The sequence below is a fragment of the Mycobacterium sp. NGS26 genome (assembly GCF_059813025.1).
Genome location: NZ_JCALDU010000004.1, coordinates 1 through 113,562 on the forward strand (window position 1 = coordinate 1; position 113,562 = coordinate 113,562).

Below are 113,562 nucleotides of genomic sequence, written 5' to 3' on the forward strand. Positions count from 1 at the left end.
ATCGCCACCAACACCCGCTCCAACCGCCCCACCAAATTGGAGACGTCGAAATTCGCAAATGGTTGTCCGGCGCCTGCCGTGTTGAGAAAAAGTTGATCACCGGCTCCAAGGAAGAACAGCCCAAAATGACTGACGAGGCCATGGTCCGTATACATCGCTGTTGCCGGAACTCCAGCGAGGTCCAGGGTTAGTGCCGACGGGATGAAATTAACGGTTACCCGCCTTGCCACCCTGCTTAAATCACGATGGCCACCTTCACCCTCGAGGACACGGATGGGAAATCGCTGATGTTGCAGCAGTTCTCGTATTCGTGCGTCAACATGCTGGCAGAAATCGGCGATGCTGCACCCCGGCGACACCTTCAACACCAGCGGTACAACTCCCACAAGCATCGCGGGAAGCGTCCTTGACTCCGGACGCACTCGCCTGCTGACCGTAAAGTCCAGCGCCACCTCTGATCCGGCACCGCAGAACCCCCGCACCAGAAGTGCACAAGCCGCAGTGATGACCGAATATCTGCGGATGCGCAGCACTTTGGACAACTCTTTGGTTCGCCCGACGACGAACTGGGCCACCTCAACCGGCGCAGCAGCCAGCGGATCACACTCACCCGTGGCTTCGGGCAACCGATAATCCGGCACGCTTTCTAGAGGAAGATTCTGAGCCCAATAGGCCTGATCTTGCAGATAATCGTCAGAGGCTTCGTACTCTAATTCGCTACGAACCAGATCTTGCAGTGAGCCGAAAAAAGGAGGGGAAATGGGTTCGCCGGAAACAATTGCGGAGTAAATAGTTGCAGCCCGGCGGCCGACTAGTGCAATTCCCAATCCGTCGATAGCTATGTGGTGGTAGCAGTTGAACCAGTAGTATTCCTCGGTCCCCGTCCGGAATAACGCAAACCTGAACAATGGCCCCGTTAGCGGCATCGGGGTGCGCTGGATCGACGATGCTATTTCACGGGCTTCCCGCACCGGATCGCCCGCGTCGCGCAAGTCATAGAAGGCAAGCTCAACATCCGAGTAATCAACCGCCCTTTGGAAAATCCGGCCCTCGGCCTCAAAGAAACCGGCCCTCCATGGTTCGGCCTCTTGTATGGCTTGGACGATCGCCCGCTGAAGCAAATATCGATCTACCGGGCCATCGATCTTTAGCAGTATGCCAAGCTGCAGGTCCGTACCGGCACGGCCCGATTCCTGCGCGAGCCACATGTCCTGCTGCCCACGAGTCAGGGGAAGTGCCCGCTCGTCAAGCTCCATTCGACCCTCCAACCCACGCTGCGCAGACTTTTTGCATCGCGAAATCCCGGCCTCGCCAGGCCTCTCGCTCAGATTCTTCGGCCGTACCTCGGGCCAGTTGTGTGCGGTGTATTCCACACGCGCAGCGCGGTTTGCTTCGCCCCATACGAGCCGGCAGCCGGCCGGAACATCTGCGAAGGCCGGCGCGGGGCTGTGTAGCTTGTCGTCGCTGACCTAGACGGAAAAGCTGCCATTGTCGTCATCGAATGGATTGATGCACACCCAGATCTCCAGACCGTAGGGCCGATATGAGTGCGACACACCATACTGGACGGCATTCAAGATCAGTCGGGGTTTCGACAAAGTTCTGAATGGCTCAATCGGCGCTGCGAAAGATACTGATTTGGCCGATCACTCGAGTGGGCGATGCCTTGGCCGATAGCCAACATTCTTGGACATTCGCGGCGCGAAATCCCTTGAGCTGCAACCATTCCGGGAACGATCGCGCTTAGCCACTTAAATGTAGCCCTAGGCGACTGTTGATGTAATACAGAAAGTCCAAAGCGAAAAATGACCGGTGGCTCGAATCGGTCTTATGCCCCGCCCGCGTAGCACAGCAGCGCGTCGCCTAGTTTGGCCGGCAACATTTCCGTCCCTCCGGCGGCTTGTTATTCGACCTCGTCGATAACGCACGCGAGCCGAGGAACCCGTGGTTACAGCCTGGCCCGCCTCGCGGAGGGTCGTCGGAAGCGGCCGAAAGTGTGTCCCAAGCCCACCACGGGCAGCGTCGTGAGGGACCCCACAACGCTCATCCACCCACCATAACCGCAGGTAGACGACCTGCCGCAAGCTGCCCAACCGGTTGGTTACTTAGGCAGTGGAATTTAGCTCACATTCGGTTGCGTTCAAGTTACTGGTCGGTATAGGTTGACGGTGTTACTGGTGGGTAACTTAGCCCTAGTACCCAACCGCACGTGGCAATTCTCAACGAGGAGGAGAGTAGTGAGCCACTACAAGAGCAACGTCCGCGACCAGGTGTTCAACCTGTTCGAGGTGTTGGGCGTTGACAAGGCGTTAGGCCAAGGCGAGTACGGCGACATCGACGCCGAGACCGCCCAGGAAATGCTCAACGAGATCGCCCGCCTGGCCGAGGGGCCCGTCGCGGAATCGTTCGTCGAGGGTGACCGCAACCCGCCGGTGTTCGACCCGGAGACGCACTCGGTGACCCTGCCCGAGAGTTTCAAGAAGTCGGTCCGCGCCGTCCAGGAAGCCGATTGGGACAAGGCCGGCATCGACGAGGCCCTCGGCGGCATGCCCATGCCCAAGGCGCTGATGTGGGCGCTGCACGAGCACATCCTGGGCGCCAACCCGGCGGTCTGGATGTACGGCGGCGGCGCCGGCTTCGCCAACATCCTCTACCACCTGGGCACCGAGGAGCAGAAGAAGTGGGCGGTGCTCGCGGCCGAGCGCGGCTGGGGCTCGACCATGGTGCTCACCGAGCCGGACGCCGGTTCCGACGTGGGCGCCGGACGGACCAAGGCCATCCAGCAAGAGGACGGCTCCTGGCACATCGAGGGCGTCAAGCGCTTCATCACCTCGGGTGACTCCGGCGACCTGTTCGAGAACATCTTCCACCTCGTGCTTGCCCGCCCGGAGGGCGCCGGCCCGGGCACCAAGGGGCTCTCGCTGTTCTTCGTGCCCAAGTTCCTGTTCGACTTCGAGACCGGCGAAATCGGCGAGCGCAACGGCGTTTTCGTCACCAACGTCGAGCACAAGATGGGCCTGAAGGTCTCGGCGACCTGTGAGCTGTCGCTCGGCCAGCACGACGTGCCCGCCAAGGGCTGGCTGGTAGGCGAGGTGCACAACGGCATCGCGCAGATGTTCGAGGTCATCGAGCAGGCTCGGATGATGGTCGGCACCAAGGCCATCGCCACCCTTTCGACCGGTTACCTGAACGCGCTCGAGTACGCCAAGTCGCGCGTCCAGGGCGCCGACCTGACCCAGATGACCGACAAGACCGCGCCGCGGGTGACGATCACGCATCACCCCGACGTCCGCCGGTCGCTGATGACCCAGAAGGCCTACGCCGAGGGTCTGCGCGCGCTGTACCTCTACACGTCGACGTTCCAGGACGCGGCGGTGGCGCAGGCGGTGCACGGCATCGACGCGGACCTGGCTGTCAAGATCAACGACCTGCTGCTGCCGGTCGTCAAGGGTGTGGGCTCCGAGCAGGCCTACGCGAAGCTGACCGAGAGCCTGCAGACGTTCGGCGGGTCCGGCTTCCTGCAGGACTACCCGATCGAGCAGTACATCCGCGACGCCAAGATCGACTCGCTCTACGAGGGCACCACCGCCATCCAGGCGCAGGACTTCTTCTTCCGCAAGATCGTCCGCGACAAGGGTGTGGCGCTGGGCCACGTGTCGACCGAGATCCAGAAGTTCGTCGACAGCGAGTCCGGCAACGGCCGGCTGAAGACCGAGCGCGAGCTGCTGGGCAAGGCGCTCGCCGAGGTCCAGGCCATGGCGGCCACCCTGACCGGCTACCTGATGGCCGCGCAGGAGGACGTCACCAGCCTCTACAAGGTGGGCCTGGGCTCGGTGCGGTTCCTGATGAGCGTCGGTGACCTGATAATCGGCTGGTTGCTGCAGCGTCAGGCCGCGGTGGCGGTGGCGGCGCTCGACGCCGGTGCCGACGGTGCCGACCGGTCCTTCTACGAGGGCAAGATCGCGGTGTCGTCGTTCTTCGCGAAGAACTTCCTGCCGCTGTTAGCCAGCACCCGCGAGGTGATCGAGACGCTGGACAACGACATCATGGAGCTCGACGAAGCCGCGTTCTGATCGAGCATCAGCGAAAACCCCGCTTCCCGATAAGAAGCGGGGTTTTTCGTTTTGGCGGGCCGACGAAAACCCGACGAAAAGGCCGACGAGAAAGGCCGCCGCTGGATCCCCTCACTCCAGCGGCGGCCCCACTATGGGATACCCCGCGTCGCAGTCGGGGTCGGGGGGTCAGACCACAACACGGGGTTATCCGGCACTTCGGATACCCAATGGACGGCGTTACTAACCGGCCGCCGCGAAAATCGATGCTCGTCGCGGCGTGGCACGGGTCGGGCCTGGTCAGGCCTCCAGGATCGCGGCCACGCCCTGGCCGCCGGCGGCACAGATCGAGATCAACGCCCGGACGGACCCGCCACCGGCCGCCTTCTTCTCGGCGAGCTGCTTGGCCGTCTGGGCCAGAATCCGCCCGCCGGTGGCCGCGAACGGGTGACCCGCCGCCAACGACGAGCCGTTGACGTTGAGCTTGGAGCGATCGATCGACCCGAGGGCGGCGTCGAGGCCCAGCCGCTCCTTGCAGTACTCCTCGGACTCCCACGCGCCCAGATGCGTCAGCACCACCGACGCGAACGCCTCGTGGATCTCGTAGAAATCGAAGTCCTGCAGGCTCAGCCCGTTGCGGGCCAGCAGCCGGGGCACCGCGTACGTGGGCGCCATCAGCAGGCCGTCGCGCCCGTTGACGTAGTCCACCGCGGCGGTCTCGGCGTCCACCAGGTAGGCCAGCGGGGCCAGCGAATGCTCGTCGGCCCACTGCTCGCTGGCCAGCAGGGCCACCGAGGCGCCGTCGGTCAGCGGGGTCGAGTTGCCCGCCGTCATCGTCGCGTCGCCGGCTTTCACCCCGAAGACCGGGCGCAGCGTGGCCAGCTTCTCCACGTTGGCGTCGGGCCGCAGGTTGTCGTCGCGGTACAGCCCCAGGAACGGCGTGACCAGGTCGTCGAAGAAGCCGCGGTCGTAGGCGGCGGCCATGTTGCGGTGGCTGGCGACGGCCAGCTCGTCCTGGTCGACGCGCTTGATCCCCATCTGCTTGGCGGTGATGGCGGCGTGCTCGCCCATCGACAGCCCGGTGCGCGGCTCGCTGTTGGCGGGGATCTCGACGCCCAGCGTGGCCGGCAGCGTGCCCGCCAGCTTCAGCCGCTGCACGTTGGACTTGGCGCGGCGCAACTTCAGCAGGGTGCGACGCAGGTTGTCGCCCAGGCCGATCGGCGGGTCGGAGGTGGTGTCCACGCCACCGGCGGCGGCGACGTCGTATCGGCCGGCCGCGATGCCGTCGGCCGCCGCGATCGCCGCCTGCAGGCCGGTGCCGCAGGCCTGCTGGATGTCGAACGCGGGGGTGTACGACGACAGCTCGGAACCCAGCACGCATTCGCGGGTGAGGTTGAAGTCCCGGCTGTGCTTGAGCACCGCGCCGCCGACCACCACGCCCAGCCGCTGGCCGGCCAGACCGAACCGGTCCACCAGCCCACCCAGGGCGGCGGTGAACATGTCCTGGTTGGACGCCTCGGCGTAGGCGCCGTCGGACCTCGCGAACGGGATGCGGTTGCCGCCCAGCACGGCGACTCGTCTGGATTCGGTTGCAGGGGCCACGATTATCTCCGGTTATCAGTTTGGGATCGGCCGTCGAGGGCCATACTACCCACTGTTCTGACACTCCTTACTCTGCAGTAAGTTCGTCCTCGATACGGTTGGCCTATACGGCACGTTCGACCGAGAAAGAAAGTGGAAGGCAGCTCAGTGGCTCCCAATCGTTCGTCCGATCTGTTCTCGCAGATCGTCAATTCCGGCGCCGGCTCGTTTGTGGCGAAGCAACTCGGCGTCCCGCGACCCGAGACCCTGCGCCGCTACCGCGCGGGTGATCCGCCGCTGGCCGGATCCCTGCTGATCGGTGGTGAGGGCAGGGTGGTCGAGCCGCTGCGCGCGGCGCTGGAAAAGGACTACGACCTGGTCGGCAACAACCTGGGCGGACGCTGGGCCGACCAGTTCGGCGGGCTGGTTTTCGACGCCACCGGCATCACCGCGCCCGCCGGCCTGAAGGCGCTGCACGACTTCTTCACGCCGCTGCTGCGCAACCTGGGCCGCTGCGCGCGCGTCGCGGTCGTCGGCACCACGCCCGACCTGGCGGGCAGCACCGACGAGCGGATCGCGCAGCGCGCGCTGGAGGGCTTCACCCGGTCGCTGGGCAAGGAGGTGCGCAACGGCGCCACCGTGCAGCTGGTGTACCTGTCGCCGGACGCCAAGCCGGCCGCGACGGGCCTGGAGTCCACGATGCGGTTCATCCTCTCGGCCAAGTCGGCCTACGTCGACGGGCAGGTGTTCTACATCGGGGCGGCCGACTCCACGCCGCCGGCCGACTGGGACCGGCCGCTCGACGGCAAGGTCGCGATCGTCACCGGCGCGGCCCGCGGGATCGGCGCGACGATCGCCGAGGTGTTCGCCCGCGACGGCGCCCGCGTGATCGGGATCGACGTGGAGTCCGCCGCCGAGGCGCTGGCCGAAACCGCCAGCCGGGTCGGGGGCACCCCGCTGTGGCTCGACGTCACCGCCGACGACGCCGTCGACACCATCACCGAGCACCTGCGCGACCACTACGCGGGCCACGCCGACATCCTGGTCAACAACGCCGGCATCACCCGCGACAAGCTGCTGGCCAACATGGACGATGCCCGGTGGGACGCCGTCCTGGCCGTCAATCTTCTTGCCCCGCAACGGCTTACCGAGGGGCTGATCGGCAACGGCAGCATCGGCGACGGGGGCCGGGTGGTCGGCCTGTCGTCGATGGCCGGCATCGCGGGCAACCGCGGGCAGACGAACTACGCGACCACGAAGGCCGGGATGATCGGGCTCACCCAGGCGCTGGCGCCGGGGCTCTACGACAAGGGCATCACGATCAACGCCGTCGCACCGGGATTCATCGAAACCCAGATGACCGCCGCCATCCCGCTGGCCACCCGCGAGGTGGGCCGCCGGATGAACTCGCTGCTGCAGGGCGGGCAGCCCGTCGACGTCGCCGAGACCATCGCCTACTTCGCCAGCCCGGCGTCAAACGCGGTGACCGGCAACGTGATTCGGGTCTGTGGCCAGGCCATGCTGGGCGCATAGCAAGCATGAGTTCGGAGGGAATGAGATGAACCAGCCGAGCGGCCTGCGAAACATGCTGCGCGCCGCGGCCGGGGCGTTACCGTTGGTGCCCCGCTCCGACCAGTTGCCCAGCCGCAGGGTGACCGTCGAGGAACTACCGATCGACCAGACCAACGTGGCCGAGTACGCCGGGGTCACCGGCCTGCGCTACGGCAACAACGTGCCGCTGACCTACCCGTTCACGCTGAGCTTTCCCGCCGTGATGTCGCTGGTGACCGGGTTCGACTTTCCCTTCCCCGCAATGGGATCGGTGCACACCGAGAACCGGATCACGCAGTACCGGCCGATCGCGGTCACCGACACCGTCGGCGTGCGGGTGCATGCCGAAAACCTGCGCGAGCACCGCAAGGGCCTGCTGGTGGACCTGGTGACCGACGTCAGCGTCGGCAACGAGACCGCGTGGCACCAGGTGACGACCTTCCTGCATCAGCAGCGCACCAGCCTGTCCGACGAGCCCAAGCCGCCGCCGCAGAAGCAGCCCAAGCTGCCGCCGCCCAGCACGGTGCTGCGGATCACCCCCGCTCAGATCCGGCGCTACGCCGCCGTCGGCGGGGACCACAACCCGATCCACACCAACCCGATCGCCGCCAGGCTGTTCGGATTCCCGACGGTGATCGCGCACGGGATGTTCACCGCCGCAGCGGTATTGGCCAACATCGAGGCCAGGTTTCCCGACGCGGTCACGTATACGGTGCGGTTCGGCAAGCCGGTGCTGCTGCCCGCCACCACGGGGCTCTACATCGACAGGGGCGACGACGGCGGCTGGGATCTGTCGTTGCGCAACATCGCCAAGGGATACCCGCACCTGACCGGCACGGTCCGCGCTCTCTAGCCGGCGTGCTTCGGGCTGCGGCGAATCGGCGCGCGGTCCCCGCCCGCCTCGGCCGCGGCCTCGCGGTCCTCGGGAGCTCCGCGCAGGCCGTGCCAGAACAGGTCGATCATCAGCTCGGTCGCCTCGTCGACGTCGATATCGCCGGTGGACAGCCGGGTGGCCATCGCCTCGCCCGCGCCCACCAGCGCCACCGCCATCATCTGGTAGTCGGCGTCGGCCCGCGGGACGCGACTGCCGGCCCGCACCAGCCCGGCCACCAGCTCGATGATCTGCTCGCGCCCCTCGCGCACGGTGTGCGCGAACGCCTGCGAGCTGATGGCCTGGGTGTACATCACGATCCACGACGCCCGGTTGGCGTCGATGTAGCGCAGGAACGACCCGATCGTGTTGCGCAGCAAGTCCCTTGGGTTCTGGGTGAAGTCGATGTCGGCGCGCACCGCTTCGATGAACCGGCTCAGCTCGCGGTTCAGGCACGCGCCGAACAGGTCCTCCTTGGAGCCGTAGTACAGGTAGAGCATCGGCTTGGAGATCTGCGCCTCGGCGGCGATGGCGTCCATCGAAGTCTCGTGGTAGCCGTTGACCGAGAACATCTGCACGGCGGCGTCGAGCATCTGCTGTTCGCGCACGGCACGCGGTAATCGCTTGGTACCACCCGCCATGACCTCGCCTCTCTAGCTATCTGACTCCAGAGTAACGACGCGACGGCGGGTCAGTGTCCACACGCCCGATTGGCCCCCTTCATCGTCGCCACCCGCACCACCGACTGGTCCACCGCCGTCATCGCCAATTCGTTTGCGGCAACGGCCTTTTCGAGCCGGTCCAGGACCGCGGGCACCTCGTCGGTGGTGACCCACAGCGCGATGTCGGTGCCGGCCTGCAGGCTGCGCAGCACCGCCTCGGACACGCCGAACCGGTCGGAGATCGCGGCCATGGAAGACAGGTCGTCGCTGAACACCGGGCCGTCGAAGGGCGGCGCCCCGTAGCCGATGCCGTCGCGCAGCAACTGCACCGCCGGGCGGCTCAGGCTGGCCGGCTGGTCGCCGGTCAGGCCGGGAACCTGCAGGTGGCCCACCATCACGGCCACCGGGCTCGCGGCCACCAGCGTGCGGTACGGCACCAGGTCCACGCTTTGCAGCTCGCTCAGCGGCGGCGTGACGACCCCACCAGTGTGCGAGTCACCCGAGCCGTGCCCGTGGCCGGGGAAATGCTTGAGCACCGGCAGCAGCCCGGCCTCCCGCAGGCCCCGCGCGTAGGCGTCGGCGTAGGCGGTGACCTGGGCCGGATCGTTGCCGAACGAGCGGTTGCCGATCACGGCGTCGTCGGGCTCGTCGCTGACGTCGACGTCGGGGGCGAAGTCGACGGTGATCCCCAGGTCGTGCATCTTCTTGCCGCGCTGCAGCGCCAGGTCGTGGACCTGGGCCACGGTCTGGGTCTGGGCCAGCTCCCGGGCCGACGGCGCCGGCCCGATCAGCGACTTCAGCCTCGAGACCCGGCCGCCCTCCTCGTCGACGCTGACCGCCAGCGGCAGCGGGCCGGCCTTGCCCGCGATGTCGGCCAGCGGGCCCTTGAAGATCGACAGGTCGGTCCAGCTGCCGATGAAGATCCCGCCGACGTGGTGACCGTTGACGACGGCGCGGGCGTCGTCGGCGTTCTTGACGCCCACCATCAGCAGCTGCGCCAGCTTGTCGCGGGTCGACAGCGCCTTCGGCATGCTCGTCGGGTCGCCGCACACCGGGGGCGCGGGCGCGGCCGCCGGCTTGCTGACCGTCGACGAGGGGTGCCGGGCGGTGTCGTGGCCGCAGGCCGCCAGCAGCGACGCGACGGCCAGCACGGCCAGGATCCGGGGGAAAGCCATCGGGACATGTTGTCACGACGGGCGTTTCGTCCCGCCCTCCAGGGGGCGCCGACGGTAGCGTTCCGATCGGGGGCCGGTGAGGCCGTTTGCCTGGCAGGGAGGAGCCGGCGATGACCGGGTTCACGCTGGCCGCCGCGGCCAGCATCGCGGCGGGCCTGTCGATCGGCGCCGTCGCGACCGTCGGCGTCACGCTCGCGGTTCAGGATCACCGGGCGGCACCGGCGCCCGTCGTGTCGACACCGCTTCGGCCATACCCGGTGCAGTACGGCGACCGCTGCTGGCACGGGCACTGCCTGCGCTGGCCCTGAGCGCGGGCCGGGCCGGCGGCGCCCTTCTGCTAGGTTGACGTTGGGTTGTCTGCCGTCACGACCGCGAATCAAGGAGCCATCGATGAACCGGATCATCGCGCCCGCCGCCGCGAGCGTCGTGGTTGGTCTGTTGCTGGGCGCGGCCGCGATCTTCGGGATCACGCTGATGGTGCAGCAGGACACGAAACCGCCACTACCCGGGGGCGATCCGCAGTCGTCAGTGCTCAACCGGGTCGAGTACGGCAACCGTAGCTAGCGGCGATCGCAAGCGCGGCGAAGCCGGGCGCAGCGGGTCGCCGCCATCGGACTCCGCGACGGCGGGGTCGGCGCGCGCGGAGCTCGCGGATCCCGCGTCGGGCTCGCCGGCGCTATCCCGCCGGTGGTTGCCGCTGGTGGCCGCGATCGCCCTGGCGCTGACGTTCGCCCAGTCCCCCGGGCAGGTGTCGCCCGACACCAAGCTCGACCTCACCGCCAACCCGCTGCGCTTCCTGGCCCGGGCGACCAACCTGTGGAACAGCGACCTGCCGTTCGGCCAGGCGCAGAACCAGGCCTACGGCTATCTGTTTCCGCACGGCACCTTCTTTCTGCTCGGGCATTTTCTGGGGCTGCCCGGTTGGGTGACCCAGCGCCTGTGGTGGGCGCTGCTGCTGACGGTCGGCTTCTGGGGGCTGTTGCGGGTCGCGGAGGCGCTGGGGATCGGCAGCCCGTCGTCGCGCGTCATCGGCGCGGTGGCGTTCGCGCTGTCGCCGCGTGTGCTGACCACGCTCGGCTCGATCTCGTCGGAAACCCTGCCGATGATGCTGGCGCCGTGGGTGTTGCTGCCCACCATCCTGGCGCTGCGGGGGTCGGCTGGCCGCTCGGTGCGGGCGCTGGCCGGCCAGGCGGGGCTGGCCGTCGCGCTGATGGGCGCGGTCAACGCGATCGCGACGCTGGCCGGCTGCCTGCCCGCGCTGATCTGGTGGGCCTGCCACCGGCCGAACCGGTTGTGGTGGCGCTACACGGCGTGGTGGCTTTTGGCCCTGTGCCTGGCGACGCTGTGGTGGGTGGTGGCGCTGGGCTCGCTGCGCAGCGTCAGCCCGCCGTTCCTGGACTTCATCGAGTCCTCGGGCGTGACGACGCAATGGTCGTCGCTGGTGGAGATGCTGCGCGGCACCGAGAGCTGGACCCCGTTCGTGGCGCCGAGCGCCACCGCGGGCGCTCCGCTGGTGACCGGGTCGGCGGCCATCCTGGGCACCTGCCTGGTGGCGGCGGCGGGGCTGGCCGGGCTGGCCGGGCGCGCGATGCCGGCGCGGGGACGGCTGGTGACGATGCTGTTGGTGGGCGTGGCGCTGATGGCCGTCGGCTACAGCGGCGGGCTGGGCTCGCCGCTGGCCCACCAGGTTCAGGCGTTCCTGGACGCCGCCGGGGCGCCGCTGCGCAACGTGCACAAGCTGGACTCGGTGGTCCGGATCCCGATCGCGCTGGGCATCGCGCAGCTGCTGGGCCGGGTGCCGCTGCCCGGTTGGGTGCCGGTGTCGGTGTGGCTGCCCGCATTCGCCCACCCCGAGCGCGACAAGCGGGTCGCGGCGACGGTGGTGATCCTGACCGCGCTGACGGTCAGCACGTCGCTGGCGTGGACCGGTCGGCTGGCCCCGCCGGGCACGTTCGACGCGATACCCCGGTACTGGCACGAGGCCGCCGACTGGCTCGGCGAGCACAACACAGGGCGGGTGCTGGTGGTTCCCGGGGCGCCGTTCGCCACCCAGCTGTGGGGCACCAGCCACGACGAGCCGCTGCAGGTGCTCGGTACGGGCCCGTGGGGGGTGCGCGACTCCATCCCGTTGACCCCGCCGCAGACCATTCGGGCGCTGGATTCGGTGCAGCGCCTGATCGCGGCCGGGCGCCCGTCGGCGGGCCTGGCCGATACCCTTGCCCGCCAAGGCATTTCGTATGTGGTGCTGCGCAACGACCTGGACCCCGACACGTCGCGCTCGGCGCGCCCGATCCTGGTGCACCGCGCGATCGACGGGTCGCCGCGACTGGGGAAGGTGGCCCAGTTCGGCGCGCCGGTGGGGCCCGGCGCGGTGGCCGGCTTCGTCGCCGACAGCGGGCTGCGGCCGCGCTACCCGGCGGTGGAGATTTACCGCGTCGATGTTGCCGGCGAGCCCGGCGCGCCCTACTTCGTCGACGCCGATCGGCTGGCCCGGGTCGACGGCGGCCCCGAGGTGCTGCTGCGCCTCGACGAGCGGCGCCGGCTGCTGGGCCAACCCCCGCTTGGGCCGGCGCTGCTGACCGCCGACGCCCGCGGCGCGGGCCTGGCGGCGCCCGCCGTCACCGTCACCGACACCCCGGTGGCGCGCGAGACCGACTACGGCCGGGTGGACCAGCACTCGTCGGCGATCCGGGCGGCCGGCGACGCGCGGCACACCTACAACCGGGTGCCCGACTACCCGGTGCCGGGCGCCGACACCGTCTTCGGCGGCTGGACGGGCGGGCGCATCACCGTGTCCAGCTCGTCGTCGGATTCCACCGCGATGCCCGACGTCGCGCCGGCGGCCTCCCCCGCCGCGGCGATCGACGGCGACTCGGCGACCGCGTGGGTGTCCAACGCCCTGCAGGCGGCCGTCGGGCAGTGGCTGCAGGTGGATTTCGACCACCCGGTGACCAACGCCGCCATCACCCTCACACCCAGCGCCACCGCCGTCGGCGCCCAGATCCGCCGCATCCTGATCGAGACGGCCAACGGCAGCACCACGCTGCGGTTCGACGAGCCCGGCAAGCCGCTGGCCGCGGCCCTGCCGTACGGGGAAACCCCGTGGGTGCGGATCACCGCCGCCGGCACCGACGACGGGTCGGCCGGTGTCCAGTTCGGCATCACCGACCTGGCGATCACGCAGTACGACGCGTCGGGGTTCGCCCACCCGGTCAGCCTGCGGCACACCGCGCTGGTGCCCGGGCCGCCGCCGGGCTCGGCGGTCGCGGGCTGGGACCTCGGCTCGGAACTGCTCGGCCGGCCGGGCTGCGCGCCGGCACCCGACGGCGGCGTGCGCTGCGCCCCGTCGATGGCGCTGGCGCCCGAGGAGCCGGTCAACTTCAGCCGCACCCTGACCGTTCCCTCCCCGGTGTCGGTGACCCCGACACTTTGGGTGCGGCCGCGGCAGGGCCCGAAGCTGGCCGACCTGATCGCCGAGCCGAATACCACACGCGCCCAAGGGGATTCCGACGGGGTGGACGTCCCCGGCTCGGCGTACGCGGCCGCCGACGGCGACCCGGCCACCGCGTGGACGGCGCCGCAGCGGGTGGTGCAGCACAAGTCCCCGCCGACGCTGACGCTGACCCTGCCGCGGCCCACCGAGGTCGCCGGGCTGCGCCTGGATCCCGGACGCTCGGCGCTGCCCGCGCACCCGACGGTGGTCGCCGTCAACCTGGGCGACGGCCCGCAGGTCCGGAAGTTGAGGCCTGGCGAGCCGCAGACCCTGTCGCTGCAGCCGCGGGTCACCGACACCGTCACCGTCAGCCTGCTGGACTGGGAGGACGTCATCGACCGCAACGCGCTGGGCTTCGACCAGCTCAAGCCGCCGGGGCTGGCCGAGGTCGCGGCCCTCGGCGCCGACGGCCGCCCGATCGCGCCCGCCGACGCCGCCCGCAACCGCTCCCGCGAGGTCACGGTCGGCTGTGAGCACGGCCCGGTCATCGCGGTCGCGGGCCGATTCGTGCACACCGCGATCCGCACGACGGTGGGCGCGCTGCTCGACGGCGAACCGGTCGAGGCGCGACCGTGCGACCGCGACCCGATCGCGCTGCCCGCGGGGCAGCAGGAGCTGCTGATCAGCCCCGGCGCCCAGTTCGTCGTGGACGGCGCCCAGCTGACAACACCGGGAGCCGCCGAATTGCCCGGCGGCGCCGGCGCTTCGCGGGCCGTGATCGGGGCGTGGGGCCCCGACCGGCGCGAGGTGCGGGCCCCCGCGTCGGCCACGCCGCGGGTGCTGGTCATTCCGGAGAGCATCAACCCCGGCTGGGTGGCGCGCACCGGAAACGGCACCCGGTTGACGCCCGTCGCCGTCAACGGGTGGCAGCAGGGCTGGGTGGTGCCGGCGGGCGACCCCGGCACCATCACCCTGACCTTCGCCACCAACTCGCTGTACCGGACCGGGCTCGCGGTGGGGCTGGCGCTGCTGCCGCTGCTGGCCCTGCTCGCGCTGTGGCGCACCCGGCGCGGGTCCTCGGACGACCCGCCCGCCGCGCCCTGGCCGCCCGGACCGTGGGCCGGGGTCGCGGTGCTGGCGGTGGGGACGGTGATCGCCGGGGTGGCCGGGTTCACCGTGGCGTTTGCGGCCCTCGGTCTGCGCTACGCGCTGCGCGGCCGGCCGCGATGGCGGGAAGCAGTTAGTGTCGCGCTGAGCGCCGGCGGGCTGATCCTGGCGGGGGCCGAGCTGTCCCGGCATCCCTGGCGCTCGGTCGACGGTTACGCCGGTCATTCCGCGAATGTGCAACTGCTGGCGCTGATTTCGCTTGGCGCGCTCGCGGCCTCGGTCGTGGTCATGCCCGAGCGGGCGCGCCCGCGTGAAGACGAATGACACCGAGGGAGTTGGCTACGCGTCTACCCGCTGGTTGACTGGATACGCGGGTTGGTGTAATCGCCAGCGTCCGAGGAGTTACGGCCATGGGATGGATGTCCGCGCCCGATTACTGGCTGGGCCGGCTGGTGCTCGAACGCGGCGTGGCGGCCCTGTACCTGATCGCGTTCCTCGCGGCCGCCCTGCAGTTCCGCGCGCTCATCGGCGAACACGGAATCCTGCCGGTGCCCCGGTTTTTGGCCGGGCAGAGCTTCTGGCGAATGCCGAGCATCTTCCACCTGCGCTACTCCGACCGGTTGTTCGCCGGCGTCTCGTGGTCCGGCGCGGCGCTGGCGGCCGCCGTCGTCGCCGGCGTGGGCGACCTGGCGCCGCTGTGGCTGGCAATGCTGATCTGGCTGACTCTGTGGGCGCTCTACCTGTCGATCGTCAACGTCGGGCAGGCGTGGTACTCGTTCGGCTGGGAATCGCTGCTGCTGGAGACCGGGTTCCTGGCGATCTTTCTCGGCAACGACCGTGTCGCGCCCCCGATCCTGACGCTGTGGATGGCGCGCCTGCTGCTCTTCCGGGTCGAGTTCGGCGCCGGGCTGATCAAGATGCGCGGCGATCCGTGCTGGCGCGACCTGACCTGCCTGTACTACCACCACGAAACCCAGCCGATGCCGGGGCCGTTGAGTTGGTTCTTCCATCGCCTGCCCAAGCCGCTGCACCGGATCGAGGTGGCCGGCAACCATTTCGCCCAGCTGGTGGTGCCGTTCGGGTTGTTCGCGCCGCAGCCGGTGGCCAGCGTCGCCGCGGCGATCGTCGTGGTCACCCAGCTCTGGCTGGTGGCGTCGGGCAACTTCGCGTGGCTGAACTGGGTGACGATCGTCCTGGCGTTCAGCGCCATCGACGACTCGTCGGCGGGGGCGGTGCTGCCGATACCCGCGCATCCGGCGCTGGCGGCGCCGCCGCCGTGGTTCGCCGGGCTGGTCATCGCCTTCACCGTGGCGGTGGTGTTCATGACCTACTGGCCGGTGCGCAACATGCTGTCGCCGAATCAGCGAATGAACATGTCGTTCAACCCATTTCACTTGGTGAACACCTACGGTGCGTTCGGCAGCATCGGCCGCGTCAGGCGCGAGGTGGTGATCGAAGGCACCGACGAACCCCAGATCACCGCCCAGACGGTTTGGCGGGAATACGATTTCAAGGGAAAGCCCGGCGCCGTGCGTCGGCTGCCGCGCCAGTGGGCGCCCTACCATCTGCGGCTGGACTGGCTGATGTGGTTCGCCGCGATCTCGCCGGGCTACGCGCAACCCTGGCTGGGCCCGCTTCTGCAGCGGTTGCTGCGCAACGATCCGCCCACGCTGCGCTTGTTGCGGCACAACCCCTTCCCGGATTCACCGCCGCGGTACGTGCGGGCGCTGCTCTACGAATACCGCTTCACCACCCCGGCCGAGCTGCGCCGCGACCGGGCCTGGTGGCACCGCACCCTGATCGGCCGCTACGCCGGCCCCTTTACGCTGCATAGACTGACCCCGCAGGATCACGGCTAGCCGACTGGCCCGCGAGCTGGCAATTTGACTGTGCGCCTACGGTTTTGAGTGTGAACCCAGGGATTTGATTGTGCATCCACGGCGCGATTTCGGCTCTGGATCACGCCGTGAGTACACAATGAAAGCCGTGAGTACACACTCGCCGGCAAGCCGGCGCATCAGGCGACTCCAGCACCCGGTGTCTGCGGTGCGCGGGCGGCCGTCTCGCGGATCTCGACGACCGGGAGCCGCAATGCGCCCGGCGCGCCTTCCGGCACCACGGGATTGTTCGGGGCGATCGGCCGTACCCGACGGTAGCCCTGACCCTGCTCCGGCCGCTGGTCCTGCTCGCCCTTGTTCGGCCACATCGCCGCGGCCCGTTCGGCCTGCGTGGTGATCGTCAGTGCCGGGTTCACCCCCAGGTTCGCCGAGACCGCCGAGCCGTCGACGACACTGAGGGTCGGGTAGCCGTAAACCCGGTGGTAGGGGTCGATGACACCGTGTTCGGGGTCCGCGCCGATGACGCAGCCGCCGAGGAAATGTGCGGTCATCGGGATGTTGAACAGTTCACCCCAGCTTCCGGCGGCCACGCCGTGGATCTTCTCGGCGATCCTGCGGGTCGCCTCGTTGCCCACCGGGATCCACGTCGGGTTGGGCTGGCCGTGGCCTTGCCGGCTCGACAGGTGCCGCCCGCGCAGTCCCCGCTTGGTGAACGTGGTGATCGAGTTGTCCAGGTGCTGCATCACCAGGGTGATGACCGTGCGCTCGCTCCAGGTCTTCACGGTCAGCACGCGCAGCAGCGCCGCCGGGTTCTTCGCGGCCACGGCGAGGAACTTCAGCCAGCGCGGCCAGCGGCCACCGCCGTCGGTCATCAGGGTCTGCAGCATGCCCATCAGATTGGAGCCCTTGCCGTAGCGCACCGGCTCGATGTGGGTGTCGCCGGTGGGGTGGATCGAGGAGGTGATTGCGACGCCGTGGGTCAGGTCCAGGGCGGGGTCGACCCTGTATTTCGTTGCGCCCAGGATGGATTCGGAGTTGGTACGGGTGAGCGCGCCGAGCCGGTCGGACAGGTTGGGCAGCGTGCCGGTGGCCTTCATCTTGTGCAGCAGGTTCTGCGTGCCCCAGGTGCCGGCGGCCAGCACCACGTACGGCGCGGTGAAGGTTCGGCGTTTCTTGCGCAGCACCGCGCCCGTGCGCACGGTGTCGACGTTCCACGCTCCGTCGGAACGCTGTTGCAGCGACGTGACGGTGGTCAACGGATGGACAGTGGCACCGGCGCGTTCGGCGAGGCCGAGATAGTTCTTCACCAGCGTGTTCTTGGCGCCGTACCGGCAGCCCACCATGCAGTTGCCGCATTCGATGCAGCCGGTGCGCGCAGGCCCGGCGCCGCCGAAGAACGGGTCGGCAACGGTTTTTCCGGGCTCGCCGAAGAACACGCCGACCGGTGTCTGGATGAATGTGTCACCGACCCCCATGTCCTCGGCGATCGACTTGATGATCTCGTCGGCCGGGGTCATGTGCGGGTTGCGCACCACACCGAGCATGCGCTGGGCCTGCTCGTAGTGGGGCGTCAGCTCGTCCTCCCAGTCGGTGATGTGCTTCCACTGCGGATCGTTGAAGAACGGCGCGGGGGGCTTGTACAGGGTGTTGGCGTAGTTCAACGATCCGCCGCCGACTCCGGCGCCGGCCAGGATCACGCAGTCCCGCAGCAGGTGGATGCGCTGGATCCCGAAGCAGCCCAGTTTGGGCGCCCACACGAAATTGCGCACATCCCAACTGGTTTTCGCGAACTGGTCGTCGGTGAAACGCCGGCCCGCCTCGAGCACGCCGACGCGGTACCCCTTCTCCGTCAGCCGTAATGCCGTGACGCTGCCGCCGAAGCCCGACCCGATCACCACGACGTCGTAGTCGAATTGTTCAGACATCAGTTCTCCTATTTGACGCCGGGCGTCCGCTTGAGGGCGCGCAGCCCGGTGGTCATGATCCGCGCGTAGCGGCCGGGGTTGAGCCACGTCGGCGCGCCGACGGGCAGCAGGCGCTCGGTGGCAATCGTCTGGGACTCGGTGTATTTGAGGATGCCGTGTTCGCCGTGGCGGCGGCCGAGGCCGGAGGCCTTCATGCCGCCCATCGGGGCGTCGACCGATCCCCAGGCGGCCGCGTAGGCCTCGTTGACGTTGACGGTGCCGGCCTGCAGGCGGGCGGCGACCCGCTGGCCGCGCTTCGGGTTGGAGGTCCAGACGCTGAAGTTCAGGCCGTAGTCGCTGTCGTTGGCCTTCTCGATGGCCTCATCCTCGCTGTCCACGCGGTAGAGCGAGACGACGGGCCCGAAGGTCTCGTTGGCGAATGCGGTCATGCCCTCGCGCACCCCGGTGAGGATGGTGGGCTCGTAGAAGTGCGGGCCGATGTCGGGCCGCGGCTTGCCGCCCGCCAACACGGTGGCGCCCTTGGCCACCGCGTCGTCGACGTGCTCGGCGACCGTCTTGAGTTGCTTGTCGGAGATCAGCGAACCCATGTCGGCCGAATAGTCCAGCGCCGCAGAGAGTTTCAGCGCCTTGGCGGCCTCCGCATAGCGCGTGGTGAACTCGTCCCACAGGGCACCGGGCACGTAGATGCGTTCGACCGAGATGCACAGCTGCCCGGCGTTGGAGAACGCCGCCCGCAGCGCGCCGGACACCGTCTTGCGCACGTCGGCGTCGTCGAGCACCAGCAGCGCGTTCTTGCCGCCCAGCTCCATCGAGCAGTCGATGAGCCGCTCGCCCGCCTGCGCGGCGACGGTGCGGCCCACCGCGGTGGAACCGGTGAACATCAGATAGTCGGACGCCTCGATGATCGACGTGCCCAGCTCGGAGCCGGACCCGGTGACGACCTGCACCACACCGGCCGGCATGCCCGCCTCCTCGAGCAGCCGGACCGCCCACAGCGCCGAAAACGGTGTCTGCTGATCGGGTTTGGTCAGCACCGCGTTGCCGGCGACGATCGCCGGGAGGGCGTCGCTGATGCCCAGCGTCAGCGGATAGTTCCACGGCGAGATGATGCCGACGACGCCCTTGGGGTGATGGAGTTCGCTCACCTTGGTGAGCATCAGCTGCACGCCCTGGCGCCGCTTGGGGCTCAGGTAGTCGGCCGCGGTGTTCGCGTAGTAGCGGGCGGTCAGGCAGACGTCGAGGACCTCTTCGAACGCGTGCCGGCGCGCCTTGCCGTTCTCGAGCTGGATGAGATCGAGAACCTCATCCTGATGTTGCAGCACCAGATCGTGGAAGCGCAGCAACACGGCCGCGCGTTCCTTGACCGGACGCGCGGCCCAGGCCGGCTGTGCCGCGCGGGCGCGCTGCGCGGCTTCGGCCACGCCGTCGACCGTGCAGCGGGGGACGTCCCCGAGCGGGCGGCCCGTCATCGCGTTGGCTACCTCCAGGCGCTTGGCGCCGTCGGCGGCCTCCACCCGACTCGCCAATTCCTTGAGCAGAACGGAGCGTGCTTCGACAGTCGTCATGGTCATCGTGCCTCCCGGTCGCCGATCATCCGAAGACCGGGAAGCTGCGACGCTTGGCCAACCGGTCCATGCCGTCCTGGATCGCGCCCTGGACCTCGTCGTACACCTTGTCGATGTAGGCGGCGTCGTCGGCGCGGGCCGGGTCGGTGTCGACCCGGATCGGATCCAGAAACTCGGTGCGGATCTTCGCCGGCAGCGGCAGGTGCGCGGGCAGCACCTCGACGGCCAACGGGAACGGGAAGCCCGCGATGATCGGCATGGTCGCGCCGCGCAGCCGCTTTCCGAGCCCGGTCCAGCGGGCCAGGAAGCGGCCCTCGGAGAGCACGAACACGGTGTCGTGGCCGCCTACCGTCGCGACCGGGACGATCGGCACGCCCGAACGAATCGCCTGGCGGACGAAGCCCTTGCGGCCGAACAGCATTGCCTTGTCGCGATGGCGCCAGTTGCGCATCGAGTCCTGTTCGCCGCCCGGCCAGACGACCACGTCGTGGCCGGCCGCCAGGGCGGCGGTCACGCCCTGACGCGAGGCCGGGATCACCCCGACGGCGCGAAAGTAGTCGCCCAGCAGCGGCGCGCCCATCAGCACGTCGTGGGCGATGCCGTGCAGGACGCGCCGACCGTCGAAATGGCGGTGCCAGGAATGCACCAGCGTCCAGGCGTCCATCGTCAGCGCACCACCGGAGTGGATGCCGATCAGCAACGACGGCTCCTCGGGAATCCGGTGCCAGCCGTCTATCTCCAGCCGAAAGTAGTGGTCGCACAGGAAGTTCCAGATCGGGTTCTGCGCGTAGCGCATGAACGTTTCGTTGGGCGCCTGCGGTGCCTTCGGTGCGGTGGACGTCATCGTGGTCTCCTAGGCGTCGTAGTCGACGGACACGGTGGGGCTGGTGGGGTGTGACTGGCAGGTCAGGATGTAGCCGGCGTCCAGCTCGGCCCGGCCGAGCGCGAAGTTCTGATCCATTTCGACGGTGCCGTCGAGCAACTTCGCCCGGCACGTGCCGCAGGCGCCGCCCATGCACGAGTACGGCGCGTCGCTGCACACCTGCAGCGCGCCCTCGAGGATCGAATCACCGGGGGTGAGGTCGAAGGTCTGATCGCGCCCGGAAAGCCGGAAGGTCACCGTGGCGGCGTCATATCCGCGCTTCGGTGTGGTGCCCTTCGGGTAGCCGGTGAACAGCTCCAGGTGAATGCGCTCTTCGTGGACACCGCGCGCGATCAGCGCGCCGCGCGCGGCGGTGCTCATGCCCATCGGGCCGCACAGGAACCACTCGTCAACGGTTGTCGGCCTCAGGCTGGTGCGCAGCCACCGGGTGAGCCTTTCCTCGTCGATCCGGCCGCGCAACTCCGGGGTGTGCAGCGGCTCGCTGGACAACACGTGCAGGATCTCCAACCGGTCGGAGTAGCGCGACTCCAGCCGGGCCAGATCGTGCCGGAACATCGTTGACTCTTTGGTGTGGTTGCCGTAGATCAGCGTGAACCGGCTCTCGGTCTCGATCTCCAGCACCGTCTCCAGGATTGACAGCACCGGGGTGATCCCACTGCCGGCCGCAATGCCCACATAGTGCTTTCGCGCCAGCGGATTCAACGGGGTGCCGAACCGCCCCGTCGGAGTCATCAACTCGAGGACGTCGCCGGCCCTCAATCGATCGGCCACAAACCCCGAAAAGGCGCCGCCCGGAATGTGTTTGACCGCGATGCGCAGCTGGGCCCGCGTCGCCGGCGCGCAGATCGAGTAGTTGCGCCGCACATCCTCGCCGCCGAGGTCGGTGCACACCGTCACGTGCTGACCCGGCTCGAAACGGAACTCGTCGCGCAGCGCCTCGGGCACCGCGAACGTTACCAGCGTGCTGTCCTCGGTGATGGGATCCACCGAGGCGACCGGGATCCGGTGCCGCACCGCGTGGGTGGCGCTCGACCGGGCCGGCATGTGCACTGGAACCACACGACCTAGCTTGCGGTTGAGCTCCTTCCATTCCCGGTACTCGTCGGGGTTCAGCTGCTGACCGAACACCGTGGAGATCGCGGCTTCGCGCTCCAGGTAGGCCTCCTCGTTGCGCCGCCAGGTCTTCACATACCGGTAGAACGGCACCGACGGGTGCAGATGGTGCACCAGGTGATAGTTCTGCGACAGCATCAGCGGCGTGTACAGCCACTCCATCCCGACCCGCGCCCGGGTCGCCCGGTAGCGGTTGGAGCGCTGGGTGTCGGCCAGCCCGTGATGCGGCAGCCAGTCGAACCACCACACCAGGACGACGAGTCCGATGCGTTGCGGGATGAGGAAGACGACCGCGAGCGTCCAGATGTGGCCGGTGACGATCGCGACGACCAGACCGGCCACGCTCAGCGTCAGCAGCGAAAGCGTCTCGGCAACCTCGGGTTTCGGCCGGCGCCGCAGCGTGCGAAGGATGAACCCGCCGTACAGCAACTCGGGGAACGGCCACCGCAACGGCATCTGCCACCACTTCGAGTGCGACGCCCACGCGTCCGGGTCGTTGGCATCGTCGTTGGAATGCCGATGGTGCTCGATGTGGATGAACGCGTACGTCGGGAACGAAATGATCGGCACCACCAGCAACCACGCCAGCCGCCCGATCAGCCCGTTCACCCAACGGGCGGTGCTGACCGCATAGTGGATGGAGTCGTGCACCACGGTGAACATCACGAACGTCACCGCGGCGTTGACCGGTATCGTCACCCAGGCGGGCACCCAGCCCTGGATGTAGCCGACCGTCGACACCATGAACGCCGTCAGCGCGACGACAAAGGCGCTGACCGTCGGCAGTGCGAGCCGCGGCACCGACTCCCCGGGATCCGGCAGCGCATGGGGCGCAGGGCTTTCCGGCGTGCGTCGATCCAGCGCCTCAACGGTCGACATCGACACCTCCAATTCGCAATGGCGCCCTCAGCATCCGACTCAGCGCAAAGCGGCCGGTTTCCTCGTCGACCATCTCCATCGCAATGCGCCGCGCCCGCACCGCCGCGCGGTCGGCCTTGACGTTGATGTCGCGGCGCGGCACGGTTTCCTCACCCAGACGGCGCTGAATGGTTTCCAGCACAACCGAATCCCGCATCGCCCACTCGTGGAACATGGCGCGAATGAACCCGGCGATCCGCTGGTCGTCGGGCGCGAAGTTGCGGGCCATTTGAAGGAAGACGTGCGTGGCCCCGGGCGATTCGGGGGTGAACCCTTGAATCCGTAAGAGCTCGTGGTCTTTTCCGGACTCGGGAGCGATGACGTAATGCTGGACATGTAGTGCTGGGGAGACGAAGGTTCCCTCCTCACGACGGCTGCCGGCAGTCTCGACGGGAAGGCCGGTGATTTCGGCCTCCCACGGCGCGAGCCTGCTCCACGGCAGCTCCCGGAAGTAGGAGACGGACCGTTCGGAGACTTCGACCTCGTCGAGCTGTGGCAGCACCTCGATATCCGGTGGCACGACCTCCGGATGCATCACGAACACGTCGGTCAGGTCGAGGTAGTGCTCATGCAGCAGTAGGTAATTCGCCTCGACGCGCAGCACCTCGCTGGTGCTCCCCCAGCCCGTCCCGTCGGCGTACCACGGCACTCGCGGTGGCGGGCGCAGCGCGGCCACACCCGGGTCGCCGAGCCAGATCCACACGAACGGCGACTGCTCGTGCACGGGATAGGTGCGTACTCGGGCGCCGGGCGGTACGTTCTCCTGCGACGGCACCTGGGCCAGGCAGCCGTCGGGGTCGTAGGCGAATCCGTGGTAGCCGCAGACGACGCGGTCGCCGTCGCGGTGGCCCTCCGACAGCGGGTAGGCCCGGTGGATGCAGCGGTCCTCCATCGCCACCACGTCCCCGGAGCCGCGCCGGTACAACAGCACCGGCTTGTCGAGCAGCCGACGCGCTAGCAGGCCATCGCCGATTTCGTCACTGGCCGCCGCCACATACCAGCAGTTGAATGGGTAGTTGGACCTCATAAGTCGAGCACCAACCTTTCCGAGCGGGACCGCGAAACGCAGGTCATCATCACGTCGTTGCGTGCCTTTTCGGCGTCGTTGAGCACGGAGTCGCGGTGGTCGGGCTCGCCCTCCAACACGTCGCATTCGCAGGTGCCGCACACCCCTTCCATGCAGGAGCCCAGCACGTCGACGCCGGCCTCCTCGCAGGCCGCATAGATCGACTTGTCCGGCGGCACGGTCAGGGTGATGCCGGAGCGTTGGCACTCCACCTCGAAGGTGTCCAGCGCACCGGGCGACGGCTCGTCGAGGGCCTTGGCCGAGAACCGCTCGATGTGCAGGCTGCCCTCGGGCCAGGCCTTGCACGCGTCCTCGACCGCGCCCAGCAGCCCCTCGGGCCCGCAGCAGTACACCAGCGTGTTCTCGCCCGGCTCGGCCAGCGCCGAGCCGAGGTTCGCGCGGAAGTTGGCCCCGTTCTGGGCATCCCGCGCGCAGATGGTGACGCGGTCGCCGTGGCGCCCCAGGTCGTCGACGAAGGCCATCGACGAGCGCGCCCGGCCGCCGTAGAGCAGCCGCCAGTCCGCACCCGCCGCCTCGGCCGCCGCGATCATCGGCAGCATCGGGGTGACGCCGATGCCGCCGGCGATGAATAGGTACCGCGGCGACCCGACGAGCGGAAAGTGATTGCGGGGGCCGCGAACCCGCACCGAGGTTCCCTCGTGCAGCTTGTCGTGCACGAACTGGGAACCGCCGCGGCTGTTGGGGTCGAGCAGGACCCCGACCTGCCACTCGGCTCGGTTCGCGGTGTCGCCGCACAGCGAATACTGGCGCACCAGCGACGGTGTCAGCAGCAGGTCGATGTGCGCGCCCGGCGCCCACTCCGGCAGATCGGCGCCGCTCGGGTCGGCGAGCGTGAGCGTGACGACGCCGTCGGCGACGGCCTCGCGGCGGCGAACCTCGACGTCGACCTCGACCTCACGGTAGGCGGGCCTGGCCCGGGTCGGCTGTTCTGTCGCTGTCACGATGTTCTCCGCACCGGTACCGAGTTGTACTGGTTGAGGAACAGCGCCCGCACCCGCGTCGGCTCGCCGTCCAGGGCGAGGTCAGGGAAGCGTTCCAGGGTCTGCTGGATCCACAGCCTCAGCTCCAGCCGGGCGAGGTTGGTGCCCAGGCAGAAGTGACGTCCCCGCCCGCCGAAGGCCTGGTGCGTGTCAGCGAGGTTGGGACGGGTGATGTCGAATGTGTGCGGATTTGGGAACACCGTCTCGTCGCGGTTGGACGCGAGGTACCACAGCAGCAGACGATCGCCTTCCTTGATCTGCTTGCCGTGCAGCTCGGTGTCTTTGGTCGCCCCGCGCGCCATGAAGGCGAATGCGGGATAGCAGCGCAGCCCCTCCTCGACCGCCGCCGGAATCAGCTCGGGATTCTCCCGCAGCTGTCGGCGCAGCTCCGGGTTGCTGAGTATCTCCATCATGGTCGCGGTGTAGGTTGCCCGGGTCGAGTCGTTGCCCGCCGACATCAGCAGGACGAAGAACAGCGCGATCTCCATCTCGTTGAGCTTCTCGCCCTCAACCTCGGCATCCATCATGGCGGTCAGCAGCTTCCCGCTGATGGACGCATCGCCGCTGCGCGCCAAAGCGATCCGGCCATTGACGTATTCAAGGATCTCCGCCATCACCGCCATGGGATCATCCCACTGCTGCCGGATCACCGGGTCTTCGAACGCGGTGAACACGTTCGTCCAGTGCACCAGTTTGGCGTCATCCTCCGGTGGTGTGCCCAGCAGTGAGCCGATCACCCGGGCCGGGATGGGCCGCGCGACATCGGCGACCAAGTCGAATCGGTCTTTGTCGGCCACAGTGTCCAGCACACCCTTGATGATCTGGTTGACGTGATCGGTGTGCTCGGCGACAACCTCCGGGGTGAACTCCTTGATCACCAGCGCCTTGAGCCGGTCGTGGCGGGGTGGGTCCATCGAGATCATCTGCAGCCGCTGAATGTCCAGCCCGAGGCCGTCGCTGATCTCATCCCAATGGAAGATGCCGCGCCGTTCGGAGGAGAAGGTCTTGTAGTCACGGCTGACGGCACGCACGTCCTCGTGGGTCGTGATGTCCCAGAAGCCGCCTTCCTGGGGCCGGTTGCGTTGCGCGCTGAAATGCACCGGGTCCTCGCGCTGCATTCGGGCGAACAATTCCCATGGCGGCCCGTCGTCCCACACGGCGGAATCGGCGAGGTCGACGGTGTCCAGGTCGCGGTGCTCGATGGTTGTCATGGCGTGTCCTTGCACTTGTGTTGAATTACTTCGTTTTTCGGATAGTGCGGGCGAAAAATGCGATCGAGGGGTCTCCGCTGTAGTCAGTGTGCGCCGCAACTCCTTGACGGTAAATGCATTGGGGTCAATGATTTGATCTGGTTGGGAAGGAAATCGCGGCCGCGTCGGGTCACGCGGTTGCGGGAGTTTCGACGTCTAAAACTCGTGTGTCATAAGGGATTCCATCAAATTGTCACGCTCGGCGACGAGCTTCGCTCGGTGGCCGTGGCCCAGTCGCGCCCGCATAGCGCGGGGTCCGGCGACTGGGCCTTGCCGACGTCAAAAGTCCGATGATGACAAACATCCTTCTCTCATTTCTCAGCGAGGCGGAATTCGGGTTTTCTCGAGCCCGGCTCGAACTCAATTCAGTCGTTTGCCGAGCAATTCGGCGTGCCGTTCGTGCTGAACGCTACGGAGCTCGCCTGGCCGCGGCGACGTCCGCAACGGACCAAATACCCGCCGGACCTTGGCTCCAGAAGCCAAACAACCACCACGAAGCGATTGGAACTACGGTTGGTTCATGGCGGACGAAGGCCGCGCCGAGGCGACGCTCACTGCCAAGACCGCGGCGACCATTGCGGGCCGGCTGGACGGCAAGCTGGATCAGACCACGCGACGCATCCAGGCGTTGCTGGTCGCCGAGATCTCGGAGCTGCGCGGAGACGCGCAATTGCTGCAATTGCTGGAAGACACGGTCGCGACGAACGTCGACACGTTCTTCTCGACGATTCGCTACAACATCCCCGTCAACCAGGTAGACCCGCCGGCCGCGGCACTGGAGTATGCCCGGCGCCTGGCGCAGCGCGAGGTGTCGGCAAACGCGTTGGTGCGCGCTTACCGGCTGGGCCACCGCGCGGCGCTGGAAGTTGTGCTCGACGAGATCCGCGCGGCGGAGCTGGACCCGAAGCTCAGCCTGGATGTCTACGAGCGGATGGCGGCGGTCTCGTTCGCATACATCGACCGGATCTCGCAGCTGGTGGTCGAAACCTACCAGGACGAGCGGGAGCGCTGGGTCGAGAACAGAAACAGCCTACGTGCCCTGCGCGTTCGCGAGATCCTCGCGGGCGCTGAGGTCGACGTCGATGCGATGACAACCGCGATCCGCTATCAGCTCGGACGAATTCACCTTGCGGTCGTCGTCTGGTGGGGCGAATCGGACAATCGCGTCGACCTCGCGCAGATGGAGCGCTTCGTCCACCATCTCGCCGAATCCGTTGGCGCTCAGCAGGGTTCCTTGTTCATCGCCGTGGACCGGGTGACCGGCTGGGCGTGGATTCCGCTGCCGGCCGATGCCGCGCCGACCGTGTTGCCGCGGATTCGCGAGCTCGCTCGAGCGGCGGCCGACGGTGTGTACGTCGCGGTCGGCAACCCATTGCCGGGCGTCGAGGGATTCCGCCGTTCGCATCAGCAGGCGGCGGACGCCCGCAGTGTTGCGATCGCATCGGGTGCGACCGCGCGCCGGGTCACCGCGGCCAGCGATCCCGAGCTCTCGATTGCGGCGCTGCTGGGGGCCAACCTCGATGCGGCACGCACCTGGGTTGGCGAGGTGCTCGGCCCGCTGGCCTCCTCCTCGGATAGCGACGCCCGGCTCCGCGAGACGCTGCGCGTGTTCCTGCGCACCGGCTCCAGCTACAAGGCAGCGGCCGAAGAGGTGCACCTGCACGTCAATTCGATCAAGTATCGCGTCCACCGGGCAATCGAACGACGTGGCAGGCCAATCGCCGACGACCGCTTGGATGTCGAGATTGCCCTGCTGCTCTGCCACTGGTTCGGTCCGGCCGTCCTCGGCTGAGCGGGTAACGTCGCCTCCACGCGACCGAAATCTAGGAGGCCCCGTGCGACTGCGAAAACGACGCGGCGCGCAACCGGAGAGCGCGGATGTGGCCGAGCCGATCGTCACCAATGCCAGCGAGAAGAACCGCTACGAGATCAGCGCCGAGGGCGAGGCGGCCGGCCTTGCGGACTATGTCGACAGCCGCAATCAGCGCATCTTCTACCACACCGAGGTCGACAAGAAGTTCACCGGTCGCGGCCTGGCCGGCAAGCTGATCGCCGCCGCGCTGGACGATACCCGCGCCGCGGGCAAACGGATCGTGGCGATCTGCCCGTTCGTCGCCGCCTTCGTCGACAAAGACGACGACTACGCCGACATTCTCGATCCCATCACCCCGCAGGCGCATGCGGCGGTGCGAGCCGAAACCTCGTAATTGCCGGCTTTGACTGTGCGCCTACGGTTTCGAGCGTGGACCCACGGCGAAGTTTCGACTCCGATCGCGCCGTGAGTGCACGCTCAACGCCGTAGCCTCACAGTCGATGGCGCGAGGTGCCGCCACACCGCTACAGCGTCTCGTCCAGCTCGCCGAGCCGGTCGGTCAGCCGCAGGTTCTCCGAGTAGTCGACGGGACAGTTGATCAGCGACACGCCGTCGTCGTCGAGCGCGGCCTTCAGCGTCGGCAGCAGCTCGTCGGCGCTGTTGATCTGATATCCCTTGGCGCCGAAGCTTTTTGCGTAGGTGACGATGTCGGGGTTGGAGAACCGCACGTAGTGGTGCTCGCCGAGTTCGAGGTCCATCTTCCACTCGATCAGGCCGTAGCCGCCGTCCTCCCAGATCAACACCACCAGCGGTATCTTTTCCCGAACGGCGGTCTCGATCTCCTGTGAGCTCATCATGAAGGCGCCGTCGCCCACGACGGCCAGCACCTTCGACTCGGGGCGGGCCAGCTTGACGCCCAGTGCGCCGGGCAGCGCAAAACTCATGGTGGACAAGCCGTTCGAGACCAGGCACGTGTTGCACTCGAACGTCGGGTACAGCCGCGCCATCCACATCTTGGTGGCGCCGGTGTCGACCAGGACGACGTCGCTGCGGCCCAGCGCGGCGCGGGTGTCGGCGACCACTCGCTGCGGCGCCAGCGGGTAGCGCGAATCCTGTTGTCCCCGTGTGAATTCGTCGGCAAGCAGGCCCGAGCCCGGTATCGCCGGGTCGACGTGGTAGCGGTGCCCGGCGAGCGCCACCGTCAGCGCGTCGAGGGAGGCGCTGATGTCGCCGACGATCCCGACGTCGACGGGATAGTGCGCGTCGACCTCGGCGGGAAAACGATGGATGTGGATGATCTTCTTGTCGGACGACGGGTTGATCCGGACCGGGTCGAATTCCTGCAGCTCGTAGCCCACCGCGACGATGACGTCGGCGTTGTCGAACCCGAAGTTGACGTAGTCGTGCCGCATGAACCCGATGGTCCCGATGCTGTTGGGGTGGTCGTCGGGCATCACGCCCTTGCCGTGGAAGGTGTTGGCCACCGGGATGCCGAATTCCTCGGAGAACCGCACCAGGGCCGCGGTCGCGTCGCCGCGGGCCGCGCCGTGACCGGCCAGCACCACCGGTCGCTCGGCCTGGCGCAGGATGTCGACGGCACGCGCGACCTGACGGGCCGCCGGCGCCTCGGCGCGGACGACGTTGCGCGGCAACGGTTTCAGGTCGGGGTAGTCGGTTTCGTCGGCGTCTATGTCCTCGGGCACGGCCAGATACACCGCGGCCGGGCGTTCGGCCTCGGCGAGCTTGAACGCCTTGCGGAACATCTCCGGGATGGCGCGCGCGGTCGGGATGCCGGCGGCCCACCGGGTGATCGGCGCGAACATCGACACCAGGTCGACGTACTGGTGCGACTCCTTGAACTGACGGCCCTGGCCCACCTGCGCGGAGATCGCGACCATCGGTGTGCTGTTGGTGGTGGCATCGGCGACGCCGAGCTGCATGTTGATCGCACCCGGGCCCAACGTGGCCGACACCACCGCCGCCCGGCCGGTGACGCGTCCGTACATCTCCGCCATGAACGACGCCGCCTGCTCGTGGCGGGTGAGCACGTAGCGGATGTTCGAGGAGGCCAGCGCCTGCACGAAGCGGATGTTCTCCTCGCCGGGCAGCCCGAAGACCACGGAAACACCCTCGTTTTCCAGGCACTTGACCATCAGCTCGGCGGCTTTGCTCACTCGGCACCTCCCTTCTCGCCACAGTAGTGGCAGGCTGGGTATCGAACGTCTACCCACCAGCTAGCGAAGGAAGTCAGCGTGCCCATCGCCACGATCAACCCGGCCACCGGCGAGACGGTCAAGACCTTCACCCCGGCAACCGACGACGAAGTCCAGGCCGCGATCGCGCGGGCCCACGAACGCTTCCTGGACTATCGCCGCTCCACCACCTTCGCCCAGCGCGCGCAGTGGGCCAACGCCACCGCCGACCTGCTGGAGGCCGAGGCGGACCGGACCGCGGAGATGATGACCCTGGAGATGGGTAAGACGCTGGCTTCGGCCAAGGCCGAAGCGGTCAAGTGCGCCAAGGGTTTTCGCTACTACGCACAGAACGCCGAGAGGCTGCTTGCCGACGAGCCGGCCGATGCGTCGAAGGTGGGCGCCAAGAGGGCGTACACGCGGTATCAACCACTCGGGGTGGTGCTGGCGGTGATGCCGTGGAACTTCCCGCTGTGGCAGGCGGTGCGCTTCGCGGCGCCGGCGCTGATGGCCGGCAACGTCGGCATCCTCAAGCACGCGTCGAACGTGCCGCAGTGCGCGCTGTATCTCGCCGACGTGATCGCGCGCGGCGGCTTCCCGGACGGCTGCTTCCAGACGCTGCTGGTGCCGTCGAGCGCCGTGGAGACCATCCTGCGCGATCCCCGCGTCGCGGCGGCCACCCTGACCGGCAGTGAGCCGGCGGGCCAGTCCGTCGGGGCCATCGCCGGCGACGAGATCAAGCCCACCGTGCTCGAGCTGGGCGGCAGCGACCCGTTCATCGTGATGCCGTCGGCGAACCTGGACGAGGCGGTCAAGACCGCGGTCACCGCCCGTGTGCAGAACAACGGGCAGTCCTGCATCGCCGCCAAGCGGTTCATCGCCCACGCCGACATCTACGACGCGTTCGTCGACAAGTTCGTCGAGCGGATGAAGGCGCTGCGGGTCGGCGACCCGACCGACCCCGACACCGACGTGGGTCCGCTGGCCACCGAGTCGGGCCGCGACGAGGTCGCCAAGCAGGTGGAGGACGCCGCCGCGGCCGGCGCGGTGATCCGTTGCGGCGGTGAGCGTCTCGACCGGCCGGGGTGGTACTACCCGCCGACGGTGGTCACCGACATCACCAAGGACATGGCGCTCTACACCGAGGAGGTGTTCGGCCCGGTCGCCTCGATCTACCGCGTCGACGACATCGACGAGGCCATCGAGATCGCCAACGCCACCACCTTCGGGCTGGGCTCCAACGCCTGGACCGAGGACGAGGCCGAGCAAGAGCGCTTCATCGACGGCATCGAGGCGGGCCAGGTCTTCATCAACGGGATGACGGTGTCCTACCCCGAGCTGCCGTTCGGCGGCGTCAAGCGCTCCGGCTACGGCCGCGAGCTCGCCGGCCTGGGCATCCGCGAGTTCTGCAACGCCAAGACGGTGTGGGTGGGGTAGCTGGCGAGCAGACGTAAAAGCCCCCGAAAACGGCTGTTTTCGGGGGCTTTTACGTCTGCTCGGCCTTACACGGCGGCCAGCGCCTTCTCGTCCTCGTCGGCGAACGTGTCCTCCAACTGCACCGGCGAATAGTCGAGGTCGATCTCGGCGACCGGGCGCCCGCGCGCGCTGGCGATGGTGCCGAACCGTCGCATCCCCTTGTCGGCCGCGTACTGCATGAATTCGTCCACCGAAAGGCCGAACGGCATCGGGTCGTACAGCGCGAAGCCCTCCTCGATCAGGCGCAGCCCGAGCGGCATCAGCTCGTTCATGCGGTTTTCGAAGACCTCCCAATTGGCATCGTCGGCGGCGACGTGGCGCCGGCAGGTGAACGTGCCCCACGCCATGTGGCGCCGCTCGTCGTCGCCGATGCGCCGGACCAGCTCCTGCATGCCGGGCAGGATGCCGCGTTCCACGCAGATCTTGTGCCAGCCGAAGTAGCCGGTCAGCGCCAACATGCCCTCGACCATGTGGTTGTAGGTGACCGACGCCCGGACCTGGGCGGCCGGTGAGGGATCGGTCGACAGCTTGTTGAGGCAGTCCGGCAGCTCCTCGTAGAAAATCGTGCGGTAGGTGGGGATGTCCTCCAGGTAGCAGTGCAGGTCGTCGGTGACGCCGACGGCGTCGAGCCACATGCGGAACACCTGCACGTGCTTGGCCTCCTCGAACGCGAACTGCGTCAGGTACATCTCGTCGCCCAGCCGGCCCTCGGCGCGCATCGCGGCCATGAACGGCTGGATGTCCTCGGTCACCGCCTCCTCGCCGGCGATGAACTCGGCGCACAGCCGGGTGGCGTAGTGGCGTTCGTCGTCGGTGAGCCGCTCCCAGTCCGCGCGGTCGCGGGAGAAGTCGATGTCGGCCGGATTCCAGAACTTGGCATTGCCGCCGGCAAACAGCTTGAGCGGCAAGCTGTCCCAGTTGAGTCCGCCGGCGACCATGGAACCTGAACTCGTGCGTGTCATGGTGTTATGACCTCCTTCAAATCGTGAGCTTGCGGCGCCGCCTTGAACGCGGCCGCCAAAACCGCGACGAGCCTGCGCACGGCCAGCGCCGGCTGCTCCGGCGTGGGCTCGTCGAGCCCGAGGATGGGATCCAGGCCGCGCACGTAGGGAGCCAGCGCCAGGTGCGGAAAGATCAGCAGCAGCAACGACAACAACGCGTCGGTGTCGGAATCCGCGCGCAAGTCTCCGCGGGTGTGCGCGTCGCGCACCAATGGCCGCAGCACCTCCAGGTAGTGGCGGTGAATTACGTTCTGGACGCTGACGCGGGCCTCGGTGTCGACCTCCAGCGTCGCCGCCGCGTGCAGGGCGCGTTCGCGCGGATGCTCGGCGAAGTAGGCCACCCACGCGTCGAGCCAGTCGGTGAGAAAGTCGAAGAACGGCCGGCTGGGGTCGAGCTCGCGGATGAGGTCCTCCATGTAGGAGCGCACCCGCTGGCTGGCGATGTCGGCGATGAACGCATACAGATCGCGCTTATCCGCGAAGTACTGGAACAGGCTGCCCTTGGCGACCCCGGCCCGGCGCGCGATGACGTTCAGGCTGCCCCGGGAGAATCCGTGCGCCCCGAACTCGGCCTCCGCGGCTTCGATGACGGCCGCGCGGCGAGCCGGGTCGACTCGTGCCCAAGTCACCGTCGGCAATGCGGCCTCCTCGCGTCGATGACCACTGGTCATTCTACTGTGAGCTACGCCATAGTCAACGCCGTTCCGAGTCGCCAGGTTTTCAATGGTGCGAGCAGAAGGAGTGACGGATGACCATCGACGGCTCCGAGCAGTTTCGCCGCATCGCCACCGAGGAGGCGTTCAGCACGCCCAATGTGATCGCCGCGCTGGAACGCTGGATCGCCCGGGCTCCGGCCGACGACCCGGACGCGGAGTTCCAGGATTTTCTCCTGCACGGCGCGGGCGCATTCGGCGAAGCGGCGCGGACTCTGTTGATCGATCTCGACGACGTGCGACTGCAGATCATGGACGCCAACGGCATCGACGTGCAGCTGTTGTCCCTCACCTCACCCGGGGTGCAGACCCTGGACGACGATGAGGCCGCCGGCCTGGCGGCAGAAACCAATGACCTACTCGCCGAAGCGATTTCGCGTCATCCGGGCCGATTCGCCGGGCTGGCCGCGATCGCACCGCAGGCACCGGCGCGGGCGGTCGAGGAGATCGAGCGCGCGATGGGCCGGCTCGGACTCAACGGCATCATCATCAATTCCCACACCCGCGGCGAGTACCTGGACGAGGAGAAGTTCTGGCCCATCCTGGAAGCCGCAGAGGATCTGGGCGCCGCGATCTACCTGCACCCGCGATGCCCGTCGGCCGGCATGGCGCTGCCGATGCGCAAGCACGATCTGGTCGCCGCCATCTGGGGCTTTCAGGCCGACACGGGCCTGCACGCCATGAGGCTGATGAGCAGCGGCGTTTTCGACCGATTCCCAAGGCTCACAATCGTATTGGGGCACATGGGCGAGGCCGTCCCGTACTGGTTGCACAGGATCGACCGGTTTCGGGAGATACCGACGTCGTCGCGCAACGTGCGGCCCCACCTGGAGCTGACATTCACCGAATACCTGAAGAGGAACTTCTACATCACCACCAGCGGAATGCCGTGGGACCCGGCGCTCAAGTTCAATATCGACGCCCTGGGCGCGGACAACATCATGTTCGCCGTCGACTATCCCTACGAAGACACCACCGAGGCCGTCCGCTTTCTCGACAACGCCCCGATAGCCGTCGCCGACAAGCACAAGATCTACCACGAGAACGCCGAACGGGTATTCCGCATCCAATCGTGAATGTTAGGGCCGCATCGCGTAGGCGCCGCCGATCGGCAGCACGTGTTCCTTCCAGATCTGGTCGTAGCGCGCGGGATCGTGGGCCGGACGGCGGATCATCCGCATCGCGAAGCGGGCCTGGGCGTCGGTCGCCGAGGGCTTGTCGTTCAGTTCCACCGCGTAGCCGTTGAAGTCGCGCACCAGCACGGCGAAGATCTCGTCGATCAACGCCTCGTCCACACCCGACAGCGCCGCCTCCTCGAGGATCAGCTGGGCGTAGGGCACCGTCGCGAACAGCTGGCCGACGGCGAAGGCGAAGTCGATGTCCTTCTGCTGGGCCGCATCCGGGGTGGCGCTGGCCAGCATCTCGGTGAGCGTGTCGACCTGCTCGCGCAGCAGCGCGACGTTGGCCAGACGGGCGAAGCCCTGAAACGACGCCCGCCAATCGTGGAAGCGCACCTTGCCCAGCCCGCCGGTGGGTCCCTGGGCGAACAGGAACGAGTCGTCGGCCGCGTCGTCGCGCCGCCCGATCACCGGGAGTTCGCCGCTCGGGGCGAACAGGAAGTTGGGCATGAACTTGCCGAGCAGCCCGATGTTGATGTGGACGGTGCCCTCCAGCCGGGGCAGCAGGCCGATCTCGCGGGTCATCGCCTCGAAAATGGTGTCCTTCTCCACGCCCTTGGCGGCGATGACGTCCCACAGCGCGGTGATGACCCGCTCGCCCTCGCTGGTGATCTTCGCCTTGGTGAGCGGGCTGTACAGCAGGTAGCGACGGTCCTCGGCGGAGGCGCTGCGCATGTAGTCGGACGCGCGGGTGGCGACCAGCTTCATCGCGACCAGCCGCACGTAGGCGTCGATGAGCAGCCGCCGCACGTGGGTGAAGTCGGTGACGACGGTCCCGTACAGGCAGCGGTTGGAGGCGTGGGTGACCGCCTCGTACATGGCGTGGGTGCACATGCCGATGGCGCCCCAGCCCAGGTTGTACTTGCAGACGTTGACGGTGTTCAGCGCGGCGTGGAAGGCCCCGGCCCCGCGGTGCAGCATGTCGGCCTCGGTGACCGGGTAGTCGCGCAGCGCGTAGTTGGCGACATAGTTCTGCGAGTTCACCACGTTCTTGATCAGGTCGTAGCGCTCGTGCTGGGAGTCGGCGATGAAGAACACGTACTCGTCGGTCCCGGCGATCTTGCCGAACGTCGACACCATCCGGGCGACGTTGGCGTTGCCGATGTAGTACTTCTCGCCGTTGGCAACCCAACCCTCGTCTGTGGGCGTGAGGATCATGTCGGTCTGGTAGACGTCGGCGCCGTGGGTCTGCTCGGACAGGCCGAACGCGAACACCTCGCCGGCCTGCAGCTGGGCGGCGGCCTTGCGTTTGGCGTCCTCGTTGGCGCTCATCCAGATCGGGCCCAGGCCAAGGGCGGTGACCTGGAAGGGATACCAGTAGCTCAGCCCGTAAAAGCCCAGGATCTCCGCGAACTCGCTGATCCGGTAGGTGTCCCAGCGGCAGTCCTGGGTGCCGTAGCCGGCGGGCGTCAGCAGCGAGGCGAAGATGCGCTCCCGCCCGACGTGCTCCAGAAAGTCGGAGTACCACACCCGCTCGTGGTCGTCGTGCTTGAGCCGGGCCTTGCCGCGCGACTCGAAGAAGTCGACGGTCGCGGCCATGATCTCGCCGGAACGCCGGTCGGGGTAGCGGCGTTGCAGGCGGTTGGGATTGAGCAACATGCGCTGGACGGTACTGCAACCGGACCTGTTGGTGAACCGCCCATCGGACTTAGCATCACTGTCGTGTCAGAACTCAATACCGCACGCGGACCCATCGATACCGCCGATCTCGGCGTCACGCTCATGCACGAGCACGTGTTCATCATGACCACGGAGATCGCGCTGAACTATCCCGAAGCCTGGGGCGACGAGGAAAAGCGGGTGGCCGACGCGATCGCCCGGCTGGGCGAGCTCAAGTCCCGCGGGGTGGACACCATCGTCGACCTCACCGTGATCGGGCTGGGCCGCTACATCCCGCGCATCGCGCGCGTCGCCGCGGCCACCGAGCTGAATATCGTTGTGGCGACCGGGCTTTACACCTACAACGACGTCCCGTTCCGTTTCCACTACGAGGGCCCGGGCGGGCTGCTGGACGGCCCGGAGATCATGACCGACATGTTCGTCCGCGACATCGAGCAGGGCATCGCCGACACCGGCGTCAAGGCCGGGATCCTCAAGTGCGCGACCGACGAGCCCGGCATCACCCCCGGCGTCGAGCGGGTGCTGCGCGCGGTCGCCCAGGCGCACAAGCGGACCGGGGTGCCGATCTCGACGCACACCCACGCCGGGCTGCGGCGCGGGCTCGGGCAGCAGCGCATCTTCGAAGAGGAGGGCGTGGACCTGAGCCGGGTGATCATCGGGCACTCCGGCGATTCCACCGACGTCGGCTACCTCGAGGAGCTGATCGCCGCCGGCTCCTACCTCGGCATGGACCGGTTCGGCATCGACGTGATCCTGCCGTTCGAGGAACGGGTGAACATCGTCGCGACCATGTGCGAGCGCGGGCACGCCGACAAGATGGTGCTCTCGCACGACGCCAACTGCTATTTCGACGCGCTGCCCGAGGCCCTGGTTCCTCAGATGGCGCCCAACTGGCATTACCTGCACATCCACAACGACGTGATCCCGGCCCTCAAGCAGCGCGGCGTCACCGACGAGCAGCTGCGCACCATGCTGGTGGACAACCCGCGCCGCATCTTCGAGCGCCAGGGCGCGTATCAGTGACGGGGCCGGTCCCGCCGATCGGCACCCAGATCTCGGCGTTGGCCGAACTCGCCCCCGACGAGCCCGCCGTCACCTGCGACGGGCTGACGCTGACCCGCGCCGAGCTGGACGCCTCGACGAACCGGCTGGCCCGCGCCTACGCCGAGCGCGGCGTCGGCGTCGGCGACTACGTGACCATGGTGTTGCCCAACTCCGTCGAATGGATTCAGGCGGCGGTGGCGTGCTGGAAGCTGGGCGCGGTGCCCCAGCCGCTGTCCGCGCGGCTGCCGGACGCGGAGCTGCACGGGCTGCTGGAGCTGCGCCCGCCCGCCCTGCTGGTGGGCCGTGGAGGCGATCGCCAGCTCGGCGAAGCCGGGCGCAGCGGGTCGCCGACCAGACAGCAGGGCTACCCCGAATTCCCAAGCGTGCCAGCCGGTTTCACGCCCGACCCGGCGCTGTCCGACGCCGCGCTGCCGGAGGCGGTCTCGCCGGTGTGGAAGGCGATGGGCTCGGGCGGCAGCACCGGCCGACCCAAACTCATCGAGTCCGGCGGCGACAGCCGGATACCGGCCGCCATCGGCTATCCCCTGGGCGCGCAGGAGGGCGACACCACCATGGTGCCGGTGCCGCTGAGCCACAACACCGGCTTCACCACCGCGACGATCGCGCTGCTGATGCGCCATCACCTGGTGCTGATGAGCCGGTTCGACCCGCACCAGTTCCTCCGGCTGATCACCGAGCACCGAGTCACGTTCCTGACGACGGTGCCGACGATCATGCAGCGGGCGCTGCCGGTCTACCGGGCCGACCCGGGGTCCTACGACCTCTCGTCGATCCGGCGGTTCTGGCACCTGGGCGCGCCGTGCCCGCCGGCCGTCAAGCAGGCCTGGATCGACCTGCTGGGCCCGGAGAAGGTGTGGGAACTCTACGGCGGCACCGAATTACAGGCGTTGACCTTCATCAGCGGCGAGCAGTGGCTGACCCACCGCGGCTCGGTCGGCGTGGTGGTCGCCGGGGAGATGAAGGTGCTCGACGACGACGGCAACCCCTGCCCGCCCGGCGTCGTCGGCGAGATCTACATGCGGCCCGCGCCGGGCAGCCCGCCGACCTATCGGTACGTCGGCGCGACGGCCAAGACCCGCGACGGCTGGGACTCGCTGGGCGACCTCGGCTATTTCGACGAAGACGGTTTCCTGTACCTGTCCGACCGCCGGGTGGACATGTTCACCGTCGGCGGCCGCAACGTGTATCCCGCCGAGATCGAGAACGCCCTGTCGGCGCACCCGGAGGTGATGTCGTGTCTGGTCGTCGGTGTGCCGCACGAGGATCTGGGCCAGGTGCCCTACGCGCTGGTGCACACGGCCGACGGCTCCGCGCTGGATGCGGCGGGCGTGCAGGAGTTCCTCCGCGAGCACATCGCGTCGTACAAGGTGCCGCCCAGCCCCGATTTCATCGAGTTCGTCGACACCCCGCTGCGCGACGACGCCGGCAAGGCCCGCCGCTCGGCGGTGCGCGACGAGATCATGGCGCGATCGCGTCGGCCTCAGCGTCTATGACCCGCGTTTCGGCCGGCTTCGCGCGTTTCTCCCAGCGCCGCAACGCTTCCCGGCAGGGCGACTCGACCAGTGCGTAACTGACGGCGGCGATCGCGAAACCGAAGATCAGCGTCAGCACCAGGACCGTGGGCATCCGGCCGGTGAACGGGAACGTCCCGAGCACCGGGAACACCAGGTCCAGGGCGGCCAGGTGCCAGATGAAAAGCCCGTAGGACCAGCGGCCCAGCGTGACCATGCCCGCGGTGCCCAGCACCCGGTGGGGCGTGTCGGGGCGATCCAGCACCAACGGCGCGACGAGCGCGAACGCCACGACGGCGCCCATCGCCGTCTTCACCGCGAACTGGGCGGCGCTGCCCACCGCGAGCCCCGCCGGGCCGGCCAGCGGCGAGGCCGCCACCAGGTAGGCCAGCACGGCGACGACGGCCATCAAGACGCGGCGGCGCGCCAGCCGATGCGGCAACCCGACGCCGCTGTGCACCCACTCCGCCAGCAGCATGCCCGCGGCGAACCAGGAGAAGAACGCCGGCGGCCAGTTCAGCGGGTTCATGCCCGGACCGGCATGCGCGAACGGCGCGAAGGCCCAGGCCCAGCTGAGCGCCCCGAGCGCGGCGATCACCGGCACCCGGGCGCGCACCGGGATGCGGCGGGCCAGCAACGCGAGCACCGGCAGCGCCAGGTAGAAGCCGACCTCGACGGACAGGCTCCACATCTGGGTCAGGCCGCCGGTCAGGGTGAGCGGCACGTAGATCTGGGTGAGCGTCAGGTTGGCCAGCCACACCGTCGGGCTGGCGTGGTCGGAGTCGGGCAGCAGGCACAGGATCACGACGACCGCGACGAGATATGCCGGCATGATGCGGACGACCCGGGACCGCAGGTAGTGGCCCGTGCGCGGGCGCCGTCCCAGATCCCTTGCGGCCGCGGCATGCCCGCGCCACAGCAGGAATCCCGACAACGCGAAGAACACCGCCACGGCCAGGTCGAAGCGGCCGAACAGCCTGCCGCTCACACCGCTCGAGTGCCCGGTCTGGAAGGCGGCGTGGGTGACGACCACGCCCATGGCCGCGCAGGCGCGCATGCCCTCCACAGGGGGCAGGAAGCTGCGGACGCCCCCCACCTGCTGGCCATCGGTCACGATCACAGTCTGCCCGTCGCGTGTTGGCCAGCGAATCGGGTACACCCGGATGACGCTAGGTTCGTAAGCCGAGACCTTAAATTCTGCTGTTAGGGTCAAACGGGTTTGCCGCTGCTCGGTCCGGCCAGAGGGGGCCGACGAGTCTGAACTGCTGATGAGGACCACTAGGAGGACACGGCAACGTGAACCGAGCAGTCATGTTGCGGTTCGCCGCATGCGGAGTCATCGGGCTCGGGGCCGCCCTGCTGATCGCCGCGCTGCTGCTGTCGACGTACACCAGCAGCAGGATCGCCAAGATCCCGCTGGACATCGACACCACCCTGATCAGCGACGGCAACGGCACCGCGCTGGACTCGGCGTCGCTGTCCGGTGACCATCTCGTCGTCAACCAAAACGTGCCCCTGGTGTCCCAGCAGCAGGTCAGCGTCGAGTCGCCCGCCAACGCCGACGTGGTCACGCTGCAGGTCGGCACCTCGGTGCGGCGTACCGACAAGCAGAAGGACAGCGGGCTGCTGCTGGCGATCGTCGACACCGTCACCCTCAACCGCAAGACGGCGACGGCCGTCTCGGACGACACCCACACCGGCGGTTCGGTGCAGAAGCCGCGGGCGTACGGCGACGAGAACCCGCCCACCGCGATCCCGCTGCGCCACGACGGCCTGTCCTACCGGTTCCCGTTCCACACCGAGAAGAAGACCTACCCCTACTTCGATCCGATCGCCCAGAAGCCGTTCGACGTCAACTACGAAACCCAGGAGGACGTCAACGGCCTGACCACCTACCGCTTCACGCAGAACGTCGGCTACAACGCCGACGGCAAGCTGGTGGCCCCGGTGAAGTACCCCTCGCTGTACGCCGGCGACGAGGACGGCAAGGTCACCACGTCCGCGGCCATGTGGGACGTGAAGGGCGGCGACCCGGCCGAGCAGATCACCATGACGCGCTACTACGCGGCGCAGCGGACGTTCTGGGTGGACCCGGTGTCGGGCACCATCGTCAAGCAGACCGAGCACGCGAACCACTACTTCGCGCGCGATCCGCTGAAGCCGGAGATGACGCTGGCCGACTACCGCGTGACGTCGAACGAGGACACCGTCGAATCCCGGGTCAACGCGGCCCGCGACGAACGCGACCGGCTGGCGTTGTGGTCGCGGGTGCTGCCGATCACGTTCACCGCGGTCGGCCTGATCTCGCTGGTGGGCGGCGGACTGCTGGCCTCGTTCAGCCTGCGCACCGAAAGCGCGCTCACCGACCCCGGCCTTGACCGCGCCGATCAGGACTTCTTCGGCCGCGGGCCGGAGGAACCGGTGCCCGGAGCCGAGGCCGAGACCGAGAAGCTGCCCACCCAGCGGCCCGCCGCGCGCCCCGATGCGCCCGAATCGGGGTCGGACCCGCCGACCGTCGCCACGGAGGAGCCTGAGCCGCCGGGGCCGTCGGCCGACCCGCCCGAACGGCCCTAGCTTCCGTTGAAGCGCTGACCGTGCGCTGGACCCGGCCGGGGTACGCGCTGCTGCTGGCGCTTCTGGTGGTTGGGCCGCTGCTGAAGCCCGGATACCTGCTGCTGCGCGACGCGGTCTCGACGCCGCGGTCCTATCTGTCCGATGCCGCCCTGGGGTTGACGGCCGCGCCGCGGGCGGCGCCGCAGGATTTCGCGGTGTCGCTGGCCTCGCGCGTGGTCGACGGCGGCGTGGTGGTGAAGGCGCTGCTGGTGGCGGGCCTGTGGCTGGCGGGCTGGGGCGCGGCCCGGCTCGTCGCGACGGCGCTGCCCGACGCGGGCGCGGCCGGCGAGTTCGTCGCGATCACGCTGGCGATCTGGAATCCCTATGTCGCCGAACGGCTTTTGCAGGGTCACTGGAGCCTGCTGGTCGGCTACGGGTGCCTGCCGTGGGTCGCGACGGCGATGCTCGAGTTGCGCGCGGCGGGGGGCGCAGTCTTCGGTTTGGTCTTCTGGACCGCGCTGGCGGGGTTGACGCCGACCGGCTTGCTGTTGGCCGCGACGGTCGCGCTGGTCTGCGCGGCCGCGCCGGGCGCGGAGCGACCCCGTTGGCTATGCACCACAACGGCTTTGGGCGTCGCGGTGGTGGCCGCGCTGCCCTGGCTGACCGCGGCGGCGCTGGGCTCGTCGCTGAGCCCGCGGGGTGCGCTCGGCGTGGACGCGTTCGCGCCGCGCGCCGAGCCCGGCCTCGGCACGCTGTTCAGCCTGGCCAGTCTCGGCGGCATCTGGAACGGCGAGGCCGTACCCGCTTCGCGGGCAACACTTTTCGCGGTGTCGTCGGCCGTGGTGCTGCTTGGTGTGGTGGCGGCGGGGTTGCCGGCGGTGGTGCGCCGCCCGGCTGCGGTGCCGCTGCTGGCGCTCGCGGCGGTGTCGGTGCTGGTGCCCGCCGCGCTGGCCACCGGCCCCGGGCTGCACGCGCTGCGCGCGCTGGTCGACGCCGCACCCGGGTTCGGCGTGCTGCGCGACGGGCAGAAGTGGGTGGCGCTGGCGATGCCCGGATACGCGCTGGCGGGCGCCGGCGCGGTGCTGACGCTGCGCCGGTGGCTTTCGGGGTCCGGGGCTGCGGCGGCGCTCTGCTGCCTGGCGCTGATCCTGGCGCTGCCCGACCTGGCCTGGGGCGCGTGGGGCAGGGTGGAGCCGGCCCGCTATCCGCCGGGGTGGGCCGCCGTCGCGGGGGCGATCAACGCCGACCCGAGGACCGTCGCCGTGTTGCCCGCCGGCACCATGCGCCGGTTCGGCTGGTCCGGTCCGGCGCCGGTGCTCGACCCGCTGCCGCGCTGGGTGCGCGCCGACGTGCTGACCACGGGCGACCTGGTCATCTCCGGGGTGACGGTTCCCGGGGAGGGCAATCGGGCCCGGGCCGTGCAGGACCTGCTGCTGGGCGGGCCGGAGCCGTCGGCGCTGGCCGGTGTCGGGTGGCTGGTCGTCGAGTCGGGCACCGCGGGCGAGATGGGCGCGGCCGCGCGCACCCTCGACGCGCTCACGCCGGTCTACCGCGACGACGAGCTCGCGCTGTATCGGATCGGCGGCGACACCGGCGGTGCGCCGGCCGGGCGCCGCCGGGCCGTCGAGATCGCGCACCTGGCGTGGCTGGCCCTGCTTGTCGTGGGCGCCGGCGGGGCCGTCCGCACCGCGGCGCGGCGCCGCGCTACACCAGGCCGCTGACGAAGCGGCCGGCCTGGACCGCCTCCAGCACGCCGCGCATCGCGTCGGCGCTTTGCGTCCAGGAGAACTCCCCGCTGCGGGTCTGCGCCTTCGTGCCGAGCTGGTCGCGCAGCACGGGATCGCACAGCAGCCGCTCCAGCCGATCCGCCAGCTCGGCCCGGGTGTCGACCAGCATGCCGGTCACCCCGTCGACGATCGAGTCGGACAGCCCGCCGGAGGATCGGTAGCCGATGGTGGGCACCCGGTGCTGCGCGGCCTCGACCACCGCCAGGCCCCAGCCCTCCTTGCGCGACGGCAGCACGTGCACCCAAGAGCCTTGCAGCACATGGTGTTTGGTGACGTCATCGACGTGGCCATGGAAGGTCACCGCGCCGGAGATGCCGAGCGCGCGCACCCGGTCGACCAGTCGCTGCCGCCACCAGCCGTCGCCCACGATGTCGAGGTGCAGGCCCGGTATCCGCGGCCGCAGCGCCGCGACGACGTCCAGCGCGTCCTCTATCTGCTTGTGCGGCACCAGCCGCGACAGCACCACCACCCGCGGCGCGGCGGCGCGCGGGCCGGACAGCGACTGCGCCGGGGCCTCGTCGAGACCGTTGCGCACCACGGCGATCCGCTCGTTGCCCACGCCGAGGGCGACCAGGTCGCGGGCCGACGGCAGCGACACGGTCAGGTATTGGTTGCGCCGGTTGGCCCGCGGCGACAGCGTCGACTCGACGAACCAACCCAGCCGGCCCAGCACCGGCCCGGCCACCGGCCACTGCTCGCGGTGGCAGTGGTGCACCAGGACCAGCACCCGGCGGCCGTAGACCAGCCGGGCCAAAAACGGCAGGCCGTTCTGGGTGTCGACCACCACGTCGGGGCGCACCCCGCGCAGCGGCCCCAGCCCCAGCCGGGCCACGGCCATCGCCAGCAGCGCCCACACGTACACCGAGTAGCGCCCGCCGGCGCGGCTGATCCGCACGCCGTCGACGACGTCGCGGCGGGGGGCGCCGGGATAGCGGGCGGTGCGCAGCGTGACGGCGATGCCCGAGGCGGCCAGCTGCGCGCCGATGCGCTGCAGGTAGGTCTCGCTGCCGCCGCCCTGGGGGTGTCCGGTATCGCGCCAGCACAGCAGCAGCACCGAGCGCAGATCAGACATCGGTCGTCAGCCTATCCTGGCGCGGATCCCCCTCCGGCGAGCGTGCGCGTTTGTACGCGACATGCCGCTTGTATGCGTGCAACTGCGCACGCTCGCGGCAGAGACCGACGGCCGTAGGGTTGGCCGGCCGTAGGGTTGGCCGGTGGCCGTCACCTCCCCGATCACGCGAGTTTTCGCGCGACGGGCGACGCTGGCCCGCTCGGTGCGGCTGCTGTCGGAGTTCCGCTACGAGCGCCGCGACCCGGCCCGCTTCTACGGCGCGCTGGCCGCCGACACCGCGGCGATGGTCGGCGACCTGTGGCTGGCCGGCCACGGCGCGCCGGCGGCGGGCCGCACGCTGCTCGACGTCGGCGGCGGGCCCGGATACTTCGCGACGGCCTTCGCCGACGCCGGGGTCGACTACATCGGGGTCGAACCGGACTCTAGCGAGATGCACGGCGCCGCAACGGATTTGACCCGCGGTCCCGGCGCGTTCGTCCGGGCGTCGGGCACCGCGCTGCCGTTCGCCGACGACTCGGTGGACATCTGCCTGTCGTCGAATGTCGCCGAGCACGTGCCGCGGCCGTGGCAGCTCGGCGCCGAGATGCTGCGGGTGACCAGGCCGGGCGGGCTGGCGGTGCTGTCCTACACCGTCTGGCTGGGCCCGTTCGGGGGGCACGAGATGGGCCTGAGCCACTACCTGGGCGGCGCGCGCGCCGCGGCCCGCTACGCCCGCAGGCACGGGCATCCGGCCAAAAACGACTACGGGTCGTCGTTGTTCGCGGTGTCGGCTTCCGACGGCCTGACCTGGGCGACCAGCACGGGCGCGGCGGTGGCCGCATTTCCCCGCTACCACCCACATTGGGCGTGGTGGCTGACGCGGGTGCCGGTGCTGCGGGAGTTCCTGGTGAGCAATCTCGTGCTGGTGCTGTCGCCCCGATAATGGAACAGGTTCTCGTTTTGCCCCGGCTTGGGTAGGGTGCCGAATATGACCGACATCAAGACCGAATACGACAAGCTTTTCATCGGTGGCAAGTGGACGGAGCCGTCGACCTCCGAGGTGATCGAGGTGCGCTGCCCGGCCACCGGCGAGTACTTCGGCAAGGCGCCGATGGCCGCGGCGGCCGACGTCGACGCCGCCGTCGCCGCGGCCCGCGCGGCCTTCGACAACGGCCCGTGGCCCTCGACGCCGCCGAAGGAGCGCGCGGCCGTCATCGCCAAGGCGGCCAAGCTGATGGAGGAGCGCAAGGAGCTGCTGACCGCGCTGCTCGCCGGTGAGACCGGTCAGCCGCCGACCACCATCGAGACGATGCACTGGATGGGGACGATGGGCGCGATGAACTTCTTCGCCGGCCCGGCCGTCGACCAGGTCAAGTGGCGCGAGATCCGCAACGGCTCCTACGGGCAGACCATCGTGCACCGCGAGCCGATCGGCGTGGTGGGCGCGATCGTGGCGTGGAACGTGCCGCTGTTCCTGGCGGTCAACAAGCTCGGCCCGGCGCTGCTGGCCGGCTGCACGGTGGTGCTCAAGCCGGCCGCCGAAACTCCTTTGACCACAAACGCTTTGGCCGACATCTTCGTCGACGCCGGCCTGCCCGAGGGGGTGCTGTCCGTGGTGCCCGGCGGCGTCGAGACCGGCCAGGCGCTGACCTCCAACCCCGACGTCGACCTGTTCACGTTCACCGGCAGCTCGAGCGTCGGCAAGGAGATCGGCCGGCGCGCCGCGGAGATGCTCAAGCCGTGCACGCTGGAGCTCGGCGGGAAGTCGGCGGCCATCGTGCTCGAGGACGTCGACCTGGCGTCGGCGGTCCCGATGCTGGTGTTCTCCGGCATCATGAACACCGGGCAGGCCTGCGTCGGGCAGACCCGCATCCTGGCGCCGCGCTCGCGTTACGACGAAATCGTCGACGCGGTAAGCACTTTCGTGCAGGCGCTGCCGGTCGGGCCGCCGTCCGACCCGGCCGCGCAGATCGGGTCGCTGATCAGCGAGAAGCAGCGCGCCCGGGTCGAGGGCTACATCGCCAAGGGCATCGAGGAGGGCGCCCGGCTGGTGTGCGGCGGCTCGCGCCCCGAAGGGCGCGAGGACCTAGCCAACGGCTTCTTCGTGCAGCCAACGGTTTTCGCCGACGTCGACAACAAGATGACGATCGCCCAGGAGGAGATCTTTGGGCCGGTGCTGTCCATCATCCCCTACGACACCGAGGAGGACGCGATCAAGATCGCCAACGACTCGGTGTACGGCCTGGCCGGCAGCGTGTGGACGTCCGACATCCCCAAGGGCATCGAGATCTCGGAGAAGATCCGCACCGGCACGTACGCCATCAACTGGTATGCGTTCGACCCGTGTTGCCCGTTCGGCGGCTACAAGAACTCCGGCATCGGCCGGGAGAACGGCCCGGAGGGCGTCGAGCACTTCACCCAGCAGAAGAGCGTGCTAATGCCGATGGGCTACACCGTCGAGTAGCCACGGCGAGCAGACGCAAAGGCCCCCAAAACTGGCCGGTTTTGGGGGCTTTTGCGTCTGCTCGCGGCAACTCAGCGGCCCGAGAAGCGGGCCTGCCGTCGTTCGATGAACGATTGCACGCCCTCCGCGGCGTCCTCGCTGGCGAACAGCTCGACCACGGCGGGGCGCAGCCCCTCGATGGCGGCGGCCTCACCCTCCCTGCGGGCCAGGTGCGCCGAGGCGAGCGTGGCCCGCACGCCCAGGGGCGCGGCGCGGTCGGCGATGGTGTGCGCGATCTCGCGGGCCCGGGCCAGCGCCGCCGCCGGGTCGTCGGCCACCTCCTGCACAAGCCCGATACGGTGCGCCTCGGCGGCGTCGAACTCGTCGCCGGTGAGCAGCCAGCGCATGGCGTTGCCCCAACCCGCCTCGCGCGGCAGGCGGATCGTCGCACCCCCGAAGGGGTAGATCCCGCGCTGCACCTCGAGCTGGGTGAACCGGGTCCCGGCCGCCGCGATGCGGATGTCGGCGGCCAGCAGCAGCTCGATGCCCAGCGTCATGCACCAGCCCTGCGCGACCGCGACCAGCGGCGTGGTCCACCCGCCGTCCAGCCGCCACGGGTCCCGGCCGTCGTCGGGCATCGGGCTCTGCCCCGCCGCGATGCCCGGGCCGACGTCGACGAGGTCGAGGCCGGCCGTGAAGTGGTCGCCGTGCGCGAACAACACCCCCGCCCGCACCGACTCGTCGGATTCCAGCACCGCGTAGGCGCGGGCCAGGTCGGCCAGCATCGCCCGGTCGAACGAGTTGCGTTTGTGCGGCCGGTTCAGGCCGATGAGCAGGACGTGCCCGTCGCGCTCGAGGGTCACGGTGTCGAGGTTCGGTAGCGCCATCGTCAAAGTGAAGCGCAGCCGCAGAAATTATGCAATACATCATAGAAACCGGATCGTTACCTTCGCCGCTAACCAGCATCGTTGAGATCGCTCAAGCTCCATTCACCGTGTTTATCCCGCTTAGTTAGGGAATAAAACTTGCTTACTCGACCGATGTCTTATATGTTTCTAAGCATAATCATTGGCCGCGCCCAGGCCGCCGGGAGAAAATCATGTGGATCATCGAGCTCAACGTCGCCGGCTATCAGTTCACCCGCGAAATGCCCGACCTGAAGCGTCGGCCGTTCCGGTTCAGTCCCCGCAACATGCACTGGCCGGTACCCCGGCACTCGCACGCTGCATGAGGTCCGCCGGAGCAGTCGCCACCAAGCGTCGCGACACCAAGAAAAGGATGCTGATCAGCGCCGCCGAGGTGATGCGCGAGCGCGGGGCCGCCGGGGTGACGATCGACGAGGTTCTCGCCCGCAGCGGCGCGCCGCGCGGCTCGGTGTACCACCACTTCCCCGAGGGCCGCAATCAGATCCTCGCCGAGGCGCTGCGCTACTCCGGCGACTCCATCACCGCCATGATCGACGACGCGGCCGGCTGGGGCGCCAAGGCCCTGATCCGCGAGTTCATCGAGTTCTGGGAACGGCTGCTGACCGACGGCGACTTCACCGCGGGCTGCCCGGTGGTGGCGGCGGCCATCGGCTCCGACGACGACGAGCCCAGGCTTTCCGCCGAGGCCGGCGCCATCCTGGGCCGCTGGTGCACCGCGCTGACCCAGGCGTTCGTCAACGACGGCTTCAACGAGGACGACGCCGAGTCGCTGGCGGTGATGTCGATCGCCGCCCTGGAGGGCGCGATCGTGCTGTCCCGTTCGACGCGCTGCGTGCGACCGCTGAGCCAGGTCGGCGAGCAGCTCGAATTCCTCATCAAGGCAAGGGAATTCGTCAGCCGCAACGGGATTCCCGGCGCCTAGAACCGATCGTCAGTCGCTGGCCGGCAGCGGCTTGACCTCTTTGAGCTGTAACGGGGTCTGGCCGACGCTCAGGCTGCCCGCGCCCGGCTTGGTCACCAGGACCTCGGCGCCCGTCTCGTCGACGTAGCGCTTGCCCATCACCGTGCCGTCGGAGAACGCCGGGTCCAGCTCGCCCGACCGCTCGGCGCCGATGGGCACCATCGGCGCGCCGCCGCAACGCAGGTCGTCGAGGCTGTCGGCGCTTCTGACGACGATGACCTGGGTGTCACACACCTGGCTGGCCAGGCGGGTTCCGTTCTTGATCATGGTTTTTCGTCCCTTTGCTCACTGCTCGGCCGGTGCGGCCCGTAGCTCTTCTAGGTCCTGGATGATCTCGCGCCTCAGCACCTTGCCGGTGGGCGTGGTTGGCAACTCGTCGCGAAAGACTACCCGGTCCGGGGTGCGCGACCCGCGCAACGTCTTGCGGACGTGCTCGCGCAGCTCGTCGGGGTCCGGGTCGTGGCCGGGCGCCGGCACCACCACCGCGACGATCGCCTGACCCCACTGCGGGTCCTCGACGCCGACCACGGCGACATCGCGGACGTGCGGGTGCTCGATCAGCACCTCCTCCAACTCGGCGGGCGCGATGTTCTCGCCGCCGCGGATGATGGTGTCGTCGCTGCGGCCGCCGATGAACAGGTAGCCGTCCTCGTCGAGGGTGGCGATGTCCCTCGTCGGGAACCACCCGTCCTCGTCGAGCACCGAGCCGATGCCGGTGTAGCGGCCCGACACCTGGTCGCCGCGCACGAACAGCTCGCCGGTCTCGCCGGGCCCGAGCACGTTGCCGTCCTCGTCGCGGATCTGCAGCTCGACGCCCGGCACCGCCCGCCCGACCGACCCGAGTCGCCGCGTGACGGCGACCTCCGACGCGCACTGTGCCTCGCGGTGGTCCTCGGGGGTCAGCACCGCGATCGTCGAGCTCGTCTCCGTCAGCCCATAGGCGTTGACGAAGCCCACGTTCGGCAACAGTTCGAGCGCCCGGCGGACCAGCGGCAGCCCCACCTTCGATCCGCCGTAGGCCAGGTTGCGCAGCGACGGCAGGTCGTGGCCGCCGGTTTCCAGCGCCGTGACGATTCGGTCCAGCATGGTGGGCACCACGGTCGCGGTGGTCACCCCTTCGGCGTTGATCAGCCGCACCCACTCGTCGGCGTCGAAGTTGGGCAGGTAGACCATCTTGCGCCCGGCGTACAGGTTCGACAGCGCGGCGCTGATCCCGGCGATGTGATACGGCGGCACGCAGATCAGCGCCGCGTCGGTCGGCTCCGCCGACCCGAATTCGACCGTGCCGGTGACGTAGCTGGTCAGGTTGTTGTGCGAGAGCTCGACGGCCTTGGGCTGCGACGTGGTGCCCGACGTGAAGAGCACGATGGCGACGGAGTCCGGGTCGGCGAACTCCGCTTCGAAGTCGGCGGCGGCGCCGTCCCGCGCGACCGTCAGGAATTCGTCGGACAGCTGCACGCGCGGTGACGCGTCGCCGACCATGTCCCGGTAGCGAGCGTCGACGATCACCACCGGATCGGGCAGCCGCTCGATCAGCGCCCGGATGCCGTCGGCCGAGAGCCGGTAATTGAGCGGGGTGAAGGGCAACCCCGCCCGCGCCGCCGCGAAGATCAGCAGCGGCAGCATCGCGCCGCCCGTCCCCACGTAGACCGCGTGCCGGGCACCGGATTTCGCGAGGACGCCCGCGCCGCCGTCGGCGAGATCGCTGAGCTGCTGCGTGGTCAGGCGCACGTCGTCGGAGACGACGGCCACGCGATCGGGATTGCTCGACGCGGCCATCTCCAGCAGCAACGAAATGCTCATCCTCGATCCTTCGTGGGTCCCCGCCCTTTACAAATCTAGCCCACAGTGTAAGTCATCTAAGTATCGCCGCGGGCCGCCAGGGTGGCGTCACCGGCCGGGCGTCCAGGCCGTGATCCGGGGAATCCAGCGCGGCACGTTGCGGCGGTAGTCGACGTACTCGGCGCCGTACCTCCCGACGAGATGCGGCTCCTCCCAGAACCGGATGGCCAGCGCCTGGAAGGCGAGGAAGACCGCGAACCAGGTCAGCAGCGCGCCGGATGCGGTGATCGCCGCCTCCCCGAGCAGGATGCAGAGCACGCCGGTGATCATCGGGTTGCGCACGTGCCGGTACGGCCCGCGCACGACGAGGTGGACCGGCTCCCCCATGACGGGGCCGAGCCCGAGCGTCCCTTCGCCCACCCGGTCGAACAGCATGTTGGTCCAGACCATCAGGGCCAGGCCGGCGGCGATCAGCAGGCAGCCCGCCGTCACCAGGGCGGCCGTCGCCGCCGCATCGAACGGCGGCCAATGCACACCCGCCGGCAACACGATCAGCGCCGGGACGACGAGCGTCACCGTCGCCGGGAAGAGCAGGACGGACATCAGGTGTCGCCACCACAGGCGTCGTCGTGTGCGGGTCGTCATGTCGGGCCTCCCTCGGATACATCAGCGGATACTTCAACCTCCGTTGAAGAACAACATACGCCCGCCCACTAGATTCATCAACGCTTGCTGAAGTATTGTGGCCGTCATGGCGGAGCAGCGGCGCGCGGGCCGGTGGCGCACGGGTCAGCAGAACAGGCAGCGCATCGTCGACGCGGCCCGCGAACGATTCATGCGCGAGGGATACGAGCGGGCCACCGTCCGCGCCATCGCCGCCGACGCCGGGGTGGACGTCGCGATGGTCTACTACTTCTTCGACAACAAGGAGGGGCTTTTCACCGCGTCGGCGCTCACCGGGCCCGAACACCCGCTGCACCAGCTGTCCACGCTCCTCGACGAGGGGACCGAGCAGATCGGCGCGAGGCTGGTGCGCCGCTTTCTCGAGCACTGGGAAGAGGGCGCCGTGTTCGAGCCGTTCATGACGCTGTGGCGGTCGGCCGTGATCCACCCACAGGCGCGAAAGGTGTTGCACGACAGCCTCGCCGGCCCGATCGCGAAGCGGGTCGCAGCGGAATTCGGCGTGTCCGACGCCGAGCTGCGCGTCGAGCTGGTGGCCAGCCATCTGGCGGGGCTGGCGTTCGCGCGTTATCAGCTCAAGATCGAGCCGCTCGCGTCGACCAGCGTCGACGACCTGGTCGGCTGGCTCGGGCCGACCGTGCAGCGCTACCTGACCGGTTAGGTTCCGGTCCAGCGCGGCGGGCGCTTCTCCGCGAACGCGATCGCACCCTCCTTGGCGTCGTTCGACGAGAACACCGGGGCCAGGATCTTGATCTGCTCGGTGAACATGGTGTCGCGGCTCCAGCCGCGGGACTCGGTGATGATCCGCTTGGTGGCGGCCACCGCCAGCGGCCCGTTGGCGGTGATCTTCTCCGCCAGCTCGATCGCGGCGTCCAGCGCCTTGCCGGGCTCGGCCAGGACGTTGACCATGCCGAGCTCGTGGGCGCGTTGGGCCGGGAGGTTGTCGCCGGTCAGCGCCAGCTCCATGGCGATCGCGTAGGGGATGCGCTCGGGCAGCCGCAGCAACCCGCCGCCGCCGGCCACCAGGCCGCGCTTGACCTCGGGAATGCCGAACGCCGAGTCCGTGGACGCGACGATCAGGTCGGTGGCCAGCGCCAGCTCGGTGCCGCCGGCCAACGCGTATCCCTCCACCGCGGCGATGAGCGGCTTGACCGGTGGGCGTTCGGTGAAGCCCATGCCGCGGCCCTCGACGACGACGTTCTCGCCGCGCGCGAACGCCTTGAGATCCATTCCGGCACAAAACGAACCGCCCGCGCCGGTCAGGATGGCCACCGAAAGGCCCTTGTCGCTGTCGAGCCGGTCCATGGCGTCGGCCAGTCCCCGGCTGACGGCGGCGTTGACGGCGTTCTTGGCCTTCGGCCGGTTGATTGTGATGATCAGTATCCGATCCCGTTGCTCGACGAGAACTTCGGGTTCGGTGTTGGCGGCTTCGTCGCTCACGTGCTGCGAGGCTCCTTTGAATCGCAGTGGCTGGTATCCGACCGATGGTAACGGCCTCCGCGCTCCGAACTTCCGCTGCCGCCGGTCAGGCCGGCGCCATCGCCACCTCGACGACCGTCAGGTCTTCGGAAATCCCTGCGGCCCTGCGTATTTCGGTGAAATCCGCGATCATGGCGTCGGTCACCTCGTGCGGGTCCTTGACCGTGGCACCGTCGGTGAGCACCGAGATGTTGAGCTGGTCGACGTAACTCCACACGGTGATGTTGAGGCCGCTGCCGGCGGTCAACGGGCCCACCGAATAGATCTCGGTGACCAGGGCGCCGCCCACCCGGCCGCGCTCGCGGGGCCCGGGCACGTTGGAGATGTTCAGGTTGAGCACCTTGTTCTGCCCGTCGCGGCCCGACGCCCACCGGAACAGGGCCTCCGTGCCCGCCGGCGGCCAGTAGGACGCCCACCGGCTGACCAGCTCGGGACCCATCAGCTGGTGGCCCTCCTTGGCCAGCATCGCGTTCTCGTGGCAGGCCCGCACCCGCTCCAGCGGGTCGTCGGCGTCGGCGGGCAGCGCGACCAGCATGCCGCTGAAGCGATTTCCGGAGATCCGCTCCGGCGAGAAGTCGAAACTGACCGGGACCGAGGCCAGCAGCGGTGGGGCCGTGCCGTCGTAGCGCAACAGCAGGGTGCGCAGCGCCCCGGTGGACATGGCCAGCACCATGTCGTTGATGGTCGCGCCGAGCCGCTTGCCGGTCTCCTTGACGTCGGCCAGCGCCAGCGTGGCGGTGGCGAACCGGCGCTCCGCGGTGAGCATGTGGTTCATGAACGTCGGCGGCGGCGTGAACGGGCGGCTCAGTTCCGGGGACAGCTTGCGCGAGCTGCGCCGCACCCGGCCGATGCCCTGCGCGGTGTAGCGGATCGTCCCCGGCAGCTTCCCGAACTGCCGCAGGTGATCGGCGAACGCCGAGCCCAGCAGCTGGCGTTTGGTGGGCGCCGGGTCGGTGATCTGCGGCCCGCCCTCCGGTGTGGGCAGCAGGTCCATGCCGCGCGCCAGCAGGTTGGCCGAGGCGACGCCGTCGGCGAGCGCGTGGTGGATCTTGCCCACCACGGCGACCCGGTTGTTGGCCAGCCCCTCGATGAAATACATCTCCCACAACGGGCGCCCGCGGTCCAGCGGGGTGCTGGCGATCCGCCCGATCGCCTCGTCCAGCTCGCGGCGCCCGCCCGGCGCGGGCAGCCGCCAGGGGCGGATGTGGTATTCCAGGTCGACCTCGCAGTGCTCCCGCCACATCGGATGGTGGAACTTCCACGGGATGTCGACGAGCTGATAGCAGAACGGCTCGAGTTTGTTCAGCCGGGCGCCGATCACGTGACGGAACGATTCGATGTCCAGCCGGCTGTCCGGGTCCAGCTCGATCACCGCGGCCTTGATGGTGTGCATGTGCACGTTGGGCGTCTCGCTGTACAGGAGTACGGCGTCCCAACCGCTCAGCCGTTTCACCGCTGCCCCTTGCTCATAGCAGGACCATACTCAGCGGCGGGGGGTCAGATAACCTCTTTCGCCGCGATCCGTGTCTTGGTGCGGTGGACCTGGTTGAGGAACAGCGATGCCGCGTGGGCCATCGCGCCGGCCCGCTCGCCGTCGATGAGGTCGAAGCCGTGGCCGGCCCCGGGCAACTCCAGGTATCCGACCGTCGAATGCGAGGCGGCCCGCAGCCGTTCGACGAAGCTGCGCGCCTGCTCGACGGGGATGACGTTGTCCCTGCTGCCGTGAATCACCAAGAACGGCGGGGCGTTCCGGTGCACGCGCGCGATCGGCGACGCGTCGCGGAACACCTCGGGGTGCCTTGCGATCGACTTCCCGACCACCACCCGCTCCAGGAACTCGACGAAGCCTTCCCGCTCGGGGGTCGAACGGTCCTCCCAGTCGTAGCGGCCGTAGATCCCGACGACGGCGTCCACCGAGGCGTCGGCGCCCTCCGGCAGCTTCGCCTGCAGTCGCCGGTCATCGGGAGTGAGCCCGGCCAGCGCGGACAGGTGCCCGCCGGCCGAACAACCCGCCACCGCAACGAAATTGCGGTCGCCGCCGAACTTGTCGACGTTGGCGCGCGCCCACGCGATGGCCGTCTTGACGTCGGTGATGTGCCGCGGCCAGCGGTGGCGCGGGGCGGCGCGGTAGTCGATCGCCAGGCACACCCAGCCCTGCTCGGCCAACCGCGACATCAGCGCGGATCCCTGCAGCATGCTCCGGCCGTGCACCCACGCGCCGCCCGGGACGAAGATCAGCACCGGTGCGGGTTGGGCGGGCAGGTCCTTGCGGCGCCAGACGTCGAGCACCTGCGCGGGGTGGTCCCCGTAGTGGACGGCGCGGCGGTGGACATAGCGGCGCCGGCGCAGCGCCTCCCAGATCGGGGGTGTCCGCTCCGCCGCGGGCCACTCGGTTTCCAGATCCCCGGCTGACACCACCCCTCGCAGGGCAGCGACCGAGACCCGTTGCGTGCTCTCCCGATCCCGCCGGCGCTCGTCGTTGATGCCCGGTGTCAGCCAATTCCTCTTCATGGCGGCCATCGCGTTGGGTGCGTGGCGGGCACCCCATATCCCCGCGGCGGTCATCCCGCCCAGGGGTTCGAGGTGCTTGCCGATGACCGGCAGCGAAGCCCCGGCGACGCTTAGCGCGAGCATATAGTCGCCGGGCCGGGCCCGCAGCAACCACTTCACAGTGGGTGTCATGCGCGGTACCCGGGCCGTCATGTACCGGACAATACCGTTGCGAGCGAGTGTCGTCACGCGACTCGCACCCCATCTCGGGGTTGTTCGGCAGCCTCGCGGCTGCGTCCCTTCCGCGCTTCACGGCCACCCGCCGGGCCAGGCCCGGTCTTATGGTCGGCTCCACGCTTGACGGCGGCCCCAACTGGGCCGACGACGCTAATGGTGTCCTCGTAGCGTGCGAGGTTGATGGCAGCGTTGTCATCACGCTGATGCGATGCTGAGCAACCATCGCATTGCCAGTGCTCAGCCCACTCGATGTGCTGCGCGTGCCCGCAGGCATGGCAGGTTTTCGATGACGGGAACCAGCGGTCCGCGACCACCAGTGCCGACCCGTACCAGCCCGTCTTATAGGCGAGGTGCCGGCGCGGGGTGCCCAGGGACGCATCTGAGAGCCCGCGCCGACGAGCGCGGGCACCCGGCAGGCCCTTTTGCCGCAGCATCCCCGCAGCGTCCAAACCTTCAACAACGATCCGGCCGTGGGTTTGAGCCAACCGTGTTGTCAGGACATGCAAATGGTGGGTGCGGACATCGTTGACCCGACGGTGCAGCCGGGAAATCTCGGTAGTGCGCTCACGGTAGCGCCGTGAGCCTTTCGTGCAGCGCGAACGTGCCCGGCAAACCTGCCGCAGCTCGCGCAATGCAGCCTCAAGCGGGCGCGGATTCTCAATCTGTTCGATCACCACACCGTCACCGTCGGCGACCGTCGCCAAACGACGCACACCCACATCGACGCCGACCCGCGAACCTGGTAGCGCGACGCCGGGTTGCTGCGGACGCTGCACCAGGACCCGCACACTGGCATCCAGACGGGTGCCGTTGCGGCGCACCGAAATCGCCAGCACCCGCGCCCGGCCCTTCCTGATGAGCCGTTCGATGCGCCGGGTTTCTCATGGGTGCGCACGGTGCCGATCACCGGCAGCGTCAGGTGACGCCGGTCGGGTTCGACCCGCATCGCACCGGTGGTGAAACACACCCGATCCGCATCGCGCCCTTTGCGTTTGAAGCGCGGAAACCCAACCTTGTTACCGGCGCGCCTACCAGCACGGGAGGTCTGCCAGTTCCAGTACGCGTTCACCGCGCCCGCGATGCCGTCGGCGTAGGCCTCTTTCGAGCATTCCGGCCACCACACCTGCCCGGTCTCAGCGTTGACGCACACCTCGTGCTTAACCGTGTTCCAACGCTTGCGCAGTACCCGAAGCGACGGCTTCGCCGTCTCTACACCGTTGGCATGCCAGGCTTCGATATCGGCTTTCAGCGTGGCGACCGTCCAGTTGTATGCCTTACGCCGCGCACCGAAATGCCTCGCCAATGCGCAGGCTTGATCATCGGTCGGGTCCAGCGTGAACCGAAACGCCTGTACACACCACCCATCCGGCACCTCGAACTTCGCCATCAACCAGCCTCACAATCATCGGCAGCGGCAGCGAACGGCATCCGCGCAACACCGCTGCGCCCAGCCCACGTCGCCAGATTCATACCTGCGTTCCTACAGCACACCGCTGACAACTAGTGCCTACTCAGGCCACAACAGCTGACAGTCCCCCGGACTCCTTAGAAACCGATGAATGCGTTAGTCCTGTCGCTTCGGCCGAAAGTCCAGTTTGCTGATGACAAGCCGCGCGGCGTAGCAGACGGCGCTGACGGCGAACATGGCCGCGGTCAGCAGCAGCCAGCGGCCCAGGAACGGCTGCTGGGTCTGCCCGGTGGCCGCCCGATAGGTGTCCGCGCCCTGTTCGATGATGCCCGGCAGGAAGATCAGCAGCGTCAGCCCCGCCCCCAGGGCCGGAACCCGAATGTGGTTGCGGGCGAGCACTTTCGGGCGGCCGGACCGTCGAACGCGCGTCCACAACACCCGGTCGGCCAGGGCGTACAGCGGGAAGAGCACCAGGTCGTGACCGATGACCGCGGCGGCGAACCACACGGCGATCGACTGCCACCAGCTGCCCGGATTCCACAGCGTCGCCGGCTCGAAGGTGACCACGATGTAGCCCAGCAGCGCGAAACCCGACAGCATCGTCAGCAGGTGCAACGGGTGGGCGCCGTAGATCGTGTTGAAACGCGTCGCGGGTCCGGGCATCTCAGCCCGCCTCGAATTCGATGGACGCCACCCATTTGGTGTTGTGCACGCCGGGCAGGGCGGGCACGATGATCCGCGCCGGATAGCCGTGGTCCGGCGACAGGTCGGCGCCGTTCACCCGCAGCGCCAGCAGCGCATCGGGATCGCGAATCTGGTTGGCCTGCAACGTCGCCGCGCCGAAGGCGCCGCCGCGCTGCAGCGACGTCACCCGGGCCGAGCGCGGCGCAGGCACGCCCGCGATCCGGGCCAGCTCGGACAGCCGCACCCCGCTCCAGGTCTGCACCGTCGACCACCCCTCGACGCACGCGATCGGCAACCGCGCGGTGGTCTGCGGCATGCCGGTCAGCGTGGCGCGGTCCAGCACCACCTCCGAGGGGCCGCCGCGCAGCGTCAAAACCCAACTCGCGCCGATGCTTTCGGGCGCGATTCCGGCGGCGACGGCGGTCTTGTTGACGGGGAAGTCGCCGCGGCCGCGCGGCAGCAGCAGGGCGGCGCCGCGGGTGCGCCCCCCGAGGGTCTGTCCGGCCGTCAGCACCGCGAGCAGCGCCACACCGGAGCCGACCAGCGCCAGGGCACCGCGGCGGCTCATCGTCGGCTCGGCCGGATCGCCGGGCACCAGACCGTCGGGATCGCGCGCCTCCGGGTGGGTGTCACTTCGATTGGTGCGCAAGACTTCTCGCAGCGACAACGACCGCAACCCGGTGATCATGCGCGGGATCTTGATCGCGATGTGCATGACGAAACCGGCGATGAACACCCAGGCGCCGAAGTAGTGGGCGGTGTAGAAGCTGAACCCGAAGACGTAGTCGTACTGGATGTTGAGCACGCCGGTGACGATCTCGAACAGCACCCCGCCGACCAGCATCACCAACGACAACCGTTCCAGCAGTTGGGCAATCGACCGAAACGGCGGCCGGGCGAACAGCCGCGGGATCACCGACCACAGCTTGGCCAGCACCACCGGGATGAGCACCAGTCCCAGCCCGACGTGCAGCCCCTGGGTCAGCCGGTACAGCCACGACGGCCGGGTCGGCCAGGTGAAGGCGGGCAGGCGCAGCCAGCCGACGTCGCCGGGGATCGCCTGGCCGAACTGCGGCGCATAGGCGATGTAGGACAGCAGCCCGGTGACGATGACAATCGGCAGCGTCACCAGCAGCACCAGCCCGAACACCGACGTCAGCCACGGCCCGCGCAGCGGGCTCCGGAAGTGCGGCAGCAATTTGGCGGGAAAGCCGGGCCCGTTCACACGGCCACCAGGCTCGCCACCACCCGGCCGCTGATCAGCCGGACGGTGGTCAGCGTCAGGCCCACCTGCGCGGCCAGCGCGGCGGCGCTGTCCACCCCCACCGACGCCCACCGGAACCACGGCCCCACGTCGTGGGCCGACTCCAGCCGCACCCAGCGCGATCGGACGCCGATCGCCTCGGCGTCGAACTCGGCCACGCATCGCCCGCCCCGGCCCAGCAGCTCGGCCGCGCGGCCCAGGATCCGGCGCGGGTCGCCGCCGAGGCCGACGTTGCCGTCGACCAGCAGCACCGTCTGCCAGCGACCCGCCCACGGCAGCGGCTCGAACACGTCGCCCAGCAGGGCGGCCGCACCGCCGCGGCCGGCCAGGCGGATCGCGGCCGCGGACCGGTCGACGCCCAGCGCGGGCACGCCGCGCCGGATCAGGCGCGCGACCAGACGTCCGGGCCCACAGCCCAACTCGATGGTCGGCCCGACGCACATCCGCGTGACGGCCTCGTCGAAGATCTCGTCGACGGCGTCCGGTTCCGGACGGCGGGCGCCCAGCCAGCGATGGGCCGGCAGCACGCGGAGCTCACCGTCCTCGTGGCGGATCCAGCATCGTTCGCCGCCGAGCGCCCGGTCGTAGAGATGGCCCAGCATGTCACGCCTCTCGCATCGTGCCCGACCAGGCGGTCCGGGCGCGGCTTGACCCCGTTGCGGGGCGCTGCAACGAACACACATCGCCGACATGCTGATGTCCACGGGACAGGCCAGCATTTCGATCACCCCGACCGATACCCCGATCTCGCTTCGTTCACACCGGTGATTCGGCGCCGAGGCGTGGCCGGACGGGTCCGCGCCGGCGGGTGGGGACCCCGGCATACTGGACCGGTGCCGAACACCGATGTTCACCCCGAGTTGCGCCGCATCGCCCGCATCGCGCCCCGACGAATGGCCGGTCCCAGGATTTTGCCAGTGATGCGGACCCTGATGGGGCTGTGGGGGCGCCTCGAAAAACCCGGCGCATCCGGCGATGTCGAGCTGATCACCCTGGGTTCCGGCGCCGGTGTGCGGCTGTTCCGGCCGGTCGGCGTCACGGAACCCGCGCCCGCGCTGCTGTGGATCCATGGCGGCGGATACGTGATGGGCACGGCCCGACAGGACGATCGGCTCTGCCGCGGGTTCCGCTCGAGGCTGAGCATCACGGTCGCGTCGGTGGACTATCGGCTGGCGCCCGAGCATCCCTATCCCGCCCCGCTGGAGGACTGCTATTCGGCGTTGACCTGGCTCGCCGGGTTGCCCGCCGTGGACCCGGGGCGAATCGCGATCGGCGGTGCGAGCGCCGGCGGCGGGCTGGCGGCGGCGCTGGCGTTGCTGGCCCGGGACCGCGGCGAGGTGACGCCGGCATTTCAGCTGCTGGTGTACCCCATGCTCGACGACCGCAGTTCCGCGACCGCCGAAAACCCCAACTACCGGCTGTGGAACACGCGCAGCAATCGCTTCGGCTGGGCGGCGTATCTCGGCGACGCCGACCCGCGCGCGGCCGTCCCGGCTCGCCGCGACGACCTGAGTGGGCTGCCGCCCGCGTGGATCGGGGTGGGCACCAACGACCTGTTCCACGACGAGGACCTCGCCTACGCCGAACGGCTGCGCAGCGCCGGGGTGGCGTGCGAGGTCGAGGTGGTCCCCGGCGTCTTCCACGGCTTCGACATGGTGGCCTCCAAAGCCCAGGTGTCACAACGGTTTTTCGACGCCCAGTGCGACAGCCTGCGCTCCGCGCTCGCGGGCTGAAGGCTCACATCGCGAAGTAGACGAGCTCGCCGCCGATGACCGTGGCGGCCACCATGCCGGCGTCCAGCTCGGCCAGCACCGTCGCGGGCGGCTCGGTCAGCACGCAGAGGTCGCCGGGCTGCCCGGGCTCGACGGTGCGGGCCCGGTCCGGCCGGTCGGCCCGGCCCAGAAACATCGTCAACGCCTGCAGCGCCGAGACCCGTTCGTCGGCGCCCAGGACGGCGCCGCTGGCCGTGGTGCGGTGCACCGCGGCGCGCATCGCCGTCCACGGGTCGCCGTGGCCGAACGGCATGTCGGTGGAAAACGCCACGCGCACTTGGGCTTTCAGCAGCGACGCGACCCGCCAGAGTTGGGCGTGCTCGGCGGGTGGCACGTCGGCGAGGTATTGATCGCCGCGCTCGGCGACGAAGTTCGGTTGCGTCACCACCGTGAGGCCGGCCGACCTCGAAAGGTCGGCCAGGTCGGCCAGGTCGTCGTCGGGCACCATCGCGGCGTGCTCGATGCGGTCGAGCGGATGGCTGCCGGCCGCCCGCAGGGCCGCGATGGCCACGACGAGCTGCGCCGCGGTCACGCAGTGCAGGGCGACCGGCTGATCGGCCCCGTGCTGCCCGGCGATCCAGTCCGTCAGGGAGTCCAGGTCGAGGCGGTCGTCGTGCAGGATCTTCTTGCCCGGCGACAGGAAACGCAGCCGCGGCCGGAACTCGCCGCGGCGCTGCGCGACGATCAGCGACACCATGTCCTCGGCGCCGAGGCCGGGGGTGGCGTCGGTGACGCCGGTGACCCCGGTCGCGGTGATGCGGCGGCTGAGCTCCGCCAGGTCGGTCTCCCGGCGCGCCAGGGCGTCCGACCAGCCCCGGTCGTCGCTGCGCAGCCGCCCGTCGGGATGTTCGGCCAGGCCGACCCGGCCGAGTGCGGCCGAGTTGAGGATCCACAGCGCGCCGCTGCGGTGCTGCACGCGCACCGGGATGCGCGGCACCACGGCGTCGAGTGCCGCCCGGTCCAGGTCCCCGGCCACCGACTCGTGATAGCCGACGGCGCGGATCCATCCGTCGGGGCCCGGCGTGGCGTTCGAGAGCAGTTGTGCCAGTTGGGCTTTGGTGCTGACGCCGGGCGGCCCGACGAAAAACGAATCCAGCGCCGAGGCCGCCGAGCGCACATGGACATGGTGGTCGTGCAGCCCGGGCAGCACGGTCCCGCCGCCGGCGTCGAGCAGGCCCTCGCCCGGCCTGACGGTCAGCCCGTCGCCGACCTCCTCGACCCGCTCGCCGACCCGGATGCTGGTGGTCGTCCCGTCCAGTAGGGTGGCCCGCCGGATCAGCATGACAGGCAACGCCTTTCGGACACCAGGCGCCGCACCGCCTCGTTGTCGGCGCCGAGCTCCGCGGCCGGGACGGCCACCGGCGGCACGGGGGGCGGCGGGGCCGGGTGCGCCGAGGCCGACTCCCCCGTCGGCACCGCGGCATAGGTCGCGGCGACCGCGGCCAGGGACAGGTGGATCGACTCGCCGCCGCCGCGGGCCAGCGATTCGGTGACCGCCGCGGCGGCCTCGAGCCCCGTCAGGGGGTCGGCGATGGCGTCGGCGCAGAACACCGGCCCGCCGGGCCCGGCGCCGACCAGACCGCCGGCGACCGCGGCGTCGTCGCCGAACGCCGGCCGCCCGGACCGCTCGTCGTACCCGGTGATCCGCAGCCAGACGCGACCCGGCCGCGGCGCGACGTCGCCCTGTCCGAGCCGGCGCCGCGCCAGCCCCGCGGGCCGCGAGCCCTCGATCACCACGTCGGCGGCCGCGAGCAGGTCGCGCAGCTCGTCGGCCCGGCCATCGAAATCGACGCAGTACGACAGCTTTTCGCCGTTCATCCAGTCGAAGAAGGCGCGGTTGCCGCTCCTGGTGCCGTCGGGGCGGCCCGGGCTTTCGACCTTGACGACTGTGGCGCCCGCGCGCGCCAGCAGCCGACCGCACAGCGGGCCGGCCCACATCGACGACAGGTCGGCCACCAGCAGCCCGGCGATGCCGCGGGCCGCCGCCCGGGGTGCCGTGCGCCGTGTCCGCGGGGGCGCGGCCGCCGCCTCGCCCAGGGCGGCCGCGGGGATGTCGAGCAGCGCCGCCCGTTCGACGACCGCCCGCGCGGAAAGCGTTGTCGCCCAACGCTGCAGCGCGGGCCAGGGGTCGGCGGGGACGTCGTCGGCGGACAGCAGCGCGGGCACCGCGGCGACGTCGTCGGGGCGGGACAGCGTGATCGCGCACCAGCCGTCGCGGGCCGCCAGCAGCCGGGTGGCGCCGCCGCACGACACCGTTCCGCCGCGGTTCAGCCCGAGCAACGCCGCCCGCCCGGCCAGCAGCGCGGCCGCGTCCACGGCGATCCCCGCCCGGCGTGCAACGGCCGCGGCCACCTCCTCGGCTCGGGCCAGCACGTTGGCGCGGGAGAAGTCGGGCGGCCCGTCGGGCGGGCCGGTCAGGTAGGCCAGCCCGCTGCTCCCCCACCTCGACTGGCTGCTCACCACACCATTGTGCGCGCGGGCCCGCGTCAGAACTGCAGGGCGCTGAAACGCCAGTCCAGCACCGGCCGGTCGGGTTCGCCCGGCGAGTCGCCGACCGCGTAGACCAGCGACCGGAGCTTCAGCACCCCGCCGTGCTCGGTGGGCTCGGCGGACTCGACGTGCAGTTCGCTGTACAGGGTGTCGCCCTCGTGCACCGGACCGGCGTGATCGCAGGACTCCCAGCCCAGCACCGTCACCAGGTTGGGCAGCAACCGGCTGGCCTGCGCGAGCGCCAGCCCGATGGTGTGCCCGCCGTACACCAGCCGGCGCCCGCCCACTCGTGAATCATGGTGCGTGGCAGCAATATTCAGCGTGAGCCGGGCCAGTTCCGGTGCGCTGCTGACGACGTCGCCGGTGCTGTGCAGCACCGCGCCCGCCAGGCCGGGGTCGAAATGCGGGCCGGGCACTCTGGTGCGGAAGACCTGGCCGTCCCAGTGCGCGGTCGGATCGGCGGCGGGCGGGGCGGCGTCGGCGCCGATGGCCGACAAGTCGTCGCCGGGCGCCTCGTCGGGGCGAAAGTCCGGGCTGGCCGGCAGCATGGCGCACCGGTAGAAGTCGAGGACCAACTGATCGGCCCGGTCGATCGTGATCATCCGCAGCGCCGCCAGACCCGTGGGCGCCCGGCCGGGTTTGGGCGAATTCGCCCGCAGCCCAACGACTTCGGTGCGGGTGTACACAGAGTCGCCGATGGCGGGGAAATGGTGAAACGTCAGGCCGCGATAGAACAGGTTGGCCTTGACCCGCTGCGTCACCAGCGTCGACTGCCCGATCGCCAGGTCGCAGACCAGCGCCGGATGCGCCATCGGGCCGGGCATGCCGGTCACCGCCACGTACAGGTCGGCGTCCAGCGCCAGGCGCAGCCGGTCTCCCACGATCGCCTGATGCGCCGCGGCCAGGCCCGCGGAAAGCGTGGCCGACGGCGCCCAGTCGAACACCTGGCCCACCGAAAGGTCGTCGAAGTAGGGCCCACCCTCGCGTATGTCGGCATAAGTCACGGGGCCAATATGGCATGGGTGAGCACACAGCGCAGCGGCGCCTTGCAAGACGAAGAGGACATGCTGGTGGCCACGGTGCGGGCGTTCATCGACCGCGACGTGAAGCCGACCGTCCGCGAGGTCGAGCACGCCAACACCTACCCGGACGCGTGGATCGAGCAGATGAAGCGGATCGGCGTCTACGGCCTGGCCGTTCCCGAGGAGTACGGCGGGTCGCCGGTGTCGATGCCGTGTTATGTGCGGGTCACGGAGGAGCTGGCGCGCGGCTGGATGAGCCTGGCCGGCGCGATGGGCGGGCACACCGTGGTGGCGAAGCTGCTGACGCTGTTCGGCACCGAGCAGCAAAAGCGTGCCTACCTGCCGCCGATGGCCAGCGGCGAGCTGCGGGCCACCATGGCGCTGACCGAGCCCGGCGGCGGTTCGGACCTGCAGAACATGTCGACCACCGCTTTACCGGACGGCCCGGACGGGTTTGTGGTCAACGGCGCCAAGACCTGGATCAGCAACGCCCGCCGGTCCGGGCTGATCGCCCTGTTGTGCAAGACCGACCCGAACGCCACGCCGCGGCACAAGGGCATCTCGATCGCGCTCGTCGAGCACGGGCCGGGGCTGACGGTGTCGCGTGACCTGCCCAAGCTGGGCTACAAGGGCGTCGAGGCCTGCGAGCTGTCGTTCGACGGCTACCGGCTGCCGGCGACGGCGATCCTGGGCGGCCGCACCGGCGAGGGCTTCACGCAGATGATGAAGGGGCTCGAGACCGGCCGCATCCAGGTGGCCGCGCGGGCGCTGGGCGTGGCGACGGCGGCGCTCGAGGACGCGCTGGCCTACGCGCAGCAGCGGGAGAGCTTCGGCAAGCCGATCTGGAAGCACCAGGCCGTCGGCAACTACCTCGCCGACATGGCAACCAAACTCACCGCCGCCCGTCAGCTCACCCGCTACGCCGCCGAGCGCTACGACAGCGGCGAGCGCTGCGACATGGAGGCCGGGATGGCCAAGCTATTCGCCTCCGAGGTCGCAATGGAGATCGCGCTGAACGCCGTGCGCATCCACGGCGGATACGGCTACTCCACCGAGTACGACGTCGAACGATACTTCCGCGACGCGCCGCTGATGATCGTCGGCGAGGGCACCAACGAGATCCAGCGCAACGTGATCGCCGGGCAGCTGGTCGCCCGCGGCGGGATCTGACCCGAATCTCCCGGTCTGACGTCGGCGTGTGCTGTATATTTGCCTGACTTCGGCGCCAGCAAAGAGAGGCAGCTGCCATGAGCTATCCCCAAGGGCCGTACGAAGGTTCCCCAGAATGGCAGGGCCAGCAGCAGCCGGGTTGGCAGCCCCAGCAGCCGGGTTGGCCGGCCCAGCAGCCGGGTTGGCAGGGGCAGCAGGCGGGCTGGCCGGGTCAGCGCGAGCCGGACAACTATCTCGTGTGGGCGATCCTGACGACCATCCTGTGCTGTCTGCCGCTGGGGATCGTGTCGATCGTGTACTCCACCAAGGTCTCTGGGCTGTGGACCCAGGGACGATACGCCGAGGCGCAGGCCGCGTCCGACAACGCCAAGAAGTGGGCGATCATCTCCGCGGTCGTCGGCGTCGCCGCCTATGTCATCGGCGTCATTCTGTGGTTCGCGATGTTCGCGGCGATCGTCTCGTCCATTCCCACGACGAGCACGACGACGTTCTCGGGCTACTGAGTTACCTGGGCGCCAACGTGAATCGCGTCCACCAGTCCCCAGGCCAGCGCGGTGCCGGCGCCGACGGTCCGGCCGGACAGCACGAGATACGCCGTGCGCCAACGGCCGATCCGCCGCGTGACGCTGACCGTGCCGCCGGCGCCGGGGATCAGGCCCAGCGCCAACTCGGGTAGTCCGAACACCGAATCGTCCCGCGCGTCAACCCATCCGCAGAACGCCGCCATCTCCAGCCCGCTGCCCATCACCCGGCCGTGCACCTCGGCGCGACAGGACCGGCCGAGCCTGGCGGCGAGCGCGTCCAGCGCGAGGGCGGGGCTGTGCCGGGTGCGGGCCAGGTGCGCGCTGGCCGGGTCGTCGAGCGTGCCGAACTCGGCGAGGTCCCCGCCGCTGCAAAACGATGGACCGTTGCCGCTCAACACGATCCCGGTCACCGAGGGGTCGAGTTGGGCCACCGCCAGCGCCTCCAGCAGCGCGGCCCGCGCATCGGTGGAAAACGCGTTGTGGCGTTGCGGCCGGTTGAACGTGATGCGCAGGGTGTCGCCGTCGCGCCGCGCCCGCACCGGCTCGGCGGTCCCGGGCGGGCGCGCCGGACCGCGCTCGTCGAGCCAGCGCGCGAACTCCGGCCCGGCCTGCAACGTCGAGTAGGCCAGCGACTCGGTCAGCACCGCGGCCAGCGTCGGGCCGTCGGGAATCACCGCGCGCAGCACGTCGTCGCACACGGCGCTGGCGTGCGGCCAGCGTTGGGCGCGCCGCGTCAGCTCGGCCAGCGTGTCCGGCACCGAATCGACGGTGACCACCCGGCGATCGGTGCACGAGTCCTCGGTCAGGGTGAAAGTCGCGGCGTCCAACCAGGATTCGGACCGTGCGATATCGGTGGCCGAACCGTGGGCGACGACCACCCCCGGCGGGGAGGCGGGAGAGACGCCGGCATCCGGCGCGCCAGACAGGTCGACCACCCGCATCGATCACACCGAATACTTCTCGATCAGCCCGTTCTTGTAGAGCTTTCCGGTGTCGGTCCGCGGCAGCTGCGCCTCGAACGCGATCGACCGCGGACATTTGTAGTGCGCCAAGCGGTCTCGCAGCCAGCCGAGCAGCTCATCGGCGAATTCGTCGGTGGCGTCGGCCGGATCGACCGTCTGCACCGCCGCCACGACGCGCTGACCCATCTCGTCGTCGGGGATGCCGAACACCGCCGCGTCGAGCACCTTCGGGTGGGTGACCAGAAGGTTCTCGGTCTCCTGCGGATAGATGTTCACCCCGCCGGAGATGATCATGTGGTGGCGGCGGTCGGTCAGGAAAAGATAGCCCTCCTCGTCGACGTAGCCGACGTCGCCGACGGTCACCCAGCCGTGCGTGTCGCGCGACGCAGCGGTTTTCGTCTCGTCGTTAAGGTACTCGAAGGAGTATCCGCCCTCGAAATAGATCTCGCCGGGCTGCCCCGGCGGCAGCTCGTTGCCGTTCTCGTCGAGGATGTGTATCTCGCACGCCATCGGCTTGCCGACCGAACCCGGATGCGCGAGCCACTCCTCGGCGGTGATCAGCGTCGACCCGATGGCCTCCGAGGACGCGTAATACTCGTCGACGATCGGCCCCCACCAGTCGATCATCTGTTTCTTGATCTCCACCGGGCACGGCGCCGCGGCGTGCATCACCCGCTGCAGGCTGGAGAGGTCGTACGAATCACGCACGGCCTGAGGAAGTTTCAGCATCCGGGTGAACATCGCGGGCACGAACTGGCCGTGGGTCACCCTGTAGCGCTGGATGGCGTCCAGCGTGCCCTCCGGGTCGAACTTCTCCATCACAACGGTGGTGATGCCGCCGGCCTGTGCGCTCATCGACCACACCAACGGCGCCGTGTGATACAGCGGCGCCGGGCTCAGGTAGATCGAGTCGGGGGTCATCCAGAATCCCACCAGCGCCGACATCATGCCGGGCGCCTCGGCGGGCGGGACGTGCGGCAGCTCGCGTTTGATCCCCTTGGGCCGCCCGGTGGTGCCCGACGAGTACTGCAACAGGTCGCCCTCGAGCTCGTCGTCGATCGGGGTGTCGGGTTGGCCCGCAACGCATTCCGGGTACCGCTCCCAGCCGTCGAGGTCGCCGTCGGCGATCATCAGCAGGCCGGGCAACCCGCCGGGCAGGTGTTGTTCCAGGTTTTCGCAGACTTCGCGCAATGCCGCCGACCCGATGATCGCCTTGGCGCTGCTGTTGTCGATGATGTAGGCCGCCTCCGCCGGCGTCAGGTGCGTGTTGATCGGCACGTAGTACAGGCCGCTGCGCCGCGCCGCCCACATCACCGCGTGGATGTGTTCGTTGTTCTCCATCAGGATGGCGACGGTGTCGCCCTCGCGCAGCCCCGCCGCGCGGAACCGGTGCGCCAGCCGGTTGGCGCGCGCCTCCAGGTCGTCGAAGGTGACGACGGTGCCCGACGGGTGCAGGATCACGGCGGGTTTACCGGGGCCGACATGCGGGCGAATTTCCATGCGCCGACTGTACGACGCACGCCTTCACGGGTGTTGAGTGGGAGCTGGTCGCCTGGCCTCGTGGACCGGACCCGACAGGTTTTCGTCGAGATCGACGGTGGCGCGAAGAAGTGCGAGTGACGTGCACGCTGGCGTCGATCTCGATGCGCGAAGTCAGCTCTCGGGCAGCAACAGGGCGCTGTCGCCGAATTCGTGCCACAGGTAGGCGCGCTCGACGGCCTCGCGGTAGGCGGCGGCCACCAGGTCCGGGCCGGCGACGGCCTCGAGCAGCAGCAGGTGGGAGGCGCCGGCGTCGTGCCATCCGGTGATCAGGCCGTCGACCACCCGGCGGGGCCGGGCCGGGCCGAGCACCAGGTCCGTCCACCCGGCCGCCGGCCGCACCAGACCGTCGGGGCTGGCCGCCGATTCCAGCGCGCGGGTCGCCGTGGTCCCGACGGCGATCACCCTGCCGCCGGCCGCGCGCGTCGAGTTCACCAGCCGCGCGGTGGCGGGCGGCACCTCGAAGAGCTCGGGGGTCGGCGGCTCGCCCGCCTCCGCCGAGGACACCCCGGCGTGCAGGGTTATCGGCGCGATCGCCACCCCGCCCGCCACCAGCGCGGTCACCAGCTCGGTGCTGAACGGGCGTGCCGCGCTTGGCATTTCGGCACTGCCGACGCGCCTGGCGAACACGGTTTGGTAGTAGCGCAGCGGCCACGACCGCGGCACGTAGGAATACCTGATGGGCCGGCCGTAGCGCGCGAGGTACGAGACCACGCCGTCGTGCGGGCCCTCCACCGCGACTCGGGCGGTCCACAACCGCGCGCCGTCGACCCCGGCATGCGGGTAGGAGGATTCGACGACGATCGCCGCGCCCCCGGGCAGCTCGATGCGTTCGCCCGGCACGACGTCGGTGAGATGCCCGGCCGCGTTCGTCGCGGGCCGCAGCTCCACCACCCAAGCCTTCTCGGCGCGCATCGTGGAGAAGTGCACCGCGACCGGCCGCCCGGCGCGGCGGCCGTCGACGGCGGCCGGCATGGTGGCGGAATTGTTCGCCACCAGTAGGTCGCCCGGGCGCAGGAACTCACCCAGGTCGGCGAAGCGGGCGTGGGCGATCCCGTCGGGCCCGGCGACCAGGAGTTTGACGGCGTCGCGGGCCAGGCCGCGCGCCTCGGGCGGCTCGGTGGCGTCGGAGTCCGGTGGGCGCCGGAAGCGGGTGTGCGGGCGCGGGAGGGTCATGGCCGCGCCCCGGACAGCGGCAGGTCCGCGGCCCGGTACCGGCCGGAGGCCGGCCGGCTGTCCAGGAGCCGCAACAGCGCCGGCACGACCGATTCCGGCTCGGCGCGATCGGAGATGTCCTCGCCCGGGAACGCGGCCTGGTGCATCTCGGTGCGCATGTCGCCGGGGTCGAAGGCGTAGACCGGCACGGCCGGGGCCTCGGCGCCCAGCACGGCCGACAGCTGATCGAGCGCGGCCTTCGACGAGCCGTAGCCGCCCCAGCCGGGGTACGGCTCGACGGCGGCGTCCGAGGTGAGGTTGACGATGACGCCGCCGTTGCCGGTGAGCGCCGGTAGCGCGGCCTGGATCAGCGCGAGCGGGGCGAACAGGTTCGTGTCGTAGACGGCCGACAGCTCGGCGGCCGGATAGTCGGCGAGCGCCGGCTGCGGGCTGGGACCCAGGCGGCTGGCGTTGTTCACCAGCAGGCGCAGCGGACCGGCGTCGATCGCCGCGGCGACCAATGCTTGACGGTGGGACGCGTCGGTAACATCGCCGGGCAACGCGACGAACCGCGCCGAATTCAGTTCCGCTGCAGTGTTTTTCAGTTCAGTGGCGCGGCGGGCATCGCCCACGACGGCCCACCCGCGGTCGAGCAGGGCGGCGGTCAGCGCCTTGCCGAAGCCGCGGGAGGCGCCGGTGACGATTGCGACGGGGCAGTGGTTGGATGCAGTCATACGCCCCATACTGATAGTTAAAGTAAACTTTAAGTCAAGTGTCGAGTAGGTGGGTGCATGGACAAGCGGGATCTGTTCACCGTCAGCGAGATTGCCGGCCGCAGTGGCTTCGCCCCGTCGGCCATCCGGTTCTACGAGAGCCAGGGCCTGATCACGGCGACGCGGACGTCCGGCGGTCAGCGCCGCTTCGAACGACAGATGCTGCGGCGCCTGGCCTTCATCCGGGCCGCCCGAAACGTCGGGCTGAGCCTGGAGGAGGTCGCCGACGCCCTGGCGAAACTGCCGGACGGCCGCACCCCCACGCGGGCCGACTGGGCCGCGTTGTCGAAGACGTGGCGCACCCGCCTCGACGACCAGATCGCGGGCCTGATGGCGCTTCGCGACAACCTGGACTCGTGCATCGGCTGCGGTTGCCTGTCGCTGAAGCGCTGCGCCATCTCCAACCCGGGCGACACGGCGGCGGTCGCCGGGCCGGGCGCGGTCTACCTGCCGAACTCGCTACGGCGATCTCGGTAATTGCTTTCAGTGTGAACACACGGCTTTCGGTGTGAGCGTAGGGCGGGGAATCGGCGATTTTCCCGCCCACGATTCACGCCCAAAGCCAAGGATTCACAATCAAACCGCGGCCGCCGAGCAGACGCAAAAGCCCCCGACACGCCGGGCGTACGGGGGCTTTTGCGTCTGCTCGCGGGACTTAGTCGGCGTCGGCCAGCCGCTGCTTGAGCGCCTCGAACTCGTCCTTGACGCCGGTGGGCAGTTTTTCGCCGACGAACTCGAACCACTCCTCGATCAGCGGCAGTTCCTTGCGCCACTCCTCGGGATCGACCGCCAGGGCCCGCGCCACGTCCTCGGCGGAGACGTCGAGGCCGTCCAGGTCGAGGTCGTCGGCGGTGGGCACGATGCCGATCGGGGTGTCCTGGCCGCCGGCCTGGTGCTCGATGCGGTCGACGATCCACTTCAGCACGCGGCTGTTCTCGCCGAAGCCCGGCCACAGGAACTTGCCGCCCTCGCCGCGGCGGAACCAGTTGACGAAGAACACCTTCGGCAGCTTGGACTCGTCGGAGTTCTTGCCCAGGTCGAGCCAGTGCTGGAAGTAGTCGCCGACGTGGTAGCCCAGGAACGGCAGCATGGCCATCGGGTCGCGGCGCACGGTGCCGACCTTGCCCTCGGCGGCGGCGGTCTGCTCGCTGCCCATCGTGGCGCCCATGAACACGCCGTGCTGCCAGTCGCGGGCCTGCGTCACCAGCGGCACCGTCGTCTTGCGGCGGGCGCCGAACAGGATGCCCGAGATCGGCACGCCCTGCGGGTCGTCCCACTCCGGCGCCAGGATCGGGCATTGCGACATAGGCGTGCAGTAGCGCGAATTCGGATGCGCCGCTTTGGTTTCCGTCTCACGGATCACCCAGTCGTTGCCCTTCCAGTCGATCAGGTGATCCGGCTCGCCCTCCAGGCCTTCCCACCACACCTCGTCGTCGTCGGTCAGCGCGACGTTGGTGAACACCGTGTTGCCGGCGGCGATGGTGCGCATGGCGTTCGGATTGGACTTCCAGTTGGTGCCCGGCGCGACCCCGAAGAAACCGAACTCGGGGTTGACCGCGTACAGCCGGCCGTCCTTGCCGAACCGCAACCAGGCGATGTCGTCGCCCAGGGTCTCGGCGCGCCAGCCCGGGATGGTCGGCTGCAGCATGGCGAGGTTGGTCTTGCCGCACGCCGACGGGAACGCGGCGGCGAAGTAGTACGCCTTGTTCTCCGGGGAGATCAGCTTGAGGATCAGCATGTGTTCGGCGAGCCAGCCCTCGTCGTGGGCCATCGCCGACGCGATTCGCAGCGAGTAGCACTTCTTGCCCAGCAGGGCGTTGCCGCCGTAGCCGGAGCCGTAGCTCCAGATCTCGCGGGTCTCGGGGAAGTGGGTGATGTACTTGGTGTCGTTGCAGGGCCACGGCACGTCCTTTTGGCCCGGCTCCAGCGGGGCGCCGACGGAGTGCAGCGCCTTGACGAAGAACCCGTCGTCGCCCATCTTCTCCAGGGCGGCCTTGCCCATCCGGGTCATCACCTTCATGGAGACGACGACGTACTCGGAGTCGGTGATCTCCACGCCCAGCTTGGGGTCGTCGGCGCCCAACGGGCCCATGCAGAACGGCACCACCCACATCGTGCGGCCGCGCATGCAGCCGCGGTACAGGTCTTTCAGGGTGGACCGCATCTCGGCCGGGTCCATCCAGTTGTTGGTCGGCCCGGCGTCTTCCTCCCGCTCGGAACAGATGAAGGTCCGCGACTCCACCCGCGCGACGTCGGACGGGTCGGACAGTGCCAGGAAGGAGTTGGGGTACTTCTCGGGGTTGAGCCGCTTGAACGTGCCCGCCTCGACGAGGTGGTCGGTCAGCCGCTGCCACTCCTCGTCGGAGCCGTCAGCGAACACCACCCGGTCCGGCTGGGTGAGCTCGGCGACCTCCTCCACCCACGACAGCAGCCCCTGATGTTTGGTTGGCGCGGTGTCCAGGCCCGGAATGGTCGCTGAGGTCATCGAACTCTCCTGAATTCTTCGTCTGCGTTCTTGCGGGGCGGGGTCCTGCGATGCGTTTGCGTTCGCCCACACAACTGTTGACATGGCCGTACGTTAACTACAGGTTATCGTGATCACCTTGCTGGGGAAGGTTCGGGCGGGTATAAGCCTCCTCACAACAACGATTCAGAAGCCCCCGAGAAACCCTAAAGACGTCACGAAACGCCGCTTGGGTCCTCCGGCTCGGCGGTGTTCTCGGGGTGGGGTATACCCGGTTCGCCCAGTTCTGCACGCACGGCGTCGAGCGCCGCAGTTATCGTCGGCATCTCCCGGTCCCGCACCGCGGCGGCGCGCGCGGCGGCGATCGCGTGCTCGCGCAGTTCGCTGTCGATGATGCCGACCTGTTCGGTCACTCGCGCGTTCTCGGCCTCCTCGCGGGCGACGAGCGCGGTGCTCAGCACCGACTCGGCGACCAGCACGCGGGTGGCGACCATCTCCTCGACCACCGAGCGCAGCGCCGACGTCGCGTCGCCCGCCCAGCGGTCCAGCAAAGCGCGGTCGTGCAGCAGGCCGCGGATGTTGACCACCAGGAAGGTGGCCGCCAGGCCGATCGCCACGCACGCCGCGGCCCCGGCGATTTGCGTCACGGGGTTCAGGCCGCGGGCCACCCCGGCCACCAGCCGGCTCAGCGTCAGCGCGATTCCCAGCCCGAACCCGGCGCCCAGCAGCAGCATCAGCCAGGATTCGGCCCGCCGCGATTTCAGGTGCGGCGGCGGGATGTCCAACGCCGGCAGCTTGTCGACGGCGGGCAGCCCGACCGGCATACCCATCGCCGCGGCGACGTCGGCGAGGTGTGTGGTGATGCCGTCGCTCACCTCGGCGACCACGTCGTGCACCCGCTTGCGGGTGTGCGCCTCGAACTCGGGGATCTTGCGCCGGGACAGACCCGCGATGTCCTCCTGCAGTTCGCCGCGCACCGACGAGCACCGGTTGCGCGCGAAGTAGGACAGCTGGACCCGGGCCTGCTGGATCTGCCCGCGCAGCGTGATGGTTCGCTCGGATTTCGACTGGCGCCGCTGCTGCAGGGCCGCGTTGCGCTCCTCGCGCAGCGCCTCGACCCGTACCCGGCGACCGGCGCCCTCGGCGTCGCGGTCGAATCGCTGCGCGGCCGTCCGTAGCCGGGATTCCCACGCCCGCAACCTGTTTCGGCGCGCGATGTCGGAATCGGCGAGTTGCGCCGAGACGGTCTCGATCAGGTCGTCGACGATCGGCTCGCCCAGGTCGGGCGCGGCGGCCGCGCCCACCCAGGGCACTCGCCCGTAGCGGGGTGCGTGCGCGGACAGGGTCTCGCGGTTGGCGGACACCGTGTCGCGCCAGTTGCGGTGCACGTCGATCTTGGACACCACGCCGACCACCGTGTCGGTGTGCTCGGCCGCGCCGTCCAGCAGCACGCAGTCGGATTCGGTCAACCGGGCCGCCGCCGACACCACGAACACCACCGCGATGGGCGCATCGCCGGGGCCCAGGTCCGCCGACTCGACGAACTTGTGCTGCGGCAGCCGTTCGCGCAGCGCGGTGACCACGCCGGTCACCCCGGCCATCCACGGGCCGGTCACCAGCACCACGTCGAGCCGGTTGATGGCGGGCGGGTCCAGCCGGGGCCCGATCGCCGCCACCAGCGCGTCCACCCGGGCGGCCGGGTCGTCGCCGCTCACCACGGCCCTCCCTTCGCGTCGGGTGCCCGGCCGCGGGTCTGCGACCACAGCCGCAGCGATCCCCTCGCGATGTCCGCTGCACACGCGCGGTGCAGGTCGCTGACCGGTCCGCGGCTAAAGCGCCGCCAGTGGGCCGCCCGCGGCAGGTGGGCCGCCGGGTCGGTGTCGGCGGGAAACGGGTCCAGCCCGGCCGCCTTGGCGAGGTCGGCCGCGGCGGCCATCCGGGCGACGACGGTGTCGTCGCGGGTGAGGAATCCGCCGATCCGCTCCCCGATCCCCCCGTCGCCGACGGCCAGGGCCTCCAGTTGCGCGACGGCGTCCAGCACCCGCCGGTAGCGCGCCTCGGCGCCGACGGCCGACAGCTTGTCGACGACCGCGTCGAGCCGGCTCGTCCGGCGCAGCAGGGCGCGCACCTGCGCCGGGGTCCCGCCGCGGCGGATCGCGGCGATCCCCAGGGCGATGCCGAACAGGTCCAGCGCGTCCAGCAGGCGCCGCCGCGCGTCGGCCGGCACCGGGTTGTCGACCGCCAGGAACCCGTCGTAGGACCCGTCCAGGCAGGCCGCGCCGCCGGGATGGGCGGCCAGCGCCCGCAGCGCGGCCCACGACGCGGCGTCCAGGTCGTCGAGCGCGGCGACGGCGAGCAGGCCGATCATCGGCTCGATCGGGACGCCGGCCAGCGCGGCCAGCTTCGCGCAGCGTGCCCGCGCGGCGGTGATCGGCCCGTCTCCGATGCCCGACAGCGAGCCGGCCAGGTCCGCCTTGTTGAGTATCGCCAGCACCGGCCGCCCAGCGGCGCGGATGGCGTCGGTGTCCTCGGGCTTGATCACCTCGGCGGTGACGTAGACGACGACGTCGACGTCGCGGTCGCGCCCCGGTGGTGAGATCGCGATCGCGCTTCCGGCGCGGTCCAGTGCGCGCGCCACGGTGTCGCGCCCCACCCCCCGGCGCCCCCGGACGGCCACGCGCAGCGGCGCGGCGGCCCGTTCGGCGATCGCCGTCACGCGCGCGTCGGCGTGCTCGGCGGCGAATCGCGCCAGCTCGTCAACGAAAATTTGGTGCCCCCGTCCTTCCGTGCCCGGTCGGTCCCGTCGGGCCCCACCGAATGGTGGCATCTGAGTCACCGAGATGCGAGCCACCACTTACCTGTTACCAGCCGAAGGCAACCATTGGGATATAGGCGTGGGCACTGTTAACAAGCTGTGACCAGGTAAAACGATGCCAAAACTGTTGCGGAACCGGTGCCTAGTGACCCGGTCTCATCATTCCGCCGGGCCCCATCATCCCTCCCATCATTCCCTGCATCATGGCCGGCATCCCGTCGCGGACGAAGCCGGTGACCTCGCCCGCGTGGGCACGGATGACGTCGGTGAGGGCGGGATCGTCGGCGGTCTCCTCGGCGATGACACCCGTAGGAGTCAACGTGAGTTGGCGGCGATACCCGCTGGCATGACGGAAAAGGGTCGGCAGGCTTTGGCTCATGCAGCTGATCTCGGTTCCCTGATCGAGGTGGGCGTACATGCTTGACACATGCGCATGTAGTTGGGCGGTGAGGTCTGGAGACTTCGACTCAGTGGTGGTGCGCACGCCACCGGGTATGTCCTCGACAACACGATTGATTTCGGTGTGCCGCCTGAACATCTCCATATATCGACTCATGTCCATATGACCCGCGCCCATGAAACCGCCTCCGTCGGTGAGGCGGATAGCCGTTGGGCGCGGTTCAAAGACGCTGCGAAGGACATACCTCAGGCCCAGGACGCTGCCCGCACCGATCGCGCCGACCGCCGTGAGCGCGGTCCGCCGCGTCAACCTGGCCATCGCCGCATCTCCTCCGAGACAAGCCATCATCAAGCTGACCAGTTATGCGCCGCGCTTTCTAGGGTCGATAGTCCCTACCCCCCTTGGGTATTTGCGTGGCAGCGTTCGGAGCATGACGCAAACTACTGAATCGACGGCTCAGCCGACTACGGACCGGCATGGTCGGCTGGGTCAAGCCTTCGCGTGGGTGGGCATCGTCGCCGGTGTCGTGTTCGTGGTCGCGGTGATCTTCTTCTCGGGGTTCTTCCTGGGCTGGTCCTCCTCGGGCGACCACTACGGCTACGGCTGGCACCGGGGTTACGGCGGAGGGCGGTACGGCACCTGCCCCATGATGGGACCGGGCGGCATGATGGGCCCCGGCGGCATGATGGGGCCGGGCGGCATGATGGGCCCCGGCATGATGGGCCCTCAGCAATCGCCTACGACGACGCCCAGCACACCGCACCCCTAGCGCGCATCTTCGCGGCGCAGCGCAGCCCCTATACCGGACGAGGCCGGCCGTAAGGCAACTGTTGGGTATCAATCCGGACCAGGGGCGGCTACATCGCGCGTTCATGGGCCACGATGGACGAATGCATGCGGAACCCGGAGTGGGAGCGCGTCCCCGCGCACCGGTGGAGGAGAGAACCGGAGAGGACGTGACCCCAGCACCGGAGCCGCGCGATTCGGATCGCCGGCGGCATGGCTACCTTCCGGCGACAAGCTTTCGTTCCCGGCGGTCCGCCCTGTCCGACGCCCAGCGCCAGACCTGGGAACGGCTGTGGCCGCGCCTGGGGATCTCCGAGATACCCGGGCGGCCCGAGCCGCTGGACACCCGCGCGTGGTTCGGCCGCGACGCGCCGGTGGTGCTCGAGATCGGTTGTGGCAGTGGCACATCCACGTTGGCCATGGCCAAGGACGAGCCCGGTGTCGACGTGATCGCGGTGGAGGTCTACCGGCGCGGGTTGGCGCAGCTGCTGTCCGGGATCGACCGCGAAGAGGTGGGCAACATCCGGTTGATCCGGGGCAACGCCGTCGACGTGCTGCAGTGTCTGATCGCGCCCGGATCGCTGAGCGGGGTTCGCGTCTTCTTCCCCGATCCCTGGCCGAAGGCGCGCCACCACAAGCGCCGGTTCCTGCAGCCGAGCACGATTGACCTGATCGCCGATCGGCTACTCCCCGGTGGTGTGCTGCACGCCGCGACGGACCATCCCGGGTACGCCGAGCAGATCGCCCGGGACGGGGATGCCGAACCCCGGCTGCGCCGTGTCGAGCCGGGCGACCGACTGCCGGTGTCGATCGTCCGCCCCACCACCAAGTACGAGACCAAAGCCCAAGAAGCGGGCAGCGCCGTGACCGAGCTGATCTGGCTTAGACGATAGAGGCGATGAGCATGAGCCTGACGGAAGAGACCGCGGCGGCACCCGAACCGCTCGATTCACCGGCGGTGCTGACCGGCGGGCTGGGCGGGTTCGATGCGCCGGCCAGCCGCGTCCTGCTGGTGTGGGACGCCCCCAACCTCGACATGGGCCTCGGCTCGATCCTGGGCCGGCGCCCGACGGCCCTGGAGCGCCCGCGCTTCGACGCGCTCGGTCGCTGGTTGCTGGCCCGCACAGCGGAGGTCAGCGCCGCCCGGCCGGGCGTCGTGATCGAACCGGAGGCCACCGTCTTCACCAACATCGCCCCGGGCACCGCCGACGTGGTTCGCCCGTGGGTGGACGCGCTGCGTAACGTGGGGTTCGCGGTCTTTGCCAAGCCGAAGATCGACGAGGACAGCGACGTCGACCGCGACATGCTCGCCCACATCGAACAGCGGCGCCGGGAGGGCCTTGCGGCGCTGGTGGTGGCTTCCGCCGACGGTCAGGCGTTCCGTCAACCGCTGGAAGAGATCGCGCGGGGCGGCGCCGGCGGCGCAATCCCTGTTCAGGTGATCGGATTTCGTGAACACGCTAGTTGGGCGTTAGCGTCGGATACCTTGGACTTCGTCGACCTGGAGGACATCGCGGGTGTGTTCCGGGAGCCGTTGCCGCGAATCGGGCTGGATTCGCTGCCTGACCATGGAGCGTGGCTGCAGCCGTTCCGGCCGCTGTCCGCCCTATTGACCACGCGTGTGTGACACTGGGAAACCAATGCGCGGGTCCCTAGAGATCCAGTAAGGAGCTTACGTGTTCGCCTGGTGGGGCCGAACTGTGTACCGATACCGGTACATCGTCATCGGGGTCACGGTGGCTCTTTGCCTTCTCGGCGGCGTGTTCGGGCTCAGCCTGGGCAAGCATGTCACACAGAGCGGGTTCTACGACGACGGCAGTCAGTCCGTGAAGGCCTCGGTTCTCGGCGACCAGACCTACGGCCGCGACCGCACCAGCCACGTGGTTGCCACTTTCACCGCTCCCGACGGGAAGACCGTCGACGACCCGGCGTGGCGGCAGAAGGTCGTCGACGAGCTCAACAAGTTCAAGAGCGACCACCCCGATCAGGTCGTCGGCTGGGCCGGCTACCTGGCCCTGTCCAACCCCGCCGACGCGCCCCCGCTGATCAAGGGGATGGCGACCGAGGACAAGAAGCACACCTTTGTTTCCATACCGCTGAAGGGCAACGACGACGACAGCATCCTCAACAACTACAAGGCGATCGCGCCCGACCTGCAGAGGCTTGACGGCGGCACGGTCCAACTCGCCGGCCTCGAGCCGATAGCGAACGCGCTGACGGGCACCATCGCCACCGACCAGCGCCGCATGGAGGTCCTCGCGCTGCCGCTGGTGACGGTGGTGTTGTTCCTGGTGTTCGGCGGCGCGATCGCCGCCGGCCTGCCGGTGATGGTGGGCGGGCTGAGCATTGCGGGCGCGCTGGGCATCCTGCGGTTCATCGCCATGTTCGGGCCGGTGCACTATTTCGCCCAGCCGGTGGTGTCGCTGATCGGCCTGGGCATCGCCGTCGACTACGGGCTGTTCGTGGTGAGCCGCTTCCGGGAGGAGATCGCCGAGGGCTACGACACCGACGCCGCGGTGCGCCGCACCGTGATGACGGCCGGTCGCACCGTCGCGTTCTCGGCGGTGCTGATCATTGCCTCCAGCGCCAGCCTGCTGGTGTTGCCGCAGGGCTTCGTGCATTCGCTTACCTATGCAATCTTCGCCGCGGTGGGACTTGCTGCGCTGCTGTCGATTACGCTGCTGCCGGCCTGCCTGGGCATCCTCGGCCGCCACGTCGACGCCCTGGGCGTGCGCACCGCGTTCCGGGTTCCGTTCCTGCGCAACTGGAAGGTGTCGCGCGCCTACCTGAACTGGCTGGCGGACCGGCTGCAGAAGACCAAGACCCGCGAGGAGGTCGAGGCCGGCTTCTGGGGCAAGCTGGTCAACTTCGTGATGAAGCGACCGCTGGCGTTCGCCATCCCGATCGCGGTCGGCATGATCCTGCTGGTCATCCCGCTGGGCAACCTGTCGTTCGGCGGCATGAGCGAGAAGTACCTGCCGCCGAACAACTCGGTGCGCCTGGCGCAGGAGCACTTCGACAAGCTCTTCCCCAGCTACCGGACCGAGCAGCTCACGATGGTGATCAAGAGCGACAACGGCGGCAAGGTCACCGATCAGCAGGTCGCCGACATCCGCAACAGGATCTCCTCGATCACCGGGTTCACCGAAAGGACCTGGCAGGAGCGGCCGTGCCCCACCATCGCGGGCAACCCCTGCGTCAGCGGCCCGAATGGCGCATCGCAGCCCAAGGACGGCTCGGTGCGGGTGATCCAGAACGGCCTGTCCAATCGCAATGACGCCGCCAAGAAGATCGGCGAACTGCGGGCGATATCGCCCCCGAAGGGCCTCAGCCTTCTGGTCGGCGGCACACCGGCGCTGGAGCAGGACAGCATCCACAGCCTGTTCGACAAGGCTCCGCTGATGCTCGTCCTGTTGCTCGGCGCCACCATCGTGCTGATGTTCCTGGCGTTCGGATCGTTCGTGTTGCCGATCAAGGCCGTGGTGATGAGCGCCCTGACGCTCGGATCCACGATGGGCATCCTGACGTGGATCTTCGTCGACGGGCACTTCTCGACGTGGCTGAACTTCACGCCGACACCGCTGATGGTGGTGCTCATCGCGCTGGTCGTCGCCGTCGGGTTCGGCCTGGCGACGGACTATGAGGTGTTCCTGGTGTCCCGGATGGTCGAGGCGCGCGAGCGGGGCATGTCCACCGCGGAGGCGATCCGGATCGGCACCGCGACGACCGGGCGCCTGATCACGGCCGCCGCGCTGGTGCTCGCCGTGGTCGCTGCCTCGTTCGTGTTCTCCGATCTCGTGCTGATGAAGTACCTGGCCTTCGGCCTGATGGCGGCGCTGCTGCTGGACGCGACCGTGGTCCGCATGTTCCTGGTGCCGTCGGTGATGAAGCTGCTCGGCGACGACTGCTGGTGGGCCCCGCGCTGGGCCCGGCACCTGCAGAACAAAATCGGGCTGGGCGAGATCGACCTGCCCGACGAGCGCAAGCGGCCCAGCGTCGACGGGCGGCCCACCCGGCCGCCGGTCGCGGCGGCCAGCCTGGCTGCCGCCGCGGCCCGGCCGCCGCACGACCCGACGCATCCCGGCCCGCCCCCGGAGCCGTCACGGCCGTCGGGCGCCGGCACCACGCGCAGTCCGAGCAAGCCCAGCCAGCCGACGGAGGCCAAGACCTCGCGCCTGTCGGTGCCCGGCCGCGAACGGCCGGCCGAGAAGCGTGGGCCCTCGGCGCGACCCGCGCCGCCGGCACCCCGCAAGCCGGCGGCGGGCCCGTCGGCCGGTCAGACCCGGGCCATGCCCGTTCCGGGCAGCCGCGAGAAGAACAGCGATCCGGCCGACCCCACCGCCGCGATCCCGGCGTCCCGGCCGGACGAGGACGACTCCGATGCGGCCACCGAGAAGCTGAACGCCCGCGGGCAAGGCGGGCAGGGCGACAATGGCGACGGTGGCGACGGCGGTGACGATTCACGCCCGCGCCGCCGCGGCGGGGGCGGCCTGTCCGCGCAGGACCTACTGCGCCGCGAAGGACGTTTGTAGACCCTCAGGCGGGACGGTCGCCGGGGCTGTCCGGCTCGGCCTGGACGATGCCCCCGTCGTCGGCGTCCTCGGTCCGCTTGTCGGCCTCGGCGGACGGATCCCGGGCGAGCAGCACCTGCACCGCGTTGTTGAGGAACGCGACCGTCGGCACGGCCAGCAGCGCGCCGACGATGCCCGCGAGCACACCCCCGGTCGCGATGGCCAGCACCACCGCCAGCGGGTGAATGGACACCGCGCGGCCCATCACCAACGGCTGCAGCAAATGGGCCTCGAGCTGGTTCACCGCGATCAGCAAACCCAGCGTGATCAGCGCGTAGACGATCCCCTTGGCCAGCAAGGCCACCACAACGGCCAGCAGGCCCGAGACCAGCGCACCGATGAGCGGGACGAACGCGCCCAGGAACACAATCGAGGCCAGCGGCAGCGCGAGCGGCACGCCCATGATCGCCAACCCCGTGCCGACGCCCGCGGCGTCGGTCAGCGCCACCAGAAACGTGGCCCGCACGTACCCGATCAACGACCCGTACCCGGCGCGGCCCGCCTCGTGCACCCGCTCGCGGACGTCGGCCGGGAAGATCTTGACCACGTACTGCCAGATGTTGCGGCCGCCGTAAAGAAAGAAGATCAGCGTGAACAGCACCAGCACCGCCCCGGTTACCAGCTCGGTGATGGTGGCCGCGGTGGACAGCGCGCCGCTGGTCAGCTTCGACTGATTGTTGTGCAGCGCCTGGATCGCCGCGTTGCCCGCGTTGGAGATCTGTTCGCCGCGCAGGTGCAGCGGCCCCTCGATCAGCCACCTGCGGGTGGAGTCGATGCTGCGGGTCACCTGGTCGGTCAGGTCGGGCAGCCCGTAGACGAACTGGATGATGACGAACGCCAGGATGCCGCCGACGATCGCGAATCCGCTCAGCAGGACCGCGGTCACCGCGGCGCCGCGCGGCAGGCCGCGGCGGTCCAGCCAGTCCACCGCCGGCACCAGCAATGCGCTGATCATCAGGGCCAGCAACACCGGGACGACGATGACTTCGAGCTTTTTCACCACCCACAGCGCGGCGACCGCCGCGGCCAGGATGACCAGCAAACGCCATGCCCAGGCGGCGGCCTTGCGGACCAGCGGTTCGACTGACTCGGCCGCCGAGGCCTCGCCGGGGTTTGCCGCCATTGGGCCAGCGTATCTGCGGCACGATCCGGTTACGACGACGACACAGTCGGAGCTGCGGCTCGATGGCCGCGCCACCTGCGCGGTTACCCTAATGCACGTGTCGCACGACGCACCCGCCCGCAAGCTCGACTTCCCACGCCAGGACGCCCCGCGCGGGAAGTACTGGTGGGTGCGATGGGTGGTGCTCGCGATCGTCGCGGTCGTGCTCGCCGTCGAGATGGCGCTGGGCTGGGACCAGCTGGCGAAGGCCTGGACGAGCGTGTACGAGGCCAATTGGTGGTGGCTGCTCGCGTCGGTGCTGGCGGCGGCCGCCTCGATGCACAGCTTCGCCCAGATCCAGCGCACCCTGCTGAAATCGGCCGGCGTGCACGTCAAGCAGTTGCGCTCGGAGGCCGCCTTCTACGCGGCCAACTCGCTGAGCACCACCCTGCCCGGCGGGCCGGTGCTGTCGGCCACCTTCCTGTTCCGCCAGCAGCGGCTGTGGGGCGCCTCGACCGTGGTGGCGTCGTGGCAGCTGGTGATGTCGGGCGTGCTGCAGGCGGTCGGGTTGGCATTGCTCGGCCTGGGCGGCGCTTTCCTGCTGGGCGCGAAGAACAACCCGTTCTCGCTGCTGTTCACGCTGGGCGGCTTCGTCGCCCTGTTGCTGCTGGCGCAGGCGGTGGCGTCGCGGCCCGAGCTGATCGACGGCATCGGCAGCCGGGTCTTGTCGTGGGTCAACTCGGTTCGGGGCCGGCCCGCCGACTCCGGTCTGGAGAAGTGGCGCGAGACGCTGCGGCAGCTCGAGTCGGTGAGCCTGGGCCGGCGCGACCTGGGGGTCGCCTTCAGCTGGTCGCTGTTCAACTGGGTCGCCGACGTCGCCTGCCTCGGCTTCGCCGCGTACGCCGCCGGCGACCACGCGTCGGTGGCCGGGCTGACCGTCGCCTACGCCGCCGCCCGGGCGGTCGGCACGATACCGCTGATGCCCGGCGGGCTGTTGGTCGTCGAGGCAGTGCTGGTGCCCGGCCTGGTCTCCAGCGGCATGTCGCTGCCCAGTGCCATCTCGGCGATGCTGATCTACCGGCTGATCAGCTGGCTGCTCATAGCCGCGGTCGGCTGGGTGGTGTTCTTCTTCGTGTTCCGCACCGAGAACACCGCCGACGTCGACGAGGACGAGCCGATCACCGGCCCGCTGCCCGTCGTGCGGCACCCGGGCGAGCCCGTCGCCGATCCGGCCGAGACCGCCCTGCAGGGACCCGTGCCGCCGTCCGACCCGACTCCGGAACGCGACCGCTGATCAGCCGGCGTTGTTCTGCCGCGATGGCCCCGGCAGCCCGCCCGCCGCGCCCTGCGCCTGCTGCGCCAGGCCCATCGCCTGCGGGAGGGTGATCGGCAGCTTGCACTGCATCGACAGGTTGGTCAGCGGCTGCGCGATCGACGCCATGTCCCCGGCGACCTTCGGGTTGGACTCGAAGTAGGACTTCATCGACGTCAGCGACTGCGGGCCGGCCTGCTGCCGCAGCATGGTGGTCATCGCCTGGTTGGTCTCGGGATGCGAGTCCAGGTAGTCGCCCATCGACTTGGACACCGAACCGATCGTCCTGGCGACCTCACTGGCCGCGCACGGGTCGTTGGCACCGGTCGCCGGCGGCCCCGCCGCAAGTGCGACGGCGACACAAGGGGCCGCGGCGGCCACCAGCCCGGCCAACAGCCTGCGGTGTCGGCGCGCGAGTGTCTTCATGGACAACTCCTCAGGAGTTTGCGAGAGCGGGCCCGATTCATCGCGAAGTTCCCTTGATTCCCCCGGGGCTCCGCACGGCAAGCGACATCCTGCCATTCCCGACCTCGCGGCGGCCAGCCGATGTGACCGACATCCCCATCGATCACCAATCGGCAACGGCTTCGCTGCGTCTTGGCAACATCGGTGTCTGCGCAGCTCAGGAACCAGATAAGCCGCCCTCGTCCACAGCATCCTGCGGTATCCTCGCCCTCACGCATTACGCGAGAAGACCGGGGAGCACAAAATCCAGCAGTTCATGATGCGCCTAAGCCGCAGCCTGCGCAGATACCGCTGGTTGGTCTTCACCGGCTGGTTGCTGGCGCTGGTCCCGGCGGTGTACCTGGCGCTGACGCAGTCGGGAAACCTCACCGGCGGCGGTTTCGAGGTCGCCGGCTCGCAGTCGCTGCTGGTGCACGATCAGCTCGAGGAGCAGTACCACGAGCAGGGGGCGTCCTCGCTGGCCCTGGTGGCGGCCCCGCGACCGGACGCCAGCTACGCCGACATCAACGACGCGGTGGCGCAGCTGAGGCAGATCGCCGGCCAGCTGCCCGGCGTCACCGAGGTGCCCAACCCCACCCAGCGGCCGCCGCAGCCCGACCGGCCGTACGTCGTGTCGCTGCGGCTGGATTCCCGCAACACCAGTGACATCGCCAAGCAGCTGCGCAACAAGGTGGGCATCAAGGGCGACCAGTCCGGGCAGACCGCGAACGGCCGGGTGCGGCTCTACGTCATCGGGCAGGGCGCGCTCAGCGCGGCCGCGGCGGCGAACACCAAGCACGACATCGCGGCGGCGGAGAAGTGGAACCTGCCGATCATCCTGATCGTCTTGCTCGCGGTGTTCGGTTCGCTTGCGGCGGCGGCGATCCCGCTGGCCCTCGGCATCTGCACGGTCGTGGTGACGATGGGGCTGGTCTACCTGTTGTCGGCGTATACGACCATGTCGGTGTTCGTGACGTCGACGGTGTCCATGTTCGGCATCGCGCTGGCCGTGGACTATTCGCTGTTCATCCTGATGCGCTTCCGCGAGGAGCTGCGCTGCGGCCGCGAGCCCCGCGAGGCCGTCGACGCCGCGATGGCCACCTCCGGCCTGGCGGTGGTGTTGTCCGGGTTGACGGTCATCGCCTCGCTCACCGGGATCTACCTGATCAACACCCCGGCGCTGAAGTCGATGGCCACCGGGGCGATCATGGCCGTCGCGGTGGCGATGCTGACGGCCGCCACCCTGACGCCCGCGGCGCTGGCGACCTTCGGCCGGGCGGCCGCCAAGAGGTCGGCCCTGCTGCACTGGTCGCGCAACCCGGAGTGCACCCAATCCCGGTTCTGGAACCGCTGGGTGGGCTGGGTCATGCGCCGGCCCTGGATATCGGCGCTGGCGGCGGCGCTCGTCCTGCTGGTCATGGCCGCGCCGGCGACGTCGATGGTGCTGGGCAACAGCCTGCTGCGCCAATTCGACTCGTCGCACGAGATTCGCGCCGGGGTGGGCGCGGCGTCCGAGGCGCTCGGGCCGGGTGCGCTGGGCCCGGTCCAGGTGCTCGTCACATTCCCCGACGGCGGCGCCTCGGCGCCCGACCACGGCCCCTCACTCGCCGCGATCCGGCAGCGAATCGCCCAGGCCCCCAAGGTGATATCGGTGACGCCACCGCAATTCGCCGACGACAACAACAGCGCCCTGCTGTCCGCGGTGCTGTCGGTCGATCCCGAGGACCTGGGCGCCCGGCAAACGGTCACCTGGCTGCGCGCCGAGCTGCCCAAGGTCCCCGACCGGGGAGCCGCCCGGGTGGACGTCGGCGGCCCGACCGCGTTGATCAAGGATTTCGACGACCGGGTGTCGGCGACCGAGCCGCTGGTGCTGCTGTTCGTCGCGCTCATCGCGTTCGTGATGCTGCTGGTCTCGATTCATTCGGTGTTCCTGGCGCTCAAGGGCGTGCTGATGACGCTGCTGTCCGTCGCCGCCGCCTACGGCAGCCTGGTGATGGTGTTCCAGTGGGGCTGGCTGGGCGATCTCGGTTTCACCCACATCAACTCGATCGACAGCACCGTTCCCCCGCTGGTGCTGGCGATGACCTTCGGCTTGTCGATGGACTACGAGATCTTCCTGCTCACCCGCATCCGGGAGCGCTTCCTGCACACCGGAAACACTCGCGACGCGGTGGCGTACGGCGTGAGCACCAGCGCGCGCACGATCACCAGCGCCGCCCTGATCATGATCGCGGTGTTCATCGGCTTCGCGTTCGCCGGCATGCCGCTGGTGGCCGAGATCGGCGTGGCGTGCGCCGTCGCGATCGCGGTGGACGCCACCGTGGTCCGGCTGGTGCTGGTGCCCGCGCTGATGGCGATGTTCGCCCAGTGGAACTGGTGGCTGCCCCGGTGGCTGTCCCGGGTGCTGCCGTCGGTGGACTTCGACAGGCCGCTGCCCGAGGTCGACCTCAGCGACATCGTCGTCATCCCCGACGACATCTCGGCGCTCACCGCGCCCAGTGCGGACCTGCGGATGGTCCTCAAGTCGTCCGCGAAGCTGAAGCACCTGGCGCCCGACGCGATCTGCGTGGCGGATCCGCTGGCCTTCACCGGTTGCGGGCGCAACGGCAAGGAGGCGGAGGCCGGCCCGGCCGATGCCCCCGACGACGGCCCCGCGGACGGTCGCGGCCGGGGCCCCGGGCAGATCCCCCACCGGGTCGACATCGACGACGGCGGCGCGGGCACCAACGGTCACTCGGCGGCCAGGAAGCTGGTCGGTGGCCTAGCCTCGCGCAACGGCATCGCCCGGGTGATCGCCGGGGGCGGGCGGGGAGTCCACCCGGTCACGCTGTGGCGGGGGCGGCTTTCGGTCGCCATCGACGCGCTGGAGACCGGCCTGGAGACCGGCGCCGGCGAGGAGCCGAAGTACGCGCGCCGCAGCCCCGTCGAGACCACCAACGTGCAGCTGCCCACCGGCGACCGGTTGCTGGTCCCGACCGGCGCGGAGGCGCTGCGCCTCAAGGGCTACCTGATCATGTGCCGTAACAGCAGCCGCGACTACGCCGAATTTGCTGACATGGTGGACACGTTGGAACCCGAAACCGCCGCTCTCGTCCTGGCCGGAATCGACAGGTATTACTGTTGTCAACCACCCCGGCAGCAGTGGATTGCCACCCAGTTGGTCCGCCGGCTCGCGGATCCGCATCCGTCCGACCTCGACGAGCAGTGGTCCGAACCGGACGCCAGGGCGGAATGGGAAGAGATCAGGCAGCGCTGCCTGTCGGTGGCCGTGGCGATGCTGGAGGAGGCGAGGTGACGTTGGCACCCGACCGACGCCGCGTCCCGCCGCCGCGGCCCCCCGCTGAACAACGCCAAGACCCCGACCAGCCGGTGGAGTTCTGGCCGACCTCCGCGATCCGCTCGGCGCTGCAGAGCGGCGACATTGACACCTGGAAGCGCATAGCCGCCGCCCTCAAGCGCGACCCGTACGGGCGGACGGCCCGTCAGGTGGAAGAGGTCCTCGACGGCACCCGGCCGTACGGCATCGCCAAGGCGCTGTGGGAGGTGCTCGAGCGCGCCCGCGCCCACCTCGAGGCCAACGAACGCGCCGAGGTGGCCCGCCACGTGCGTCTGCTGATCGACCGGTCCGGGCTGGGCGAGCAGGAGTTCGCCTCCCGCATCGGGGTGGCCCCCGAGGAGCTGGTCGCCTATCTCGACGGGAGCCGGTCCCCGTCGGCCTCGCTGATGATCCGGATTCGACGGCTGTCGGACCGGTTCGTCAAGGTGAAGTCGCCGCGCTCGGCCGAAGCCAACTGATCGGTCAGATCGCGTTGAGCGGGACCACGTCCGACACCAGCCAGTCGCCGCCCCGCTTGGCCAGCGTCACCCGCAACGCGGGCGCCGCCTGACCGGGCGGCTGGCCGGGCGTGTTCAGGGTCAGCCGCAGGATCACTACCACACTGGCCGCCGAGGAGCCGATGGCCTCGACCCCGGCCGCCAGCGTGGAGGCCTGCGCCGTGCCGTTGTGCTGCATCAGGTCGGCGTTGAGCTTCTTGTACACCTCTTTGAACGCGCCCACCTGCTCGGGCACCATCATCGCCGCGGCCCGGTCGATGGAGCTCGTCGGGGCGCCGGGGGCGAACGACTCGATCGCCTCCGCCATGCCCGTGGCGGTCTGCACCACCTCCCGGGAATCCTTCTTGAGCTGACGGTCCGCCGTCGTCCAGTGCAGGTAGCCGGTCACCACCGCCGCCGTCAGGGCGGCCGCGCACAGGAAGACGACGGCCAATCGCAGGCCCGGCGCGTCGTCGTCGGTGCCGACGCTGACCGAATCGCGCCGCAGCAGCCAGAAATTGACGCCCACGCCCTCGGCGATCAGCACCAACAGCACCGAGCAGGCCGACACCCACCACAGCGGCCAGCCCAGCACCACCCCGATCGCCAGCAGCGCGGCGATCGCGGCGGCCGGCGCCGCGATGTCGAAGGCCAGCAGCCGCCACAGGTTCCTCATTTGATCGACTCCACGTGCGAGATCATCAGCTTGCCGTCCACGTCGGCGACGTCGAGCCGCAGCCGCCAGTGCACCGTCGTCGGCTTGGCGCCCGCGTTCTGGCTGACCGACGTCGCGACGACCATCACCGAATCCGACCGGCTGGCGAACGGCGGCAACTTGGTGGTGACCACCGGCCGCGCCGTCCCGGGCTGGGTGTCGAGGTCGCGGTGCACCGTTTCGACGGCCACCGCCTGGATCTGGCCGACGCTCTGGGACTGCAGCTTCTGCACCACCTGGCGGTAGGGCTGCATGGCGGCCTCGAAGTCGGTGTTGAGTTGGCCGACCGTGCCGTCGTGCAGCTTCTGCAGGCTGGCGTCGATGTTGCCGGTGTTCATGTTGATCAGCACGCCCGTCCAGTCGGCGGCCGTCTGCATGACGCGGGTCAGGTAGCTGCGCTCGCCCGCATCGTCGCGGTGCGCGGACCAGATGAGCACCCCGAGCACCACCGCCGCGACCGACAGCAGGCCGAGAACCGTCGACGCGATGCCGTACGGGGAAAACATCCCGTCGGCCGCGGCCTCCTCTGCGGGCTCGTCGGCGGAATCGTCGTCGGGTGCTTCGGTTGGCCGGGCGTCGGACATGGGCCGATCGTTGCACCCGAAAACAGATGGAAGGATGGCGGGGTGACAGTAGAGGCCATCCGCTCGGGCATCGACCTGAGCCACGTCGATGAGAATGCCCGCCCCCAGGACGACCTGTTCGGTCACGTCAACGGCCGCTGGCTGGCCGAATATGAGATACCCCCGGACCGGGCGACCGACGGCGCCTTCCGCCAGCTCTTCGACCGGGCCGAGGAGCAGGTGCGCGACCTGATCGTCGAGACCAGCCGCGCAGGCGCAGCTTCCGCGGTGGCAACCGCGGACGATGATGCGCAGCGCATCGGCGACCTCTACGCCAGCTTCCTCGACGAGGAGGCCGTCGAGCGCAGGGGCACCGGGCCGCTGCACGACGAGCTGACCACCATCGACGACGCCGCCGACGCCGCGGCGCTGGCGGCGGTGATCGGAGCCCTGCAGCGCACCGGGGTGGGCGGCGGCGTCGCCGTGTATGTGGACACCGATTCGAAGGACTCGACCCGCTACCTGACGCACTTCACCCAGTCCGGCCTCGGGCTGCCCGACGAGTCCTACTACCGCGACGAGCAGCACGCCGAGGTGCTGGCCGCCTACCCGGAACACATCGCGCGGATGTTCGGCCTGGTGTACGGCGGCTCGGAAGACTGCGCGGCCGACCACGCCGAGACCGCCGCCCGCATCGTCGCGCTGGAGACCAAACTCGCCGCGGCGCACTGGGATGTGGTCAAGCGCCGCGACGCCGAACTCGGCTACAACCTGCGCACCTTCGCCGAGCTGCAGACCGAGGGGGCGGGTTTCGACTGGACCGGCTGGGTGGGCGCGCTGGGCGGCACCACGGAGGCGTTCGCCGAAATAGTTGTGCGCCAACCGGATTACCTCAGCGCATTCGCGGCGCTGTGGCACGGCGAGGACCTCGAGGACTGGAAGCGCTGGGCGCGTTGGCGGTTGATCCACTCTCGCGCCGCCTGGCTGACGGACGCCATCGTCGCCGCGGACTTCGACTTCTACGGCCGCCTGCTGACCGGTGCCGAGCAGATCCGCGAGCGCTGGAAGCGCGGGGTGTCGCTGGTGGAGCACCTGATGGGCGACGCGGTCGGAAAGCTTTACGTGCAGCGGCATTTCCCACCTGACGCCAAGGCCCGCATCGACGAGCTGGTGGAAAACCTGCAAGAGGCATACCGGATCAGCATCGGCGAGCTGGACTGGATGACCCCGCAGACGCGGGAGCGCGCGCTGGCCAAGCTGAAGAAGTTCACCGCCAAGGTCGGCTACCCGAAGAAGTGGCGCGACTACTCCAGGCTGGTGATCGACCGCGGCGACCTCTACGGCAACTACCGGCGCGGGTATGCGGTCAACCACGACCGCGAGCTGGCCAAGCTCGGCGGCCCGGTGGATCGCGACGAGTGGTTCATGACGCCGCAGACCGTCAACGCCTACTACAACCCCGGCATGAACGAAATCGTCTTTCCCGCAGCCATTTTGCAGCCGCCGTTCTTCGACGCGGAGGCCGACGACGCCGCCAACTACGGCGGGATCGGCGCGGTAATCGGGCACGAGATCGGGCACGGCTTCGACGACCAGGGCGCCAAGTACGACGGCGACGGCAACCTCGTCGACTGGTGGACCGACGACGACCGCACCGAGTTCGGCGCGCGAACCAAGGCGCTCATCGAACAGTACGACGCGTACACGCCTCGTGGTCTAGACGGGAACCACCACGTGAACGGCGCCTTCACGGTCGGCGAGAACATCGGCGACCTTGGCGGGCTTTCCATCGCGCTGCTGGCCTACCGGCTGTCGCTGGGCGGCCGGCCCGCCCCGGTGATCGACGGCCTGAGCGGCGTGCAGCGGGTGTTCTACGGCTGGGCGCAGGTGTGGCGGACCAAATCCCGTGCGGCGGAGGCGATTCGGCGGCTTGCGGTGGATCCGCACTCGCCGCCGGAGTTCCGCTGCAACGGCGTGGTGCGCAACATCGACGCGTTCTACGACGCGTTCGGCGTCACCGACGGCGCCGCGTTGTTCCTGGAGCCGCGGCGCAGGGTCAGGATCTGGAACTAACCACCAACGCCTCGATCCTGGCGGGCACGTGCTTGTGCCACGGCGTGCCGGCGTAGCGGTCGCGCCAATTCGTGGACGTGAGCATGTTCGGCGCGACGCCGGGAACGACGGTGCGGCCTTCGTCGTCGACGTAGTCGAGGCCGAAACCGTTGGGCAGAGCCGCATGCCCGGCGAGCATGGTCTCGGTGATCTCGACGGTCGCCTCCGCGGCGCCGGCCGCCGTGCTGACCCGGGCCCGGCCCCCATCGACGAGGCCGAGCACCTGGGCGTCCTCGACGCTGACTCGCAGCGCCCCGTCGGCGTCCCGTTTGCGCCAGGACGGGTCGCGGAATATGTCGTTGGCGGTGTAGGCGCGCCGCTCGCCCACCGACAGCACGATGGGGAACTCCGGTGTGGTCAGCCGCGGTGGTGCCGCGCCCAAAGCCGTTAAGTCGTCCAGCATTTCGGGGATTTCCAGCGCGATCTTGTGATCGGCGTGGCCGATCAGCGCGAAGTCATCCTCGTAGTCGTGCACGGTGAAGGTGATTCCCGACGGGCTGTCGAGGATGGCGTCGAACAGAGCGTTGCCGTCGGCGTGGCCGGCGCGCCGCACCGCCTCGGGATAGGTCATCGCGACCTTCTGGGCCAGCCCCCACAGCGCGGCCGCGCCGGACAACCCCTCCGGCAGCGTGGGCCCGAGGGTTTCGTAGAGCACGTAGGGCAGCAACTTCGCGATGGTCGGGTTGCCGGCCACCGCCGCCAGGAACGCCTCGGTGTAGGCCTGGCGGCCGCGCTGCGCGGCTTCGCGCAGGGGCCGCAGGTCCGCCTCGTCGACGACGCCCAGCGCGCGCACCAGCCGGGCCCAGATCTCCGGTTCGGGCAGGGTGCCGGGCAACGGCTCGAGCAGCGGTCGGCGCAGCTGAAAACCGTTGTGCGGGAACTCGAAATTGAAGAACGTGGCCTCCGGCTTCTCGAACTGGGAGGCCGCCGGGAGCACGTAGTGGGCCAGCCGGGCGGTCTCGGTCATCGCGACGTCGACGACCACCATCAGCTCCAGCGCCCGGAACGCCTCCCGGCACGCGGTCGAGTCGGCCAGCGAGTGGGCGGGGTTGCCGCTTTCGACAATCATCGCCCGGAACCGGTCCGGGTGGTCGGTCAGGATCTCCTCGGGGACGGCGTTGGCGGGGATCAGCCCGGCGATGATGGGCGCGCCGGTGACCGGGGTGCGCCCGGAGACCGTGCCGAACAGCGGGGCGAACGTCGAATGCAGGTGCTGGCCACCCTTTTTCGCGAAGTTACCGGTGAGGATCCACATCAGCTTGTTCAGGTAGGAGCACAGCGTGCTGTTGGGCCCCTGCTGAATGCCGAGGTCTTCGAACACCGCGACGCTGGCCGCGGTGCCGATGCGCCGCGCGGCGGCCCGCAGCAACTCCTCGTCCACCCCGCAGCGCTGCGCGTAGTCGGCGACCGGGACGTCGCGCAGCGCTGCGCGCACCGCGTCGGCGCCGTGCACGTGCTCGGCGAGAAACGCGTCGTCGCAAAGGTTTTCCTGGACGAGGATGCCGGCCAGGGCGGCCAGGCACCAGGCGTCGGTGCCGGGCCGCACCCGCAGGTGAAAGTCGGACATCTTGGCGGTGTCGGTCAGCACGGGATCGATGACGATCATCGATCGGTTCGGGTCCTTGGCGATCTCGTTGAGCACCACCCGGGCCCGGGGGAAGCTCTGCGACATCCACGGGTTCTTCCCGACGAACACCGACACCTCGGCGTGCTCGAACTCGCCCCGGGTGTGACCGCCGTAGAGGCGCGCGTCGACCCATGCCTCACCGGTCTTCTCCTGCGCCAGCGCATTTGACCGGTAGCGCGACCCCAGGGCCTTCAGGAATGCTCCGCTGTAGGCCCCGCCCAGGTGGTTGCCCTGCCCGCCGCCGCCGTAGTAGAAGATCTTGTCCCCGCCGTAGGTGTCGCGGATGTGCTTGAACCCCTCGGCGATCTCGACGATCGCGGTGTCCCAGTCGATCTCCTCGAAGGTTCCGTCGGGCCGCCGGCGCATCGGGGACGTCAGGCGCGCGCGGTTGTTCTGGTAGTGATCCAACCGCAGCGCCTTGTTGCAGGTGTACCCCTGCGACCCGGGATGCTCCTTGTCGCCGCGGATGCGCGCCAGCCTGCGGTCCTCGACCTGAACGACGATGCCGCAGTTGCATTCGCACAGGATGCAGGCGGTGGGCTTCCAATCGGTGGTGGTCATCGCGGGTTCCCTTCTGTCACAAGCAGATTGCGCAGCTGGCGATGGACGGCATCAAGGGGTGCCAAATCGCGCCGCACCCGGGCCAGCACGATCGCGCCCTCGAGCGCCGAGGTGGCCAACAGCGCCAGTTCGCGGGCCCGGTCGGGCCCCATGCCGTCGTCGATGAAGCGCCGCGCGATCAGGTCGGTCCAGCGGTCGAACACCGCCGCCGCGCGCTCGACCACCGGCGCCATGCGGTCGCGGTCCTGCTCGTCACCCGCTTCGACGGAGACCGCGACGATGGGGCAACCCGCGCGGTAATCGGTCTCGAGGAGCTGGCGCCGGTACGTGTCGATCAGCGTGTCCAACAGCTCGAGACCGCCGTGCGCCCGGATGATGATGGCGTCGACGTGCTCGCCGGCGAAATCGACCGCCTCGCAGAGCAATTGGGTCCGCCCGCCCGGGAAGTAGTGGTAGGCCGACCCGCGGGGCGCCCCGCTGTGCTCGAGGACGTCGGAGATCGCGGTCGCGTGGGCACCGCGCTCCCTGATCAGCAGCGCGGCGGAGATCACCATCCGCTCGCGTGGACTTCGCATCGCCGCTCCTCGGTTCCTGACTGTATGTATGATGCTATACATAATCGGTAGCGCGAGGGAAGCCCCGGGCGCCGGCCACCTGTTACGGCGCCAGTTGTTCGTGTGACCGGTTCACGCCGCGGACCACGGCGACGCACAGGTCGGCGCAGACGGCCGCCAGTTCGGCAGTGGTTTCACGCGGGTCGTCGAGCCAGGTTTCGATGATCTGGTTGACCCCGCCGACCATGAACAGCGCACCCCGCCGCAGCTGGGTGGCATCGGGCGTGTCGGCGCCGAGAACGTCCGGCGTGTAGCGGATCACCTGCTCGGTGATCATGTCGAGGATGTGTTTGCGGTGGCTCGCCAGGCCCGGAACGCCGGTCACGTCGCCGGTGGCGATGCGGTGGACATGCGGGTCGGCGGCAATGATGTCGAGGAACGCCGTCAGGGCCGAGCGCAGTTTGTCTGTGAGGGTGCCGGGGTCACCGACGCCGGCTGCGACCAGCGCTTCGAGCAATTCGTCGCGAACGTCGTCGGCGACGGCGAACAACAGCGCCTCCCGATTCGGAAAGTGCTCGTAGAAGTAGCGCGGGATCAGCCCCGCGGTGTTGCACACGCCGCGGACGGTCACCTCGGTGACTCCCGATTCGCCCCAAATCTGCCGTCCGGCGGTGAGGAGTTTGCGGCGGCGTTCGGCCCGGCGGTCGGCCGCGCTGATGCCGCCGTAGTCGCGCACCACTTCCGCGCGTTTCATTGACAGCACCATACCCGCAGCTTACATTCGGATCACATGCGTTATCCAAATCCGCCCAGAGGAGAGCGGCGATGAATTTGTCGATTCCGGCTCGCCACCCCGACCAACCGCGGGCGGTTCCGGCTGCAGTTCGGTTGTTTGCAGCGTCGCTGGGCGTGCGCAAGCCCACGCCGGATCAGTGGCGCAGACTCGGCGAGCAACTGACCGTCGGCGACGAGCCGATGGACCGTGTTGTCGAGTGGATGGCCTCTGCCGGGATGGAGCAGACGCGCCCACTATTCGACCGGGCGCTCGCCCATGGCATCGCCAATGTGCCCGAGGCACCGGAACCGTTGCGCGAGTTCTTCCTTCGGGTCGAGGCGATTCCGGACTGGGTCGATTGGAATGAGCTGCGACGAGGACAGCGCGCGCTGCGCAGGGGTGGCGCCGACGGAATGTACGTCGCGCGCGACGTCTCACTCCTTGGCGGATACCAGTTCTCAGGCTTCAACAAGACGCTCCTGCGGACGGGCGCACTGGAGAAGGGCTCGAACCAGCGTTTCGCCGAGACCATGCAGTGGGCGATGGATGTCATTGCCCCAGGCGGCTTGGCCCCGCTCGCGGTGGGTTACCGGTCCACGATCCGAGTTCGGCTGATCCACGCGTTGGTACGCCGGCACGTGGCGGCGATGCCGGACTGGCGCGGCAACGATTGGGGTGTGCCGGTCAACCAGACCGACATGGCCGCCACGCTGGTCGGCGCGCTCATTGCGCCGCCTGCGGGCGCGATGGGGATGGGAATCCTGCCTGCGCCGGGAGAACTCGACGCGATCGCACACGTGACCCGGTACGTCGGCTGGCTGATCGGCGTGCGCGACGAGTGGCTACCCCACAACTACCGCGACGGCATCCGCGTCCTCTACCACACGCTTACCGCACTCTCCAATCCCGACGAATCCACAAAACAGCTGGCGGTCCCGATGGGAGACGACCCATTGATCTGGCACTACCGCACGCTTCCGAAGCTGCGCCGTCGTGTTGCGCGGGCCCAGCACCTATCGGTGACGAGCGGCTTCTTGGGCCCCCGCGCGATGCGCAGGCTCGGCCTGCCCTACATGCCGCCGTGGTATCCGCTGCTGCGGATCCCGATCAACATGACCCGCAGCCTCGCCGCCCTGACCATCCCTGGCTGGCTGGACCGCGCAGCCGCCCGCGGCGCGCACGAGCAGGAAACCTTGCTGCACATCATGATCGGTGACGGCAAGGCGGCGATCGGCGACTCCGCCGCGCATGTAAGCAGGGTTGCTTGACGTGGGTCTAGCGGTGAGCAGACGCAAAATCGCCCTATTTCCAAGGGAAATGGGCGATTTTGCGTCTGCTCGGCGAGATAGGGGTTACGTCTGCCAGTCGTTGGACCCGTCGTTCTTGGAGTAACTCCCACCGGTGGAGTTCTTCACGATGATCGGGTCGCCCGCGCCGAAGTTGTCGTAGAACCACCTCGCGTTGGCGGGACTGATGTTGATGCAGCCGTGGCTGACGTCGCGCTTGCCCTGGTCGTCCACCGACCACGGGGCGCTGTGCACGAAGTCGCCGCTGTTGTCGAACCGCACGGCCAGATCGACGTTCACCTTGTAGCCATACGTCGAGTTGACCGGGACCCCGTAGGTAGAGGAGTCCATCACCACCGTGGGCATCTTCTCCTGCACGTAGTAGGTGCCGTTGGGGGTTTGGTGATTGCCGGCCGACATGCCCATCGACATCGGGATGGTCTTCTCCACGGTGCCGTTGCGGGTGACCGTCAGCTGGTGCGTGGCGTCGTCGGCGGTAGCGATCAGCGTGTCACCGGTCCGGAAGGTCGACACCGCCCCGCCCGCGTCGACGGTCACCGCGGTGTGGGCGGGCCAGAAGCTCAACGGGCGCCAGCGCAGCTGCGTTGGCGTCATCCAATAGAACTTGCCGGGCACGGGGGGGACCGACGAGACGTGGACGGCGTCGATGGCCGCGCCGGCGTCGTCGACCCGGCTCGGGAAGTTGATGATGATCGGCTGGCCCACCCCGACGGTCGAGCCGCCCGCGGGCAGGATCTTCGGCGGCCCGAACGGGGCCGTGCCGGTGAACGGCGTCGGGTTCTGCCCGGCCACGGGACCGGCGGCGGCCGGCTGCGCGAACGGGTTGGCCGGCGGCGGCGGAGGCGCCAGCGGATTGGGCGGCGGCGGGGGCGCCAGCGGGTCACCCGGTGGCGGCGGTGGCGGCGGCGCCACCAGGGGCGGCGGCGCGGGCGGGTCCGCGGGGGGCGCGGCAACCACGCCGGGGTCGCCGGGCGGCGGGTCCGGATCCGCCACGGCGGGGCCGGCGCCGAGCACCAGCAGGGCGGCGATTCCGGCTGCGTTCAGAGCCGCGAAGAGGCCTCTCCCAGTCCAGGCCGTCGTCCAGCTCGGCATATGCATCCCTCCAGTCAGGTGTGGCAACCAGTGTCGCATAGCGCGGTGGCCAGCTATCTAATCCGTGTCCGGGCAAGGCCGCTCAGCGGCCCAATTCATGCCCGTTGAGCTGGGAGTTTATGAATCGCGTGAGCTTGCCGACGGAACAGCCAGCATATGCCGGTAGGCCGCGATGCCGGCCAGCGCGGCCCCCATCAACCCGGCCGACGCGGTCAGCATCAGCGCGACGCTGCGCTCATACAACAACCCGCCCGCCAGCGAGCCGGCCATGATGCCGACCTGGAACGCCGTCACGTACACGCCGGAGGCCCCGTCGGGGTCGTCGGCGCCGCTGCGCATGGCGGCGGACTGCATCATCGGCGACACCGCCGTGGCCATCGCGCCCCACAGCACGATCGCGGCGGTGCCGATCACCGCCGTCGCCACCGAGGTCCGCCCGGTGAGCGCCAGCGCGGTCAGCACCACGAACGCCCCCGTCAGCCCCGCCATGCACAGGATGATGGCGCCCCGGGGACGGCGGTCCAGCGACCGCGCCGCCAACGGCACCGACAGCAGCCCCGCCACCCCGTAGGCCGCCAGCACCCAGGCCAGGCTGGCCCCGCGCACCCCGACGACGTTGCGGATGATCACCACGATGAAGGTGTAGGACACGAAATGGCCCGTCACCGCGACCATCGCGAGCAGGCTCACCGTGAGCAACCGCCGGTTGCGGTGATGCCGCGACCGGCGGCCGACGTGCGCGAGCTGGTGCTCGGTGAGCACCATCGCCGGCAGCGTGATCCGGGCCGCCACCGTGACGATGGCCGCCGCGACGGTCACGCACACCACCGCCAGCCGCCAGCCCCACATCAGGCTCATGGCCGCGGTCAGCGGGCTCCCCACCACCAGCGCCAGGCTGGTCCCGATGTACATCGACGTGGTGGCGCGCCCGGCATGGCTGGGCGGCACCAGCCGGATGGCGATCGGAGCGATCACCGACCACAGCACGCCGTGGGTGACCGCGCAGAGCACCCGTCCCGCCGCCAGCACGGCGAAGTTGGGCGCCAACGCCGAGATGAGCTGAGAGGCGGTCAGGCAGGTCAGGCTCATGACCAGCGTCCGGCGCCGGGGCCAGTGCGCGGTCCAGCGCACCAGCGGAACCGTGGTCAGGGCCGCCACCAGCGCGTACCACGTCAGCAGGGTGCCCACCACGACCAGGCTGACGTGCAGGTCGCGCGCGATCGCCGAAATCGCGCCGACGGGCAGGATCTCGGCGGTCACATAGACGAAGGCCGCCGCCGCCAGCACCGCCAGCTGCGCGGCGACCCGCGGCGTCCACGTGCGCGCCGTAGGGGTGGTTCCGGTTTCGGCAGTCATAGCGGCGGCATCGGCCGGGCTTTCCGGTATCTGGGGAATAGTTGCTGGCGCGCTCACAATGCCCTCACGGTACGCACCGCCGCAACGGGTTCAGCCAATCTTGGGTTTCAACACGAGTATCAACAAAGTCACCGATTAGGAACGAACGAGGCGCGCGATGGCCGCCGACGCCTCGGCGAGCTTGTCGTCGGCCTCATGCCCGCCCTCGGCGACGGCGCGGGTGACGCAGTGGCCCAGATGCTCGTCGAGCAGGTTCAGCGCCACCGACCGCAACGCGCTGTTGACCGCGCTGATCTGGGTCAGGACGTCGATGCAGTATTTGTCTTCCTCGATCATCCGCGCGATTCCACGCACTTGACCTTCGATGCGCCGCAGCCGCTTGGCGTAATTGTCTTTCTGCTGCGAATATCCGTGTGCGGTCGTCATTTCTTTCTCAAAATCCCTCTCGAAATCCTCTCGAAACCCCTCGGCCGATTTACCGCCAGTCTACGCTATACCCCGCTGGGGTATAACCCGCGCATTTGCGGCGCGACCGGCCCCCGCATACTTGAAAAATGCCCACCACCCCCGACATCAAGCCGCGCAGCCGTGACGTCACCGACGGCCTGGAGAAGGCCGCCGCCCGCGGCATGCTGCGGGCGGTCGGCATGGGAGACGAGGACTTCGCCAAGCCGCAGATCGGGGTCGCGTCGTCGTGGAACGAGATCACGCCGTGCAACCTGTCCCTGGACCGGCTCGCCAAGGCGGTCAAGGAAGGGGTGTTCGCGGCCGGCGGCTACCCGCTCGAGTTCGGGACGATCTCGGTTTCCGACGGCATCTCGATGGGCCACGAGGGCATGCACTTCTCGCTGGTGTCCCGCGAGGTGATCGCGGACAGCGTCGAAACCGTGATGCAGGCCGAGCGGCTCGACGGGTCGGTGCTGTTGGCCGGCTGCGACAAATCGCTGCCCGGAATGCTGATGGCCGCGGCCCGACTCGATCTGGCGGCGGTGTTCCTCTATGCGGGCTCGATCCTGCCGGGGGTGGCCAAGCTGTCCGATGGCAGCGAGCGCGAGGTCACCATCATCGATGCGTTCGAGGCGGTGGGCGCCTGCTCCCGCGGGTTGATGCCGCGCGAGGACGTCGACGCCATCGAGCGGGCGATCTGCCCCGGCGAGGGGGCCTGCGGCGGCATGTACACCGCCAACACCATGGCCAGCGCCGCCGAGGCCCTCGGCATGTCCCTGCCCGGCAGCGCCGCGCCGCCGGCGACCGACCGCCGCCGCGACGGCTTCGCGCGCCGCAGCGGCCAGGCCGTCATCGAACTGCTGCGCCGCGGCATCACCGCCCGCGACATCCTCACCCGGGAGGCCTTCGAGAACGCGATCGCGGTGGTGATGGCGTTCGGCGGCTCGACCAACGCGGTGCTGCACCTGCTGGCCATCGCGCACGAGGCCGACGTCGAGCTGACCCTCGACGACTTCAGCCGGATCGGTTCCAAGGTGCCGCACCTGGCCGACGTCAAGCCCTTCGGCCGGCACGTGATGACCGACGTCGACCACATCGGCGGCGTGCCGGTGGTGATGAAGGCGCTGCTGGACGCCGGCCTGCTGCACGGCGATTGCCTGACGGTGACGGGTGCGACCGTCGCCGACAACCTCGCCGCCATCGCCCCGCCGGACCCGGACGGCAAGGTGCTGCGGGCGCTGGACAACCCGATCCATCCGACCGGCGGCATCACGATCCTGCACGGTTCGCTGGCGCCGGAGGGCGCGGTGGTCAAGACGGCCGGCTTCGATTCCGACGTGTTCGAAGGCACCGCAAGGGTTTTCGACGGCGAGCGGGCCGCGCTGGATGCCCTCGAGGACGGCACCATCGCCGCGGGCGACGCCGTGGTGATCCGCTACGAGGGCCCCAAGGGCGGCCCCGGGATGCGCGAAATGCTCGCCATCACCGGCGCCATCAAGGGCGCCGGCCTGGGCAAGGACGTGCTGCTGCTCACCGACGGCCGGTTCTCCGGCGGAACCACCGGCCTGTGCGTGGGCCACGTCGCGCCGGAGGCGGTCGACGGCGGGCCGATCGCCTTCCTGCGCGACGGCGACCGGATTCGGCTCGACGTCGCCGGCCGCACCCTGGACGTGCTGGCCGACGCGGCCGAATTCGCCGCGCGGCAAAAGGATTTCACCCCTCCCCCGCCGCGCTACAAGACCGGCGTACTGGCCAAGTACGTCAAGCTCGTCGGCTCGGCCGCCGTCGGCGCGGTCTGCGGTTAGGTATTAGGAGCCGGTCTCCGCGCGCGTGCGCATGCCGAAGTAGGTGGCGTTGAGACCGAGGAACGTCATCAACGCGCCCGCAACGACATTCGACCAGATCATGCCGGCGGTCAGTGCGATGCCCGGCAGGATCCACGGCGAGACGATGACCCACACGCCGAGTACCGGCAACGTCCAGGTCATGCCGTGCGCGCGATCCAGCGTGGTCGCGAACCCGTACGCCAAGAACGCCACCGCGAACCCGGCGATCAGGTCGGAGGTGGCAAGCGATCCCGTCCCGTTGAACCCGACGATCCACGGTGACGCGGCCACGTACAGGCCCGTCAGCAGGGCCAGGCCGAAGGTGAAATGCGCACTCATCGACTCGGCGACGCGCTCGTAGCGTGCCCGCAGAGCCAACAAATCCGGGTGGTGATCGATTGACGAATGGACTGTGCTCATTTTGTGACCTTTCTGTTATGCAGCAAGCCTTTTGGGCCGGCTACACACCATCCATCTGCTGTCGAGATTACGCTCGACGCCACCCGCCAGCAACGAAAATCGGGCCCGCCGCGGGCCCGCCGCACCGGCCGCGTAGCGTCGAAAACATGGACATCGCAGATCGGTTGCACCTCGATGTTCCGGTGGGGCAGGCCGGGATGGGCGGCGGCCTGGCGGGCGCGCCGCTGGCGGCCGCGGTCGCCAAGGCGGGTGGCTTGGGAACGCTGGGCATCACCACCCCCGCCCGGCTACGGGCGTCGATCGGGCGGGTGCGCGAAGAGGCGCCGGGGCGCGCCGTCGCGGTAAACCTGTTGATGCCCTTCGCCCGTCGTCCCCACGTCGCGGCCTGCGTCGACACACGGGTGGACGCCGTCGTGCTGGCCTTCGGGGAAAAGCGGGGGCTCGTCGAGCACCTGCACGAAGCCGGGATCTTCGTCTTCGTGATGGTCGGCACCGAGGCGCAGGCGCGTGCCGCGATCGCCGGGGGCGCCGACGGCCTGATCGCCCAGGGGCGCGAGGCCGGCGGCCACCTGGTCGGCACCATGCCGGCGCTGGACTTCCTGCCGCACGCCGTCGGCGTGGCCGGGAAGCGTCCGGTGTTTGTGGCCGGCGGCATCGCCACCGCCGCCGACACCCGCGCCGCGCTGGACGCCGGAGCCGACGGTGTCATCGCGGGCACGCGATTCCTGCTGACGCACGAGGCCAACGCGAGCCGCGAATATCAGCGACGAATCATGCAGGCGGACAAGACGATCGAGACCAACCTGTTCGGCCTGAGCTGGCCGCTGCGCCACCGCGTGGTGCCCAACGCGGCCACCCGCCGCTGGTGTGGCGACGACGGCAAGGCCAAGGCACTGCCCGCCGCCCTCAACGCCGTCAGCCGCCCGCTGTCGGTGTTGGGGTATTTCGATGCGGGCGCACTGATGCGCCTGCAATCGCCGGCCCTTCCGTTCTTCACGCCGCTGGCGCCGGTGGCCGGGGTTCCCGACTCCTGGTTGGACAGCGCCGCCCTGTATGCCGGCGAAACCGTGCTGCGCATCGATGAACTCAGCTCCGCCGGGCAGGCCGTCGCCGACCTCACCCCGCGCTGAGCGCCCTACCGCACCAACGCGAACGCGAAGCCGTCCCATTCCTTGGCCCCGACCGTCTGGATCACCGCCGTGTCCAGGCGCGGGTGCTCACCCATAGCCTGCAGCGCCTGCCGCGTCGCCCGCACCCTGGCGTCGTCGCAGTCCGGCTCGAGGATGCGGCCCTCCCGAATAACGTTGTCCAGCACGATGACTGAACCCGGACGGGCCAGGCGCACCGCCCACTCCAGGTACGCCACGTTGTTCTCCTTGTCGGCGTCGATGAACACCAAATCGAAGGGGCCGCCGATCACCGTGGGCAACGTGTCCAGCGCGGCCCCGACGATCACCTCGACCCGGTCGGCGACGCCGGCCCGCCGCAGGTTGGCCCGCGCGACCTCGGCGTGCTTCGGCTCGTACTCCAGCGTCACCACCCGGCCGTCCGGTCCCGCGCCGCGCGCCAGCCAGATGGTGCTGTAACCACCGAGCGTGCCGATCTCGAGGATGCGCCGCGCCGCGATCGCCCCGGCCAGCAGGCTCAGGAACTTGCCCTGCTGGGCCGACACCGCGATCTGCGGCAACCCCGCCGCGTTGCTGGACTCCACCGCCGCGGCCAGCGCGGGGTCGTCGCCGACCACCGTGTCGTCCAGGAAGGCGTCGACGTCTTGCGGGGTCGGTTGCTGCGTCATGCCGGCCACGCTAGTCGAGGGTATTTACGGGATACCCGTATGGGGTATATACTCAGGGTGTCCACGAAACCGGGAAGGGTGATGGGAAATGACAAACTACGAAGCAGGAACCCAGCTCACCTGCGGCCACGAGGGCTGCGGGTGTCGCGTTCGCATCGAGGTTCCCTGCCACTGCTCCGGCGCGGGTGAGCCCTACCGCTGCACGTGCGGCGACGAGCTGACCCCCGTCCAGTAACCGCCGCGGCCGGCCGCACGTCGGGCTCGATCAGCGCCCGAACGTGCGGCCGGCCAGCTCCACCTCGGCATCCAGCCGCAGCGCCTCCGCCGACGCTCCCACCGCCACCGAGTATGCGCCGGGCGCGATGCGCCAGCCGCCGTGGGAGCCGTCGTAGCGCGCGAGCAGCCGCGGGTCGGCCTCGATGGTGACCCGCCGGGCCGCACCCGGCTCGAGTTCGACCCGCTCGAATCCCAGCAACCGCAGGCATTTCCCGCCGGGGACCGCCGTCAGGTACAGCTGGGGCACGTCGGCGCCGGCGCGATCGCCGACGTTGACGACGGTGAACGTGGCCTCGACGGTGTCGCCACCGCTCACCACCAGGTCGCGGTACTCAAAGCTGGTGTAGGACAAGCCGTGTCCGAAGGCGAACATCGGCGTCCGGCCCGTCCTCGCGAACCAGCGGTAGCCGACGTCGGCCCCCTCGAAGTAGTCGATGGTGATCGGCGTCCCCCAGCCGGCGCCGGGGTCGGGCAGTTCCGGGCGCGGCGTCTGGCCGAGGTCCGCGGGGAAGGTGATCGGCAGGCGTCCCGACGGATTCACCCGGCCCGCAAGGACTTCCGCGATCGCCTGGCCGCCGGCCTGGCCCGGGTACCACGCCTGCACGATGGCGGCCACCGAATCCCGCCAGGGCATGGCCACCGGGTTGCCGGTCTCCAGCACGACGACGGTGTTCGGGTTGGCGGCCGCCACGGCGGCGATCATCGCGTCCTGCCCCCAGGGCAGCGACAGGTCGGCGGCGTCGAAGCCCTCCCCCTCGGCGCGGACCGCGAACACGATCGCGACGTCGGCTCGCCGCGCCGCCCGCACCGCCTCCGCCGCACCGACGCCGGGGTCGAACTCGAACTGCGCGTTCGGAAACTGCTTTCGCAGCTCTTCCACCGGGCTCGACGGCAGTAGGTAGAGATTGCGCAGCGAGCCCATCAGGCCGTTACCCCCGATGGGCACCACGCCCCCGTAGCCGCCGGGCGGAACGACGGCACTCGAACCGTAACCGGCGGCGACGCCCACCTGTGCGTATCCGCCGATGACCGCGATGCGCGCCGTGCCGGGCGGCAGCGGCAGCACGCCGCGGTTGGTCAGCAACACGATGCCCTGCCGCGCCACCCGCAACGCAATCTCGTTGTGCGCGTCCAGGTCCGGGGGCGGCGACGGCTCCCCGTGGTCGACTCCGACGGCGAACATCGACCGCAGGATCCGCCGGACCATGTCCGAGAGACGCGCCTTGGAGAGCGCCCCGTTCGCGTACGCGGTGCGCAGCTGCTCGGAGAACGCCTCCGACTGCCAGAACATGACATCGAGCTGGGCTCCGCACTCCTGGTCCAGCCCGGCCAGCGCGCATTCCCAGCCCGGGGTGCCGCCCCAGTCGGACATCACCCAGCCGCGAAACCCCCACGCGCCCTTCAGCACCCCGTTGATCAGCGCGTCGTTCGCGGACGCGTAGGCGCCGTTGACCTTGTTGTAGGCCGTCATCACCGCGCCGGGCTGCGACCGCTCGATGGCGATCTCGAATGCCAGCAGGTCGGATTCGCGGTGCGCGTCGGGATCGATGACCGCGTCCAGCCAGTGCCGGTTGGTCTCGTTGCAGTTCAGCGAGTAGTGCTTGACGGTCGAAATGACGCCCTGCCCCTGTATCCCGTTGACCGACTCGGCGGCGATCGTCGCGGTCAAAAGCGGGTCCTCGGAAAGGTATTCGAAGTTGCGGCCGTTGCGCGGGTCGCGTGCGAGGTTCATCGACCCGGCGAGTTGCACGTTGATCCCCCGTGCGCGCGCCTCACGGCCGATCACCTCGCCCACGGCACGGGCGAGCGGCGGGTCGAAGCTCGCGGCCAACGCCTGCCCCGAGGGCAGCGCGGTGGCGGTGTCGCCGGGGCGATAGCCGAGGTTGGCGACGCCGAGCCCGGCGTCGTTCATGCGCAGCGCCGGGATGCCCAGGCGCGCAACGCCCGGTGCGTAGCCCGAGGTCGTCGCGACGTCGGGCGGGATGCGCTCGTCGCGCAGCGGCCACATTTCGCTTGGGCCGATCACGCAGACCAGCAGTGCAAACCGCTCGTCGTCGGTCATCCGGGATTCGACCTCGCGCGCCCGCGTGTCGGGATCGCTCACCGCGCGCCCTCTTTCGCGTACACGACGCGCAGCACGTGCCCGAGCTCCGGGCCCATCACCAGCTCCGCCAGCTCGCAGATCGTGGCGACGAACTCCGGCCCGTGCGCCGGCTCGGCCCGGCACAGGTGATGCGCCACCTCGTGCAGCACCACCAGCTCGCGCAGCGCCCAGTCGGCGGTGTCGCGGTCGGGGACCGCGATAACGCCTGCGCCGTCGTGGTTTTCGTAGTGCGCGGCGGTGGCGGCCCGCCGCGTCCGCACCCGCAGCGGCGACACGTCGGGCCAGTGTTGCCGCACCGCCGGTAGCGCAAGCACCTCGTCAACATAGCGCTGCGCGGACGCGACCGAGCCGAATCGAGCCTCCGGCGGCAGGGTCAACTGGGTGCCGAAGAACTCGACGACGGGCGATCCGTGCTCGGCGGCGCGGTCGAACAGGGTCCGGACGAACTCCTCGGCCGCGTACACCCTGGCGCGCTGGGAGTCCCGGGCACCGGTCACCGGCGCAATGCGCCCCGCGCACCGGGCAGCTCGGGGCTGTTGCCCAGCCGCGCCCGCCTGCCCGCCCGGTCACCCGCGCGGCGCGCCGCCGACGAATACCCCGCCGTCGCGCGGCTGACCTGATAGGTGCCGCGCGCCTTGGACGCGCTGCGATAGTAGTCGCGCAGCTCGAGCTCCTTGTCGCGCAACGCGATAGCGGTGCCCGGCGGGCGGCGGCGGTCCTTGGTGGCGTCGCGCCGGGCCTCGTCGCGGGCCTCGGCCAGCCGCTGGCCCACGCGGGCGCCGAACGCCAGCTGGAAGTTGAGCCGGGCGGTGATCGTCGGCGTGGGCCGGTGCGCGCCCGAGGCGAGGTAGGCGTCCGACGCCCGCACCATCTGGACGACCAGGCTGGCGTACAGGGCGTGGGTGGCGTCGATGTCCTCGGCGAACCCGTACGCGTAGACGAACGTCGAGTTGGACGCCACGTCGCAGCGCACGTCGTTGGCCGCGGCGATGACCACGAACAGCTGCACGTAGGTCCGCAGCCCCTTGCTGCCCGCCGCCCCGATGGTGATCGTCCGCTGCGTCGGGGCCTGCGCCGCCGACCGGTTGGCCGAATGGGACCTGGCCACCGCCAAATCGATGGAGGCCGCCGTCGCCAGCCGCTGCGCGGCGCTCATGAACGCGTCCGCCTCGTGCGGGTTGTCTGTGCCCTCGGCCTGACGCAGCAGCGCGGCGATGCGCGCCAGCATCTTGTCGTCAGTCATAGGCGCCAAACTACGTCAGCCATACGACATCTCGCGAACAGCCACTCACAGCCGTTCGGTGATCCAGGCGACCACGTCGTCGAGGACCTGGTCGCGCTCCGGCTCGTTGAACACCTCGTGGTACAGGCCGGGGTAGACCTTCAGCGTCACGTCGGTGGACCCCACGCATTCGACCAGGCGGCGGCTGCCCTCGACGGGAATCAGCCGGTCGTCGGAGCCGTGCACCAGCAGCAGCGGCGCGGTCAGCGCCGGTGCCCGCCGCGGCATGGTCTCGCCGACCTGCAGCAGCGCGCGTCCGATGCCCGTCGGCACCTTGCCGTGGTACACCAGCGGGTCGGCGTTGTAGGCCGCCACCACCGCGGGGTCCCGGGATATCGCGTCGACGTCGAGTTCCTGCACCGGAAGCCCGGGCGCGACGACGCCGAGGACCTTGGCCGCGACCGCCATCACCGGGTTCACCTGCTCCTGTGCGGCCACCGCCGGGCCCGACAGCACCATCATGTCGTAGTTGTCCGGGCGCTCGACGCCGTAGGCGAAGACGATCGCCCCGCCCATGCTGTGCCCGAGCACGATGCACTTGAGGCCGTGGTGCTCGCGGTGGGCGATGCCGACCAGGGTGTCGAAGTCGGCGGTGTACTCGGAGATGTCCCGCACCACCACCCGCTTGCCGCCGGAGCGGCCGTGGCCGCGGTGGTCCAGCGCGTAGGTGACCAGCCCGGCGTCGCCGAAGCGCCGCGCGACGTGATCGTAGCGGCGGGCGTATTCGCCGAGGCCGTGCGACAGCACGACCACGCCCCGCGGCGGGGTATCCGGCGTCCAGACGTCGTAGACGATGCGCACGCCGCCCAGGCCGTCGAAATTCCGTTCGCTGCGGGTCGTACTCATCATGTGGCAGCGTAGTGGCCACCTCGGCCGGGCCTGTCGGAGGCTCTGCGTAGGCTCGTGGCGTGACCGTGCTCGCAGAAAACCCTCAGCGCGAGCCCGACGGGGATTTCTCGGCCCATGCCGAGCCGTTCCGCCGCGAGCTGCTGGCGCACTGCTATCGGATGACGGGCTCCGTGCACGACGCGGAGGACCTGGTGCAGGAGACGCTGCTGCGGGCCTGGAAGGCCTACGACCGTTTCGAGGGCAAGTCGTCGATACGGACCTGGCTGCATCGCATCGCCACCAACACCTGCCTGAGCGCGCTGGAGGGCCGGCAGCGCCGGCCGTTGCCGACCGGGCTGGGCAGTCCCAGCTCGGACCCCACCGCGGAGCTGGTGGAGCGCGGCGAGGTGCCCTGGCTCGAGCCGCTGCCCGACGCGGCGGGCGACCCGGCCGACCCGTCGGTCATCGTCGAGTCCCGCGAGTCGGTGCGGTTGGCGTTCGTCGCCGCGCTGCAGCACCTCTCGCCGCGGCAACGGGCGGTGCTGCTGCTCCGCGACGTGCTGCAGTGGAAGGCCGCCGAGGTTGCCGACGCGATCGGCACCACCACGACCGCCGTCAACAGCCTGCTGCAGCGGGCCCGCTCGCAGCTGGAGGCCGTCGGCCCCGGCTCCGGCGACCGGTTGGCGGCGCCGGAATCCGCGGCGGCCCAGGACCTGCTCGCCCGCTACATCGCGGCGTTCGAGACCTACGACATCGACCGGTTGGTGGAGCTGTTCACCGCCGAGGCGGTCTGGGAGATGCCGCCGTACACCGGCTGGTACCGGGGCGCGCGGGACATCATCACCCTCATCCACCAGCAGTGTCCCGCGGAATCGCCCGGCGACATGCGCATGATCCCGTTGACGGCCAACGGGCAGCCCGCCGCGGCGATGTACATGCGCGCCGGCGAGGTGCACGTGCCGTTCCAGTTGCACGTGCTGGACGTGCGCGACGATGGGGTCTCACACGTGGTGGCCTTCCTCGACGACGCGTTGTTCGCGAAATTCGGGCTGCCGAAGGCGCTATGAGCCGATCCCCCGTCGTCGAACCCGTGCCGGGGCACCCGCTGCTGCTGTTGGGCGCCTTCCCGGTTCACGACGTGGGCTACGGCGCGCAGGAGTTCTTCGTCTCCGGCACCGCGTCGTCCTACACCCCGACCGGGGACCTCGGCCCCGACGGCGTATGGAGCGTAACACCAAGCGGCACAGCCGATTTCACGACCCGGATCGTGGCGCTGACACCGGCCGACCGGGCGCGGTTCAACGGCACGGTGCTCGTCGAATGGCTCAACGTGAGCGGCGGGATCGACGCGCCGGCCGTCTGGATGATGGCCCATCGCGAAATGATCCGCGCGGGCTACGCCTACGTCGCGGTCTCGGCCCAGCAGGTCGGCGTGCATGGCGGCGCGAACCTGCTCGGGATCGACATGTCCCTCAAGAGTCAGGATCCGGACCGCTACGGGCGCCTGAGCCACCCTGGCGACGCCTTCGCCTTCGACATCTTCTCCCAGATCGGCGGGCTCGTGCGAAGCGCCGACTCGGGCGTCCTCGGCGACCTGCGCCCGCAACACGTCATCGCCATCGGCGAGTCGCAATCGGCGATGTTCCTCACCACCTACATCAACGGTGTCGATCCGCTCGCCCGGGTCTACGACGGCTTCCTGGTGCATTCCCGATTCGGGCCGGCCGCCCATTTCGACAGCAGTTCCCTGATCACCGAACTGGAATCGTCCGACGCGCAGCTGCCGGTGCGGTTCCGCCCGGACCTGCGCGTCCCGCTCATCACGATCATCACCGAAACGGACCTCGTCGGCCACGTGCCGCTGGGCTATTACTTCGCAAGGCAGCCCGACGACGAGTGGCTGCGGGTCTGGGAGATTCCCGGCGCCGCCCATGCCGACAACTACACGATCCACGTGGCGCCGATCGACACCGGCTCGGCGCCCCTCGACGACATCGTGGCGGCCTACGCGCCGACGAAGATGCTGATGGGTCAGCAACTCGGGCACTACATCAACTTCTCGCCGCAACACCACTACGTGGTGCAGGCCGCACTGGCCGCGCTCGCCGAGTGGGTGCGAACCGGGCGGCCGGCGCCCGGCGCCCCGCCCATAGAGATGCGTGAGACCCACGAAGCCGAAGAGCCCCAACCGATTCTGGATCGCAACGGCCTGGCCCTGGGCGGCATCCGGACACCGTGGGTGGATGTCCCGACCGCGCGGACGTCGTCCGTCGTCCCCGAGGACAACATCATGGCGGCGATCTTCGGCTCCGGCGAACCGTTCGACGACGCCACCCTGCGCCGGCTCTACCCGGGCGGCGCCGGCGAATACCTCGATCGGTTCACGGCCGCGCTCGACACCGCGATCCGGTCCGGGTTCATCCTGCCGGCGGATCGCGAGGAGATCCTCCAGCTCGCCGCGGCGACGTACCCGGGCAAGGCCGAACATTAGGCTGGGGTGATGCCCGCCAACTCCGAGATTCGGCGTGCGGCCGACCGGGCCGTCACCACCACGTCGTGGCTGAAATCCAGGCATTCGTTCTCGTTCGGCGACCACTACGACCCGGACAACACCCACCACGGGCTGCTGCTGGTGAACAACGACGACATCGTCGAGCCCGCAAGCGGATTCGACACCCACCCGCACCGCGACATGGAGATCGTGACCTGGGTGCTGCAAGGCGAACTGACGCACCAGGATTCGGCCGGCAACCGCGGGGTGATCTACCCGGGCCTGGCTCAACGCATGTCGGCCGGCAGCGGGATCCTGCACTCGGAGAAGAACGATTCGTCCACGGAGCCCGTGCATTTCGTGCAGATGTGGGTGATCCCCGACGAGACCGCGATCGCGCCCAGCTACCAGCAGCACGAGATCGGCTCCGAGCTGCGGGGCGCCGAACTTGTGACCATCGCCTCAGGCATCCCCGGTCGTGAGGCGGCCATCACGTTGCATAACCGCAGCGCCGCGCTGCACGGCGCGCGGCTGGCGCCCGGTGCCGCGGTCGAGCTGCCCGAGGCGCCCTACCTGCATCTATTCCTGCCGCGCGGGCGGGCGACGGTGGAGGGGGTGGGCGAGCTGGACCGGGGCGACGCGGTCCGGTTCACCGACGCCGGCGGCCGGCGGGTGACCGCGAGCGAGCCGACGGAACTGCTTGTCTGGGAGATGCATGCCGGGCTGGGCGGCTGAGACCACATAGAGTGGGCTCGACAGACAGGAGCCCGCATGTCTCAATCGCAGCCGCGGCACGCGGCGCCGAACCCCAAGCGAAACATAAAAGCGCTTCGGACCGTGCGGTTCTGGGCGTTGCCGATCGTCGTCACGCTGGCCCTCATGTCGGCGCTGTGTGCGCTGTATCTGGGCGGCATCTTGAACCCGACGACCAACCTGCGGCATTTCCCCATCGCCGTGGTGAACCAGGACGCCGGTCCGGCGGGCAAGCAGATCGTCGACGGCCTGGTCGCCGGTTTGGACAAGGACAAGTTCGACATCCGGGTGGTGTCCCGCGACGAGGCCAAGCGCCTGCTGGACAGGGCCCAGGTGTATGGGGAGGCGGTGATACCGCCGGGCTTCTCGTCGTCGCTGCGCGACTACGGCACGAGCGCGGTCATGCCCACCCGCGCCGAGCGCCCGGTGATCTCGATCTCGACGAACCCGCGCGCGGGAACCCTCGGCTCCAGCATCGCCGGACAGACCCTGACCCAGGCGATGGGCGTGGTCAATACCAAAGTGGGTCAACGACTTACGGCCGAGGTGGCGGCGCAAACCGGCGGGGCCCCGTTGGCGGGCGCTTCGACGATCGGGCTGGCCAGCCCGATCGACATCAAGTCCGGCGTGTACAACCCGCTGCCGAACGGGACCGGAAACGGGCTCTCCGCCTTCTATTACGCGCTGTTGCTGTTGCTGGCGGGTTTTACCGGCAGCATTGTGGTGAGCACGCTGGTGGACTCGCTGCTCGGCTACGTGCCGGCCGAATGGGGCCCGGTGTATCGCTTCGCCGAGCAGGCCAACATCTCGCGATTCCGCACGCTGTTGGTCAAGTGGGGAATCATGGTGATCCTGGCGCTGCTCACCTCGGCGGTGTACCTGGCGATCGCCCACGGCCTCGGGATGCCGATCCCGCTCGGCTGGCAGCTATGGCTGTACGGCGTTTTCGCGATCGTCGCGGTGGGCGTCACGTCCAGCTCCCTGATCGCGGTGCTGGGCTCGATGGGTCTGCTGTTTTCCATGCTGATCTTCGTGATCCTCGGGCTTCCGTCGGCGGGCGCCACCGTCCCGCTGGAGGCGGTGCCGTCGTTCTTCCGCTGGCTGGCCGAGTTCGAGCCGATGCATCAGGTGTTCCTGGGCGTGCGGTCGCTGGTCTACCTCGGTGGCCACGGGGACGCCGGGCTGGCACAGGCGTTGCTGATGACGTCCGTCGGCCTCGTCATCGGCGTGCTGGTGGGAGGCATCATCACAAACCTCTACGACCGCAAGGGTTTTCACCGGATCCCGGGGGCGGTCGAGCTGGCGATCGCCGCCGAGCATCAGGCCCAGCATCAGGCGCGCGCCAGCAAGGAGAGCGCGCGTGCCGCCAAGCCCGAGGGCGAGCAGCAGCCGGCCGACGGCAGCGAGCCGGATGACGGCAGGGAGCCGGACGCGGACGAAAGCTCAAGCGAGCGAACGTAATTCCCGCGCGGCCGAACCGTCACGCGTTTGTTACTTAAGTTGACAGTGTGGCCCGTGTGGCCGATGCTGTGCATGTTGCATCCACACTCGGTCCGAAAGGGCAACCGTGCTGACCCGCCCCCCAGGTTGGCGCCGATTGGCCGCCTGCTGCGCCGCCGTGGCCGCGTGCGCGACACTGGCGTTCGGCACCGGAGCGCCCGTCGCGCGCGCCGCCGATGGCCGGGAAATGCTCGCCGGCGCCATCAGCGCCACCCAGGGTTCCTACCTGGTCTACAACTTCGGCCCCGGCCATCCCACGCCGATGCTCAACGCCGGCGGCAACTGGTACGAGATGAACAACGGCGGCCACCTGATGATCATCAAGAACGCGTCCGGGCGGCTCGCGCCGCACCTGTTGGTGGACAGCCACCAGGGCGACCAGGCGCGCTGCGAGAACAATCCCGCGGCCCGCACCGCCGAGGGACTCTGGCAGGCCTCGGAGATCTACACGCCGCTGCAGGCGTGGCAGCGGATGGGGCAACCGACGATCGCGATCAACGCCAACTTCTTCGACGTGCGCCCGCAGCGGGGCGGCTCCTGGCGGCAGACCGGCTGCAGTTCGCCGCTGGGCGCGTTCGTGGACAACACCAACGGCCAGGGCCGGGCCAACCAGGCGGTCACCGGCACCGTCGCCTACCCGGGCAAGCAAGGCCTTTCGGGCGGCGGCGAGAGCTGGAGCGCGCTGACGACGATGATCCTGCCCTCGGGTGGCGCGCCGTATGTGGTGTGGCCCAAGGGTAAGAACGACTACGACTCGGCGACCCCGGTGATCCAGGATCTGCTCAACAAGAACGCGCGGTTCGTCGCGGTGTCCGGCATCGGGCTGCTGGCCCCCGGCAACACCGGCCAGCTCCACGACGGCGGACCCAGTGCGGCGCGCACGGCGCTGGCCTACGCGAAGCAAAAGGACGAGATGTACATCTTCGAGGGCGGCAGCTACACGCCCGACAACATCCAGGACCTGTTCCGCGGCCTCGGCAGCGACACGGCGGTCTTGCTCGACGGCGGTGGATCGTCGGCCATCGTGCTGCGCCGCGAAACCGGCGGCATGTGGGCCGGCGCCGGGTCGCCGCGGGGATCGTGCGACACCCGGCAGGTGCTGTGCGACTCGCACGAGCGCGGGCTGCCGAGCTGGCTGGCCTTCAACTAGCCGCGGCCGCAGCGGTTTTCGTGACGGTCGGACCGAACCGGAAGATCAGCAGGCTCGCGGTCACCACCGCCGCGGTCACCCCGAACACCGGGGCCACCACGAACTGCGACATCGTGGCTCCGGCGAATGCGCCGGCGCACATGGTGGAAACGACGCTGAAGCGCAGCCTTTCGCGGGCGCCCGTGCCACCGGCCAGGCGGCTGTCCAGGCCGAGGCTGACGATCGTCGACGTCAGGACCGTGGTCGACAGTTCCTGAATCCCGAACTGCCGGGCGCTCGAGTGCTGCAGGCCGAACGTCACCGCGAGGACCCCGATCAGGATCAGCTTGGTGTTGTCGTGATAGCGCAGCGCCCCGGTGCCGCCCAGGATCGACAACGCCGTCAACAGCGTGATTTCGGTCGCCAGCACCGTGGTGATCCACGACCTGGTCCGCTCACCGAAATGCCGCAACAACCGACCGCTGAGGATGGTGGTGCAGACGAAGGTGGGCAGCGCCACCACGACCGCGGTCAGGTCGATGCTGGTTTTCGGGACGAGCCAGAAGCCAAGGAAGATAACGTTTCCGGTCATGTTGGCGACGAAAACGTGGCCGAGCACCAGGATGCTG

The 113,562-nt window shown here is 69.4% G+C and carries 95 protein-coding genes and 3 pseudogenes (1 of these 98 only partly in view); 41 read left to right on the forward strand and 57 right to left on the reverse strand.

The window, feature by feature from the left end; all coding sequences use genetic code 11:
* Nucleotides 1-1,256 (reverse strand): condensation domain-containing protein (locus AC5Y6X_RS14405; RefSeq protein ID WP_499987068.1); only part of this gene is annotated, 1,256 nt, incomplete at its 3' end.
* Nucleotides 1,257-1,328: 72 nt separating this feature from the next.
* Nucleotides 1,329-1,454 (reverse strand): annotated as a pseudogene (locus tag AC5Y6X_RS14410) (MbtH family NRPS accessory protein); the annotation flags it as partial.
* A gap of 783 nt (nt 1,455-2,237) precedes the next feature.
* On the opposite strand from AC5Y6X_RS14410, the gene AC5Y6X_RS14415 reads away from it, so the two are divergent.
* A complete protein-coding gene (locus AC5Y6X_RS14415; RefSeq protein WP_499987069.1) occupies nt 2,238-4,073 on the forward strand; it encodes an acyl-CoA dehydrogenase in 1,836 nt (611 codons plus the stop codon).
* A gap of 279 nt (nt 4,074-4,352) precedes the next feature.
* Here the strand turns inward: AC5Y6X_RS14415 and AC5Y6X_RS14420 are convergent, their stop codons facing one another.
* Entirely contained in the window at nt 4,353-5,654 is a 1,302-nt protein-coding gene (locus AC5Y6X_RS14420; RefSeq protein ID WP_499987070.1) for an acetyl-CoA C-acetyltransferase, read from the reverse strand.
* A gap of 147 nt (nt 5,655-5,801) precedes the next feature.
* Here AC5Y6X_RS14420 and AC5Y6X_RS14425 point away from each other — a divergent pair, with 147 nt between their 5' ends.
* Together AC5Y6X_RS14425 and AC5Y6X_RS14430 are read left to right on the forward strand one after the other, a co-directional pair.
* Nucleotides 5,802-7,166 (forward strand): 3-oxoacyl-ACP reductase, encoded by a 1,365-nt coding sequence (locus tag AC5Y6X_RS14425; RefSeq protein ID WP_499987071.1) that lies wholly within the window; start codon nt 5,802-5,804, stop codon nt 7,164-7,166.
* A 25-nt stretch (nt 7,167-7,191) separates the two neighbouring features.
* Nucleotides 7,192-8,037: a MaoC/PaaZ C-terminal domain-containing protein gene (locus tag AC5Y6X_RS14430; RefSeq protein ID WP_499987072.1), complete on the forward strand. Its 846-nt coding sequence runs from the start codon at nt 7,192-7,194 to the stop codon at nt 8,035-8,037.
* Here AC5Y6X_RS14430 and AC5Y6X_RS14435 read toward each other — a convergent pair.
* Together AC5Y6X_RS14435 and AC5Y6X_RS14440 are read right to left on the reverse strand one after the other, a co-directional pair.
* Nucleotides 8,034-8,696: a TetR/AcrR family transcriptional regulator gene (locus AC5Y6X_RS14435; RefSeq protein WP_499987073.1), complete on the reverse strand. Its 663-nt coding sequence runs from the start codon at nt 8,694-8,696 to the stop codon at nt 8,034-8,036. The genes AC5Y6X_RS14430 and AC5Y6X_RS14435 overlap by 4 nt on opposite strands.
* A gap of 50 nt (nt 8,697-8,746) precedes the next feature.
* The gene (locus AC5Y6X_RS14440) at nt 8,747-9,892 is read right to left on the reverse strand and encodes a glycoside hydrolase family 3 N-terminal domain-containing protein (RefSeq protein WP_499987074.1); all 1,146 of its coding nucleotides are present in this window, start codon (nt 9,890-9,892) and stop codon (nt 8,747-8,749) included.
* A 110-nt stretch (nt 9,893-10,002) separates the two neighbouring features.
* On the opposite strand from AC5Y6X_RS14440, the gene AC5Y6X_RS14445 reads away from it, so the two are divergent.
* From AC5Y6X_RS14445 to AC5Y6X_RS14460, 4 genes are all read left to right on the forward strand, one after another.
* Nucleotides 10,003-10,200, forward strand: coding sequence for a DUF2613 family protein (locus AC5Y6X_RS14445; RefSeq protein ID WP_499987075.1), 198 nt, complete (start codon nt 10,003-10,005; stop codon nt 10,198-10,200).
* An 82-nt stretch (nt 10,201-10,282) separates the two neighbouring features.
* Nucleotides 10,283-10,456, forward strand: a complete 174-nt coding sequence (locus AC5Y6X_RS14450; RefSeq protein WP_065443914.1) for a DUF2613 domain-containing protein — start codon at nt 10,283-10,285, stop codon at nt 10,454-10,456.
* Between the two features lie 127 nt (nt 10,457-10,583).
* The gene (locus AC5Y6X_RS14455; RefSeq protein ID WP_499987076.1) at nt 10,584-14,756 is read left to right on the forward strand and encodes an alpha-(1->3)-arabinofuranosyltransferase domain-containing protein; all 4,173 of its coding nucleotides are present in this window, start codon (nt 10,584-10,586) and stop codon (nt 14,754-14,756) included.
* A gap of 86 nt (nt 14,757-14,842) precedes the next feature.
* A complete protein-coding gene (locus AC5Y6X_RS14460) occupies nt 14,843-16,291 on the forward strand; it encodes a lipase maturation factor family protein (RefSeq protein ID WP_499987077.1) in 1,449 nt (482 codons plus the stop codon).
* 158 nt (nt 16,292-16,449) lie between these two features.
* Here AC5Y6X_RS14460 and AC5Y6X_RS14465 read toward each other — a convergent pair whose 3' ends face one another.
* From AC5Y6X_RS14465 to AC5Y6X_RS14495, 7 genes are read right to left on the reverse strand one after another with little or no spacing between them, the layout of a single operon-like run.
* Nucleotides 16,450-18,195 carry a GMC oxidoreductase gene (locus AC5Y6X_RS14465; protein WP_499987078.1) on the reverse strand — a complete coding sequence of 582 codons (1,746 nt, stop codon included), beginning with the start codon at nt 18,193-18,195 and terminating at the stop codon, nt 16,450-16,452.
* Nucleotides 18,196-18,203: 8 nt separating this feature from the next.
* Nucleotides 18,204-19,760, reverse strand: a complete 1,557-nt coding sequence (locus AC5Y6X_RS14470) for a succinic semialdehyde dehydrogenase (RefSeq protein WP_499987079.1) — start codon at nt 19,758-19,760, stop codon at nt 18,204-18,206.
* Between the two features lie 25 nt (nt 19,761-19,785).
* Entirely contained in the window at nt 19,786-20,604 is an 819-nt protein-coding gene (locus AC5Y6X_RS14475) for a lysophospholipid acyltransferase family protein (RefSeq protein WP_499987080.1), read from the reverse strand.
* Between the two features lie 9 nt (nt 20,605-20,613).
* Nucleotides 20,614-22,635: a fatty acid desaturase gene (locus AC5Y6X_RS14480; protein WP_499987081.1), complete on the reverse strand. Its 2,022-nt coding sequence runs from the start codon at nt 22,633-22,635 to the stop codon at nt 20,614-20,616.
* Nucleotides 22,622-23,701: a Rieske 2Fe-2S domain-containing protein gene (locus tag AC5Y6X_RS14485; RefSeq protein WP_499987082.1), complete on the reverse strand. Its 1,080-nt coding sequence runs from the start codon at nt 23,699-23,701 to the stop codon at nt 22,622-22,624. The genes AC5Y6X_RS14480 and AC5Y6X_RS14485 overlap by 14 nt, the downstream gene beginning before the upstream one ends.
* On the reverse strand, nt 23,698-24,702 hold the full coding sequence (locus AC5Y6X_RS14490) for a PDR/VanB family oxidoreductase (protein WP_499987083.1): 1,005 nt from the start codon (nt 24,700-24,702) through the stop codon (nt 23,698-23,700). The genes AC5Y6X_RS14485 and AC5Y6X_RS14490 overlap by 4 nt, the downstream gene beginning before the upstream one ends.
* Nucleotides 24,699-25,952 (reverse strand): cytochrome P450, encoded by a 1,254-nt coding sequence (locus AC5Y6X_RS14495; RefSeq protein WP_499987084.1) that lies wholly within the window; start codon nt 25,950-25,952, stop codon nt 24,699-24,701. Before AC5Y6X_RS14495 ends, AC5Y6X_RS14490 begins: the two co-directional genes overlap by 4 nt.
* Nucleotides 25,953-26,511: 559 nt before the next feature.
* On the opposite strand from AC5Y6X_RS14495, the gene AC5Y6X_RS14500 reads away from it, so the two are divergent.
* Together AC5Y6X_RS14500 and AC5Y6X_RS14505 are read left to right on the forward strand one after the other, a co-directional pair.
* Entirely contained in the window at nt 26,512-27,783 is a 1,272-nt protein-coding gene (locus tag AC5Y6X_RS14500; protein WP_499987085.1) for a PucR family transcriptional regulator, read from the forward strand.
* Between the two features lie 88 nt (nt 27,784-27,871).
* Nucleotides 27,872-28,198, forward strand: a complete 327-nt coding sequence (locus AC5Y6X_RS14505) for a GNAT family N-acetyltransferase (protein ID WP_499987086.1) — start codon at nt 27,872-27,874, stop codon at nt 28,196-28,198.
* A 130-nt stretch (nt 28,199-28,328) separates the two neighbouring features.
* On the opposite strand, the gene AC5Y6X_RS14510 is transcribed toward AC5Y6X_RS14505, so the two are convergent.
* Entirely contained in the window at nt 28,329-29,978 is a 1,650-nt protein-coding gene (locus AC5Y6X_RS14510) for an acetolactate synthase large subunit (RefSeq protein ID WP_499987087.1), read from the reverse strand.
* Nucleotides 29,979-30,056: 78 nt separating this feature from the next.
* Between AC5Y6X_RS14510 and AC5Y6X_RS14515 the strand changes: the two genes are divergently transcribed.
* Nucleotides 30,057-31,433, forward strand: coding sequence for an NADP-dependent succinic semialdehyde dehydrogenase (locus AC5Y6X_RS14515; RefSeq protein ID WP_499987088.1), 1,377 nt, complete (start codon nt 30,057-30,059; stop codon nt 31,431-31,433).
* Nucleotides 31,434-31,498: 65 nt separating this feature from the next.
* Here the strand turns inward: AC5Y6X_RS14515 and AC5Y6X_RS14520 are convergent, their stop codons facing one another.
* Together AC5Y6X_RS14520 and AC5Y6X_RS14525 are read right to left on the reverse strand one after the other, a co-directional pair.
* Nucleotides 31,499-32,434, reverse strand: a complete 936-nt coding sequence (locus tag AC5Y6X_RS14520; protein WP_499987089.1) for a R2-like ligand-binding oxidase — start codon at nt 32,432-32,434, stop codon at nt 31,499-31,501.
* The gene (locus AC5Y6X_RS14525) at nt 32,431-33,111 is read right to left on the reverse strand and encodes a TetR/AcrR family transcriptional regulator (protein ID WP_499987090.1); all 681 of its coding nucleotides are present in this window, start codon (nt 33,109-33,111) and stop codon (nt 32,431-32,433) included. The genes AC5Y6X_RS14520 and AC5Y6X_RS14525 overlap by 4 nt, the downstream gene beginning before the upstream one ends.
* A 110-nt stretch (nt 33,112-33,221) precedes the next feature.
* Between AC5Y6X_RS14525 and AC5Y6X_RS14530 the strand changes: the two genes are divergently transcribed.
* Nucleotides 33,222-34,262, forward strand: a complete 1,041-nt coding sequence (locus AC5Y6X_RS14530; protein ID WP_499987091.1) for an amidohydrolase family protein — start codon at nt 33,222-33,224, stop codon at nt 34,260-34,262.
* Between the two features lie 3 nt (nt 34,263-34,265).
* On the opposite strand, the gene AC5Y6X_RS14535 is transcribed toward AC5Y6X_RS14530, so the two are convergent.
* On the reverse strand, nt 34,266-35,963 hold the full coding sequence (locus AC5Y6X_RS14535; RefSeq protein ID WP_499987092.1) for an acyl-CoA dehydrogenase family protein: 1,698 nt from the start codon (nt 35,961-35,963) through the stop codon (nt 34,266-34,268).
* Between the two features lie 63 nt (nt 35,964-36,026).
* On the opposite strand from AC5Y6X_RS14535, the gene AC5Y6X_RS14540 reads away from it, so the two are divergent.
* Both AC5Y6X_RS14540 and AC5Y6X_RS14545 read left to right on the forward strand, forming a co-directional pair.
* Nucleotides 36,027-37,007, forward strand: coding sequence for a phosphotriesterase family protein (locus AC5Y6X_RS14540; RefSeq protein WP_499987093.1), 981 nt, complete (start codon nt 36,027-36,029; stop codon nt 37,005-37,007).
* On the forward strand, nt 37,004-38,542 hold the full coding sequence (locus AC5Y6X_RS14545) for an AMP-binding protein (RefSeq protein ID WP_499987094.1): 1,539 nt from the start codon (nt 37,004-37,006) through the stop codon (nt 38,540-38,542). Before AC5Y6X_RS14540 ends, AC5Y6X_RS14545 begins: the two co-directional genes overlap by 4 nt.
* Here AC5Y6X_RS14545 and AC5Y6X_RS14550 read toward each other — a convergent pair.
* Nucleotides 38,508-39,680 carry an acyltransferase family protein gene (locus AC5Y6X_RS14550; RefSeq protein WP_499987095.1) on the reverse strand — a complete coding sequence of 391 codons (1,173 nt, stop codon included), beginning with the start codon at nt 39,678-39,680 and terminating at the stop codon, nt 38,508-38,510. The two genes, AC5Y6X_RS14545 and AC5Y6X_RS14550, sit on opposite strands and share 35 nt — an antisense overlap.
* A 176-nt stretch (nt 39,681-39,856) precedes the next feature.
* Here AC5Y6X_RS14550 and pgfA point away from each other — a divergent pair, with 176 nt between their 5' ends.
* Nucleotides 39,857-41,134 (forward strand): cell envelope lipid trafficking protein PgfA, encoded by a 1,278-nt coding sequence (pgfA, locus tag AC5Y6X_RS14555; protein ID WP_324675147.1) that lies wholly within the window; start codon nt 39,857-39,859, stop codon nt 41,132-41,134.
* 20 nt (nt 41,135-41,154) lie between these two features.
* Nucleotides 41,155-42,834, forward strand: a complete 1,680-nt coding sequence (locus AC5Y6X_RS14560; RefSeq protein ID WP_499987096.1) for an MmpA family trehalose lipid delivery protein — start codon at nt 41,155-41,157, stop codon at nt 42,832-42,834.
* Here the strand turns inward: AC5Y6X_RS14560 and AC5Y6X_RS14565 are convergent.
* Nucleotides 42,818-43,972, reverse strand: a complete 1,155-nt coding sequence (locus tag AC5Y6X_RS14565; protein ID WP_499987097.1) for a glycosyltransferase family 4 protein — start codon at nt 43,970-43,972, stop codon at nt 42,818-42,820. The genes AC5Y6X_RS14560 and AC5Y6X_RS14565 overlap by 17 nt on opposite strands.
* A gap of 160 nt (nt 43,973-44,132) precedes the next feature.
* Between AC5Y6X_RS14565 and AC5Y6X_RS14570 the strand changes: the two genes are divergently transcribed.
* Nucleotides 44,133-44,894 carry a methyltransferase domain-containing protein gene (locus tag AC5Y6X_RS14570; RefSeq protein ID WP_499987696.1) on the forward strand — a complete coding sequence of 254 codons (762 nt, stop codon included), beginning with the start codon at nt 44,133-44,135 and terminating at the stop codon, nt 44,892-44,894.
* Nucleotides 44,895-44,939: 45 nt separating this feature from the next.
* Nucleotides 44,940-46,415: an aldehyde dehydrogenase gene (locus AC5Y6X_RS14575; RefSeq protein ID WP_499987098.1), complete on the forward strand. Its 1,476-nt coding sequence runs from the start codon at nt 44,940-44,942 to the stop codon at nt 46,413-46,415.
* Nucleotides 46,416-46,486: 71 nt separating this feature from the next.
* Here AC5Y6X_RS14575 and AC5Y6X_RS14580 read toward each other — a convergent pair whose 3' ends face one another.
* Nucleotides 46,487-47,281, reverse strand: coding sequence for a crotonase/enoyl-CoA hydratase family protein (locus tag AC5Y6X_RS14580; RefSeq protein ID WP_499987099.1), 795 nt, complete (start codon nt 47,279-47,281; stop codon nt 46,487-46,489).
* A 212-nt stretch (nt 47,282-47,493) separates the two neighbouring features.
* On the opposite strand from AC5Y6X_RS14580, the gene AC5Y6X_RS14585 reads away from it, so the two are divergent.
* Both AC5Y6X_RS14585 and AC5Y6X_RS14590 read left to right on the forward strand, forming a co-directional pair.
* A complete protein-coding gene (locus AC5Y6X_RS14585) occupies nt 47,494-47,625 on the forward strand; it encodes a hypothetical protein (protein WP_324675156.1) in 132 nt (43 codons plus the stop codon).
* Nucleotides 47,622-48,242 (forward strand): TetR/AcrR family transcriptional regulator, encoded by a 621-nt coding sequence (locus AC5Y6X_RS14590; RefSeq protein ID WP_499987100.1) that lies wholly within the window; start codon nt 47,622-47,624, stop codon nt 48,240-48,242. Before AC5Y6X_RS14585 ends, AC5Y6X_RS14590 begins: the two co-directional genes overlap by 4 nt.
* Before the next feature lie 9 nt (nt 48,243-48,251).
* Here AC5Y6X_RS14590 and AC5Y6X_RS14595 read toward each other — a convergent pair whose 3' ends face one another.
* The 3 genes from AC5Y6X_RS14595 to AC5Y6X_RS14605 all read right to left on the reverse strand — a co-directional run bounded on the left by AC5Y6X_RS14595 (nt 48,252) and on the right by AC5Y6X_RS14605 (nt 50,708).
* Nucleotides 48,252-48,548 (reverse strand): hypothetical protein, encoded by a 297-nt coding sequence (locus AC5Y6X_RS14595; protein ID WP_324675160.1) that lies wholly within the window; start codon nt 48,546-48,548, stop codon nt 48,252-48,254.
* Between the two features lie 18 nt (nt 48,549-48,566).
* Nucleotides 48,567-50,084 (reverse strand): class I adenylate-forming enzyme family protein, encoded by a 1,518-nt coding sequence (locus AC5Y6X_RS14600; protein WP_499987101.1) that lies wholly within the window; start codon nt 50,082-50,084, stop codon nt 48,567-48,569.
* 87 nt (nt 50,085-50,171) lie between these two features.
* Nucleotides 50,172-50,708 (reverse strand): methyltransferase family protein, encoded by a 537-nt coding sequence (locus AC5Y6X_RS14605; RefSeq protein ID WP_499987102.1) that lies wholly within the window; start codon nt 50,706-50,708, stop codon nt 50,172-50,174.
* Nucleotides 50,709-50,814: 106 nt separating this feature from the next.
* On the opposite strand from AC5Y6X_RS14605, the gene AC5Y6X_RS14610 reads away from it, so the two are divergent.
* Nucleotides 50,815-51,405: a TetR/AcrR family transcriptional regulator gene (locus tag AC5Y6X_RS14610; protein ID WP_499987103.1), complete on the forward strand. Its 591-nt coding sequence runs from the start codon at nt 50,815-50,817 to the stop codon at nt 51,403-51,405.
* Here the strand turns inward: AC5Y6X_RS14610 and AC5Y6X_RS14615 are convergent.
* The 7 genes and pseudogenes from AC5Y6X_RS14615 to AC5Y6X_RS14645 all read right to left on the reverse strand — a co-directional run bounded on the left by AC5Y6X_RS14615 (nt 51,402) and on the right by AC5Y6X_RS14645 (nt 58,908).
* Entirely contained in the window at nt 51,402-52,184 is a 783-nt protein-coding gene (locus tag AC5Y6X_RS14615; RefSeq protein ID WP_324675167.1) for a crotonase/enoyl-CoA hydratase family protein, read from the reverse strand. The two genes, AC5Y6X_RS14610 and AC5Y6X_RS14615, sit on opposite strands and share 4 nt — an antisense overlap.
* An 85-nt stretch (nt 52,185-52,269) precedes the next feature.
* Entirely contained in the window at nt 52,270-53,676 is a 1,407-nt protein-coding gene (locus AC5Y6X_RS14620) for a WS/DGAT/MGAT family O-acyltransferase (protein WP_499987104.1), read from the reverse strand.
* 44 nt (nt 53,677-53,720) lie between these two features.
* On the reverse strand, nt 53,721-54,926 hold the full coding sequence (locus AC5Y6X_RS14625; protein WP_499987105.1) for an alpha/beta hydrolase fold domain-containing protein: 1,206 nt from the start codon (nt 54,924-54,926) through the stop codon (nt 53,721-53,723).
* A gap of 32 nt (nt 54,927-54,958) precedes the next feature.
* Nucleotides 54,959-56,337: pseudogene (gene tnpB / locus AC5Y6X_RS14630) on the reverse strand (IS607 family element RNA-guided endonuclease TnpB).
* 177 nt (nt 56,338-56,514) lie between these two features.
* Nucleotides 56,515-57,021 (reverse strand): hypothetical protein, encoded by a 507-nt coding sequence (locus AC5Y6X_RS14635; protein WP_499987106.1) that lies wholly within the window; start codon nt 57,019-57,021, stop codon nt 56,515-56,517.
* A 1-nt stretch (nt 57,022) separates the two neighbouring features.
* Nucleotides 57,023-58,267: a molybdopterin-dependent oxidoreductase gene (locus AC5Y6X_RS14640; RefSeq protein ID WP_499987107.1), complete on the reverse strand. Its 1,245-nt coding sequence runs from the start codon at nt 58,265-58,267 to the stop codon at nt 57,023-57,025.
* A complete protein-coding gene (locus AC5Y6X_RS14645; RefSeq protein ID WP_499987108.1) occupies nt 58,264-58,908 on the reverse strand; it encodes a class I SAM-dependent methyltransferase in 645 nt (214 codons plus the stop codon). The genes AC5Y6X_RS14640 and AC5Y6X_RS14645 overlap by 4 nt, the downstream gene beginning before the upstream one ends.
* Nucleotides 58,909-59,199: 291 nt before the next feature.
* Between AC5Y6X_RS14645 and AC5Y6X_RS14650 the strand changes: the two genes are divergently transcribed.
* A complete protein-coding gene (locus tag AC5Y6X_RS14650; RefSeq protein ID WP_499987697.1) occupies nt 59,200-60,039 on the forward strand; it encodes an alpha/beta hydrolase in 840 nt (279 codons plus the stop codon).
* A 4-nt stretch (nt 60,040-60,043) separates the two neighbouring features.
* Here AC5Y6X_RS14650 and AC5Y6X_RS14655 read toward each other — a convergent pair whose 3' ends face one another.
* From AC5Y6X_RS14655 to AC5Y6X_RS14665, 3 genes are read right to left on the reverse strand one after another with little or no spacing between them, the layout of a single operon-like run.
* Nucleotides 60,044-61,360, reverse strand: a complete 1,317-nt coding sequence (locus AC5Y6X_RS14655; protein ID WP_499987109.1) for an amidohydrolase family protein — start codon at nt 61,358-61,360, stop codon at nt 60,044-60,046.
* Nucleotides 61,354-62,538, reverse strand: a complete 1,185-nt coding sequence (locus AC5Y6X_RS14660) for a CoA transferase (protein ID WP_499987110.1) — start codon at nt 62,536-62,538, stop codon at nt 61,354-61,356. The genes AC5Y6X_RS14655 and AC5Y6X_RS14660 overlap by 7 nt, the downstream gene beginning before the upstream one ends.
* Nucleotides 62,539-62,564: 26 nt before the next feature.
* A complete protein-coding gene (locus AC5Y6X_RS14665; RefSeq protein ID WP_499987111.1) occupies nt 62,565-63,572 on the reverse strand; it encodes a MaoC family dehydratase in 1,008 nt (335 codons plus the stop codon).
* Nucleotides 63,573-63,632: 60 nt separating this feature from the next.
* Between AC5Y6X_RS14665 and AC5Y6X_RS14670 the strand changes: the two genes are divergently transcribed.
* Both AC5Y6X_RS14670 and AC5Y6X_RS14675 read left to right on the forward strand, forming a co-directional pair.
* Nucleotides 63,633-64,760, forward strand: a complete 1,128-nt coding sequence (locus AC5Y6X_RS14670; RefSeq protein ID WP_499987698.1) for an acyl-CoA dehydrogenase family protein — start codon at nt 63,633-63,635, stop codon at nt 64,758-64,760.
* A gap of 77 nt (nt 64,761-64,837) precedes the next feature.
* Nucleotides 64,838-65,263 carry a CD225/dispanin family protein gene (locus AC5Y6X_RS14675; RefSeq protein WP_499987112.1) on the forward strand — a complete coding sequence of 142 codons (426 nt, stop codon included), beginning with the start codon at nt 64,838-64,840 and terminating at the stop codon, nt 65,261-65,263.
* Here AC5Y6X_RS14675 and AC5Y6X_RS14680 read toward each other — a convergent pair.
* From AC5Y6X_RS14680 to AC5Y6X_RS14695, 4 genes are all read right to left on the reverse strand, one after another.
* The gene (locus AC5Y6X_RS14680) at nt 65,257-66,225 is read right to left on the reverse strand and encodes an enoyl-CoA hydratase/isomerase family protein (protein WP_499987113.1); all 969 of its coding nucleotides are present in this window, start codon (nt 66,223-66,225) and stop codon (nt 65,257-65,259) included. The genes AC5Y6X_RS14675 and AC5Y6X_RS14680 overlap by 7 nt on opposite strands.
* A gap of 3 nt (nt 66,226-66,228) precedes the next feature.
* Nucleotides 66,229-67,746: a fatty-acid--CoA ligase FadD4 gene (gene fadD4 / locus AC5Y6X_RS14685; RefSeq protein ID WP_499987114.1), complete on the reverse strand. Its 1,518-nt coding sequence runs from the start codon at nt 67,744-67,746 to the stop codon at nt 66,229-66,231.
* Nucleotides 67,747-67,899: 153 nt separating this feature from the next.
* Nucleotides 67,900-68,961 carry an S-adenosylmethionine:tRNA ribosyltransferase-isomerase gene (locus AC5Y6X_RS14690; RefSeq protein WP_499987115.1) on the reverse strand — a complete coding sequence of 354 codons (1,062 nt, stop codon included), beginning with the start codon at nt 68,959-68,961 and terminating at the stop codon, nt 67,900-67,902.
* Complete coding sequence (locus tag AC5Y6X_RS14695; protein WP_499987116.1) at nt 68,958-69,674, reverse strand: SDR family NAD(P)-dependent oxidoreductase; 717 nt, start codon at nt 69,672-69,674, stop codon at nt 68,958-68,960. Before AC5Y6X_RS14695 ends, AC5Y6X_RS14690 begins: the two co-directional genes overlap by 4 nt.
* 57 nt (nt 69,675-69,731) lie before the next feature.
* On the opposite strand from AC5Y6X_RS14695, the gene soxR reads away from it, so the two are divergent.
* The gene (gene soxR, locus AC5Y6X_RS14700; RefSeq protein ID WP_499987117.1) at nt 69,732-70,190 is read left to right on the forward strand and encodes a redox-sensitive transcriptional activator SoxR; all 459 of its coding nucleotides are present in this window, start codon (nt 69,732-69,734) and stop codon (nt 70,188-70,190) included.
* Between the two features lie 178 nt (nt 70,191-70,368).
* Here soxR and AC5Y6X_RS14705 read toward each other — a convergent pair whose 3' ends face one another.
* From AC5Y6X_RS14705 to AC5Y6X_RS14720, 4 genes are all read right to left on the reverse strand, one after another.
* On the reverse strand, nt 70,369-72,198 hold the full coding sequence (locus tag AC5Y6X_RS14705) for a phosphoenolpyruvate carboxykinase (GTP) (RefSeq protein WP_499987118.1): 1,830 nt from the start codon (nt 72,196-72,198) through the stop codon (nt 70,369-70,371).
* 194 nt (nt 72,199-72,392) lie between these two features.
* Nucleotides 72,393-73,892, reverse strand: coding sequence for a hypothetical protein (locus AC5Y6X_RS14710; RefSeq protein ID WP_499987119.1), 1,500 nt, complete (start codon nt 73,890-73,892; stop codon nt 72,393-72,395).
* Entirely contained in the window at nt 73,889-75,004 is a 1,116-nt protein-coding gene (locus tag AC5Y6X_RS14715) for a hypothetical protein (protein WP_499987120.1), read from the reverse strand. The genes AC5Y6X_RS14710 and AC5Y6X_RS14715 overlap by 4 nt, the downstream gene beginning before the upstream one ends.
* A gap of 130 nt (nt 75,005-75,134) precedes the next feature.
* Nucleotides 75,135-75,710 (reverse strand): hypothetical protein, encoded by a 576-nt coding sequence (locus AC5Y6X_RS14720; protein ID WP_499987121.1) that lies wholly within the window; start codon nt 75,708-75,710, stop codon nt 75,135-75,137.
* Nucleotides 75,711-75,822: 112 nt separating this feature from the next.
* On the opposite strand from AC5Y6X_RS14720, the gene AC5Y6X_RS14725 reads away from it, so the two are divergent.
* The 4 genes from AC5Y6X_RS14725 (at nt 75,823) to mmpL3 (ending at nt 80,710) form a co-directional block, all read left to right on the forward strand.
* Nucleotides 75,823-76,161, forward strand: coding sequence for a hypothetical protein (locus AC5Y6X_RS14725; RefSeq protein WP_499987122.1), 339 nt, complete (start codon nt 75,823-75,825; stop codon nt 76,159-76,161).
* Nucleotides 76,162-76,264: 103 nt separating this feature from the next.
* Entirely contained in the window at nt 76,265-77,071 is an 807-nt protein-coding gene (gene trmB, locus AC5Y6X_RS14730; RefSeq protein WP_499987700.1) for a tRNA (guanosine(46)-N7)-methyltransferase TrmB, read from the forward strand.
* An 11-nt stretch (nt 77,072-77,082) separates the two neighbouring features.
* Nucleotides 77,083-77,805, forward strand: a complete 723-nt coding sequence (locus tag AC5Y6X_RS14735; protein WP_499987123.1) for a PIN domain-containing protein — start codon at nt 77,083-77,085, stop codon at nt 77,803-77,805.
* 49 nt (nt 77,806-77,854) lie between these two features.
* Entirely contained in the window at nt 77,855-80,710 is a 2,856-nt protein-coding gene (gene mmpL3, locus AC5Y6X_RS14740; RefSeq protein ID WP_499987124.1) for a trehalose monomycolate exporter MmpL3, read from the forward strand.
* A gap of 4 nt (nt 80,711-80,714) precedes the next feature.
* Here mmpL3 and AC5Y6X_RS14745 read toward each other — a convergent pair whose 3' ends face one another.
* Entirely contained in the window at nt 80,715-81,872 is a 1,158-nt protein-coding gene (locus AC5Y6X_RS14745; protein ID WP_324675215.1) for an AI-2E family transporter, read from the reverse strand.
* A 97-nt stretch (nt 81,873-81,969) separates the two neighbouring features.
* Between AC5Y6X_RS14745 and AC5Y6X_RS14750 the strand changes: the two genes are divergently transcribed.
* Nucleotides 81,970-83,145, forward strand: a complete 1,176-nt coding sequence (locus tag AC5Y6X_RS14750) for a lysylphosphatidylglycerol synthase transmembrane domain-containing protein (protein WP_499987125.1) — start codon at nt 81,970-81,972, stop codon at nt 83,143-83,145.
* Here the strand turns inward: AC5Y6X_RS14750 and AC5Y6X_RS14755 are convergent, their stop codons facing one another.
* Nucleotides 83,146-83,589, reverse strand: a complete 444-nt coding sequence (locus tag AC5Y6X_RS14755; RefSeq protein ID WP_324675219.1) for a hemophore — start codon at nt 83,587-83,589, stop codon at nt 83,146-83,148.
* Between the two features lie 295 nt (nt 83,590-83,884).
* On the opposite strand from AC5Y6X_RS14755, the gene AC5Y6X_RS14760 reads away from it, so the two are divergent.
* A complete protein-coding gene (locus AC5Y6X_RS14760) occupies nt 83,885-86,902 on the forward strand; it encodes an MMPL family transporter (RefSeq protein ID WP_499987126.1) in 3,018 nt (1,005 codons plus the stop codon).
* Entirely contained in the window at nt 86,899-87,402 is a 504-nt protein-coding gene (locus AC5Y6X_RS14765; protein WP_324675223.1) for an XRE family transcriptional regulator, read from the forward strand. Before AC5Y6X_RS14760 ends, AC5Y6X_RS14765 begins: the two co-directional genes overlap by 4 nt.
* A 4-nt stretch (nt 87,403-87,406) precedes the next feature.
* Here AC5Y6X_RS14765 and AC5Y6X_RS14770 read toward each other — a convergent pair whose 3' ends face one another.
* Together AC5Y6X_RS14770 and AC5Y6X_RS14775 are read right to left on the reverse strand one after the other, a co-directional pair.
* Entirely contained in the window at nt 87,407-88,096 is a 690-nt protein-coding gene (locus tag AC5Y6X_RS14770; protein WP_499987127.1) for a hypothetical protein, read from the reverse strand.
* On the reverse strand, nt 88,093-88,719 hold the full coding sequence (locus tag AC5Y6X_RS14775; RefSeq protein ID WP_499987128.1) for a hypothetical protein: 627 nt from the start codon (nt 88,717-88,719) through the stop codon (nt 88,093-88,095). The genes AC5Y6X_RS14770 and AC5Y6X_RS14775 overlap by 4 nt, the downstream gene beginning before the upstream one ends.
* A 42-nt stretch (nt 88,720-88,761) precedes the next feature.
* Here AC5Y6X_RS14775 and AC5Y6X_RS14780 point away from each other — a divergent pair, with 42 nt between their 5' ends.
* Nucleotides 88,762-90,771, forward strand: coding sequence for a M13 family metallopeptidase (locus AC5Y6X_RS14780; RefSeq protein WP_499987130.1), 2,010 nt, complete (start codon nt 88,762-88,764; stop codon nt 90,769-90,771).
* Here AC5Y6X_RS14780 and AC5Y6X_RS14785 read toward each other — a convergent pair.
* The 3 genes from AC5Y6X_RS14785 to AC5Y6X_RS14795 all read right to left on the reverse strand — a co-directional run bounded on the left by AC5Y6X_RS14785 (nt 90,755) and on the right by AC5Y6X_RS14795 (nt 94,306).
* A complete protein-coding gene (locus AC5Y6X_RS14785) occupies nt 90,755-92,998 on the reverse strand; it encodes a molybdopterin-dependent oxidoreductase (RefSeq protein WP_499987132.1) in 2,244 nt (747 codons plus the stop codon). The genes AC5Y6X_RS14780 and AC5Y6X_RS14785 overlap by 17 nt on opposite strands.
* Nucleotides 92,995-93,573 carry a TetR/AcrR family transcriptional regulator gene (locus AC5Y6X_RS14790; protein WP_499987134.1) on the reverse strand — a complete coding sequence of 193 codons (579 nt, stop codon included), beginning with the start codon at nt 93,571-93,573 and terminating at the stop codon, nt 92,995-92,997. Before AC5Y6X_RS14790 ends, AC5Y6X_RS14785 begins: the two co-directional genes overlap by 4 nt.
* Before the next feature lie 82 nt (nt 93,574-93,655).
* Nucleotides 93,656-94,306, reverse strand: coding sequence for a TetR/AcrR family transcriptional regulator (locus AC5Y6X_RS14795; RefSeq protein ID WP_499987137.1), 651 nt, complete (start codon nt 94,304-94,306; stop codon nt 93,656-93,658).
* Between the two features lie 71 nt (nt 94,307-94,377).
* Between AC5Y6X_RS14795 and AC5Y6X_RS14800 the strand changes: the two genes are divergently transcribed.
* On the forward strand, nt 94,378-95,595 hold the full coding sequence (locus AC5Y6X_RS14800) for an oxygenase MpaB family protein (protein WP_499987140.1): 1,218 nt from the start codon (nt 94,378-94,380) through the stop codon (nt 95,593-95,595).
* A gap of 84 nt (nt 95,596-95,679) precedes the next feature.
* On the opposite strand, the gene AC5Y6X_RS14805 is transcribed toward AC5Y6X_RS14800, so the two are convergent.
* The 3 genes from AC5Y6X_RS14805 to ricR form a co-directional block, all read right to left on the reverse strand.
* The gene (locus AC5Y6X_RS14805) at nt 95,680-96,726 is read right to left on the reverse strand and encodes a L,D-transpeptidase (protein WP_499987144.1); all 1,047 of its coding nucleotides are present in this window, start codon (nt 96,724-96,726) and stop codon (nt 95,680-95,682) included.
* A gap of 117 nt (nt 96,727-96,843) precedes the next feature.
* Nucleotides 96,844-98,082 (reverse strand): MFS transporter, encoded by a 1,239-nt coding sequence (locus tag AC5Y6X_RS14810; protein WP_499987147.1) that lies wholly within the window; start codon nt 98,080-98,082, stop codon nt 96,844-96,846.
* A gap of 135 nt (nt 98,083-98,217) precedes the next feature.
* Nucleotides 98,218-98,508, reverse strand: coding sequence for a copper-sensing transcriptional repressor RicR (gene ricR, locus AC5Y6X_RS14815; RefSeq protein WP_324675242.1), 291 nt, complete (start codon nt 98,506-98,508; stop codon nt 98,218-98,220).
* Nucleotides 98,509-98,636: 128 nt separating this feature from the next.
* Between ricR and ilvD the strand changes: the two genes are divergently transcribed.
* Nucleotides 98,637-100,334 (forward strand): dihydroxy-acid dehydratase, encoded by a 1,698-nt coding sequence (gene ilvD / locus AC5Y6X_RS14820; RefSeq protein ID WP_499987150.1) that lies wholly within the window; start codon nt 98,637-98,639, stop codon nt 100,332-100,334.
* A 3-nt stretch (nt 100,335-100,337) separates the two neighbouring features.
* Here the strand turns inward: ilvD and AC5Y6X_RS14825 are convergent, their stop codons facing one another.
* The gene (locus tag AC5Y6X_RS14825) at nt 100,338-100,775 is read right to left on the reverse strand and encodes an SPW repeat protein (protein WP_499987152.1); all 438 of its coding nucleotides are present in this window, start codon (nt 100,773-100,775) and stop codon (nt 100,338-100,340) included.
* Between the two features lie 146 nt (nt 100,776-100,921).
* Here AC5Y6X_RS14825 and AC5Y6X_RS14830 point away from each other — a divergent pair, with 146 nt between their 5' ends.
* A complete protein-coding gene (locus AC5Y6X_RS14830; protein WP_499987154.1) occupies nt 100,922-101,905 on the forward strand; it encodes a nitronate monooxygenase in 984 nt (327 codons plus the stop codon).
* A gap of 5 nt (nt 101,906-101,910) precedes the next feature.
* Here AC5Y6X_RS14830 and AC5Y6X_RS14835 read toward each other — a convergent pair whose 3' ends face one another.
* Nucleotides 101,911-102,570 carry an O-methyltransferase gene (locus tag AC5Y6X_RS14835; RefSeq protein ID WP_499987156.1) on the reverse strand — a complete coding sequence of 220 codons (660 nt, stop codon included), beginning with the start codon at nt 102,568-102,570 and terminating at the stop codon, nt 101,911-101,913.
* Nucleotides 102,571-102,658: 88 nt separating this feature from the next.
* On the opposite strand from AC5Y6X_RS14835, the gene mymT reads away from it, so the two are divergent.
* A complete protein-coding gene (gene mymT, locus AC5Y6X_RS14840) occupies nt 102,659-102,805 on the forward strand; it encodes a copper-binding metallothionein MymT (protein WP_324675251.1) in 147 nt (48 codons plus the stop codon).
* 30 nt (nt 102,806-102,835) lie between these two features.
* Here the strand turns inward: mymT and AC5Y6X_RS14845 are convergent, their stop codons facing one another.
* Genes AC5Y6X_RS14845 through AC5Y6X_RS14860 form a run of 4 tightly spaced genes read right to left on the reverse strand, consistent with a single transcriptional unit; the run spans nt 102,836 to nt 107,078 of the window.
* Nucleotides 102,836-104,950, reverse strand: a complete 2,115-nt coding sequence (locus tag AC5Y6X_RS14845) for a glycoside hydrolase family 3 C-terminal domain-containing protein (RefSeq protein ID WP_499987161.1) — start codon at nt 104,948-104,950, stop codon at nt 102,836-102,838.
* Nucleotides 104,947-105,447: a TIGR04338 family metallohydrolase gene (locus AC5Y6X_RS14850; protein ID WP_499987163.1), complete on the reverse strand. Its 501-nt coding sequence runs from the start codon at nt 105,445-105,447 to the stop codon at nt 104,947-104,949. The genes AC5Y6X_RS14845 and AC5Y6X_RS14850 overlap by 4 nt, the downstream gene beginning before the upstream one ends.
* Nucleotides 105,444-106,193, reverse strand: coding sequence for a DUF2786 domain-containing protein (locus AC5Y6X_RS14855; protein ID WP_499987165.1), 750 nt, complete (start codon nt 106,191-106,193; stop codon nt 105,444-105,446). Before AC5Y6X_RS14855 ends, AC5Y6X_RS14850 begins: the two co-directional genes overlap by 4 nt.
* A gap of 45 nt (nt 106,194-106,238) precedes the next feature.
* The gene (locus AC5Y6X_RS14860; RefSeq protein ID WP_499987167.1) at nt 106,239-107,078 is read right to left on the reverse strand and encodes an alpha/beta hydrolase; all 840 of its coding nucleotides are present in this window, start codon (nt 107,076-107,078) and stop codon (nt 106,239-106,241) included.
* Here AC5Y6X_RS14860 and AC5Y6X_RS14865 point away from each other — a divergent pair.
* From AC5Y6X_RS14865 to AC5Y6X_RS14885, 5 genes and pseudogenes are all read left to right on the forward strand, one after another.
* Nucleotides 107,026-108,127, forward strand: a pseudogene (locus AC5Y6X_RS14865) (sigma-70 family RNA polymerase sigma factor). The gene AC5Y6X_RS14860 and the pseudogene AC5Y6X_RS14865 sit on opposite strands and share 53 nt — an antisense overlap.
* Nucleotides 108,124-109,551 (forward strand): alpha/beta hydrolase domain-containing protein, encoded by a 1,428-nt coding sequence (locus AC5Y6X_RS14870; RefSeq protein ID WP_499987170.1) that lies wholly within the window; start codon nt 108,124-108,126, stop codon nt 109,549-109,551. Before AC5Y6X_RS14865 ends, AC5Y6X_RS14870 begins: the two are co-directional and overlap by 4 nt.
* Nucleotides 109,552-109,560: 9 nt before the next feature.
* On the forward strand, nt 109,561-110,286 hold the full coding sequence (locus AC5Y6X_RS14875) for a pirin family protein (protein WP_324675263.1): 726 nt from the start codon (nt 109,561-109,563) through the stop codon (nt 110,284-110,286).
* Nucleotides 110,287-110,322: 36 nt separating this feature from the next.
* Nucleotides 110,323-111,765: a YhgE/Pip domain-containing protein gene (locus tag AC5Y6X_RS14880; protein WP_324675265.1), complete on the forward strand. Its 1,443-nt coding sequence runs from the start codon at nt 110,323-110,325 to the stop codon at nt 111,763-111,765.
* A gap of 79 nt (nt 111,766-111,844) precedes the next feature.
* Nucleotides 111,845-112,954 carry a phosphodiester glycosidase family protein gene (locus AC5Y6X_RS14885; protein ID WP_324675918.1) on the forward strand — a complete coding sequence of 370 codons (1,110 nt, stop codon included), beginning with the start codon at nt 111,845-111,847 and terminating at the stop codon, nt 112,952-112,954.
* Here the strand turns inward: AC5Y6X_RS14885 and AC5Y6X_RS14890 are convergent.
* Nucleotides 112,947-113,562 carry the 3' portion of a YoaK family protein gene (locus AC5Y6X_RS14890; protein WP_324675266.1) on the reverse strand. The gene runs 86 nt beyond the window's last position, so the window shows 616 of its 702 coding nt (coding positions 87-702); the start codon falls outside the window, past its right edge — the gene reads right to left on this strand; it ends in the stop codon at nt 112,947-112,949. The two genes, AC5Y6X_RS14885 and AC5Y6X_RS14890, sit on opposite strands and share 8 nt — an antisense overlap.

Excerpts from the sequence above, each read along its gene's own strand:
- AC5Y6X_RS14435 (WP_499987073.1), bottom strand. The coding sequence starts at position 8,696 with ATGGCGGGTGGTACCAAGCGATTACCGCGTGCCGTGCGCGAACAGCAG.
- AC5Y6X_RS14655 (WP_499987109.1), bottom strand. The coding sequence starts at position 61,360 with ATGCTGATCCGGCGGGCCACCCTACTGGACGGGACGACCACCAGCATC.
- AC5Y6X_RS14805 (WP_499987144.1), bottom strand. The coding sequence starts at position 96,726 with ATGCCGAGCTGGACGACGGCCTGGACTGGGAGAGGCCTCTTCGCGGCT.
- AC5Y6X_RS14855 (WP_499987165.1), bottom strand. The coding sequence starts at position 106,193 with ATGACTGACGACAAGATGCTGGCGCGCATCGCCGCGCTGCTGCGTCAG.
- AC5Y6X_RS14460 (WP_499987077.1), top strand. The coding sequence starts at position 14,843 with ATGGGATGGATGTCCGCGCCCGATTACTGGCTGGGCCGGCTGGTGCTC.
- fadD4 (WP_499987114.1), bottom strand. The coding sequence starts at position 67,746 with ATGGAAATTCGCCCGCATGTCGGCCCCGGTAAACCCGCCGTGATCCTG.
- AC5Y6X_RS14705 (WP_499987118.1), bottom strand. The coding sequence starts at position 72,198 with ATGACCTCAGCGACCATTCCGGGCCTGGACACCGCGCCAACCAAACAT.
- AC5Y6X_RS14485 (WP_499987082.1), bottom strand. The coding sequence starts at position 23,701 with ATGAGGTCCAACTACCCATTCAACTGCTGGTATGTGGCGGCGGCCAGT.
- AC5Y6X_RS14800 (WP_499987140.1), top strand. The coding sequence starts at position 94,378 with ATGAATTTGTCGATTCCGGCTCGCCACCCCGACCAACCGCGGGCGGTT.
- AC5Y6X_RS14470 (WP_499987079.1), bottom strand. The coding sequence starts at position 19,760 with ATGACGACTGTCGAAGCACGCTCCGTTCTGCTCAAGGAATTGGCGAGT.
- AC5Y6X_RS14680 (WP_499987113.1), bottom strand. The coding sequence starts at position 66,225 with ATGCGGGTGGTCGACCTGTCTGGCGCGCCGGATGCCGGCGTCTCTCCC.
- AC5Y6X_RS14875 (WP_324675263.1), top strand. The coding sequence starts at position 109,561 with ATGCCCGCCAACTCCGAGATTCGGCGTGCGGCCGACCGGGCCGTCACC.
- AC5Y6X_RS14500 (WP_499987085.1), top strand. The coding sequence starts at position 26,512 with ATGGCGGACGAAGGCCGCGCCGAGGCGACGCTCACTGCCAAGACCGCG.
- AC5Y6X_RS14535 (WP_499987092.1), bottom strand. The coding sequence starts at position 35,963 with ATGTTGCTCAATCCCAACCGCCTGCAACGCCGCTACCCCGACCGGCGT.
- AC5Y6X_RS14880 (WP_324675265.1), top strand. The coding sequence starts at position 110,323 with ATGTCTCAATCGCAGCCGCGGCACGCGGCGCCGAACCCCAAGCGAAAC.
- AC5Y6X_RS14480 (WP_499987081.1), bottom strand. The coding sequence starts at position 22,635 with ATGTCGACCGTTGAGGCGCTGGATCGACGCACGCCGGAAAGCCCTGCG.
- AC5Y6X_RS14430 (WP_499987072.1), top strand. The coding sequence starts at position 7,192 with ATGAACCAGCCGAGCGGCCTGCGAAACATGCTGCGCGCCGCGGCCGGG.
- AC5Y6X_RS14605 (WP_499987102.1), bottom strand. The coding sequence starts at position 50,708 with ATGACGACCCGCACACGACGACGCCTGTGGTGGCGACACCTGATGTCC.
- AC5Y6X_RS14825 (WP_499987152.1), bottom strand. The coding sequence starts at position 100,775 with ATGAGCACAGTCCATTCGTCAATCGATCACCACCCGGATTTGTTGGCT.
- mymT (WP_324675251.1), top strand. The coding sequence starts at position 102,659 with ATGACAAACTACGAAGCAGGAACCCAGCTCACCTGCGGCCACGAGGGC.
- AC5Y6X_RS14735 (WP_499987123.1), top strand. The coding sequence starts at position 77,083 with ATGAGCCTGACGGAAGAGACCGCGGCGGCACCCGAACCGCTCGATTCA.
- AC5Y6X_RS14695 (WP_499987116.1), bottom strand. The coding sequence starts at position 69,674 with ATGACTGCATCCAACCACTGCCCCGTCGCAATCGTCACCGGCGCCTCC.
- AC5Y6X_RS14745 (WP_324675215.1), bottom strand. The coding sequence starts at position 81,872 with ATGGCGGCAAACCCCGGCGAGGCCTCGGCGGCCGAGTCAGTCGAACCG.
- AC5Y6X_RS14810 (WP_499987147.1), bottom strand. The coding sequence starts at position 98,082 with ATGACTGCCGAAACCGGAACCACCCCTACGGCGCGCACGTGGACGCCG.
- AC5Y6X_RS14770 (WP_499987127.1), bottom strand. The coding sequence starts at position 88,096 with ATGAGGAACCTGTGGCGGCTGCTGGCCTTCGACATCGCGGCGCCGGCC.
- AC5Y6X_RS14785 (WP_499987132.1), bottom strand. The coding sequence starts at position 92,998 with ATGACCACCACCGATTGGAAGCCCACCGCCTGCATCCTGTGCGAATGC.
- AC5Y6X_RS14580 (WP_499987099.1), bottom strand. The coding sequence starts at position 47,281 with ATGGCGCTACCGAACCTCGACACCGTGACCCTCGAGCGCGACGGGCAC.
- AC5Y6X_RS14635 (WP_499987106.1), bottom strand. The coding sequence starts at position 57,021 with ATGCCCGGACCCGCGACGCGTTTCAACACGATCTACGGCGCCCACCCG.
- AC5Y6X_RS14445 (WP_499987075.1), top strand. The coding sequence starts at position 10,003 with ATGACCGGGTTCACGCTGGCCGCCGCGGCCAGCATCGCGGCGGGCCTG.
- AC5Y6X_RS14520 (WP_499987089.1), bottom strand. The coding sequence starts at position 32,434 with ATGACACGCACGAGTTCAGGTTCCATGGTCGCCGGCGGACTCAACTGG.
- AC5Y6X_RS14625 (WP_499987105.1), bottom strand. The coding sequence starts at position 54,926 with ATGACGGCCCGGGTACCGCGCATGACACCCACTGTGAAGTGGTTGCTG.
- AC5Y6X_RS14610 (WP_499987103.1), top strand. The coding sequence starts at position 50,815 with ATGGCGGAGCAGCGGCGCGCGGGCCGGTGGCGCACGGGTCAGCAGAAC.
- AC5Y6X_RS14720 (WP_499987121.1), bottom strand. The coding sequence starts at position 75,710 with ATGGCCAGGTTGACGCGGCGGACCGCGCTCACGGCGGTCGGCGCGATC.
- soxR (WP_499987117.1), top strand. The coding sequence starts at position 69,732 with ATGGACAAGCGGGATCTGTTCACCGTCAGCGAGATTGCCGGCCGCAGT.
- AC5Y6X_RS14725 (WP_499987122.1), top strand. The coding sequence starts at position 75,823 with ATGACGCAAACTACTGAATCGACGGCTCAGCCGACTACGGACCGGCAT.
- AC5Y6X_RS14575 (WP_499987098.1), top strand. The coding sequence starts at position 44,940 with ATGACCGACATCAAGACCGAATACGACAAGCTTTTCATCGGTGGCAAG.
- AC5Y6X_RS14870 (WP_499987170.1), top strand. The coding sequence starts at position 108,124 with ATGAGCCGATCCCCCGTCGTCGAACCCGTGCCGGGGCACCCGCTGCTG.
- AC5Y6X_RS14595 (WP_324675160.1), bottom strand. The coding sequence starts at position 48,548 with ATGATCAAGAACGGAACCCGCCTGGCCAGCCAGGTGTGTGACACCCAG.
- AC5Y6X_RS14755 (WP_324675219.1), bottom strand. The coding sequence starts at position 83,589 with ATGAAGACACTCGCGCGCCGACACCGCAGGCTGTTGGCCGGGCTGGTG.
- AC5Y6X_RS14795 (WP_499987137.1), bottom strand. The coding sequence starts at position 94,306 with ATGAAACGCGCGGAAGTGGTGCGCGACTACGGCGGCATCAGCGCGGCC.
- AC5Y6X_RS14450 (WP_065443914.1), top strand. The coding sequence starts at position 10,283 with ATGAACCGGATCATCGCGCCCGCCGCCGCGAGCGTCGTGGTTGGTCTG.
- AC5Y6X_RS14675 (WP_499987112.1), top strand. The coding sequence starts at position 64,838 with ATGAGCTATCCCCAAGGGCCGTACGAAGGTTCCCCAGAATGGCAGGGC.
- AC5Y6X_RS14495 (WP_499987084.1), bottom strand. The coding sequence starts at position 25,952 with ATGACAACCATCGAGCACCGCGACCTGGACACCGTCGACCTCGCCGAT.
- AC5Y6X_RS14650 (WP_499987697.1), top strand. The coding sequence starts at position 59,200 with ATGGCCGGTCCCAGGATTTTGCCAGTGATGCGGACCCTGATGGGGCTG.
- AC5Y6X_RS14565 (WP_499987097.1), bottom strand. The coding sequence starts at position 43,972 with ATGTCTGATCTGCGCTCGGTGCTGCTGCTGTGCTGGCGCGATACCGGA.
- AC5Y6X_RS14465 (WP_499987078.1), bottom strand. The coding sequence starts at position 18,195 with ATGTCTGAACAATTCGACTACGACGTCGTGGTGATCGGGTCGGGCTTC.
- AC5Y6X_RS14790 (WP_499987134.1), bottom strand. The coding sequence starts at position 93,573 with ATGCGAAGTCCACGCGAGCGGATGGTGATCTCCGCCGCGCTGCTGATC.
- AC5Y6X_RS14690 (WP_499987115.1), bottom strand. The coding sequence starts at position 68,961 with ATGACCCTCCCGCGCCCGCACACCCGCTTCCGGCGCCCACCGGACTCC.
- ilvD (WP_499987150.1), top strand. The coding sequence starts at position 98,637 with ATGCCCACCACCCCCGACATCAAGCCGCGCAGCCGTGACGTCACCGAC.
- AC5Y6X_RS14775 (WP_499987128.1), bottom strand. The coding sequence starts at position 88,719 with ATGTCCGACGCCCGGCCAACCGAAGCACCCGACGACGATTCCGCCGAC.
- AC5Y6X_RS14600 (WP_499987101.1), bottom strand. The coding sequence starts at position 50,084 with ATGAGCATTTCGTTGCTGCTGGAGATGGCCGCGTCGAGCAATCCCGAT.
- AC5Y6X_RS14760 (WP_499987126.1), top strand. The coding sequence starts at position 83,885 with ATGATGCGCCTAAGCCGCAGCCTGCGCAGATACCGCTGGTTGGTCTTC.
- AC5Y6X_RS14645 (WP_499987108.1), bottom strand. The coding sequence starts at position 58,908 with ATGCTGGGCCATCTCTACGACCGGGCGCTCGGCGGCGAACGATGCTGG.
- AC5Y6X_RS14830 (WP_499987154.1), top strand. The coding sequence starts at position 100,922 with ATGGACATCGCAGATCGGTTGCACCTCGATGTTCCGGTGGGGCAGGCC.
- AC5Y6X_RS14585 (WP_324675156.1), top strand. The coding sequence starts at position 47,494 with ATGTGGATCATCGAGCTCAACGTCGCCGGCTATCAGTTCACCCGCGAA.
- AC5Y6X_RS14475 (WP_499987080.1), bottom strand. The coding sequence starts at position 20,604 with ATGACGTCCACCGCACCGAAGGCACCGCAGGCGCCCAACGAAACGTTC.
- ricR (WP_324675242.1), bottom strand. The coding sequence starts at position 98,508 with ATGACGACCGCACACGGATATTCGCAGCAGAAAGACAATTACGCCAAG.
- AC5Y6X_RS14440 (WP_499987074.1), bottom strand. The coding sequence starts at position 9,892 with ATGGCTTTCCCCCGGATCCTGGCCGTGCTGGCCGTCGCGTCGCTGCTG.
- trmB (WP_499987700.1), top strand. The coding sequence starts at position 76,265 with ATGGGCCACGATGGACGAATGCATGCGGAACCCGGAGTGGGAGCGCGT.
- AC5Y6X_RS14670 (WP_499987698.1), top strand. The coding sequence starts at position 63,633 with ATGCTGGTGGCCACGGTGCGGGCGTTCATCGACCGCGACGTGAAGCCG.
- AC5Y6X_RS14590 (WP_499987100.1), top strand. The coding sequence starts at position 47,622 with ATGAGGTCCGCCGGAGCAGTCGCCACCAAGCGTCGCGACACCAAGAAA.
- AC5Y6X_RS14715 (WP_499987120.1), bottom strand. The coding sequence starts at position 75,004 with ATGCCACCATTCGGTGGGGCCCGACGGGACCGACCGGGCACGGAAGGA.
- AC5Y6X_RS14860 (WP_499987167.1), bottom strand. The coding sequence starts at position 107,078 with ATGAGTACGACCCGCAGCGAACGGAATTTCGACGGCCTGGGCGGCGTG.
- AC5Y6X_RS14835 (WP_499987156.1), bottom strand. The coding sequence starts at position 102,570 with ATGACGCAGCAACCGACCCCGCAAGACGTCGACGCCTTCCTGGACGAC.
- AC5Y6X_RS14530 (WP_499987091.1), top strand. The coding sequence starts at position 33,222 with ATGACCATCGACGGCTCCGAGCAGTTTCGCCGCATCGCCACCGAGGAG.